Origin of the sequence: Agrobacterium sp. T29 (assembly GCF_006970545.1) — a bacterium.
Classification (GTDB): domain Bacteria; phylum Pseudomonadota; class Alphaproteobacteria; order Rhizobiales; family Rhizobiaceae; genus Agrobacterium; species Agrobacterium leguminum.
In genome coordinates this window covers 1282844-1398186 of the sequence record NZ_CP040641.1, presented here as the reverse complement: position 1 = coordinate 1398186, position 115343 = coordinate 1282844, and the positions used below count along the sequence as shown (strand labels likewise).

The window sequence follows — 115343 nt, the reverse complement described above, 5'->3', positions numbered from 1 at the left end:
CCGAGTTCCAGAATGGCGCGGGCAAAGCGTTTCGCCAGACGCGGGCCGACATCGCGGCCCATGCGGGTGGAGCCAGTGGCGGAGACGAGCGGCACCTTGGGATTGTCCACCAGAGCTTCACCCACCGCGCGGTCGCCGATCAGAAGCTGCGAAAGACCTTCCGGCGCATCGCCGAAACGGGCGGCCGCGCGCTCGAAGATGCCCTGAACGGCAAGCGCCGTGAGCGGGGTCTTTTCCGAAGGCTTCCAGACCACCGAATTGCCGCAGACAATGGCAAGCGCCGCATTCCACGACCAGACGGCGACCGGGAAGTTGAAGGCGGAGATGACGCCGACGACGCCGAGCGGATGCCAGGTTTCCATCATGCGATGGCCGGGGCGTTCGGTGGCGATGGTGAGACCATAAAGCTGGCGGGAAAGGCCGACCGCGAAATCGCAGATATCGATCATTTCCTGCACTTCGCCGAGGCCCTCGGAGGGAACCTTGCCGGCTTCGAGCGACACGAGACGGCCGAGATCGGCCTTGAAGGCGCGCAGCTCTTCGCCGAGCAGCCGGATCAGCTCACCGCGACGGGGCGCCGGCACATTGCGCCATGCCTTGAAGGCGGCATCGGCCCGGTCGATCACGGCTGCTACACCCTCGACCGAAACGGTCTTGAGGCTTGCGACCTGTTCACCCGTCACCGGGCTGAAGGAGGCCATATCGCCGCCGGTATAAAGATCGCGGGCAACGCCCATCCTGTCGAGCAGGGCCGCGGCTTCCTGTTTCACGTCGAGCTTCGTGGTCGCATCCATGTCCATCGTCCTTTTGGCTTAAAAGGGGAGGAAAGGCCGTTTCGATACGGCGCTTTCAACTCCCGTCACTCTTCTTTCCCCGAATTTGCCATTCGTTCTGTGAAACTGGCGTTTTACACCGTTCCATTCTTTCCCGTAATCATATATGGGCATAATGGCCCTTTTCCAATGAGGAAAGCGGGTAAGTTGATGCGAGAATGGAATGGATCCGCGCAGAAGACTGGTCCCTGACATCGTTACCCTGCAGGCGTTCGAATGCGCGGCACGGCATGGCAATTTTACGCGTGCGGCGGAAGAACTCAACCTCACGCAGAGCGCGGTGAGCCGGCAGATCGGCGAACTGGAAGCGCAGACGGGAATGCAGCTTTTCGAGCGCATCCGCAGGCGGGTGGTGCTTTCGGAGGCGGGGCGTAAATTCCTGCCGGATGTGCGGCGCCTGTTGCAGCAATCCGAGCAGCTGATGGTGCGCGCGGTTTCAGCCGGAACATCGCACGCATCGCTTTCCGTCGCGACACTGCCGACATTCGGCAGCCGCTGGCTGATGCCGCGCCTCCACCGCTTCATCGACGCCAATCCGGAAATAACGATCACCATCGGCTCCCGCTCGCATCCCTTCGATTTTGATGAAGAAGGTTTCGATCTCGCCATTCACTACGGCCAGCCGGTCTGGGCGCATGGCACCTGCACATTTTTGTGCAACGAAGTCATTGTGCCAGTCGCAAGCCCCGCCCTGCTGCGCCGCGCCAGCGTGAGCAAGCCGCAGGATCTGACCGGGCAGCCGCTGCTGCATGTGACGACGCGGCCGAAACTATGGACGGAATGGCTGGAGATGAACGGGGTGACAGCCGAGAATGCCTATCAGGGCAGCCGTTTCGACCAGTTCTCGATGATCATTGAGGCCGCCGCAAGCGGCATCGGCTTTGCCCTTCTGCCGAAATATCTCATCGAGGCGGAGATCGCCTCCGGCCGCCTCGAAATCGTCTTCGACATCCCCTTGCAGACCGACAAGAGCTATTACGTCGCCCTTCCGGAAGGACGGCAGGACAATGCGCTGGCCCGCGCCTTTCAGGCCTGGCTGCTCGATCAGGTCGGCAAACCGGTGTAATCCGTCATCCGCTCAGTTCGAAGGATGGAGAGAAACGTCATACAGCCCCGGAAGATCGGGGCCGACGGGCACGATGCGGGTCGGGTTGAGCGCCTTGATGGAATAATAACCGCGCTTGATATGGTCGATATTGACCGTGTCGCGCACGCCCGGAATGGTCAGCACTCGCATCATATAGGCCTGCAGCGCAGGATAATCGGCGATGCGGCGAAGATTGCATTTGAACAGGCCATAATAGGCGGCATCGAAACGAACCAGCGTCACGAAGAGCCGGACATCCGTTTCGGTCAGGTGATCGCCGAAAAGGAAAGGCCCGCCTGAGATGAGGCGGCTTTCGAGCTCCTGAAGCGTCGCAAACACATCGGCAAAGGCCTCTTCATAAGCAACCTGCGTGGTGGCGAAACCGGTTCTGTAAACGCCGTTGTTGAGGCGCGGATAGATGTGGTCATTGAGAGCGTCGATCTCATCGCGCAGCGCCTCTGGATAGAGGTCCACGCTATTATCGGCCAGAGCGCCGAAACCGGAATTCAGCATGCGTAGAATATCGGCGGATTCGTTGTTGACGATGGTTTTCGTCTTTTTATCCCAAAGCACGGGCACGGTGGCCCGGCCGGTATAATGCGGATCCGCGCTGGTATAGACCTCGTGCATATAGGTAAAGCCGTTGAGCGTATCGCGGTCCGAACCCGGATAGTCGCCGAATTTCCAGCCCTCGTCGAAAAGGGCGGGCTCAACCACGGAAACGGAAATCACCTCCTCCAGCTTTTTCAGCTTTCGGCCGATCAGCGTGCGCGACGCCCAAGGGCAGATCAGCGCGACGTAAAGATGATAACGGCCGCTTTCGGCCGCAAAACCGCCCTCGCCCGTCGGCCCCGCCGAACCGTCAGGCGTTACCCAGTTGCGGAAGCCGGAGGTCTGGCGAACGAAGCCGCCCTTCTTGTCGGTTGCCTGCACCGGATGCCATTCGGCAGTCCATTTTCCATCCACGAGCATTCGCGGCTCTCCGTTCATCTAAAGATGAAAGCCTTATCGGCCGGGTTGCCACCGCTTCACAAGCCGCGCTTCGGTTGACGCACTGTTTCCGATCAAGGGTGAATTCACAGGCGATTGCGGAAAAACGGGTTCCAGCGCACGGTGCCAAGCCTCACCTTTTCGCGGATCATCGTCAGCAGTCCCGATGCGGCGATGACGGCCAGACCAAGCACGGCGACCGCATCCGGATATTCGTGGAAGAAGGCCATGCCGATCGCCACCGCCCAGAGGATTTGCGAATAATGCGATGGCGCGATCTGGCTTGCCGGCGCGATGCGGGTTGCAACCAGAAGGGTGATCTGCCCCGTTGCCGTGCAAAGGCCGATGAAGGCGAAGGCCAGAAGCTGGTGCAGGTTGGGCATGACGAATTCGGGGATGGAGGCAATGCCGTTGAAGGTGAGGCCGTAGATCAGCAGCACGCCCATGATCGAGGTGCGCTTTTCCTTGCCCGCAAGCGAGCGCAGCAAAACGATGGTCATTGCCGCGAGGAACGCAACGCCGATGGCGGCGAAATGCCCGAGTTCCAGTGTCTTGAAGCCTGGCCGCACGACGAGGATCACGCCGACGATACCCGCCAGAACCGCCGCCCAGCGCCATGGGCCGATATTCTCCTTCAGCACGACGGCGGAAAGCACGGTCACGAAGAGCGGCGACAGGAAAATCAGCGCATAGGATTCCGCCAGCGGAATGGTGGTGAAGGCATAGATGCCGAAAATACCCGCGAAAAGGCCTGAGATGGCGCGCCCGTGCACGGCAAAGGGCCGGCTCATGCGCCAGAATTCACGCCACCTTTCCTCGCGCGGCTTGCTGAAGAAAATGAAGATGCCGGAAAACAGAATGCTGAAGAAGCCGATTTCGAAAACGCTGATCTGCGATCCAAGCGACTTGATGGTGGCATCGCCCATGGAAAAGGTCGCATAAGCGAACAGACCGAGCAGAAAACCCTTTTGCATTTGAACGTCCCCAAACACCGACCGCAATGCAAAGCATCCCCCGGCCGCGTGGAACGCGACCCGGACGCCCCTTCAAGGGACAGACAGTCTGGCAGATTTGATCCTCACCCCTATGGCTAGACCCGGCTACCTATGAGTGCAAGCCGCAAAAGAAGTAAAATCGCCCGATTGGACCCGGCCAGTGCAAATGGCTGCAAGGTGCGGCAAATTTGTCCCGCCATGGCCATCACATCCCCGTCATGGAAAGAGGTTAGCCGGTGTTGATCGTGGCGCTTGGCGACGGGCATGAAGGCGGCTAAATATTATCATGCGATTTTCATCCGCCGATTTCCCCGGCTGATATTGCCGCGTTAACATGGCCTCGCTAACCGAAAGGAAAAAGAATGCGGATTGTGATGATCGGTTCGGGTTATGTCGGCCTCGTGTCCGGCGCGTGTTTTGCCGATTTCGGCCATGACGTGGTCTGCGTCGACAAGATGCCGGAGAAGATCGAGGCCCTGAAAAACGGCCATATTCCGATCTTCGAACCGGGCCTGGAGACCATCGTCGCCAACAATGCCAAGGCCGGGCGGTTGAGCTTCACCACCGATCTTTCCGCAGCCGTCGCCAATGCCGATGTCGTCTTCATCGCGGTCGGCACGCCCTCGCGGCGCGGCGATGGCCATGCCGATCTCGGTTATGTCTATGCGGCGGCGAAAGAGATCGCCCATGCGCTTGACGGCTTCACCGTCATCGTCACCAAATCCACCGTTCCCGTCGGCACCGGCGACGAGGTGGAGCGCATCATCCACGAGGAAAACCCCTCGGCCGATTTTGCGGTTGTCTCCAACCCGGAATTCCTGCGCGAAGGTGCCGCCATCGAGGATTTCAAGCGGCCGGACCGCATCGTCGTCGGCCTTTCGGATGAGCGCGCCCGCCCCGTCATGACCGAGGTTTACCGCCCGCTCTATCTCAATCAGTCGCCGCTGCTCTTCACCACAAGACGCGCTTCCGAACTCATCAAATATGCCGCCAACGCCTTTCTGGCGATGAAGATCACCTTCATCAACGAAATGGCTGACCTCTGCGAAAAGGTCGGCGCCAATGTGCAGGATGTTTCGCGCGGGATCGGCCTCGATGGCCGTATCGGTTCGAAATTCCTGCATGCCGGCCCCGGTTATGGCGGCTCCTGTTTCCCGAAGGACACGCTGGCGCTTGCGAAAACCGCGCAGGACTATGATGCGCCGGTGCGGCTGATCGAGACCACCATCGCCATCAACGACAACCGCAAGCGCGCCATGGGCCGCAAGGTCATCAATGCGGTGGGCGGCGATGTGCGCGGCAAGAAGATCGCCGTGCTCGGCCTCACCTTCAAGCCGAATACCGACGACATGCGCGACAGCCCGGCAATCGCCATCATCCAGACCCTGCAGGACGGCGGTGCGAAAGTGGTCGGTTACGATCCGGAAGGCATGGCGAATGCCCGCCATCTGATGGAAGACATCGACTATGCGGCCGGTCCATACGAGGCAGCCGAAGATGCCGACGCCGTGGTGATCGTGACGGAATGGAACCAGTTCCGTGCACTCGACCTGCCGCGCCTGAAGGCGATCATGAAAACCCCTGTTCTGGTGGACCTGCGCAATATCTACCGCACGGATGAGGTTGCCGCGCATGGCTTCATCTATGCCGCCGTCGGCCGTCCGCACGAAGGCGGTTCCGACAAGGGCGCATAGAGGTTTCGTTTTCGCCATTTCATTAAAAGGTTTTCTGCGCTTCGGTCAGACCGCAAACGCACCAACGGATTCGGGATATAATCATCATGCGTTATCTGGTTACCGGCACGGCTGGCTTCATCGGCTTTTATGTTGCCAAGCGACTTTTGGACGCCGGCCATTTCGTGACCGGTTTCGACGGCATGACGAAATATTACGATGTCAGCCTCAAGGAAAAACGCCACGCCATTCTTTCCCGCTCCAACGGCTTCCGGGCCGAAATCGGCATGCTGGAAGATACGGATGCGCTGAAGCGCGCGGCAGAAGCCGCCGAACCGGAAATCATCATCCACCTCGCCGCACAGGCAGGCGTCCGTTACAGCCTTGAAAATCCACGGGCCTATATCGATTCCAATCTCATCGGCTCGTTCAACATGCTGGAGCTCGCGAGAAGCTTGCAGGTCAAGCACCTGATGCTGGCATCGACCTCCTCCATCTATGGCGCCAACGAAAAAATCCCCTTCGCGGAAAGCGACAAGGCCGACGAGCCGATGACGCTCTACGCGGCCACCAAAAAATCGATGGAGCTGATGGCGCATAGCTATGCCCATCTGCACAAGCTGCCCACCACCGCCTTCCGTTTCTTTACGGTTTACGGCCCCTGGGGACGGCCGGACATGGCGCCGATCAAATTCGTCGACGCCGTTTCCAACGGCCGGCCGATCGATATTTACGGGCAAGGCAATATGAGCCGCGACTTCACCTATATCGACGATCTGGTGGAGGGCATCGTCCGGTTGAGCACGGTTATCCCGTCCGAGGAAAACCGCGTCACGCAGGAAGGCGTCACCGATACGCTCTCGCATCACGCGCCCTTCCGCGTGGTCAATATCGGCGGCGGCCAGCCGGTGGAGCTGATGCATTTCGTCGAGACGGTCGAAAAGGCGGTCGGGAAACCCGCAATCCGCAACATGCTGCCGATGCAGCAGGGCGATGTTCCCCGCACCTTCGCCTCGCCCGATCTTCTAAGGGCATTGACCGGTTACGTGCCGCAAACCCCGGTCGAAGAGGGCATCAAGGCCCTCGTCGCCTGGTATCGCGAGATGCACCCGACCGAATTACGGGAATAACCTCACAACGTCGCCAGCAGGCGGTTGGAGATGGTGCCGCCGGAAGCGCTCTGCATGGTGATCTTGGTTTCGACGGCCTCGATGATCGTGTCGCTGAAATCCATCTCCGTGAGATCGCGGATATTGGAAAGGCCACCCGGGGAAAACACGTTCACTTCCAGTATCTTGTCGCCAACGATATCGAGCCCGACGAGGAACATGCCGTCCTCCACCAGCTTCGGCCGCACCATTTCGGCAAGCGCCACGATCTCATCCGTCACCTTCACGGCTTCCGCCGTGCCATGGGCATGGATATTGGAGCGCAGGTCGCCCTTGGCGGGCACACGGCGAAGGGCGGCATATTTGCCTTCACGCATCAGCGGCCGGCCATTCATCATGAAGAAGCGGATGTCGCCATCCTTGGCGGCCGGCAGATAAGCTTGCGCGATCAGATATCCCTCAAGGCTCACCGCCTCGAAAATCTGGTTGAGATTGGTCTCTTTGCTGGAGCCGATCTTGAAGACGTTCTTGCCGCCCGAGCCCTGCAGCGGCTTGACGATGACGCCCTTGGGGTGCGCGTCGGCAAAGGCGCGGATCTCCTCGACATTGCGCGAAATGATCGTGGTCGGGCGGACGATTTCGGGAAAGCTCTGGAAATAGAGCTTATTCTGCGCGAGCGCCAGACCTTCGGGATCGTTCAGCACGACGACGCCCCGCTGTTCGGCCAGCCGCCCGAACAGGATGCCGGCATGCACCGCCCATGGCCGCGTCGTCTGGTCGAGCGAGGGGTCGTTGCGGAGCATCAGCGCATCGATTTCCTCCACATCCATGGTTCGCCGCTCCAGCGCCTTGTCCTGAAGTGTGGAATGGAACGTCTCGCCTTTCTTGATTTTGCCCTTCGGCAGCACGGTGGCGTGAATGGTCAGGCTGTCGTCCGAGCGCAATGTGAAATCGCCGGGCGTCAGATAGACCACCTCATGACCGCGATTGAGTGCGGCCATGGCAAGCAGCCCGGTCGCGTAGTTCGGTCCCTCTGTTTCGATGGAATTGACGAAAAATGCGATACGCATGAAGCCCCTCCTATAATGTCGCCAGTTCGGCAATGGATAATCCCGCCCGTATTTTTTCCAGCCGTTCATTGGCCTTGGCGGGCAGCAGAAATGCGGGCCTGACGCCCGGCGGCCGCAACAGGCCGCGCAGGGCAAGCTCCTGCATCACCGGAAAATGGGCGGCGGCGATCTTGCCCATCCAGAACGGATCGAGCGCCCCGCCCCTGCGCAGATGATCCAGCACCTCCGCCAGCCCGCGCAGATAGATCGCATCCTTGGAAAGACCGCCGCCGCGATAGATGCGCAGCACCATGTTGAAGGCCCCGGCCTCATCGAAACCGTGATCGCGGGTCATGGTGCGGAAGGTCTCCACGAAGCTCGCACCATCCAGCATGGCGGCGCAGCCGATAACGCGGCCGGCGATCAGCCGCAGGCGCTCACGCGTCATGCCGCCGGCCAGATGTTCCGCCAGCACAGCCAGCCCTTCCTGCACGCCCTCATAACCGGAAAGGCCGGTGCGGAAGAGACGCAGCCCCTGAAACGAGCCGTTGAAATAGGTCAGAAGATGCACGCCGATCTCATGCGACAGCAGTGCCTCTACACGGCGCTGTTCCATAACAGTGTGGCGGGAAATCAAAAGCTTCTCGCCCGTCACCATCAGGCCCGGCGGCAGGTCGTCGCGGATTTCAACGCGCGCCTTGAATTCCGGGGCTTCCGCAAGATAGGTCTCGACCATCTCCCGCGACTTCTTGGCGACCGCGTAACAATCGACCATGGCGATTTCGCCGCTCTCATCCCTGCGCGGACAATCCTCGAGCACACGAAGCGCCAGCGTCAGAAGAGCGGGCTCGACCCCACCGTAAAGGGCGCGTGAAAAATCGGTGAAGGTGCGGTGGTGCAGGTTCGCAAGCATCGTCAGTTGCAGGTCGATCTCCTGCTGTTTCTCCCGGTAGAGATGATAGAGCACCGGGTCTTCCAGATGATCGAACACGACAGAATAGAGCTTGCGTTTCTGCTCCTCGACATCAACGCCAAGCGGCCGATAAAGCAGGCGTGGCGCAAACTGAAAGCCGCCATCGCGAAACTCCTCAAATGCCCGGCGGGCATTGATGGGCGTGACGGAAAGCAGAAAATCGAAGGATGAAACAATATCGTCAATGGACCGGTCGGCACGCCTGACGGCATCGACGAAGGCCTTGCGCCCCAGCGCCCGATGGCTGGTAACCTTGAGCGCGTCCTTGCCCGAAGCGAAGGATGAAAAAGCCTGCAGACCGGCATCGAAAAGATCGGCGATCATCGTCACCCGCAGGCCCGGATAATCCGCACCGGATTCCGGCTGGCGGTAGATCGGCGCAAAACGCACGCTGATACAGGGAAAATCGAGGCCCGCTTTTTTGAAGCGCAGAACGGGATCGGCATCCGGTTCCGGCCGGGTGATGCGCGGCGTGCGAAAACGCACTTCGGCATCGCAAACCGCCTTGATGAAGACCCGGCGGGCATTCTGCGTTTCTGGCTCAGCCGTCGCCGAGACGGAAACCTCATAATGCGGCAGGAAAGGCGAATCGTCGGCCAGCAGGATGTCATGCTCCAGCTCACCGATATCGAGGACGATGAATGCGCCGAAGCGCTGCCGCATGACCGTGCCAACGGCCTCGATCAGCGGTGCAGCCTCCTGAATGGTCGACGCGATCAGATAGGAGGCATGGGCGGCGGCGATATCGCGGGCGGCGAGATTTTTCGTGCCGCCCGTCAGATGCAGGCAGAGGAATGGCAGCGGCCGGTCGATATGCAGACGACCGTCTTTGCCGACATCGCGGCGGATGGCCTTGCCAGCCTTGAGGCAGGACACGACATCATCGACCAGATCGGCGATGGGAGACGGTGCGCTGCGGGCGGAAGAGAGATTCATCGCCGCGACCTCAGGCACTCTTCGAGCACCGGCTGGAGTGCCGTTATCGCTTGACGAATATCCGCCACCACACGCGCATCCGGCTTTCCCGTCCACTCGTCCATGAAGAATTTCTTGAACTCGATTGCGATGGCGCAGCCATTTTCGGCGAACCTTTCGTGGATGAAACGGGTCTGCTCCCCCTTGCCCTGGAACGCAACGTTCTCGCGAACATCGAGGCGGCGTCCGCCGATGGTCGCTGACGCGAAGTGGTGCCCGACCGCGCTCACGATATCGCCCCAGCGGCTGCGATCCATGGAAAAGGTGCCTATATTGATATCGGGCGCCTCCGCCTGCGCCGTCGGCGGCGCAGCGGCGCCCTGCCGGCGATGATTATAGCTGTGTACATCCAGCACGACGAAGGCGCCGTGCCGCCTTTCGATTGCAGAGAGCACTGTCTCCAGCATCGCATAATAGTCGGCGTGAAAATCGAGCGATTGCCGGATAGCTTTCTGCGCCGGCTCCTCTTTCCAGACCTCAAGCCCCCAGGATTGTTCCGGCTTCAGATAGATCGCCTGATCGGCCGCACGGTTGAGATCGATTTCGAAACGCGAATGGTGAACGACGAGACGGTTCGTCAGTCCCGCGATCATCTCACCGGTTAAAGGGTCTTCCTCCCGCAGCCGCTGTTCCGGGGAAAGGGCGATGAGCCCGGATATGTCCGGTCTAATGCGATGACCGTCGTGAATGGCCGTGCCTATAACCGGTGAGTTGCCGAAATCGATCGACCAGAAACCCTTGTTGTCGTTGTCACCGCGGTATTCGTCGTCGCTCTGTCTGGCTGCCATGCTGCCTCCCCTGCATCGGGGATAAAACAGCGGGACATGCCCGTTTGTTCCGGTAAAAAATTGCGCGCGATACATTCGGCACCAGCAACGAGGCCGCCGAAAAAACTGCGGAACCTTACCGGAAAGCTCACGTTGTTCCAGCAGGAGGGGCCGCCGTGTCAAACGGACGCGATGGCGCTGAAGAACATCGGGATTTTTCCGTTTTCTCCCGGTGGCCAACGAAATGGCAGCCGAGCTTCTTACCCATCCGGCACCCCTCCGTTCCCGCTTTCCACGCACAAGGAGCCGCGACATGGAAAAGACCGAAACACGCAGACTTGCGGAAGAATATTTGCGTCTCGGCGGCACGCGTCAGGTGATGATCGACGACAACAAGACCTTCGTGCGCCAATGGCAGCACGAACCGGAGGAAGCCGAACGGTTCTGGCAAACGCATATCGAAAATCTCGACGCGGAGCGGCTCAAGGACGTGGAATTTTTCCTTCCCTCCATCAATTCCGACAAGGAAGACTGAACCCGAAAGGAGACAGACATGACTGCCATCAACGCTGCAAAAATCCTCATTCTCGCAACGGACGGCTATGAGCGTTCCGAATTGCGCGTGCCCTATGACCAGCTGAAGGCCAAAGGTGCAGACGTGAAGGTCGCCTCCATCAAGGAGGGCGAGATCAAGAGCTGGGACAAGAAAGACTGGGGTGACAGCATCGCCGTCGATCTATCCGCCAAGGCCGTAAAAACCGAAGATTTTGACGCGCTGGTTCTACCCGGCGGCCAGATCAATCCGGACGTTCTGCGCCATGACGAGGATGCGATGCGGGTGGTGCGTGATTTCATCAAATCCGGCAAGGTTGTGGCCGCCATCTGCCACGCACCCTGGCTGCTTGTAGAAGCCGACGCCCTGCGGGGCCGCGACGCCACCTCCTATTGGTCGATCAAGACCGACCTCAAGAACGCCGGCGCAAACTGGAAGGATGAAAAGGTGGTGACCGACAAGGGAATCATTACCTCCCGCAGCCCTGACGATCTTGACGCCTTCGTCGCCAAGATCGTGGAAGAGGTCGAGGAAGGCCGCCACGAACGCCGCGCCGCTTAAGACACACACCCCTATTCCCGTGCCGCCGGTTTTCCGGCGGCACTTCTATTTGGGAGGAACACATGAAAAGCAGATTGCTGGCAAGCGGCGCGGAGCGTACCTTCATCCTCGTCATCGATCCCGAGGAAGAAGCCTTCGAGGCCATCAGGCGCTTTGCCAAGGTCGAGAACATCAACGCCGCCTCGGTGAGCGCGATAGGCGCCTTCGCCACGGCAACACTCGCCTTTTTCGATCTTTCGACGCGGGACTATAAGGAAATACCGGTCACCGACCAGAGCGAGGTTCTGAGCCTGCTCGGCGATATCACCCTTGACGAGAACGACACGCCCAATCCGCACCTGCATGTGGTTCTGGGCTTTGCCGATGGCTCCACCAAGGGCGGCCATTTTCTAAAAGGGGTGGTGCGGCCGACGCTGGAAGTCGTCATCCGCGAAACACCTGCGGAATTGCGGCGCAGTTATCGCCCGGAATTCGGCATCGCTCTCATCGACCCCGCGAAATAAACCCACGGAACCGGAGAAACGCCATTGCGTTATCGCTCTGGACAGGGGGCGGCATGGTGGCGGCAATCAATCGAAGAGATGCGAACGATGACGAGGTCGGGCAATTTCTGATCGGCCTCGCGCGCGGCACGGCAGGTGCATTGCTGTTTGCCCTGCCCATGCTGATGACCATGGAAATGTGGTTTCTCGGTCTTTACATCAATTCCTGGCGGCTTCTCCTGCTCTGCATCCTCAACCTGCCGCTGCTGTTGCTTCTCGCCCGCCGCATCGGTTTCGAAAATGTTCACTCATGGAGCCAGGCGCTGCGCGATGCGATAACGGCCTATGGGCTGGGCATCGCCGTCAGCGCCGCCGTGCTGCTGCTGTTCGGCATTCTGAACGACCAGATCACCGCCTCCAACATCGTCGCCAAGATTGCGCTGCAATCCGTTCCAGCCAGCATCGGCGCACTGCTTGGGCGCAGCCAGCTCGGTCAGCATTCCGACGAGGAGGATGAAGAGGAGGGCGAATATTCCGGCGAGACGGGTTATCTGCACGAACTGTTCATGATGGTGGTCGGCGCGCTTTTCCTCAGCCTCAATGTCGCGCCGACGGAAGAAATGATCCTGATCGCCTATAAGGTGACGCCCTATCACATTCTGGCGCTTTGCCTGCTGTCAATCGCCATCATGCATGGCTTTGTCTACGCGCTTCACTTCAAGGGTTCGCACCAGCTTCACGAAGGGCAGAAGTGGTGGCAATCCTTCATCCGCTTCACCCTACCCGGCTATGTCATCGCCATCGCCATCAGCATCTATACACTCTGGACCTTCGAGCGCCTCGACCACACCTCGCTGTCGCAGATCATGAATGCCGCCGTCATTCTCGGCGTTCCCGCCTCGATCGGCGCGGCCTCTGCCCGGTTGATCCTGTGAGGGCAAGATGACGATATCCAAGGGCCGCAAACATACGGAAAGCCCCGAGCCCCACTGGGTGGAATGGCTGACGGGCGCCATCTGCACGTTTCTTGTCGCCGCCATGCTCGGCTGGATCGGCTATGACATTTATCGCTACAGGCCGGAGGATGCCCGCTTCGAAATCGCCGTTACCGGTGTGGAGGCGCAGGCCGGGCAATACCGGGTGCGGTTCGATATCCGCAACCTTTCCATGACGACGGCGGCGCAGGTGCAGGTGCGCGGCGACCTGCAGCAAAACGACGCAACGCTGGAGAGCGCCGATGTGACATTCGATTACGTCGCTTCGGAGTCTCGCGACACCGGCACGCTTTTCTTCCACAACGATCCCCGCAGCGCAACGCTCACCATCAATGTCGCCGGCTATACCGAGCCGTGACACCTTTCAGGATGATTTCATGCCGACATCGGAACTGACGAAAGAACGCGACCTCAGGGATTCAAAGCCCGTGTGGGCTGATACGCCGCGCATTGGCGTCCGCAGCCGGCACACGCCGGAGGCCGACCGTTACGACACGATCGTCGTCGGCGCCGGCATCAGCGGCGCGCTGGTGTCCCACGCCCTGCAACGACCGGGTCAATCCATGCTGATCGTCGACCGGCGCGAGGCGGTCATGGGCAGCAGCGTTGCCAGCACCGCGATGATCCAGCACGAAATCGACACGCCGCTGACACAGCTTCGAAAGATGATCGGCAGGCAGGCGGCTGACAGGGCATGGCAGCGTTCCGCCCGCGCCGTCCTGCGGCTGGAGGAAATCGTTTCTTCGCTCGGCATTTCCTGCAGCATGAGGCGCAAACAGGCCCTTTATCTGGCTGGAGACGAAATGGGATCGCGCGCGTTGAAGGCCGAAACGGCAGCCCGCAAAGAAGCGGGCATCGAGGCCCGCTTTCTCACCGCTGCGGAACTGAGGGAGCAATACGGCTTGCACCGGACCGGGGCCATCCTCAGCGATATTTCGGCCTCCGCCAATCCCGCGCAGCTGACGGCCGGCCTGCTGCGCCACACGGCGGGCGCCGGCGCCGAAATCGTCTCTCAGCTTGAGATCACCGATCTCAGGAAGCTCGGCGACGAGGTTGTCCTTGCGACCGCCGGCGGCAAAATTCTTTCAGCGCGCAATGTCGTTTTCTGCACCGGCTATGAATTCCTGAAAATGCTGGAGAGCCCGAAACACCAGATCATTTCCACCTGGGCGCTGGCGAGCAGAAAGGGGCTCGACCTACCCGACTGGCTGGAGAACCATATCGTCTGGGAGGCGTCCGATCCCTATCTCTACCTGCGCACCGACCGCGAGGGGCGGATGATCGCCGGAGGCGAGGACGAGGAAAACCCCACCGCCTACCAGTCGGAGCGCAAGCTCGCCGCCAAGGCCGAGACGATCCGCCGCAAGATCGAAAAGCTTCTCGGCATCGATATGGGAAAGCCGGAATATCGCTGGGCAGCCGCCTTCGGCACGACCACCACCGGCCTGCCGCTGATTGGCGCGGTGCCCGGAATGAACAACGTCTATGCCGTGATGGGTTTCGGTGGCAACGGCATCACTTTCAGCCAGATCGCCGCTGAAATCGTGGCCGCCGCCGTCAATGGCGGCAAGGACCCCGACGCCGATCTTTTCCGCTTCGGCTGACGTCGTTCATTCCTCCTTGATGCCCGCCGCCACCTGTATGCGGCGCAGCGTCCACAGAACGACAATGCCCATTACAGAAGCGAGAAGGGCAAGCGGCCACATGCCAAGGCCGGCCGAGAGGCCGATTGCCGCCGAAAGCCACATGCTGGCGCCCGTCGTCAGACCTTTGACATCGCCTCTGGTATAAACGACCACACCCGCCGCGAGAAAGGCGATGCCCGCCGTCACGGCCTCCACCAGCCGGATGGGATCGAGCCGCGCGGCCTCATGGCCTTCCGCCATCGTCTCCATCATGTGAATGGTGATGACGCAGAAGGTGACGGCGGCAAGGCCGATCAGCATGTTGGTGCGCAGGCCGGCCGTGTTCTTGTGAAACTCACGTTCCAGACCGATCAGGCCGCACAGGATGACTGCGCCGAATACACGCACCAGCAGCACCTCGAAGGGGATGGAAATATTCATGGAAAATTCTTCTGCAAGGCTCTGGGGCACTGTCGCGTCTCCTCCCGAAATTTCTTCACACTAAGTTCGCAAGAGGCGTGTTGGTTCCGCGCGGCAATATAAACGTTGCGCGCAACCGAGCCGGAACCATGGGCGCAGCAAAGGGTTTGTCTCCCGTGCGCATGGGCGCACGTCATGCATTTTCACACATGGGAGAAGGAACAATGGCCGAGAAAAAGCTCGACGACCTGTTTTACGATACGCTGAAGGATATCTATTACGCCGAGAGGCAGATCCTGAAAGCCCTGCCGAAAATGGCCCGGGCGGCGACCGATCCGAAGCTGAAACAGGCCTTTGAAAAACACAAGGAAGAAACGCAGGGACACATCGAACGCCTGCAGGAAGTGTTCGAGATCATCGGCAGGCGGGCGCAGGGCAAGACCTGCGAGGCGATCCAGGGCATCATTGCCGAAGGTGAGGAGATCATCGACGATTTCAAGGGCACCGCGGCTCTCGATGCGGGCCTCATCTCGTCGGCGCAGGCGGTCGAGCATTACGAGATCGCCCGCTACGGCACGTTGAAAGCCTGGGCGGAAAAGCTTGGACACGGCAATGTCGTTTCCCTGCTGGACGCCACGCTGAAGGAAGAGTCCAAGACCGATGACGCGCTGACTTCGCTCGCCAAGACCTCGATCAATGCGGCAGCTCAGAAAAAGGCGGCATGACGCTGTCTGCGACACCAACAAAAAACCGGAATGGGCGACCATTCCGGTTTTTTATGCGTGTTGAAACCTGCGGAAATTACGGCAGGGTATAGGCGATCACATAGTCGCCCGGCTTGGTTCCGACGGAGCCGTGACCACCCGCAACCATCACCACATATTGCTTGCCGCCATCCAGCGCATAGGTCATCGGCGTTGCCTGACCGCCGGCCGGCAGGCGCGCTTCCCAAAGCTGCCTGCCGGTTGTCAGGTCATAGGCGCGCAGATAGTTGTCGACGGCAGCACCGAGGAAGGCGACGCCGCCCTTGGTGATCATCGGCCCGCCAATGCCCGGCACACCCAGTTTGAAGGGCAGCGGCAGCGGCGTCATGTCATGGACCGTGCCGTTCTTGTGCTTGTAGGCGATATCGCCGGTGCGCAGGTCAGCACCCGCGACATAACCCCATGGCGGGGCCTGGCAGGGGATTTTCAGCGGGCCGAGGAACGGGCCCATGAACACGCCATAGGGCGCGCCGTCGTTGCGGTTCAGGCCCTGTTCGCTACCCTTTTCGTCCTGACCCTTCGGCGGAATGTCGGCGCGCGGCACCAACCGCGAGGTGAAGGCGAGATAGGTCGGCATGCCGAACATCACCTGACGCTCGGGATCGACCGCCACGCTGCCCCAGTTGAAGGTGCCGAAATTGCCGGGATAGATGATCGAGCCTGTCAGCGAGGGCGGCGTATAGCGGCCCTTGTAGTTCAGCTGATGGAAGCGGATGCGGCAGGCGAGCTGGTCGAACATGGAGACGCCCCACATGTCCTTTTCCTGCAAGGGCGCCGGCTTGAAGGACAAGGCCGTCGTCGGTTGCGTCGGGGAGGTGAAGTCCTCCGGGATGGCGCCGCCCGGCGCGGGCTCTTCGGTGATCGGCAGAAGCGGCTCGCCGGTGCGCCGGTCGAGAACGTAGATATCGCCCTGCTTGGTGGGGCCGACGAGGGCCGGCACGGTCTGGCCATCCTTGGTGATGTCGAGCAGCACCGGCTGGGCTGGCACGTCCATGTCCCAGAGATCGTGATGAACCGTCTGGCGCACCCAGCGATCCTTGCCGGTGTTTATGTCCAGCGCGACGATGGAGGAGGAATATTTCTCCACATTCTCGCTGCGGCCCATACCGAGCTGATCCGGCACCTGATTGCCGAGCGGGATATAAACGAGGCCTAGGCCTTCATCGTAACTGAAGACCGACCAGCTGTTGGGCGAATTGGTGGTGTAGGTTTCACCCGCCGCAATCGGTTCGGTTTTCGCCGGGTTGCCGGAATCCCAGTTCCAGACGAGCGCGCCGCTGTTCACATCGAAAGCGCGGATGACGCCGGACTGTTCCTGCGTGGAATAGTTGTCGTTCACCGCGCCGCCGATGATGATCTTGCCCGCCACGATGACGGGCGGCGAGGTCGAATAATAATAACCGGCGGGGTTGTATTTCATGCCCTGCTCAAGATGCAGCACACCCTGATCGGCAAAGGACGTGCAGACCTGACCGGTGGCGGCATCGAGCGCGATCAGCCGCGCATCCGAGGTCGGCAGGTAGACGCGTTCGGCGCAGGCCGTGCCCTGCGTGGCATTCGGCTCGGCATAATAGGAAACGCCGCGGCATGTCTGGTGCTGGCGATCCGGATTGAGACCGACATTCGGATCGTATTTCCATTTTTCCTTGCCTGTGGCGGCATCGATGGCAATCGCCCAATTATGCGGCGTGCAGATATAAAGCGTATTGCCGATCTTCAGCGGCGTCACCTGATAGGTGGTTTCACCCACATCATCGGGCAGCTTCACATCGCCCGTCTGGTAACGCCAGGCTTCCTTGAGCTGCGAGACATTGTCGACATTGACCTGGGTGAGCGGCGAATAACGCTGGCCATAGGGTGTGCGGCCATATTGATGCCAGTCACCGTCAGGCACATTGCCGCCATAGGCGGGCGTGGCCGAGGCCGTTTCCTGAGGCAGGGAACCTGCGGTATCGTGCGGATCCTGCGCCATGGAATATCCGGCCACGACGATGGAGGCGAGGACGGAAAGGGCAAGCGGCCAGGCATTCGGCCCATAGCTAAGCCCGGTCGGGCTCGAAAAACCGAGCGGCTTTCTGACCCAGGGAACCAGAAGCCAGAGGCCGATGAGAATGATGATGCCGCCGCGCGGGCCAAGCTGCCACCAGTCGAAGCCGACTTCCCAGATGGCCCAGGCGAGCGTCGCGACAATGAAGACGGCATAGACGTGAAGGGCTGCGCGATTGCGCTTGAACAGCAGAATGGCCGTCAGCAGAAAGGCCAGTCCGGAAAGCACGTAATAAAAGCTCCCGCCCAGCATGACGAGCTGAGAGCCGAAACCGAACAGCGCAAGACCGATCAGCGTGAGAACAACTGCAGTGACGGTGACTGCCATGAATGAAACCCCCGATTCCTGTCACTTTGCGTGAAATGAAATCGGGCGCGATCTGGTTCCATGAAAATTATCACCGGTGCGAAAAAACTTCACGCCACGGTGGTCACGGGTTTTGCGGTGCTCCGGTCGAATCCTGCGGGGCGGGCGCAGTCTCAGTCTGCGGGTTCTGCGGCAGGTTCTCGTCGGGTTCGAAAACCGAATATTCGACAACGGCCCAAACCACCAATGCAAGAAGCACGCTGACGATCAGAATGACAAGCACGGGACGGCCGCGCGATCCCTGCCGCGCGCGCGTTGCCGTTTCGCTTTTCGGCGCATCCCGACCGTCGAGATAGCTGGCATTTTCTCTGGCCATGTCTTTCACTCCCTGTAACCCTGTTGATCTAATCACTGGGGTCAGGGTTTTGTTCCAGACGCGGAAAAACGACGTTAGCCTCATTCGGCCGGCAAACGCGCCCTGTCACAGTCCGCCATATCCACCGCGCTAAAGCTTTGCCCAAGGCCGAGCCAGGAAACCGGCCGCCGCGCTCCATCATCCGTTTCCGATGGATCGTCTGCGGGGCTGTCTGAATTCGCCAATGGCAGGGGTGATGGCCGCCTGCGAAATCGGGGGCCGGAAAAGGAGAGGTGTTGTTTCAACGCATGGCGCCATTGGCGACACAGGTCCAGAAAAGCGAGGATTCTCAGCATCATGATTGTCAGGCAATATATTGATAAAAATAACCTGCCCTGTGTGGCACGTCTGGAAGATATGCGCATCCCCATCGCGCCGCAGCCTCAGCGAATGGTCGGATTGTGCCAACAAACCCGCATAAAGTGTCAGAAGGGCATCCGAAAAAGCGTGGTCAGCGGCCGAGCTGCACGATCCAGCGGGTCCATTCCGCGCTATCCGGCTTCACAATATCCGACGTGAGGTCGCGGTTTTCCAAAGCGAAATGCCGCATCTGACGCGGCGAAAGGCCGAAGGTCTTCTTGAAGACGCGGCTGAAATTTTCCGGATTGGTGAAACCATAGGACGCCGCCACCTCGGCAATCGTCATATGCGCCGATTGCGGTGCCCGCAGAAAATCCATCGCGCGTTCAAGACGCCGATGGGTGATGCAGGCCGAAAACCCTCTCAGCGGCTCGAAAAGCCGATAGACGGTGCGCCGTGATACGCCGAATTCGCCCATCACCTTCTCCACCGACAGCGCCGGATCGAGCAGGTGATTGTCGATATAGCGCCGGATGGATGCCCGGAGCGCCCGCTGCACGCCCTGCGCATTGTCGTGCCCGACATGATTGTTGATGGCGGCTGCGGCAAGGTCCAGAAGCGGCGAGACCGTGGCTGCGCCCTCACTGGCGTTCATCACGTCGAAATGGCGATAGATGCTCGTCATCGTTTCACGCAGCAGCGATACCAGCGGTAGACCGGCCGGCAGCACACGTTCATGATGATTGCCGGAACCGACAAGCCTGCCTTCCAGCAGCCGGCGCGGCACGACGAGGCTGAGATGGTCGTGGTCTGTCGTCGCGGTCGCCAGCGGTTGCGCCATGTCGATGAGATAGAGGTCGCCGGGGCCTGCGGTCTCGCCCGATCCACGTCGCGACATGCTTTGTCCACTGGCGTAGAATTGCAGGAGAAAGCCGTCCATGCCGTCGCGGGCAAGCTTGTGGCGCGAACGGTCGAAATCCTGCGCCGAGGACTGAGTGCGGCCGAGCGCGACATTGCCGATGAAAGCCGCATCGACGCTGGCGAAGAAACCGTCATCCTGCGGGCGACGCAGCCGGGCATCGAACAGCACATTGATCGAATCCCGCCAAAGCCCCATGGCGTCGCGTTTCGGCACCTGGCGCGTATCGAAGCGGGAACGCGCCAGCGGCGCTTCAAAAGACCCTGTGTTCATCATGATGCTTTTCCGTGAACACGGCGCTGACCCCGCCGTCCACGAAAACTATACAGGATTGAAACCACTCAACAATGCCGGAAGCCGATGAGACGGTTCGCTTAAAGCGCGTGCGCGAAAATTATTTCGCCGTCCAGCCGCCATCGATGGAGATGGTGGTGCCGGTGATGGAGCGGGCCATATCGCCCGCGAGATAAAGCGCCATTTCCGCCACTTCTTCCGGTTGCACGAACCGCCTTGTCGGCTGCGGCGCAAGCATCACCTTCTTCACCACGTCCTCTTCGCTCATGCCGTGCACGCGCGCCTGATCGGCGACCTGGGCGGCGACAAGCGGGGTCCAGACATAACCGGGGCAGATGGCGTTACAGGTAATGCCGAGTTCGGCGACTTCCAGCGCCACGCTTTTCGTCAGACCCACCACCGCATGTTTGGTCGCCACATAAGGCCCCTTGAAGGGCGACGCGCGCAGGCCATGGGCGGAGGCGATGTTGACGATGCGGCCCCAGCCCCTTTCCTTCATGCCCGGCAGGGCCGCATGGATGGTGTGAAACGCGCTGTCGAGCGAGATGGCGACGATGCGGGAGAAATCGGCGAAATCGAACTCGTCGATCGGCGCAACCTTCTGAATGCCGGCATTGTTGACGAGGACGTCGATATGACCGAATTCGGCAATGACGGTTTCCGGCAGATGGGCGCTTTCATCATAATTGGCGAGGTTGGCGGCAAAATAGACCGGTCTGTGGCGCGCCACCTTCGCGACCGCCTCCAGCGCCTGCGTCGCCTCCTCCGTCGTTTCTATGCCATGCACCGCGACCAGATATCCCGCCTCGGCGAAACGCTTGGCGATGGCGAGCCCGATGCCGCTGGTGGAACCCGTGACAAGCACGGTTTTCGGTTGATCCTCCATCGGCCTAGTCCTTCAGCTGCGGCAGGTTGCGGAAAAGTTCGAGCGCTTCGGGATTGGCGAGCGCATCGGCATTCTTCACCGGCCGGCCATGGATGGTGTCGCGCACCGCGATTTCGGAAATCTTGCCCGAACGGGTGCGGGGAATGGCGCTGACGGCAATGATCCTTGCCGGCACATGCCGCGGTGTGGCGCCCGAACGGATGCGGCTGCGGATAGTTTTTTCCAGCTCTTCCGTCAAAACCGCGCCGCCCTTCATGCGCAGGAAGAGGATGACCCGCTGATCACCGTCTATATCCTGCCCCACGGCAATCGCCTCTTCGACTTCAGGCACGGTTTCCACCTGCCGGTAGATTTCCGCAGTCCCGATGCGAACCCCGCCGGGATTGAGCGTCGTGTCCGAGCGTCCATGGATGACATAGCCGCCGGAGGGGCGCATTTCGGCGAAATCGCCATGTGCCCAGATGCCGGGGAAACGATCGAAATAAGCGGCCTGATAGCGCGAGCCATCCTCATCGCCCCAGAACTTCACCGGCATCGACAGATGCGCATTGCGGCAGACGAGTTCGCCGGCAACGCCGCGAACGGAATGTCCCTCATCATCAAGCGTGTCGATATCCATGCCGAGCATCGCACCCTGCAATTCGCCGCGATGCACCGGCTGCAAAGGGTTGCCGCCGAGGAAACAGGCGCAGATATCCGTGCCGCCGGAAATGGAGGCGAGGTGCAAGTCGGCCTTCCAGTCGCGATAGATGTAATCGAAGGATTGCGGGATGAGCGGCGAGCCTGTCGAAAGGATCGTCCTGAGCGATGAAAGATCGTGGCTTTCGCGCGGCTTCAGCCCGGCCTTCAGGCAGGCGTCGATAAACTTCGCCGACGTGCCGAAAGTCGCGATCCGTTCGGCGTCGATGAGATCGATCAGCCGCGCAGATGTCGGATAACCGGGATTGCCGTCATAGGTGACGAGCGTAGCGCCAAGCGCCAGACCGGAGACCTGCCAGTTCCACATCATCCAGCCGCAGGTGGTGAAATAAAAGAAGCGCTCGCCCTCCTGAATATCGCATTGCAGCTTCAGTTCCTTCATGTGCTGAAGAAGCAAACCGCCGCCGGAATGGGTGATGCATTTCGGCTTGCCAGTGGTGCCCGAGGAATAAAGGATCGCCAGCGGCGCCTTGACGGGCAGACGATTGAAGGCAATCTCGCCCGCCGCATAAGGTGCGACGAAATCCGTAAGCGTCACGCAGCCGAGATCGGCAAGGCTTGCGGGAACGGCGTCGCCGATCAGCACGATCTTTTCAGGAGTTGCATTTTCCGCCACGGCGCGGATGGTGGGCCCGACATCGATGCGTTTGCCGGCATAACCATATTCCGGCACGGCGATGAGGATTTTCGGGCCGATCTGCGACAGGCGGTCGGAGGCTCCCGCCGGCCCGAAATCCGGCGAGCAGGAGGACCAGATCGCCCCGATGGCGCTGACAGCCAGATAGCTGACAATCGCCTCGATATCATGGGTGACGATGGCCCCGACGCGGTCGCCTTCGCTCACACCCGCATGGGCAAGAGCCTGCACCATGCGGGACACTTCGTCGTAAAGCTCTCTGCGGGTAATCTCGCGCCTTGTGCCATCGTCGCGATGGGCGATGATGGCCAGCCGCGCGTCGGCATTGCGCAGAAGGTTCTCCGCATAATTGAGCCTTGCGCCCGGATAGAACTCGGCCTCCCGGATCGTCGCGCCCGGTTTGAACGCCGTGTCGCCACGTGTGCCGACAATGCCGAGTTCATCCCACAGCGTATCGTAAAATTCATCCGGCGCGTCGATGGACCAGCGCAGCAGGCCGGCATAGTCATCGGCGGCCTGCCCGTGCAGCTTTGCCGTTTTCGTCGCGAAGGCGAAAAGCGCCGAGCGCTCCAGCCTCTTCTCCGGCGGCATCCATAAGATGTCGGATGGCGCGGCGTCCGTCATGCTTCGCCCCCGCGCAGCATTTCGACGATGGCGGAAAAATCGCGCCCGCCGCTCCCCTCATCGACGAAGTTCTCGTAAAGCGCCGCCGCCGCCGCACCGAGCGGGGTGGAAGCCCCGGCTCCATTGGCGGCCTCCTGCGAAAGCTTCAGATCCTTCAGCATCAGGGCCGCCGCAAATCCGGGCTGGTAATCCTTGTTGGCGGGCGATGTCGGCACCGGGCCCGGCACCGGGCAATAGGTCGTGAGCGACCAGCATTGCCCGGAAGAGGTGGAAGCGACATCGAACAGCGCCTGATGCGAGAGGCCGAGTTTTTCGCCCAGAACAAAAGCTTCCGAAACGGCGATCATGGAAATGCCGAGGATCATGTTGTTGCAGATCTTCGCCGCCTGGCCGTTGCCGCCCTTGCCGCAATGCACGATCTTCTTGCCCATCGCCTCCAGCACCGGCTTTGCCGCAGAGAAAGCCTCCGCCTCGCCGCCGCACATGAAGGTCAGGGTGCCCGCCGCAGCCCCGCCCGTTCCGCCCGATACGGGCGCATCGACCGATGGGCAACGCACGGAAGCGGCCAGCTCATGTGCCTTCAGGGCACTTTCCATATCCACCGTCGAGCAATCGATGAGAAGCGTTCCAGCAGGGATTTTCCGAACCAGATCGCCATAGACCGACACGACATGTTCGCCCTTCGGCAGCATGGTGATGATCACCTCTGCCGCTTCGATGGCTTCGGCGGAATCCGCCGCTACGGGAATGCCCGCCTCTTTCGCCGCCGCGCGGCAGGCTTCGGAAAGATCGTGACCCCTGACGGCATATCCGGCCTTGACGAGATTGGCGGCCATGGGCAGGCCCATATGTCCCAGCCCGATAAAAGCGACGGTCTTCATCGGAGCGCTCCTTTCAGCGATTATCCGCAAGGATCATGTCGGCGGCCTTTTCGGCAATCATGATCGTTGGGGAATTGGTATTTCCGGATGTGATGCGCGGCATCACCGATGCATCGGCGACGCGCAGCCCGGCGAGCCGGCGGAATTTCAGCCGCGCATCGACAACGCTTTCCATGTCCGAACCCATGCGCAACGTGCCAACGGGATGGAAGATGGTGGTGCCGATATCGCCCGCCGCCTTGGCGAGATCATTGTCGTTTTCGAAGGAGGGACCCGGCTTGTATTCCTGCGGCTTGAAGCGCGCGAAGGCCGGTTGGGCGACGATGCGGCGCGTCAGCCGCATGGCGTCGATGGCCACCTGGCGGTCACCTTCGGTGGAAAGATAGTTCGGGCGGATTTCCGGCTGCATGGCGAAATCCGGTCCTTTCACATGCACTGAGCCCCGGCTTTCCGGCCGCAGATTGCAGACACTTGCGGTAATGGCCGGAAAAGTGTGAACCGGATCGCCGAACTTGTCGAGCGAAACCGGCTGGACATGATACTCCAGATCGGCGGTTTCCTTTTCCGGCGAAGATCGGGTGAAAACACCGAGCTGGCTCGGCGCCATCGACATCGGCCCGGAGCGCGTCAGCGCATATTCGAGGCCGATCCTCGCCTTGCCGAACAGGGTGGAGGCCCTTTCATTCAGCGTCAGGACGCCGGAGACCTTGTAGACCATGCGCAGCTGCAGATGGTCCTGCAGGTTTTCACCCACACCCTGAACCTCCGCTACTGTGTCGATACCGGCCGCCTGCAACACATCGCCACGGCCGACGCCGGAAAGCTCCAGAATATGCGGCGAGCCGATGGCACCGGCAGACAGCACCGTCTCGCGCCGCGCCCGCATCGTTTTCAAGACGCCATCATGGTGAAACTCGACGCCGGTGACACGGCCTTCTTCGATGATGAGACGCTTGACATGGGCCTTGGTCAGAACCGTCAGGTTCTTGCGGCCGAGCGCCGGCTTCAGGAAGGCTTTCGCCGTGTTCCAGCGCCAGCCCGCCCGCTGGTTGACATCGAAATAACCGGCACCCTCATTGTCGCCCCGGTTGAAATCATCGGTCGCGGGAATGCCCGCCTCGCCCGCCGCCTTCTGGAAGGCGTCCAGCACATCCCAGCGCACACGGGCCTTTTCCACACGCCACTCGCCGCCGGCGGAATGCATCTCGTTTTTGCCGCGATAAAAGTCTTCCGACTTCAGGAAATAGGGCAGGATATCGTTCCATCCCCAGCCCTCGCAGCCAAGCTGCCGCCACATATCGTAATCGCGCGCCTGGCCGCGCATATAGATCATGCCGTTGATGGAGGAGCAGCCGCCAAGGACCTTGCCGCGTGGATAGATCAGCGAGCGGCCGTTCAGCCCCGGCTCTTCCGCCGTCTTGAAACACCAGTCGGTGCGCGGATTGTTGATGCAATAGAGATAACCGACCGGAATGTGGATCCAATGGTAATTGTCGTTGCCGCCCGCTTCGAGAAGCAGCACGCGGTTGTTCGGATCTTTCGAAAGGCGGTTGGCGAGAACGCATCCGGCACTCCCCGCTCCGATGACGATATAGTCATATTCGCCCATGCTCTTCTCCATACGCCGCTCTTGCCGCGCCGTCCCGGACGCGGAGGAGGCCTTTTCCAGTGTTTTCAAAAAATGTTTAGCTGCGGTGCTGAAAGCCGAGTTTTCTCCCGAGCCGCGACGCGTAAAATTCGCCGATCAGACCGCGCCGGAACACCAGAACGCAGGCCATGAACACGAGGCCGGTGATGATGGTGACCGGGAAATCGGACGTCGCGAGATAGTTCTGCAGGGTGACGACGAGACCCGCACCGAAGATCGGGCCAATCATGGTGCCGATACCGCCGAGCAGCGTCATCAGGATCACTTCACCCGACATCTGCCAGGTGACGTCGGTGAGCGTCGCAAACTGGAAGACCAGCGCTTTGAGGCCGCCCGCAAGACCGGCCAGCGTCGCCGACATCACGAAAGCACCGAGCTTGTAGCGCTGGACGCTATAGCCCAACGAAATGGCGCGCTGCTCGTTTTCGCGGATGGATTTCAGGATCATGCCGAAGGGCGAGTTGACGAAACGCCAGATGACCAGAAGTGCGAGCACAAAGGCGACAAGCACCGTGTAATAGATGTTGAGCGGCGCATTGAGGTCGAGAAGGCCGAAGAGATGGCCGCGCGGCACGCCCTGCAAGCCATCCTCGCCATGGGTGAAGGGCGCCTGAAGGCAGAAGAAATAAAACATCTGCGACAGCGCGAGCGTAATCATGGCGAAATAGATGCCCTGGCGGCGAATGGCGAAGAAGCCGATAACGAGACCGAGCAGCGCCGCCCCCGCCATGCCGATGACAAGGCCGAGTTCCGGCGTCACGCCCCATTCCTTTACCGAATAGGCGGTGAAATAGGCGGCACCGCCAAAGAATGCCGCATGGCCGAAGGAGAGTAGGCCCGTGTAACCGATCAGCAGATTGAAGGCGCAGGCAAACAGCGCGAAGCACAGCAGCTTCATCAGAAAGATCGGGTAAACGAACATCGGCGCGGCGATGAGGACGGCAAGCCCTGCAAGAATAAGCACGGTCTTGATGGTGCCGGCAGTCGTCGAAACCTCCGTCTGCGGCATTGCTCCGGCGGTGGGGCTATGGGTGGCTTTGGACATATCAGGCGTCCTTTCCGAAAAGTCCGGCGGGGCGGATGAGCAGCACAAAGGCCATGATAACGAAGATGACGATGTTGGAAGCTTCCGGGTAGAACACCTTGGTGAGGCCCTCTGCGACGCCCAGCATGTAACCGGTGACGATGGCGCCCATGATCGACCCCATGCCGCCGACCACGACCACGGCGAAGACGACGATGATGAGGTTCGTGCCCATCAGCGGCGAGACCTGATAGATCGGCGCGGCGAGAACCCCGGTGAAACCGGCAAGGCCGGCACCCAGCGCGTAGGTCAGCGTCAGGAGAACAGGCACGTTGATGCCGAAAGCCTGCACCAGCGTCGGGTTTTCCGTCGCAGCGCGCAGATAGGAGCCAAGCCGCGTCTTTTCGATCAACGCCCAGGTGGCGATGCAGACGATGAGCGAAATGACGACAACAAAAGCGCGGTAATTCGGCAGGAACATGAAGCCGAGATTGGTGCCGCCGGCAAGCTGCGGCGGAACCGAATAGGGCTGGCCAGCAGCGCCATAAAGCCAGCGGAACGTGCCTTCCACCACCAGCGCGAGACCGAAAGTGAACAGCAGCCCGTAAAGCGGATCGAGATCGTAAAGCCGCGACAGCAGGAAGCGTTCGACGATCGCACCGAAAAGCGCCACGACGAAAGGTGTGACGATGAGCGCCACCCAAAAATTGATGCCGAAATATTGCAGGCCGAGGAAGGCGACGAAAGCGCCGAGCATATATTGCGCGCCATGGGCAAAATTGATGACGCGCAGCAGGCCGAAAATGACGGCAAGGCCAAGCGACAGCAGCGCATAAAACGACCCGTTGATAAGGCCCACCAGCAATTGCCCGAGCAGTGCCTGAATTGGAACGCCGAAGATCATCGTCATCGTTAAACCCCCAGCACCTTGTTGAGCTCGCCCATGCGGCCGGAAAGCTCGCTGACCGGAAAATTGCTGACCATCTGACCGTGATCCATCAGGTAGAAACGGTCGGCGATACGGCTGGCAAAACGGAAATTCTGTTCGACCAGAACAACGGTCATGCCGCGGCTCTTCAGCTTTTGCAGCACCTCGCCAATGCGCTGCACGATGACCGGGGCAAGCCCCTCGGTCGGTTCGTCAAGCAGCAGCACCTTGACCCCGGTGCGCAGGATGCGCGCCATGGCCAGCATCTGCTGCTCGCCGCCGGAAAGCTTGGTGCCGGGGCTGGTGCGGCGTTCGTAAAGATTGGGAAACAGCTCGTATATTTCATCGAGCGTCATGCCGCCGGATGCGACGACGGGCGGCAGCTTCAGGTTCTCCTCGACGCTCAGCGTCGCGAAGATGCCGCGCTCTTCCGGCACGAAACCAAGGCCGTATTTCGCCGTGCGATGCAGCGGCACCGGCATCAGATCCTTGCCGCCCAGCTTGATGACGCCCTTGCGGTTTCGGATGATGCCCATGATGGTGCGCAGCGTCGTGGTCTTGCCCACACCGTTGCGGCCGAGAATGGTGATGGTTTCGCCCTCGCCGACCGTCAGATCGACACCGTGCAGCGCCTGGCTTTCGCCATACCAGGATTTCAGATTGGAGACTTCGAGCATTGCCGCCATATCAAGCCTCCTCCGTGCCCATATAGGCCGTGCGCACGCGCGGATCGGCGGCAACGGTGGCATAATCGCCCTCCGCCAGAATTTCACCGCGTTGCAAGACCGTGACGTGGTGGCAGATATCGGCCACGACTTTCAGATTATGTTCGACCATCAGCACCGCGCGTGTCTTTGCCACCTCGCGGATGAGTTCGGCGACATGGGCGACATCCTCGCCGCCCATGCCGGCCATCGGTTCATCTAGCAGCAGAACCTTCGGATCGAGCGCCAGCGTGGTGGCGATTTCGAGAACCCGCTTGCGGCCATAAGAAAGATCGGCCGCAAGCGCATGTTTTTCCCGTGTCAGGCCGACCATGGCGATCAGTTCCTCGGCGCGGGCGTTCAGCCTGTCGAGCGAGGAGAGCGGCAGCCAGAACTGCGTTGCAAGGCTGTTCGGCCGCTGCAACGCCACCCGCACATTTTCCAGAACCGTCAGATGCGGAAACACCGCCGATATCTGGAAAGACCTGACGAGGCCGAGACGCGCCACCTTGTCCGGCGGCGTCCTTGTTATGTCCGTTCCCATGAAGGTGATCGCCCCGCCTGTCGGCTGGAGAAACTTGGTCAACAGGTTGAAGACCGTTGTTTTGCCGGCACCGTTCGGACCGATAAGCGCATGCACGCGGGCATGGTGGACGTCGAGATCGACGTTTTTCACGGCCGCGAATGCGCCGAAGGTCTTGGAGAGACCGCGCGCCGAAAGAACGACGCGAGGTTCGGCCTGCCCGGCAAGGGCGGGAGCGATCGTCATCAAGCTTTCCCCTTTTTATTCTTCTTTACTGCGTTACCAGCGGGCAACCGCTTTTTGCGGGGTCCATGAAGGCTTCCTTGCCGGGGATGGTGGCAAGTACCTTGTAATAATCCCACGGCTGCTTGCTTTCGTCCGGCTTCTTCACTTCCATGAGATACATGTCGTGGATCATGCGGCCGTTGGCGGCCACATGGCCGTCCTTCGAGAAGACGTCGTTGACCGGCATTTCCTTCATGGCCTTGGCGACGGCATCGGCATCGTCTGTGCCGGCCTTTTCGATGGCCTTCAGGTAGTGCAGCACGGCGGAATAGGTGCCGGCATGCACCATGTTCGGCATGGCGCCGGTGCGTTCCTTGAAGCGTTCGCCGAACTTGCGCGATTCATCGTCGCGGTCCCAATAAAAACCTTCCGTCAGCGTCAACCCTTGAGCCGCTTCGAGACCGAGGCCGTGGACTTCTGCAAGCGTGAAGAGAAGCGCCGCAAGCCGCTGGCCGCCGGCGACGATGCCGAATTCGGCCGCCTGCTTGATGGCGTTGGAGGTATCGAGACCGGCATTGGCAAGACCGATGACCTTCGCGCCCGAGGACTGCGCCTGCAGCAGGAAGGAGGAATAGTCCGTCGTGGCAAGCGGATGGCGCACGGAACCCAGAACCTTACCGCCATTGGACTTGACGAAATTCGACGTGTTTTCTTCCAGCGAATAACCGAAGGCATAGTCGGCGGTCAGGAAGAACCAGCTGTCGCCGCCCTGCTTGACGAGCGCGCCACCGGTGCCGACCGCCAGCGAATAGGTGTCATAGGCCCAATGGAAACCATAGGGGCTGCACTGCTTGCCGGTCAGCTCGGTGGTTGCCGCACCCGTATTGATGGTGATCTTCTTCTTGTCCTTGGACAGCGCCTGCACGGCAAGGCCGACCGACGACGAGGTCAGTTCCATGATCGAATCGACCTGTTCGGTATCGTACCATTGGCGGGCGATATTGGAGGCGACGTCCGCCTTGTTCTGGTGGTCGGCGGTCACCACTTCCACCGGCGCATCGAGCACCTTGCCGCCGAAATCCTCGACCGCCATCTTCGCGGCTTCATAAGAGTATTTGCCGCCGAAATTGGCGTAGACGCCCGACTGGTCGTTCAAGATGCCGATCTTGACCTTGCCGTCCGAAATCTCGGCGGCATAAGCGGCGGTGCCAGCGGCCAGCGCCATGGCCGTGGATAAAACGATACTCTTACGCATGACTTCTCCTCCCAGAGATGATTGCGAGCCTCAGATGGGTCTGTGCAACGGTGAACGAAACCGCCTGCGGGCTTCCATGCCATTGCACCTGAACGGTCACACCGCCCTCCTCAAAGCGATGCATCCTGAGCCTAGACTTCTCGAATTCGGCCGTTGACACAAGAGCGGGGCATCATCAAATTGCGAACAGGAACTGTTCATTTTTGAACAGAACTCTTGATGGGAGACAAATATGGCTACCCCTTTCACCTGGGACGACCTGCAATATTTTCTGGCCGTGGCCCGCACCGGACAGCTCTCATCGGCAGCCCGAAGCCTGCGCACCAGCCACGCCACCGTCTCCCGCCATATCGACCGGCTGGAATTCTCGCTTAAAACCAAGCTGTTCGAGCGAAACCCGCGCGGTTATGAACTGACGACCGTCGGGCGGCGGCTGGTGGATACGGTCGAGCGTATCGAGGCAGAAGCGGAAAGGCTGCAATCGGATATTTCCGAAAGCGGCAGCCTGCTGCGCGGCGTGGTGCGCCTTAGCGCGCCTGAAGGTTTTTCCAATTTTTTCTTCGTGGAAAGGCTGAAAGACTTCGCCATCACGCATCCCCACATCATGGTGGAAATGGTGACGATCCAGCAGATCATGGCGCTTTCCAGAAAGGAGGCGGATGTGGCCGTCACGCTCGATCCGCCGAAGGCCGGTCCCTATATCAACGAACAGATCATCGATTATACGCTGCATATCTATGCCTCGCGTTCCTATCTCGCCGGACGGCCGAGAATCACCAAGCGCGAGGACCTGCTCGATCACTTCTTCATCGGTTACGTACAGGACCTGATCTTCTCACCCGGCCTTGATTATATGCGCGACGTGCTGCCCGGCCTGCGTCCGGGCTTTCAGTCCTCGAGTATTTTCGCGCAGCTGACTGCCACGCTGAGCGGCCGGGGCCTGTGCATCCTGCCGAATTTCATCGCCGCGCGCTTTCCGGATTTGCAGATGGTGCTTGCCGGCGAAGTGGAACTGCGGCGCGGCTACTGGCTGACGAGCCATCAGGACCTTGCCAATGTGCCGCGTGTGCGCTCGCTGATGGACTTCATTCTCACCACGGCGCGCGCGCATGAAAAACTCTTCATCCTCGACCGCCGGATGATGGTCTGAACAGCCATCGTTCACATTTCGGCGACACCCTGTCTACGCGCGGCCGGTTGGAGGATGCGCGTGCCAGCCTATATGACTGACAACAACGAAGCCGGTTTGTGAAGACCGGCATCCTCCGACATCTGGAAGGTCATCATGAAAAAGATCGGATTCCTGTCCTTCGGCCACTGGACGCCCTCGCCCCAGTCGCAAACCCGCTCGGCTGCGGACACGCTGCTGCAATCGATAGACCTCGCCGTCGCGGCGGAAGAGCTGGGCGCCGACGGCGCTTATTTCCGCGTGCACCATTTCGCCCGCCAGCTTGCCTCGCCCTTTCCGCTGCTGGCTGCCGTCGGCGCGCGCACGAAAAAGATCGAGATCGGCACCGGCGTCATCGACATGCGTTATGAAAACCCGTTCTACATGGCGGAGGACGCCGGTTCGGCGGACCTCATCGCCGGCGGACGCCTGCAGCTCGGCATCAGCCGCGGCTCGCCGGAACAGGTGATCGATGGCTGGCGTTATTTCGGTTACCGCCCGGCCGAAGGCCAGAGCGAAGAAGACATGGCGCGTCAGCACACCGAAGTCTTTCTCGAGCTTCTGAAAGGTGAAGGTTTCGCTGAACCGAATCCGCCCCCGATGTTCCCCAACCCGCCCGGCCTTTTGCGGCTGGAGCCGCATTCCGAAGGGCTGCGCGAGCGCATCTGGTGGGGTTCGAGTTCCAATGCAACGGCGGTCTGGGCGGCAAAGCTTGGCATGAACCTGCAAAGCTCCACCCTGAAGACGGATGAAACGGGCGAGCCTTTCCATGTCCAGCAGGCGCAGCAGATCCGCACCTTCCGGGAAGCCTGGAAGGAAGCGGGCCACACCCGCGAACCGCGTGTATCGGTCAGCCGCAGCATCTTCGCCCTCGTCAACGACCGCGACCGGTCCTATTTCGGTTACGGCAACGAAGGCGATGACAAGATCGGTTATATAGACGACAAGACACGCGCGATCTTCGGGCGCAGCTATGCCGCCGAACCGGAAAAACTGATCGAACAGCTGAAAGCCGACGAGGCCATCGCCGAGGCCGACACGCTGCTCCTGACAGTGCCGAACCAGCTGGGCGTCGATTACAACGCCCATGTGATCGAGACGATCCTCAAGCAAGTGGCGCCGGCTCTTGGCTGGCGCTAAATTTGGAAAAATTGCATCATCCACACTCCGTCACCCCGGACTAGATCCGGGGTCCAGCGCGATCAAGTCTTTGATCGCGAAAGATTCTTTTCACGGCGCAGACGCGCCGTGGCTGGATGCCGGATCTAGTCCGGCATGACGGAGGACGTGCTTTCCCTCCCTTAAAATCCGGGCTGTATACCGCTGCTCATTTCACCGATTTGCCATAACGAGCGAAGCTTTCCGCCAGCGGCGTGGTGCTGGCGCCAGGGCGCTCCGGACGTTTGTAGACACCGTCCCGCACATGGATCGGCTCTTCGAAATGATCCTTGATCCAGGGAATATATTCGAGAATGGTCGAAGCCGGGTGCCAGTAGCTCAGATGCACATGCACCTGGCTCATCTCGCCGGCATGCGGCACCACGGGCAGGCGATGGGCGAGCGCCAGATCGGCAACCTGAATATATTCGGTGATGCCGCCAAGCCGGGTCACATCCGGCTGGACATAGGCAACCGCACCGGCATCGATGAATGAGCGGAACGCATCCACCGTGTAAAGCTGCTCCCCGAGCGCAATCGGAATCGACGTATTGCGCGCCAGCCGCGCATGGCTCGTCACATCGTCATACCAGAGCGGTTCCTCGAACCAGTAAATGTCCAGATCTTTCGCCGCCGCGCAGAAACGCTGGCATGTGGGCAAATCCCACTTGCCGTTGCCGTCGATGGCGATGCGGATGGACGAACCGACACGCTTGCGGACGGCGGCAAGGCGGGCAATGTCGATATTCGGATCGTCATGCCCGACCTTGATCTTCAGCCGGGTGAACCCATCCTCCTCCACCGCCCTTGCGCTGCCCGCCAGCAAATCCTCCAGCGTGAAGGAAAGCCAACCGATATCGGTATTATAGGCTTCCACCGCCGCAGTGCGCGCGCCGCCGAGATAGTGCCAGAGCGGCACGCCCGCCTTTTTCGCCTTCAGATCCCAGAGCGCAACGTCAATTGCGGCCAGCGCCAGATGGGTGATGCCCGCCCTGCCGACCCATTGCAGCGCCGGATAACGGGCCAGTTTCGTCCACAGCCTCGAATGCTCCGATGCATCCTCCCCCACCAGCAAGGGCGCGTAACAATCGCTGATGCAGGATGTGATCAGCCTGTCCGACGGCAGATGCGCGTGGGTGCCGGTAAAACCATAGCCCTCAAGGCCATCGCTGGTGGTGATCTTTGCGCCGACGACGCCCCAATGGGTGATGCTGTGGGTGGAATCGGAAATGGACTCCGATGTCAGCGGCAGGTGCAGGATGAAAGGTTCGACAGCGGTAATTTTCATGATCGGTCATTCCTCGATTGCTGAGTGCTTGCGGGGAGGAATAGACGCCGCGTCCCCGCGACCACGGGCCGCGCAGATGGGCTTTCGGGAAATTGCCAGACCGCCCTCCTCCAGCAGCCTGCTTCCGATGATGGATAGAGCTAAAGGAAAAACGGCTTTTGTAAAATAAAAAATTTTTTATTTTTAATATTCAGCCATTGCCAGTCCTTTAAAGCTGGGCAATGATGCCTCCATGAACTCGCTGGTCAAAGTCACGCTCGCCGAACAGGCGCATCAGGAACTGCGCGCGCGCATCGTCAGCGGCAGATTGCGCGGCGGCGAACGCCTGCTGCCCAACGAGCTTGCCGCCGATCTCGGCATCAGCCCCACGCCGGTGAAGGAAGCCTGCCTGAAACTCGAGGCCGATGGGCTGGTGGTCAATTCCTCCCGGCGCGGCATGGTGGTGCGCGATTTCACCGTGGAGGATGTGGAGGAACTTTACGCCGCCAGAATGCTGCTCGAAAAAGGCGCCGTGGAAGTGGCCTTCGACGCCGGGCAACTGGATGGGGCGCTGCACACGGAACTGCTGGAAAGCCTGGCGAAACATCGCGAATTCGCCAAAGGCTCGACGCTCGACGAATTGTCGAAAGCGCTTTTTTACGACCGCAGCTTCCATACGACCCTTGTGTCGGCGGCGCGCATTCCCGTCATTTCCGGCTCGCATGAGCGCATTCTCGACCAGACCCACACGGTTTTCGTCTCGATCCTTGGCGACTACGCCCGCTCGGTCGAGGAGCATCAGAATATCGCCGATGCCATCGCCGCCGGCAGCAAGGCCCAGATCGTCGATGCCCTGTGGCGGCATCTCGAGCGCAGTCGCCAGAATACGCTGCGCCAGGTCCGGCTGCTCAAAGAGGCCGGCGCCTGATCATTCCGCATATAAGGGGAGGAACCGACATGATGCGCCACAAGCCGGACGCCGCAATGAGAGCGGCGCGAGCCACAACCCTCCCGTTCCGCATGGGGATTTCGCATCGATGACAGACCGGCTTTCCGCTGCAACCCTGCCCCGCCTGCCGCAATCCGTCACGACACCCACCTATGACCGTCAAAGCGTCACGCCCGGCATCGTCCACCTCGGCGTCGGGGCCTTTCATCGGGCGCATCAGGCGGTTTTCATCGACGATTGCCTTAATCGCGGTGAAACCCGATGGGGCATCGTCGCCGCATCGCTGCGCAGCCCGGACACGCGCGACGCCATCGAGCCGCAGGATAATCTCTACACCTTTTGCCTGCGAGACGGTGAGAGCGAGCGCCTGCGCATCATCGGTTCGATTCTCGAAACCATCGTCGCCCCGGAAGAGCCTGAACGGCTGGTGGAGCGGATGGCCGATCCGCGCGTCCTCATCGTCACCCTGACCGTGACGGAAAAAGGTTACCTGACCAATCTCGCCTCCCGCAGCCTGCTGCGCGATCATCCCGATATCGCCCATGACCTTCAAAACCCGGAGCGGCCGCGCTCCATCTTCGGCTTCATCCTTGCGGCCACGCGGCGCAGGCGCAGGCAAGGTTCTCAGCCCCTGACGCTCCTGTCCTGCGACAACCTGCCCGCCAACGGCCATGTGCTGCAAAAGCTGCTGCTGGAATTTGCGGAACTGGCCGATCCGGAACTGGTTTCCTTCATCGAAACAAACATTGCCTGCCCCTGCTCCATGGTGGACCGGATCGTTCCTGCCACCACGGATGCGGACCGGGAGGCGATTTCGGCCGCACTCGGCCTCAGCGATGCCTGGCCGGTGGTGGCCGAACCCTATTTCCGTTTTGTCATTGAAGATCGTTTTCCGCATGGAAGGCCGGCGCTCGAGAAATCGGGCGTGGAATTCGTCGGCAATGTCGAGCCCTACGAGCATATGAAGCTCAGAATGCTGAACGGCTCCCACAGCGCCATCGCCGCCATCGGCCAGATTGCCGGCCTTGCGACGGTGGCGGATGCATGGGGTGAAAAGCCCGTGCGCGATTTCATCGACGCCTATTGGCGCGAGATCGAACGGACGCTCGATCCCGCCGTAGACGGGGCGGAATTCGCAGCCGGCCTGCGGCAGCGTTTCGCCAATCCCTCATTGCAGCACAAGACCATGCAGATCGCCTCCGATGCGTCGCAGAAAGTGCCGCTGCGCATTCTTGGCCCGTTGCGCGAATTGCTTGCGGAGAAGGCCGAAAGCCGGACGGTCATTTTCGCCGTCGCGCTCTGGATCAGGTCCTGCGCGGACAAGAATGAAAAGGGGCAGCCGATCACCATTCTTGATCCCGCTTTCAAGGAGTGGGATGCGCCGGATCAACTGGCAATGGCGCCGGATGCGATCGTCGACCGTTTTCTGACTTTCGAACGCACATTTGGCAGCGACCTGCCCAGGAACGAAACCTTCGTCCCAGCCCTGAAAGCCGCCTATCGCGACATTCGGGAACATGGCGGGCTTGCGGCAATCGCGCGTTTCCTGAAGTCCTGAAAAAAGAACAGGCCGGAAATCCGGCCTGTTCCTAACTTCGGCCGTCAACCTTCAGGCTGTCGCTGCCAGCCGCGCCGCCTTGCGGCGTTCCACGCGGGCGCGGATGGCATCGACATCCGTGATCGGTGTCGCGGCGAAAAGCTGGCGGGTATAGGGATGCTTCGGATCGGCGAAGAGTTCCTCGCGCGTGCCCTGCTCCACCGCCACACCCTTCGAAATGACCATCACATCGTCGGCGATGTAACGCACCACCGAAAGATCGTGGCTGACGAAAACATAGGTCAGCTCGAATTCTTCCTGAAGGTCGGCGAGAAGGTTCAGCACCTGCGCCTGCACGGAAAGATCGAGCGCGGAGACCGGCTCGTCCAGCACCAGCAGCGCCGGGTTCAGCATCAGTGCGCGCGCAATGGCGATGCGCTGGCGCTGGCCGCCGGAGAACATGTGCGGATAACGGTTGAAATGCTCAGGACCGAGACCGACCTTCACCAGCATGGCTTCGGCCCGCTCGCGCCGCTCGGAAGCCGGTATTTTGGTGTTGATGACCAGCGGTTCCATCAGCACGTCGCCCACCTTCTGACGCGGATTGAGGCTGCCATAGGGGTTCTGGAACACCATCTGCACCTTGGAGCGCATCTCCGTATCGGGACGGCGTCTGGCGATATCGACCGGCTTGCCTTCGATCTTCAGTTCGCCGCCGGATGCCGGGTCGATCAGCGCGATGATGCGGGCCAGCGTCGATTTACCGGAGCCGGATTCACCGACGATGGCGAGCGTCTTGCCGCGCTCGACGGTAAAGTCGATGCCCTTCAGGGCCTGCACCGTCTTGGCGCCACCGAACAGGCCGCCGGGAACGTGATAGTCGCGGGTAATGCCCTTGCCTTCGACAACGATACTCATTGAACGCCCTCCTTGCCGAAGAAATCGGAAACCGTGGGCAAACGGTCGCCGGTGGCATTTTCCGGCAGGGCCGAAAGCAGTGCCTTGGTATAGGGATGCTGCGGGGCCTCGAACAGGCTCAAGACATCCGCCTCCTCCATCTTGCGGCCCTTATATTGCACGACGACGCGATCTGCGGTTTCCGCCACCACGCCCATGTCATGGGTGATGAGAATCAGCGCCATGCCATATTCCGCCTGCAGGTTCATCAGCAGATCGAGGATCTGCTTCTGGATCGTCACATCGAGCGCGGTGGTCGGCTCGTCGGCGATCAGCAGGCGCGGCTTGGAAGCGATTGCGATGGCGATCATCACGCGCTGGCACTGGCCGCCCGACATCTGGTGCGGATAGGCCTTGAGCTTGGTTTCCGGCTCGGGAATGCCGACAGCCCGGAACAGTTCCAGGGCGCGGGCACGCGCGGCAGCGCCGCTCATGCCGAGATTGAGGCGCAGAACCTCCTCGATCTGGAAACCGACCGTGAAGGACGGGTTGAGCGAGGCGACCGGCTCCTGGAAGATCATGGTGATCTCGCGACCGATCACCCGGCGGCGCTCCTGCGGCGTCATGGCCAAAAGGTTCTTGCCGTCGAAGGTCATCTCGTCGGCGGTAATCGTCGCCGTATCGGGCAGAAGCCCCATGACGGCGAGCATCGATACCGACTTGCCGGAACCGGACTCGCCGACGATGGCCAGCACCTCGTGCTTGTCCACGGAAACATCGATGCCGTTGACGGCCGTGAAAGCGCCGGTGGCGGTGGCGAATTTGACGGTGAGGTTCTTGATTTTCAGCAGGCTCATCGCTCAGCTCCGCTTCAGTTTGGGATCGAGCGCATCGCGCAGGCCGTCACCCATGAGGTTGATGGCGAGCACCGAGATCAGGATCGTCAGGCCCGGAAGGGTAACGACCCACCAGGCGCGCAGGATGAATTCACGCGCTTCCGCCAGCATCGTGCCCCATTCGGAAGCCGGCGGCTGCGCGCCCATGCCGAGGAAGCCGAGAGCGGCGGCATCGAGAACCGCAGAGGAGAACGAAAGCGTCGCCTGAACGATCAGCGGCGCAAGGCAGTTCGGCAGGATGGTCTTGAACATCAGCCGGAAATTGCCGGCGCCTGCCACGCGGGCGGCGGTGACATATTCGCGCCTGAGTTCGCTCATGACCGCCGCACGTGTCAGACGCGCGAAATGCGGCTGGTAGACGATGGCAATCGCGATCATGGCATTGGTGAGACCCGGCCCGAGGACCGCAACCAGCACCAGCGCCAGAAGCAGCGACGGAAACGCCAGGATGACGTCCATCACGCGCATGATGACGGTATCCACCCAGCCACCGAAGAAGCCGGCGACGAGACCGATGACGATACCGCCGACAAGGGCGATGGAGACGACGACCACGCCGATGAACAGCGAATATTGCGCGCCGTAGATCAGGCGGGACAGCATGTCGCGGCCCACCGCATCGGTGCCGAAGAAGAAGCCGGCACGGCCGCCTTCCTGCCAGACCGGCGGGACGAGGAGCGCATCGCGATATTGTTGTGTCGGATCATGCGGGGCAAGGATCGGCGCGAAGATCGCCACCAGCACAAGCAGGATGAAGACGGCAAGCCCGATGACGGCGCCGCGGTTCTGGCGGAAATAGAACCAGAAATCGGCAAGCATCCGGCGGCGGATGGCGGCGTCCGAAAGGCGGACGCCGGGGGTGGTGGTCACATCGGTCATTTGTGACGGATCCTCGGATTGATGAGGCCATAGGTCAGATCGACGAGCAGGTTGACGATCATCACCAGACCCGCGATCAGGAGCAGGCCGCTCTGCACAACCGGATAATCACGGCGCGAGATGGAATCGATCATCCACTTGCCGATACCCGGCCAGGAAAAGATGGTTTCGGTCAGGATGGCGCCCGCCATCAGCACGCCGATCTGCAGGCCGATGGTGGTGATGACCGGGATCATGGCGTTGCGCAGCGCATGAATGCCGACGACGCGGGCGGACGACATGCCCTTGGCGCGGGCGGTGCGCACATAATCCTCACCCATGACTTCCAGCATGGCCGAGCGCGTCTGGCGTGCAATCACCGCCAGCGGAATGGTGGCGAGCACGACGGAGGGCAGGATGAGATGCGAAAAGGCCGACGCGAAGGCGCCCTTCTGGCCGGAAATCAGGCTGTCGATCAGCATGAAACCGGTGACGGAGGGGAAGAAATACATCAGCGAGATGCGGCCCGACACCGGCGTCCATTGCAGGATGCCGGAGAACATGATGATGAGCAGCAGCCCCCACCAGAAGATCGGCATGGAGAAGCCGACGAGCGCGGTCGTCATGGAAATCTGGTCGAACCAGGAACCGCGACGGATGGCGGCGATGACGCCGACCGGCACGCCGATCAGGGTTGCGATGATGATGGCGACGAGACCAAGCTCGACCGTCGCGGGGAAGAGCGACAGGAACTCGGTGAGAACCGGCTTCTTGGTGACCAGCGAATTGCCGAGATCGCCCTGAAGCAGCCGTCCGAGGAAATGAAGATATTGCTGCCAGATGGGCTGGCTGAAGCCGAGCTGTTCGGCAAGCTGCGCATGCCGTTCGGGTGAAATGCCGCGTTCGCCCGCCATCAGCAGCACGGGATCTCCCGGCAGGACGCGCACGAAGGAGAAGGCGACAAAGGTGATCCCGAGAAATGTCGGAACGAGGTAGAGAAGTTTGCCGAGAATGAACCGGATCATGGCTTTTTCCTGAAAAGACGCGCGGAAGAACAGGGTTCTTCCGCGCGTCCGTTGTTTGGGATTATTCCGCGATGTCGACGTTTTCGAAGGTGAAGTCGCCAAGCGGGCTCATGGTGAAGCCGGAAACCTTGGCGGACATCGGAACGAACTGCGTGGAATGCGCAAGCGTCGCCCACGGAGCCTGTTCCTTGAAGATAACCTGCGCCTGCTCGTAAAGCTTGGTGCGCTCGGCAACGTCAGTCGCCTGCTTCGCCTTGGAAATCAGCTCGGAGAACTCCTTGTTGCACCACTGCGCACGGTTCGTGCCGCCTTCGCCCGCCGAAGCGCAGGAAAGCAGAACGCCCATGAAGTTGTCCGGGTCACCGTTGTCACCGGTCCAGCCGAGGATGACGGCGCCGTCGCGGTTCACTTCGGTCGACTTCTTGAGGTATTCACCCCATTCATAGGAGACGATCTCGGCCTTGACGCCAACCTTGGCGAAATCCGCCTGGATGAGTTCAGCGGTGCGGCGTGCGTTCGGCATGTAAGGACGCTGAACCGGCATCGCCCAGATCTTCATCGACAGATCCTTGACGCCAGCGGCTTCGAGAGCCTTCTTGGCCGCTTCCGGATCGTAAGCATCGTCCTTGATGCTGTCGTTATAGGACCACATGGTCGGCGGGATCGGGTTCTTGGCAACCTGACCGGCGCCCTGGAACACAGCGTCAATGATCGCCTGCTTGTTCATCGCCATGTTCAGCGCCTTGCGGACTTCCGGCTTGTCGAAAGGTGCAACGGTGGTGTTGTAGGCGAAGTAGGCAACGTTCAGACCCGACTGTTCATCGAGCTTGAGGTTGGAATCGGCGCGGATGGCGGCAAGGTCAGCCGGAGCCGGATAAGGCATCAGGTGGCATTCGCCGGCCTTCAGCTTCTGCAGACGAACGGCGGCGTCCGGCGTGATCGCGAAGATCAGGTCGTCGATCTTCGGTGCTTCGCCCCAGTAGTCGGCGTTCTTCTGGTAGCGGATGACCGCGTCCTTCTGATAGGCGACGAACTTGAACGGGCCCGTGCCGATCGGCAGGTTGTTGAAGTCTTCCTTGGTGCCGGCCTTTTCCAGCGTATCGGCATATTCCTTCGATACGATGGAGGCGAAAGGCATGGCGATGTTGGCAAGGAACGGCGCTTCCGGACGCGTCAGCACGAACTTGACGGTGTAATCGTCGACCTTGACGATTTCCTTGATCAGCGACGGCATTTCCATGGAGTTGAAATATTCGTAGGTGATGCCTGCGATATACTGGTTCCACGGGTTCTTCGCATCGCGCTGGCGGTCGTAGCTGAAGATCACGTCATCGGCGTTGAATTCGCGGCTCGGCGTGAACTTGTCGTTGGCGTGCCACTTCACGCCCTTGCGCAGGTGGAAGGTATATTCCAGACCGTCGCTCGAAACTTCCCATTTTTCGGCAAGGCCGGGCTCAACTTCGGTCGTGCCCTTCTTGAACTCGGTCAGGCGGTTGTAGACCGGATGCGCGGAAGCGTCGAAGGTGCCGCCAGCGGTGTAGGGCGACGGATCGAAGCCTTCCGGCGATGCCTCGGAGCAATAAACGAAGGTCTTCGCCATGGCGGGCATGGCGGAAGTGATCGCAATCGCAGAGGCGATAAGCAAACTGCGGGTCAGCGTTTTCATCTGGTGGTCCTTTCCCTCTTTTTCTGAGTTCCTGCGGCCCCGTCCGGGGGCCTACCTCTTCTGGTCAGCAGCGACATGGGAGCCCCGTGTCGCCGTTCGGTCCTTTGCCTCCCGACCAATTACCCGGCGACCGGCTGAAACAACCGGTCGAGGTTCTTCTCCGGTGGGCAGAACCAGCGCGGTCCCGCCTCCGTCATATAGGCTATATCCTCGAGACGGACGCCGCATTCGCCATAAACGCACAGCATCGGCTCGATGGAAAAACACATGCCCGGCTCCAGCGCCGTGGCATTTCCTGCAACGATATAGGGTTCTTCGTGAATATCCAGCCCAAGCCCGTGGCCGGTGCGGTGCGGCAGGCCGGGAAGCTGATAATCCGGGCCGAAACCAGCCGCTTTCAGGCTGTCGCGTGCAGCCCTGTCCACATCCGAGCAGGCAGCGCCGACTTTGGCTGCGGCAAAGGCCGCCGCCTGCGCGTCACGCTCGGCGTTCCAGAGGAAACGCTGCCGTTCCGTCGGCTTGCCGAAGACATAGGTGCGGGTGATATCGGAACGATAGCCATGAAGAACGCCGCCAAGATCGACCAGCACCATATCGCCTTCGCTGAGCGTCTGCGCATGGGGCACGCCATGCGGATAGGCCGTCGCCTCGCCAAACTGCACCGCCACGAAAAGCGGCTTCAGGCCAAGGGCAATATGCGCCGCATTAACGAAATCAGCGACTTCCGTGGTGGAAACGCCGGGACGCAGACCTTCGAACACGGCCTTCTGCACGCCGTAACTCGCGTCCATCGCCGTCTGGATGATGGCGATCTCGGCTGCGGATTTGACCTGCCGCTGGGCGACGATCATCGGCTGGGCGGAAATGATGCGCCCTTCAAGGCGCTGCATGAGGGCCGATGCGAAAACAAAGGGGGTGGCGGGATCGATGGCGACAAGATGACCGGGACAGGTCAAGGCACCGATACGTCTTGCCATCAGGTCGAAGGGACTTTCATCCTCTTCCCAGACGGCAACCTCACCCGCAATGCGGATGAGCGTCTGAAGCTTCGGCTCCTCGAAGGTCGGGCTGACATAGACCGGCACGCCTTCCGCCGGCACCAGGGCGCCGTGAATGCGCTCGGAAAGACCAAGCGACAGGCCGGTATAATAGGTCAGCGACGATGATGCATCGAGCCAGACCGCCTTGATATTTTGCTGGATCATTCGCGCCTGCAGGCCGCGTAGTCGCAACCTGAGCTCGTCTTCAGCGATCGATGAAACCGCGACCGGCTGAAACCGCTTCAGCGCCTCTTGAAAGTCTGCCATTCTCTCCCCGCCGCTTTCGGGCCGCAGACACAGGCGTGCCGACAACCTCCCAAGCGTTCTTTTGCTCATGCTTAAACACAGGGCCGGGGGTAAGCAATGGCCCGGCAGGGCACGCCACCACAAAACTGTGCAAATTTATCTAGACATAACGAAAATGTGATCGACGCACGCCTGATTTCAACGCTCATTGCCTTGACGCAGAAATTCAAAATCCCCCGGAAATCCAAGGGGAGACCGCGGACCGTCTTCAGCACTAAGCCGGTGCGCTGAAAGTCGACAGCCCAAAATATTCAAGGAATAGACGCCCAGAAAAGGAAAAGCCTGCCGCGGGAGGAGGTGCGGCAGGCTTCAAACTTGATCGGTGATTGGGAGGAGGAGTACCACCGATCCACATCGAGCGACGCTGGGAGGAGGAGTGCGTCGCTTCGATGATTTGAATATAGCGGTATCCGTGATTTTTAACAGAGCAAGTCTCGCAATGCAGCATTGCATTTCTGCATAGCTCGAAAATTCCTGCCCGGTTTTTCAGCACTCCCCAAAATCGCGGGAAAATCAGCTTTCCCGATAGACCTGGAAGCCGGCGAACGACTGGTTGACCGGCATGAGTTCGAGGCTGTTGATGTTGATATGCTTGGGCTGCGAGGCGACCCAGTGGATGGTGTTGGCAATATCGTCCGCCGTGATCGGATTGACGCCCTTGTAGAGATTGTCCGAGGCTTCCTGATTGCCGCCGGTGCGCACCAGCGTAAATTCCGTTTCGCACATGCCGGGCTCGATGGATGTCACCCGCACACCCTTGCCATGCAGGTCGGAACGCAGGCCGAGCGAAAACTGCCGCAGGAACGCTTTGGTACCGCCATACACATTGCCGCCCGTATAGGGGTAATGTGCAGCCACAGACGAGAGGTTGACGACAATACCCTTGCGCCCGATCAACGTCGGCAGCAGATGGTGGGTAATGTTCAGGAGACCGGTGATGTTGGTGTCCACCATGGTCTGCCAGTCTTTCAAGGGCACCTGCGGTGCGGGCGCGGTGCCGAGTGCGAGGCCGGCATTGTTGACGAGAACGTCGATATCCCGGAAGCCTTCCGGCAATCCGGACAGCGCCTTGCCTGTCGCCTCCTCGTCGGTGATGTCGAAGGCGAGGCCATGAAAGGCGGAACCGAGCTCGGCTGAAAGCGCCTCCAGCCGTTCCGCCCGCCGGCCCGTGCCGATGACCTTCCAGCCCTCCTTGACGAAGCGCCGCGCCGTGGCCTGTCCGAAGCCGGATGTCGCGCCGGTGATGAGGATGGTTCCGCTCATGATGATGCCTCCACTCTATTGGTTTTTTCAGGGTCAATCGGTGTCAGTAATTTTTCGGCCGCCGCCGCGAGACAGCGCCTGTAGGCCTCGAGATCCGTATACAAAGCCTCTTCGGGAGCATCGCCAACGATGATGACGCCGCCGCGCCGCAAAATCCCGCCATGCAGCATGAGATTGTCGACCATGTCGAAATTCTCGATCGACAGCCCGTCCGGCCCGCGATAACGGCCCGTTTCATCCAGGGTGGCGACGCCGCCATAATGCGCCTTGGTGCGGGTGAAGTGATTGGCCGCGACATTGGTATAGGCGAAAACCGGCTTGCCCAGCGCGCACATGAAGCCCAGCTCATAGCTGGTTCCCGTATCGGCGGCAATGCCGCGAAACGGCGTGAGATTGGCAATCACCGCATCCGCTTCCAGCATCATCCGCTCATCGACGGCATTGATGTTGCAGCCGTGACCGACCCTGGTATCCGCCGGCGGAATTTGCAGATCGCCCGGCGAAAGCGGCGTGAAACCGGCTTCCCGCGCCAGCGAGGCCTTGATGTCGAGCATTTCGCGCGCGTTCGGGAGGAATACTTCCGGTCCGGCGAGATAGATTTTCTTTGTCATCGGGAATTCATGCGATTTGTCAGGAAAGGATTTCCCGACCCTAACCCGGGGGCTTTCGCAAAGGCAAGTGCCAAGGGCATGCGGCGTGGCGCACTGTACGAGCCGATAAAACGGTATCGTCCCGCCGCTCTTTCCGTTATAGCCGGAGCAGGAAACTGGAATTTCTGGAGCAGGACATGGCAGCACCCATCCGTTACCACGAAGGCGATATTTCCGCCGGAGATGCCGCGCGTTACACCGGCGCCATCGCAATCGATACGGAAACGCTGGGACTGGTGCCGCGCCGCGACCGCCTCTGTGTCGTTCAGCTTTCGCCGGGCGACGGCACGGCGGACGTCATTCGCATTGCCGCCGGTCAAAAGGAAGCGCCGAACCTCGTCCGGATGCTTGCCGACCCTGCCCGCCAGAAGATTTTTCACTATGGCCGTTTCGATATCGCCGTTCTGTTCCACACCTTCGGCGTGACGACCACACCGGTCTTCTGCACCAAGATCGCCTCGCGACTGACCCGAACCTATACGGACCGGCACGGGCTGAAGGATAACCTCAAGGAAATGCTGGAAGTCGATATTTCCAAGGCCCAGCAATCTTCCGACTGGGCTGCCGAGACCCTGTCGCCGGCGCAGCTCGAATATGCCGCCTCCGACGTGCTGCACCTGCACGCGCTACGCGACAAGCTGACGGGTCGTCTCGTGCGTGACGGCCGCCTCGACCATGCCGACGCCTGTTTCGCCTTTCTGCCGACCCGCGCGAAGCTCGACCTCCTCGGCTGGGAAGAAACCGATATTTTCGCCCATAGCTGAGCGCGCCCGCATCTGGCTTAAGCACTGATTTACCAGAATTGCCTATTCTCGGCCGCAACTTTGGCGGTCGGGGACTTTGAGGGATGATTACTCCGCTACAGCAGACGGCGGGCATTGCAGTCAGCGACCTCATGCGCTCGATGGTCCAAACCATCGAGGAACGCCAGCGCGAAGAGCAGGAAAAGGCCAACGGCACCAAAAAGGACGATGCGGTCAAGACAAACCCGCAGCTGGACGAAAGCCAGCGCGCCGCCAATGAGAAGATAAGCGCCTATCTCTTCGGCGTCATGAAGCCGGATGCCGATGCCTTCGCCTCGCTTGTCTCCCGTTTTTCCTCCGCGCTGGGCATCACACAGGAAAAGGACGAATCGAGCTTTTCCTTCGCACGAAGACTTCAGGATGCGCTGACCCTGACCGACAGCTTCGAAAAAACCGATGCTCAGGGGAAAGCCACGAAGATTTCCCTGAAATCCTTCGGCGTTTCAGAGGCTGAGGTCGTGGACGTGCTGAACAATGGCGTCAACAGCAAGACCGATCCGATGGCCGCCCTTGCCGCCCGCATCGCAAAGGGCGCAGGCCTCAAAGGCACGGAAGAGGATTTCGGCGAGCAGATGTCGAAAGCGATCATGGCGGTGCGCGCGACCCTGCCGAAAAACGTCGACGATCTGGAAGAATCGACCGGCCTCAAACAACTCGGCGTCTCCGCCCGGCAGATGATCTCCGCCATCGCCAACCCCTATGGCGATGAGGCGCGCGCCGTGAAGGAGGCCCTGGACGAACAGGCGCAGGGCACCCGCTTCATGACGCGTGAAACCCTGAAGGTCATTCAGCGTCTCGAAGATGTCGCCGATCCCAAAACCAGGGAAGAGTTGCAGGCCGAACGCGGCAAGGATCGTATCGGCGAAATCAACGATGCCGAGGTGAAGGCCGAGCGGGAACAGGATATCCAGACGCGCGATGCGCAGGGCAAGCTTGAAGACGTGCAGGAGCTTCAGGACGTCGTGAAGGAGCATATCGATGCTTCCGGCGACGAAAAAACGGAAAGCGTCGATCCGCAGGCGCCGGCCGACACATCGTCGGAAACGGCCCTGATCGCCGTGCTTGCGGCTGCGCCGGCTGAGCAAGCCGCCCCAACGGAAAACGAAAATGAGCCTGCGGAGACAGACGCGGGCGCCGATCCGACCGATGCGGAAGACGACGGCGAAAAACTGCGCGATGCGCAGGCGCTTGTCGAAGACACCCGCAACGCCATTTTGCCGATCTCGATCGACGACAATGGCCTTTATGAACTGCTGAAGAAAAAGGCGGCATGATTGCCGCTTCCGATCGTCACTTGAGCGAAACATGATGTGAGTTCAGACATGACCGATATTTCCGGCCTATCCGGCAGCGCCGTTTACGACACAGAACCCAATGCCGCGCAGGCGCTGCTATCCATGGCCGCCCCGTCGCTCGTTCCGGATGATGCGGCCTTCACCGCGCCCGCTGAGGAAGACAGCCTCATCGACCCGGTGAACATTCAACCGGAACGAAATCTTCCCAAGGCAAGCTGGCTCGATGCCATGCCGCCGGAAGCTTTTGAGACGGCGCCCAGCGATCCCGACCATATTTCCTCGGTCAATTCCGACGATAACGGCCTTTACCGCATGTTCATCGGCGTTTCGCCCTGACCGGACGCGCAATTCCTTGGTTAGCCAAATCTTAATATCTGCAAGCCAAGATTGAGCTTGATGATTCTGTATGCGCTGCAACCGGCATTGCGGCCAGAAGCGTATACGGCGCTCCCGCATGAGCGGGCGAGATGACACCTGTCCATCACCGGCGCGGCGATTTTTCAACATTCAAGCCAGATGCGGATCACAGAGCCAATGGGGATTGGCCCTTTCGCAGCCAGCGGCGGTCACCGATAGAAACGGAGCGCAGCATGTTACCGCCTGTACCGAAAATTGCGGCAACCGATGCCGCCTATGGAACCACGGTTTCACTGACACCGCGCGAGCAGGTGAAACAGACTGCACCGCTGCAACCGAACACTCCCGCCCCTGAAAACAGCAGCCTTTTTGCCCGCGCGGCAATCGCCTCCCTCACCAGCGAATTTCAGCTCTCGCGCAGCACCGCCGTTCTCGCGGAAGCGCTCGGCAAGCTGATGAACCTGCCCCGGCGGGATGGCGAAGCCATAGAGACCTACGTGACGCGGCTGACGGAGGCGCTCCGCACCCTGCCCGCGCCACAACGCCTGGCGCTGGAACAGCAGGTCGGCAAGGCCCTGCAGGGCCTGACCCTTTCGATGCTCGCCGAAATCCTGAAACAGCCGACCGGGCCGGATGCTGCCCGCCTCGCGTTGTTGATCGAGCTTTCCCGTTACAAGGGAACGGATCTTGCGGCAAAGGCGGTGGTTTCCTCCTATCAGCAAAACAATTCCTCCAATCCCGCCGCCGCGCAATCGGCCCAGCCGAAACAGCAGAATGCGCAGAGCCAGAATGCGGAAGCTCGCCCGTCTCCGGCCGCGACAGCGCAGACGGCGAATTCCGCCACCGTCAGCCGGCTCCTGCCGCTGCTCATCGGGCCGCTCGCCCTCAGCGGCGCGGCGATGAAAGCAACGGTGGCGGCGCTAACGGCGCAACTGGACCCCCGGCCCACGCTTTCCACCCCACCTTCCGACACACATGATACGCCGACCGTTGCCGCAAAGCCGGATGGAAGAGCCGAAAACACGGCACGTCCGCTTCCGCCACAAATCGGCAGCGTGATGAAGGAAGTGTCGGCCGAGGCCCGCCCGGCAAATCCGCCCCGCACCGAAACCGGCGAAGCCCGCCCTGCCCTTGCGCATCGGGAGACGATGAAGCCGGAGCAGAAAGAAATCCGCACGGGCATTACCCCGCCATCCGGTTTGTTCGCAGACGATGCCGAAACCGTGAACAGCCTGCTGCTTGCCGCCACCGCCGGCAAACTTCCGCTCAAGCCGAACGGCACGCAAGAGCCTCCGCCCGCGCCGCAGGGTGTTGCGCAGCAACCGTCCGACGATCAGCCCGCCGAAAAATCGGCCCTCGCAACAGCCGCCGCCCGCCCCTCGGGTGAGGAAACGGAAACTATGACCCATCGCCCCGAAGCTCAGCCGCTGCCGCGGGGCATGCTGGACCCGGAAGCGAGAATGGCGATGCTGGAGCAATCGGCTTCGCAATCGTTGATCGCCGCGGCTCTGGTAAAAGACGGCACACCGCTGCCGCTCGTCGCCTATCCGCCGGCGGATGAGGACTATGAATCGGAAACGCCGCCGCGCGGAGGCGGCCCATTTTCCGAGGATGAGACGGACGGCGAGGCCGAAGCCGGCGCTGATAATTCCGACGGTCAGGACGAAAAAGAAGAGCGCATCGCCGCCAATGACGGGATCGACACGCAGGAAAGCCCGATGGCGGTGGCTTCCGACGACAGCGCGGAAAATTATTATCTGAAGATGAGCGGCATGCTCTGAGGAACGCGCCGCTGCCCGCTCGCCGGCGCGAGCTGGAAGCAACAAAAAACCCGCCGGAGATTCCGGCGGGTTCTTCATTTCAAAGATCGGAGCGATTATTCGCCGCGGTTCTTCAGAGCCGCGCCGAGGATGTCGCCGAGCGAAGCGCCCGAGTCGGACGAACCGAACTGTGCGACGGCTTCCTTCTCTTCAGCGATTTCCAGAGCCTTGATCGAAAGCATGACCTTGCGGTCCTTCTTCGAGAAGTTGACGACGCGGGCGTCGACAACCTGGCCAACCGAGAAGCGCTCGGGGCGCTGCTCGTCACGGTCACGGGAGAGGTCAGCGCGACGGATGAACGAGGTGAGGTCTTCGTGGTTGACGAGCTTCACTTCGATGCCGCCATCGTTAACCGCGGTGACTTCAGCGGAAACGACTGCGTTCTTGCGCAGGTCGCCGGAAGAAGCGGCTTCGCCGACAGCATCCTTGCCGAGCTGCTTGATGCCGAGCGAGATGCGTTCCTTCTCGACGTCAACGTCGAGAACGACAGCCTTAACGACGTCACCCTTGTTGTACTCTTCGATGACCTGCTCGCCCGGACGGTTCCAGTCGAGGTCCGACAGGTGAACCATGCCGTCGACATCGCCTTCGAGGCCGATGAACAGACCGAATTCGGTCTTGTTCTTGACTTCGCCTTCAACTTCAGTGCCGGCCGGGTGGCTGTAGGCAAATGCCTGCCACGGGTTTTCCAGCGTCTGCTTGAGGCCGAGCGAGATACGGCGCTTGGACGGATCGACTTCGAGAACGACAACGTCGACTTCCTGGCTCGTGGACAGGATCTTGCCGGGGTGTACGTTCTTCTTGGTCCAGGACATTTCGGAAATGTGGATCAGGCCTTCGATGCCCGGCTCCAGCTCAACGAATGCACCGTAGTCGGTGATGTTCGTGACGGTACCGGAGATCTTCTTGCCAACCGGGTACTTGGCGGAGATGCCATCCCACGGATCGGACTCGAGCTGCTTCATGCCGAGCGAGATACGGTGGGTTTCCTGGTTGATGCGGATGATCTGAACCTTGACCTGCTGGCCAATGTTGAGGATTTCCGAAGGATGGTTGACGCGGCGCCATGCCATGTCGGTAACGTGCAGCAGGCCGTCGATGCCGCCGAGGTCAACGAACGCACCGTAATCGGTGATGTTCTTGACGACGCCGTCAACAACCTGGCCTTCTTCGAGGTTCTGAACGATTTCAGAACGCTGCTCGGCACGCGACTCTTCGAGAACCGTACGACGCGAAACAACGATGTTGCCGCGACGCTTGTCCATCTTGAGGATTTCGAAGGGCTGCGGGTTGTGCATCAGCGGGGTAACGTCGCGGATCGGACGGATGTCGACCTGCGAACGCGGAAGGAAGGCAACAGCGCCGTCCAGATCGACGGTGAAACCACCCTTGACCTGGTTGAAGATAACGCCTTCGACGCGCTCGCCAGCTTCGAACTTGGCTTCGAGCTTGACCCAGCTTTCTTCGCGGCGAGCCTTCTCGCGCGACAGAACGGCTTCGCCGAGGGCGTTTTCGATGCGCTCGACGTAAACTTCGACTTCGTCGCCGACCTTCAGCGTGCCGTCCTTGGACTTCGCGCCGAATTCCTTCAACGGTACGCGGCCTTCAACCTTGAGGCCGACGTCGACGATGGCAACGTCCTTCTCGATTGCCGTTACGATACCCTTGGCAACATAGCCTTCGGCAAGATCGTTGGAGGCAAAGGATTCTTCGAGAAGCGCTGCGAAATCTTCGCGCGTGGGGGTAGATACTGACATGAAATCTCCTGATTGCATCCGCGCTATGGCGAATACAAAAGCGCCGGTGGGCTAGTGTTGTTGATACCCGACCCCATGCCCGCCTTTTCAAAAGGCTTTCCGGCGCAAGGACATGTCTTCGGGCAATTCCGGACTAAACGCAGACGGCAGGAAGCCGTTCCGCGAGAAACCTATCTCTCCAGGGCGGCGTCGATGATCGTCCGCGCGGCCTGAAACGCCGCCTCTATACTCATTTCCGACGTATCTAGCAAGTGCGCGTCTTCAGCCGGCTTCAACGGGCTGTCGGCGCGGCCCATGTCGCGCTCGTCGCGTTTTTTCACTTCAGCGAAAATGGCATCATAATCGCCGCTGCCGCCATTGGCCAGAATTTCATCGTAACGGCGTCGCGCCCGCACATCCGCAGAGGCCGTGACGTAAAGCTTCACCGGCGCGTCAGGGCATACCACCGTGCCGATGTCGCGTCCGTCAAGCACCGTGCCCGGCTCCTTTGCGGCAAAACGCTGCTGCGCCTTCACGAGCGCGCGCCTCACCGGCGTCATCACCGCGATTTTGGATGCGGCCTCGCCAATATCGTGCCGGGAAAGAACGGCGCGATCGAGCCCCGCAAGATCGACTTCCAGCGCGATCTTTTCAGCCACGGCCTCATCATCGAGCGGCAGGCCGGCATCCAGAAGCGCCTTGGCGGTCGCCCTGTAGGTCAGCCCGGTATCGAGATGGTGGAAACCATAGGTCTGCGCAATCCTGCGCGACAGGGTTCCTTTGCCCGCCGCAGCCGGCCCGTCTATGGCGATCGTGAAGGTCATGAAGCTTTCCGCCTGTGCATTCGTCATTCATATAATAGAGTGCGCAACACCTTCCTATTTATATCGGCATCCCCGCATAGGGGTTGCGCCGAGGCAGGCGGCACCCGAAGTTTGTCTTTGACACGAAAGAGCGCAACGATTAAGGGGACCGGCTATAAATTTTACCGTCTATGCCGGTTTTACGGCGTACACACCGAAACTCATTCGACAATTTGAGGCTTAGACAGTGGCAAAAGCGGAACTTGGTACCAAGCGCACAGACCCCGATACCGGCAAGAAGTTCTACGATCTGAACCGCGATCCGGTCGTTTCTCCCTATACCGGCAAGTCCTGGCCGCTCTCCTTCTTCGAGGAAAGCACCGCCCAGGCCAAGATGGAGCAGGCTGAAGAAGAGGAAGTGGCGGAAGTCGATACCGAAAACACGGAAGTCGAACTCGTCTCGCTGGAAGATGCCGATGGCGACAACAACGGCGACGATATCCCCGATCTCGGCGACGACGATGACGTCGAAATCGACGATGACGACGACACCTTCCTCGAAACCGACGACGAAGATGACGACGACGACATGTCCGGCATCATCGGCGTATCGGGCGACGACGAAGAAGCTTGATTTTACTTGATAATTCGGCCCGACGACAAAAAAATGACGCCGGGCCGTTTTTTATGCTTGCACTCGTCGGAAAGCCGCAGTAGTAAGCCGCCACCGAACGGAACAACAACCGCTTCGGTTCCCGGAACCGGAAGAAATGCCGGAACCCTTATGGGGCTATAGCTCAGCTGGGAGAGCGCTTGCATGGCATGCAAGAGGTCAGCGGTTCGATCCCGCTTAGCTCCACCAAACCTTCCCAGACAAAAAATATCTTCCCTTCGGCCAGTCGCTCTTGCGCATATCGCTAGTCCTTCGACCCGATCGCCTATTGCATCAGCGCTCGCACATCCTGCCCGTTGATCCGGCACTCCACGGAACTGCCGGCACCACCTTCCTCCACCGTCCGACATTCCAGATATCTGCCGCGCAGCCGGTTCTCCAGCGCCTTGAAGGCGTTGAGGCCGCAGGCGTAACGGCGGCCGTCGGGGCCGGTGCAGACGCGGTTACGCTCGACATCCTCCACGCCGGCGAGGCGGAATTCCTGGCCCTTGAAAGTGAAGCGGCTGCTGGAGATGACGCGCAGGCGCTGGTCCGCATGCATTTTCAGCGGATAAAGATCGGGAGGCGTCGGAATGCGCTCGTAATTTTGGCTACGCGGATCGACCCGCACCGGCGAGGTCGTCCACAGCAGTTCCGTATTGGCCGCAAGGCCTGCTGGCGCCGGGGTTGCCTCGCCATTGACGAGCGAGGCGATGCGGATGCCGGCTATGCCGAGGCCAATGGCCAGGACGATCTGAAACAGCAAAATTGCGATCTGCCGGACCATGTCACCGCAACATCAAAACAATGAACAAATTAAAATCGATCGGCCGCCGCCTCGCGAAGAGGCCCGCCGCTTATCACATCAATAAAATCTTGCCGGCACTGACATCCCGCACCGTGCCCATGGCCATGATCGGAAGCTGGTCGCTGTCCAGGATCACCCGTCCGGTTGTCCGCAACCAGCGGAAGCCGCCAGACTTGAGCTGAATGCGATATTCCTGATCATAGAACACGCCATTTGTCAGCGAATTGTAGACCGCCTTGGCGACGCGTGCGCGCGAGCCGCTTTCTATCTGCGCGATGAAATCCTCGACCGGAATGCCGCAAGCGGCTTTTTCCGGGGAGAATTCGCGCAGGCGGGCCGCCACGGCATCAAGGTAAATCAGGTTTTGCCCGATGTTCCAGGTATAATAACCCACAAGTGTCTCTTCGAGAGATATGTTCTCCAACATCGGCCTTCTACAGTCTGAAATGCTTGTGCGGGTCTGTAACATATCAGACGACGGACGACTAACCACAAGAATTCATCCTTTTGTCTGATGGCGCCCCGTTTTCAGTGAGACTATTTATCGACAGCCCTTTTCTGCCGCCATGTTGGCGAAGCAACCTTCCTGTGCCAAAGAAGATTGATCTTGCGCCAACGACCAGAGGAGCCGCCGTGACCATCGGGCTTGCCCATGCCGAACTCATCGCCGTCGTCACCGCCATCACCACGGATGAGCCGCGGGTCATGACCGTTCGGGAAGGTGCAGCACTTCCGTCGGGACCATTCGAATTCGGGCACAGAACCCTCCAGAGCGGCTTGCGGGAATGGATTCACGAACAGACCCATCACCCCGTCGGTTATCTCGAACAGCTCTATACTTTCGCCGATCGCGACCGCAACAACGACATTTTAGGCGGCAGAACCATCTCCATCGGTTATCTCGGGCTGGTTCGCGAACAGGAAGCCTCCGGCGGCAAACGCCCGCTCTGGCACGGCTGGTACGAATATTTCCCCTGGGAGGATCACCGTCAGGGACGCCCGGAAGTTCTGGACAGCATCATCGACAGGCTGCGCGCCTGGGCGGATTCCGATCCCGCCTGCAAAAGCCAGCGCCATTTGCGGGCCGATTTCACCTTCGGCCTCGATGGCGGCGGCTGGAACGAGGAATTGACCCTGCAGCGTTACGAGTTGCTGTATGAAGCCGGGCTGGTCGAAGAGGCGCAGGGCGAACCGCGGATCAATTTCGGCAGGCCAATGTTTGCCGATCACCGCCGCATCCTTGCCACCGGCATCGCGCGTCTGCGGGCCAAGATCAAATATCGCCCCGTGGTGTTCGAACTGATGGCCGACGCCTTCACGCTCCTGCAGCTACAGCGCGCCATCGAGGCGCTGGCCGGGCTGACGCTGCACAAGCAGAACTTCCGCCGGCTTATCGAACAGCAGCAGCTGGTGGAAGAGACCGGCGAGATGGCGACCGAAACCGGCGGACGCCCGGCAAAGCTCTTCCGCTTCCGCCAGACCGTTCTCGATGAACGCGCCCTTTCCGGAACGAAACTGCCCCTCTCCCGCAATTGACATATGCTCACGATGAGAATATGTCTTTGCCCTAGATATACTCAAAAAGAGTATAAATGGGAGAGCACCGTGAACGAGCAGATTTCCGCCGCAAGCCTTTACGACCGCGTTGCCCGCGTCATTCCCAAGGCCGAATGGATGGGCTTTCAGGACGATGTGGAGGCGATCCTGGAGCTGAAGCGCAAGCGCAACGCCGTCATCCTCGCCCATAATTACCAGACGCCGGAAATCTTCCACGGTGTCGCCGATATCGTTGGCGACAGCCTCGCCCTTGCCCGCAAGGCAATGGAGGTGGAAGCGGATGTCATCGTTCTGGCCGGCGTGCATTTCATGGCCGAGACGGCAAAGCTGCTCAATCCGGAAAAAACCGTGCTCATTCCGGATATGGCCGCCGGCTGTTCGCTGGCCGATTCCATCACGCCCGAGGACATCGCGCTTTTGCGCAAGGCCTATCCCGGCGTTCCGGTCGTAACCTACGTGAACACCTCCGCCGCTGTGAAGGCGGCGTCTGATATCTGCTGCACCTCCGGCAATGCCCGTCAGGTGGTGGAATCGCTCGGCGTACCGCGCGTGCTGATGCTGCCGGATGAATATCTGGCGAAGAACGTGGCGCGGGAAACCAATGTCGAGCTGATCGCCTGGCGCGGCCATTGCGAGGTGCACGAGCTTTTCACCGCCGATGATATTCGCGAATTGCGCGAAAGCCATCCGGGCGTCACCGTGCTGGCGCATCCGGAATGTCCGCCCGATGTCGTCGAGGCTGCGGATTTTTCCGGCTCCACCGCCGTCATGTCGGATTATGTCGGCCGCGAGCGCCCCGCCCGCGTGGTGCTTTTGACGGAATGCTCGATGAGCGACAATGTCGCCGTGCATCACCCGGATGTCGAATTCATCCGCCCCTGCAATCTCTGCCCGCATATGAAGCGCATCACGCTTGGCAATATCCGCACGGCGCTGGAGGAAAACCGCCACGAAGTGACGGTCGACCCGGCCATCGCTGTCGCCGCCCGCCGCGCCGTGGAAAGGATGCTGGAAGTATGAGCGAACGCCCCCCGTCGCATACGGGCTGGACGGTCATTGTCGGCAGCGGCATTGCGGGCCTGATGGCGGCGCTGACGCTTGCGCCGCGGCCCGTGCTGCTTCTCACACGCGGCGTTCTCGGCGGCGAAACGTCCAGCGCCTGGGCGCAGGGCGGCATTGCCGCCAGTCTCGGACCGGATGATAACGCCGCGCTGCATCTTGCCGATACGCTCGCCGCAGGCGACGGCCTCTGCGATGCAGATATGGCCGCAGAGATCGTTTCCGCCGCTCCCGCCGTCATCGAGGCGCTGGAGCGGGCGGGAGTGCGCTTCGACCGGGATACCGAAGGCAGGCTCGTCTTCGGGCTGGAGGCCGCCCATGGCAGAAGACGCATCCTGCATGCCGAAGGCGACGGCTCGGGCGCGGCCATCGTCAGGGCTCTCGCCGCAGCCGTTCTTCGCACGTCGTGCATAACCGTTCTGGAAGGCACGGAGGTTCGCCGCCTGCTGACGGAAGACGGCGTCATCGCCGGTCTCGCCTGCATCGGGCCAAAAGGCTGCTTCACTTTGCCGGCAAGCCAGGTCGTTCTCGCCACCGGCGGCCTCGGCGGGCTTTATGAGGCGACAACCAATCCCTCCGGCAATTTCGGGCAGGGCATCATGCTCGCCGCCCGCGCCGGCGCCATCCTCGCCGATATGGAATTCGTGCAATTCCATCCGACGGCGCTTTCCTCGCCCAGACGGCCGCTGGCACTGGTGAGCGAAGCGGTGCGGGGTGAAGGCGCGCTGCTTCTCAATGAAAACGGCGAACGGTTCATGGCGGGAGTTCCGGGTGCGGAACTTGCCTCGCGCGATATTGTCGCCCGCGCCATCGACCGCGAAATCCTGCGTGGCGGCAAGGTCTTTCTCGATGCCCGCAAGGCCCTCGGCTCCGGCTTTTCCACCCGCTTCCCCTCGATCGACCTTCTCTGCCGCGAAGCCGGGATAGACCCCGCCCGTGAGCTCGTTCCGGTGCGCCCGGCGGTGCATTACCATATGGGCGGCGTCGCCACCGATGGCAGAGGCCGAAGCTCGGTGCCGGGCCTTTGGGTTGCCGGCGAAACCGCCTGCACAGGGCTGCATGGCGCGAACCGGCTTGCCAGCAATTCCCTGCTGGAAGCGGCGGCCATGGGCATGCGCGCGGCAGAAGACATTGCCGGCAGGCCGGCATATGCGGGAAAACAGGCAGCGGATATCGCAACACTCCCCGTGCCCGATTTCCCGACAGCTGACCTCTCCCCGGTCCGGCCCATCGTTTCCCGCCATCTCGGCATCGTAAGACATGCGGAAGGGCTGACGGGCGCGATCCGCGATCTTCTGCCACTGGCTGAGCGGAACGGCCCGGCATCCGATCCTGCCCTTGTCGCGCTGGCCATCGCCGTCTTTGCGGCGCTGCGCACGGAATCGCGCGGCGCGCATTTCCGCGACGATTTCCCTGAAAAACATGCGACGGCGACGAGGCGCAGGCTGAACCTCAGCGACGTCCTCACCATCGCCCATGAATTCTCCTCTTCCAGCCATTCTTCGGCCAGCCTTGCGCGGAGCGCCTGACATGACCCTTTCACCCCTGCCACGCCTCATCATCGAACCGCTCGTGCGCAACGCTCTTCTGGAAGACCTTGGGCTGGCGGGCGACATCACGTCCGCCGCCGTCATTCCCGCCGATCATCGCTCGGTCGTCGTCATGGCCGCGCGCGAACCGGGCGTTATTGCCGGTCTCGACGCGGCGGAACTGGCTTTCCAGTTCGTGGATCCGGCCATCGCGATGAAACGGCATATGCAGGATGGGGCCGCCGTGGCGCCCGGCGATATCATCGCAACGATTGAAGGCCCCTCGCGCGGCCTTCTGACGGCGGAACGCACGGCGTTGAATTTCCTCGGCCACCTGTCGGGCATCGCTTCCGTCACCGCAAAAATCGTTGCCGCCATTGCCGGCACCAAGGCCTCGGTCGCCTGCACCCGCAAGACGACGCCGGGGCTGAGAGCGCTGGAAAAATATGCCGTGCGCGCCGGCGGCGGCATGAACCACCGTTTTGCGCTTTATGACGCCGTTCTCATCAAGGACAACCATATCGCGGTAGCGGGCGGCGTGCGCGACGCTATCCGCCGCGCCCGGCAGGGCGTGGGGCATCTCGTCAAGATCGAGGTGGAGGTCGATACGCTTGCGCAGTTGCGCGAGGTCATGGATGAGGGCGTCGATGCGGTCCTTCTCGACAATATGACACCCGAACAGCTGCGCGAGGCAGTGGGGATCGTCGCCGGTCGCGCCATTACCGAAGCGTCGGGCCGCATCAATCCGCAGACGGCCGCAGCCATCGCCGCGACCGGCATCGATCTCATCTCCGTCGGCTGGCTGACCCACAGCGCGCCGGTTCTCGATATCGGCCTCGACTTTCAAGGCCAGAGCTAAAGAATAGGCGGCGCATAGTTCGCCGCACGGAACCAATCGCCCATATCATCGTTATTGCTCCGCCTGAGGTCTATTCAAGGCGGGGGGATCAGTGCGCGCGAAAGCCTGTCCATATGCCTGCGGACCTCTCTCACAAAGGAAAGGCTTGTTATGGAAGACGCACAAGTTGGCTGGATTGCAGCAATCATCATCGGCGGCGTAGCCGGTTGGCTCGCCGAACAGTTCATGAAAAGCAATATGGGTCTTTTCATGAACATTATCCTCGGCATTGTCGGCGCCATCGTCGCCAATTTCCTTCTGGGGCTCGTGGGCATTTCGCTCGGAGGCTGGATTGGCTATCTCATCGCCGGTTTCATCGGCGCCTGCATTCTCATCGCCGTCGGGCGGGCATTTCGCCGCTAAGGGGAGGACACCATGAGCTTTTTCGACAAGATCAAGAACGCTATTTTCGGCAAGGCCGAGGCCGCACCGCAGACTTCGGCTCCGGCCGGCACGCCGGCAGCCACGGCAAGCCCGGCAGCACCGGCGCCGACAGCCGCGGCTCCGGCCCCTACCGGCAATGTTGACGTCGCTTCGATCCTGGATGCGGCGGTCAAGCAGAATGGCCAGAAACTCGACTGGAAACATTCGATCGTCGACCTTCTGAAAGCGCTCAATCTGGACAGCAGCCTCAGCGCCAGAAAGGAACTGGCCGGTGAACTCGGCTATACCGGCGACACTTCGGATTCGGCGACCATGAACATCTGGCTGCACAAGGCCGTCATCAAGAAACTGTCCGAAAATGGCGGCAAGGTTCCGGCCGACCTTCTGGATTGAACCGATAAACGGGAGCGCCGCGATGGACGACTATTCCAGCCTTCGAGAGCAGATCGGCCAGGACCTCGACACCCTGCACAGGACCGAGAATCCGAAATCGATCTTCGAGATCGCCGACGACTATCTTCTGGGAAATCCAAATCTCAAGAGAGCCATCGTCGAAGACATCATCAAGGAAGAAGCGGACAAGCGCGGCATCGCGATCCACTGACGTCGCGCGTCGCAGGCACGGCTGTGTACCCAAAAGGACGGCATCCCAACCGGATGCCGTCCTTTTATATTTGGCGGAGTTGCATCATCCGCACTCCGTCACCCCCGACCAGATCCGGCATGACGGAGGAGAGGCTTCCGCCGAAGCCCTATTTATCCAGCTTCGCTTCGGCCTTTTTCGCGTTTTCTTCCATCAACTCATACCACATGGCGTTCATGACGGCGAAGATGGCGGCAAGAGGCAGGCCGAGCAGCCAGGCGAAATACCACATGTTCGATCTCCTTCTTTCTCAATCAATAAGCATGACCGCTGTCGTCGCGGATCGCCTTTTCATCCACCTTGCCCCACAGCACGCGATAGACCCATGACGTATAGGCAACGATGATCGGGATGAAGATGAGGGCGACGACCAGCATGATGAACAGCGTCATATGGCTGGAAGATGCATCCCAGACCGTCAGGCTCGATTTCGGATCGACCGAAGACGGCAGGATGAAGGGAAACATCGTCAGCCCCACCGTTGCGATGATGCCGAAAATGGCAAGCGAGCTTGAAAGCAGCGCCAGCACTTCCCTGCGGGCCCGCAGCAAAACGAAAGCGACGAGCGGAAAGACAAGACCGAGCGCCGGCGCCAGCATCATCCAGGGATGCGCCGCATAATTGGCAAACCAGACACCGCCCGCAACCTCGACCGTCTTCGACAGCGGATTGGACGGACCGTCGGTCACGATCTCCGAGGTGAAGCGATAGCCATCGACACCGAGCCACAGAAACACGCCGCCGAGCGCAAAAAGAACGGTGGTGGCAAGCGCCGCAATGCTGCCGAAACTGCGAGCGCGGGCCGCGACCGGACCATCCGTCTTCAGCACCAGCCATGCCGCGCCGTGCATGATAAGCATGGCGACGGAAACGAGACCGCAGAGGATGGCGTAGGGGTTCAGAAGCTCGAACAGCGTCGTGCCGTCATAGAAAATTCTGAGGTCGTCATTGAGGTGGAAGGGAACGCCCTGCAGCACATTGCCGATGGCCACGCCGAAGATCAGCGCGGGAACGAAGCCGCCGATGAAGAGCGCCCAGTCCCAGCCAGTGCGCCAGGCGACGCTTTCACGCTTGGAGCGATATTTGAAACCGACCGGCCGCAGGATCAGCGCAAACAGGGTGGCGAACATCGCCAGGTAAAAACCTGAAAACGACACCGCATAAAGCGGCGGCCAGGCGGCGAAGATCGCGCCGCCGCCAAGGATGAGCCAGACCTGATTGCCCTCCCAGACCGGGCCGATGGAATTGATGACGACACGCCGCTCAATGTCCGTTTTCGCCACGAAGGGCAAAAGCGCGCCGGTGCCGAGATCGAAACCGCCGGTCACGGCAAAACCGATCAGCACCACGCCAAGCAGCAGCCACCAGATAACGCGGAGAATTTCGTAGTCGATGAGTTGGTGCAATATCATGATCGTTTACTCCGCAGCGACGAGTTTTTCAGGAACGAGCGGCGCTTCCGGCTCATGGTCCGGCTCGGGGCCCTTGCGGATCGCCTTCAGCATCAGCCCCATTTCGACGATGAACAGCACCGTGTAGATGGCGATGAAACACAGGAGCGTGATGAGGACGGTGGAGGCGCTGAGGCTGGAGACGGCCGCGGCCGTGGGCAGCACGCCCTCGATGATCCATGGCTGGCGGCCGAACTCGGCCACCACCCAGCCCATTTCCGCCGCGATCCACGGCAGGGGAATGGCAAAGACCGCCACTTTCAGCAGCAACGGATAATGATCCAGCCGGCGGCGGGCCGAAAGATAAAAGAAGGTCGCCGTCAGCAGGATGAAGAAGATGCCAAGGCCGACCATGATGCGGAAAGCCCAGAACAGGGTCGGCACGTGCGGAATGGTATCCGCCGCCGCCTTGGCGATCTGCTCTTCATTCGCCTGGCGCGGATCGTCGACATATCGTTTCAGCAGCAGGGCATAACCGAGCTCATGGCCGAGTTCGGCAAAGGTGCCGCGCACCTCTTCCGGCAACGCCGCGCCCTTGCCGGTGGCGCGTATCTGCATCAGCGCGTCATAGGCCTTGATGCCGTCGCGGATGCGGGTCTTGGCCTGCTCCACCAGATCGTTGATGCCCGGAATTTGCGTGTCGAGCGAGCGGGTGCCGATAAGGCCCATCACCCACGGGATCTTCACGGCGAAATGCGTTTCGCGCGCTTCCTGATCGGGAAAACCGATGGCCGTGAAGGGGGCCGGGGCCGGCTCGGTTTCCCACATGGCCTCGATGGAGGCGAGTTTCATCTTCTGGTGTTCGGTGGAGAGATAGCCACTTTCATCACCCAGCACGACGACCGACAGCGCGGACGCCAGACCGAAGGAGGCGGCGACCGTCATCGAACGCTTGGCGAGATCGACATGACGGCCTTTCAGCACATACCAGGCCGAAACGCCGAGCACGAAGATGGAGGCCGTGACATAACCCGCAGACACCGTGTGGACGAACTTCGCCTGCGCCACCGGGTTGAACAGGACCTCGAAGAAGTCAGTCACTTCCATGCGCATGGTCTGGGGATTGAAAGCGGAACCCGTCGGGTTCTGCATCCAGCCATTGGCGATCAATATCCATAGCGCCGAAAAATTCGAACCGAGCGCCACGCACCATGTCGCGACGAGATGGCCGAGTTTCGACAGCTTGTCCCAGCCGAAGAAGAACAGGCCGACGAAGGTGGCTTCCAGGAAGAAGGCCATCATGCCCTCGATGGCCAGCGGCGCACCGAAAATATCGCCGACATAATGGCTGTAATAACTCCAGTTCATGCCGAACTGGAATTCCATGACGATGCCGGTGGAAACGCCGAGCACGAAGTTGATGCCGAACAGCGTGCCCCAGAATTTCGTCATTTGCCGCCAGACCGTGCGGCCGGTCATGACATAGACCGTTTCCATGATGGCTATCACCACCGACAGTCCGATCGTCAGGGGAACGAACAGAAAGTGATATAAAGCCGTCACTGCAAATTGCAGGCGCGACAGCGCCACTATGTCGAGTTCCATAGTCCTATCCACCTTTTCCGGAAGGCCGGCCTTCCATTTCAAAGACGACGCCGGCTCTCAAAAAATCTCAGTCCGGGCGCAGTGTCTCCAGCACTACGCCGTATTCCGGGGTGCCGCTTTGACATTCATCAAATTGACGCCCCTCTTTCAGCACGATGATGCGATCGGCAAATTCCGCCTCGCGGCGATTATGGGTGATCATCACGACAGTCTTTCGCTGCGCCCTAGCAAACAGCCGGGTGAGCACGTCGCGGGCGGTCTCGCCGTCCAGCCCTTCCGTCACCTCGTCGAGAAGCCAGAGCGGCCGGTCGGCGAGCAGGAAACGGGCGAGCGCCAGCCGGCGCGACTGGCCGCCGGAAAGCCCCTGGCCCGCCTCGCCAAGCCTTGTCTCCAGCCCGGTCGGCAAAGATTTGACGTGTTCGGCAAGGCCCGCCGCCTCGAGCGCGTCCCATAACTCGGCCCCGGTTGCGGCGGGTTTCGCCAGCCGCAGATTGTCGGCGATACTGTCGCGGAAAAGCTGGCTGCGCTGCGTCATAAGAGTGGACGGCAGGGCGTTGATCGTGCCGGCAGCCGGCTGCAATTCACCCGCCAGAAGCTGGATGAGGCTTGTCTTACCCGCACCGCTCTGGCCGATGATGGCAACCCGTTCCCCGGAGGCGATTGCAAGGTTGATATCCGCCAGGATCGGATTGTCGTTCCCTTCCCGCTCCAGACGCACATTTTTGAGCTCTGCCGCCATGCCGTCGACCGGCGAGACGGGACAGCGGCCTTCAGCCGTTGCCGAAAGACGCGGCGCGATGCGCCTTGCGGAAAACAGCGTGCGCCCAAGCTCCATCGCCCCACGACGCAACGCCGTGAAAGGCTCCAGCGCGGCAAAACAGACGAGCAGCCCGAGTGCTGCGGCCGGCGCGCTTACCGCCCCCTGTTCCGCAAGCCAGGCCATGCCGAGAAGGGCGGCGCTCAAAAGAACGGCTGCTGAAACACCGAAGGAAAAACCGGCACTGATTTCGATGCGGTTCAACGTATCATCGCAGGCAGAGAGGTAATCATCCGCCCGCTTTACCGCCGCGACCTGCGCGGAAACGCGGCCGGTGGTCAAGAGCTCCGTCTGCCCGCTTACGAGATCGGCCGTGCGGGCCCGAAGGGCCTCCAGCCCGATTGCCCGGCGGCGCGAGAATGTTTCCGCCCGCAAGGCGGCGCGCAGCGAAATTCCAAGCCCCGCCGCGACGAGGAAAACCGCCGCCAGAATGCCCGCCAGAGGATGGAGAAAAGCAAGTCCAAGGCCTGTCGCGATTGCAGCAAGGACCGCCACGGCAGCGGGAACCAGCACGCGCAGATAAAGCGAATCCAGCGCATCGATGTCCGCCGTCAGCCGGTTCAGCAGGCGCGCAGGTCTCGCCTCCAGGGATTTCGCGGTCTGCGGCGCGGCAAAGCCGCGAAACAGCTTTTCCCGAAGTGCTGCAAGCACGGAAAGCGTGGCGTCATGGGTCGTCATGCGTTCGCCGTAACGGGCGGCGGTGCGCGCCAGCGCCAGAAGACGAATGGCGGCCGAAGGCGCAAAGACATCGAAAGCATAGGCCGTTGCCGGCAGAAGACCGGCAATCGCCGTTGCGGTGATGAACCAGCCGGAAACGCCGAGAAGGCCGATGCCTGCCAGCACCGTCGTTACCGCCAGAGCCGCGCCCGCCAGCAGCATGCCGCGCCGCGCCGACCAGAACAGGCCGATAATCGGTTTCAATATCGCAAAACGCGCGATCATCGCTGCCCCCTCGAATGGATCGCCGTCATATCCACGATCCTGTCCATGCGCGCCGCAAGCACCGGATCATGGGTCGCGACGATCAATGTCCTGCCATTTGCCAGTTGCAGCAGGTTTTCCGTGACGAGAGCCGCCGTTTCCCGGTCGAGATGGGCTGTCGGCTCATCGGCCAGAACAAGCTGCGTTGCGGGGTCTGCGAAAGCACGCGCAATGGCAAGCCGCACCGCCTCCCCGCCCGAGATTCCATATCCGCCATCGCCGATCTGCAGATGCCGGCGCGCCTGCGACAACCCATCGAGCCCGGTGCGGCGCAGCGTCTCTTCCACCATACCGTCACTGACAACCGAACGGCCGAAGCGAATATTCGCCTTCAGCGAACCGGCAAAAAAGAACGGCTTCTGGCTGACCCAGCCGATCGTCCTGCGCAGCCCATCCGCCGTCGCATTATCGAGCTTGACGCCGCCGATCCTGATCGAGCCCTCTCCAGCCTCGGCCAGCCCGGCAATCAAGGAGAGTACAGTGGATTTGCCACAACCGGAAGGCCCAAGAATTGCTACCCGCTCACCCTGCTGAACGGTCAGGTTGAGATTTTGGATGACAGGTGGGTTGCTTGGATAAGCGAAGGAGAGATTGTCGATCTCCAGCAGGCCGGGCATCGGGGATGGGACAGACGCCACATCCGCGCCCTCACCCGCGATTGCCGCACCGCCGGCCGTCAATTTGCCGAGCGCATCAAGCGCTGCTTCACCGGCCGCGCGGTCGTGCCAGACGGCGGAGAGTTCCCGCAGCGGCTCGAAAAAGGCCGGCGCCAGAAGCAGGATGAAGAGGCCTTCGGCAAGTGTCAGCTTCTCGCCCCAGGCGCCGAAATCGAGAAAACCGAGCAGATGAAAACCGATATAGACGGCGGTCATGGCAACGCCGAGCGCTGCGAAAAGCTCCAGCACCGCCGAGGAGAGAAAGGCGATCCTGAGCACCGCCATCGTCCGCTTCTTCAGGTTCTGCGCATCGGTGCTGAGACGTTCCGCCGTCAGATCGACTGCTTTAAGCGTGCGGATCGTTTCCAGCCCGCGCAGGCGGTCAAGCAGGAAGGCATTCATATTACCCGTCTCGGCAAGCTGCTTTTCGCTGGCGGCCTTGGCCTGCCAGCCGATGAGCGCCATGAAAAGCGGGATGGTTGGCATGGCGAGCAGCAGCACCAGTGCCGCAATCCAGGTAAAGGGCAGGATCGCCCCCACGAAAACCAGCGGCACGATGGTCGCCTTCATCCGCGCTGGCTGGAAACGGGAAAGATAGGGCACCAGCGCTTCCGCCGCCTCGGCCACGACGCCTGCCGCCTCACCGGAGGCGGTGCGCGACAGATCGAGCGGGGAAACCTTCGCCACAGCCTGCAGTGCTTCCAGCCGCCGCTGCGAGAGCGCCGCGCGAGCGGCACGAAACGACAGCCGCGCCGCGATCTTTTCCAGCCATGCCTTGATGAGGCCGAGGATGAGAACCGCAGCCGCAGCCGGCACGATCGCCATCATCGGCGCGCCATCGGCAATTCTTCCGACTGAAAAGGCAAGCAAACCTGCCTGCGGCAACCAGAGCAAAGCCGCAAGGACATGCAGCAGGGCAACGGATCTCCCAACTGCCGGCGAGCGTGTCATTTTCGCCCGCCCGGCGGCTCTGTCGCGAGAGGTTTTGCGGTTGCTGAAGAAGCGCCGACGCGTTGCATCGGGCAAGACTGTAACCGCAGGACAGGCTGCGCCGTCACCATCGCCCCCCTGACGGATTTCCACGGACATGCTCACGGCCGATCTCCTCACCCGTCCTTCTTCGTGCCACGGGGTCTGGCGAGGGAGACGATCTTGTCCTTGGCCTCCAGAAACTTCGTGACCTTCGAACCGAGCGCCAGAAGCGAAGCCAGCCTTTCCGTCTCCAGCCGCTTCACATCGTCATACCAGCCGGTGAGCTGCTCGATCAGCGTCTTCATCTCGTCGATGCGCTTTTGCGCATGCCGCTCATCTTCGTTTTCCGGCGTCTCCATCAGAATTTCGCGCAGCACGCTGAGCGTGGGATCGATCTCGCGCTTCTTGCGCTCTTCGGCAAGGGTGCGGAGAATTTGCCAGACATCGTCAGGCGTCGTGAAAAAATCGCGCCGGTCGCCGGGAAAATGCTTGAGAATTGCAAGGTTCCACGCCTGCAACTCCTTGAGGCTCATCGACACGTTGGAACGGGAAATGCCGAGCGCCTCCACAATCTCGTCCGCACACAATGGCTGCGGCGAAATATAAAGCAAAGCATAGACTTGGCCGACGGTGCGGTTGATGCCCCAGCGGCTGCCCATCTCACCGAAATGCAGCACGAAGGACTGAACGAGCGGGGACAGGCTGGTTGGCATTTTTACGTTTCCTGAATTTTCAGTAATTTCTGAAATTTCGATAACGCAAAAAACAGCAGGCGGCAAATCACCTTTTTGACCTGCGTCAAAATGTGCAAAGCGGTAAGGGCGAGGTCATCAATGGGCCAGCAGAAGCGGCGAATATGCGACGGTATTTCCGTACTACCAGGATAAGCCGGTGTTTGCTGGGTTTACCCTCAGTCTCCGTCATTCCGGCCCTGAGCCGGAATCCAGCCGACGCGCATCTGCGCGGCGAGAGAGTCCTTTCAGCCCAAGGACTTGGGCTGGCTGGATACCGGCTCAGGGCCGGTATGACGGCAATCAAGCGTGGACTCGATGGAGTTACCGCGTTGCGTCCATGCCTTCATACTAATCGATGATATCGATAACATCGCCATCGCATGGAGGCGGGCAAGAACCCGCCGAAAAAAATCGGCGGCGGGATGACCCGCCGCCGATCGAAACGTCGGCGCATTCGCGCGTAGAAACCTTACTTACGAAAAAGCGATCTGCACCTTCATCGCACGGCTGCGGTCCGAGGCGAATTCGAAGGCCGAGATGGCGTCGGCGAGATCGACGGTCTGGGTGATGAACGGCTTGACGTCGATCAGGCCCTTGCGCATCAATTCGACCCCGGTGGCGAATTCCTCGTGGAAGCGGAAAGAGCCGCGCAGATCCAGTTCCTTGGCGGTGATCGCCATCATCGGCAGGCTCATATCGCCGCCAAGGCCGAGCTGGACGATGATGCCGCGCGGACGAAGCGCCGCAATGCCGCCGGCAAGCGCCACGGCCGCGCCCGAGCATTCGTAAAGAACGTCGAAAGTGCCCTTGTTCGCGCCGTAAGCGGCAAGTGCGTCGGGCTCATCCTTGCTGTTGATAACACGATCCGCACCCGCTTCTTTCGCCTTGGCGAGCGTGAAATCCGAAAGGTCTGTGGCGACGATTTCAGCGGCGCCGGCGCGGCGCGCGGCCAGAATGGACAGAATGCCGATAGGGCCGCAGCCGGTGACGAGCACGCGTTTCCCCAGCAAATCGCCAGCGCGGCGCGTGGCATGCAGCGTTACCGCCAGCGGCTCCGCCATGGCCGCCTCGCCAGCGCTAAGCCCATCGGCCGGCACGCATTGCAGGGCGTCGGCCACCAGAACCTCACGGAAAGCGCCCTGAATATGCGGGAAAGGCATGGCGCTGCCATAAAAGCGCATGTTGAGGCACTGGTTGTGCAAGCCTTCCTGGCAGAAGCGGCAGGTTCGGCATGGGCGGGAAGGCGAAACGGCAACCAGACCGCCGACCTTCAACCCTTCCACGCCCTCGCCCAGTTCTTCGATGACGGCGGAGACCTCATGGCCGAGCACCATGGGTTCACGAAGCCGCACCGCCCCGAAGCCGCCATGGTTGTAATAATGCAGATCGCTGCCGCAAATTCCGCCCCGGACCAGACGAAGCCGCACTTCTCCCGGCCCCGGCGCTTCCTCGGGCCGCTCCTCGATGCGCACATCCTTTGCCCCATGGGCAACAATCGCTCTCATAAATATCTCCCGTTCGACATCGCGCTTGAGCGGCGCGACAAAATAATCCGCATCCCTGTCACCGCCGCCTGCCGCGCATTTGCACGTCGTGCGGCCTCCCCGCCCGCCCGATCCGTACCGAAACCGGGCGTTTAAGCCTTGACATCCACGTCTGAAAGGGATGAATGTTATCGATAACATAAACCTGTATGAATGCAATGTCGAGAGACTGGAGGAAACAGTGGGCCTTAAATTGTTCGATCTTTCCGGCCGCCGCGCCCTTATCACGGGTTCGTCCCAGGGCATCGGCTTCGCGCTGGCGCAAGGGCTGGCGGAAGCGGGAGCGGAAGTGGTGCTGAACGGGCGCGACGAGGCGAAGCTGAAAGCCGCCGCCGCCGGCATCAAGGGCGCCAAAACGCTTGCCTTCGACGCCACCGATCATGAAGCGGTGCGCAAGGCTATCGACGGTTTCGAGGCGGAAGTCGGTCCCATCGATATTCTGGTCAACAATGCCGGCATGCAGCACCGCACGCCGCTCGAGGATTTTCCGGCAGATGCCTTCGAGCGCCTGCTACAGACCAACATCGCCTCTGTGTTCCACGCCGGACAGGCTGCGGCGCGCCATATGATCAGCCGCGGCCGCGGCAAGATCATCAACATCGCCAGCGTTCAGACCGCCCTTGCCCGCCCCGGCATCGCGCCCTACACCGCCACAAAAGGCGCTGTCGGCAACCTGACGAAAGGCATGGCGACGGACTGGGCCAAATACGGCCTGCAATGCAACGCCATTGCGCCCGGCTATTTCGACACGCCGCTCAATGCGGCTCTGGTTGCCGATCCCACCTTTTCGGCATGGCTTGAAAAGCGCACGCCGGCCGGCCGCTGGGGCAAGGTCGAAGAGCTTGTCGGCGCCTGCATCTTCCTGTCGTCCGATGCCTCGTCCTTCGTGAACGGACATATTCTCTACGTCGACGGCGGCATCACCGCTTCGCTTTAAAGACGCTAGAACCGGATGGCCGGCTGCCGCCGCCATCCGGTTTTGAACCGATGACACCACGACACTTTGGGAGGAGGCCGTGAACACCATGACCGAGAAGAACAAAGTCGCCCTGATCGGCGCCGGCGCCATGGGGGGCGCGATCGGCACACGGCTCATCGAGACCGGCAATCAGCTGACGGTTTTCGATCTGGATGCGGAAAAGGTGGCGGCGCTGACGAGCCTCGGCGCGCAGAGCGCGGGTACGGCGGCGGAAGCGGCTTCGGTCTCCGATGTGGTGATCCTCAGCCTCAATTCGCCGAAAATCGTCCGCATCGCCGTCTTTGGCAAGGATGGCGTCGCGGCGGGGGCGAAGCCCGGCACGCTGATCATCGACATGTCCTCCATCGATCCGGAAGCGACCAAGGAACTGGCGGCCGATGCTGCGGAAAAAGGCCTGCGGTGGGTGGACAGCCCGCTTTCGGGCGGTGCGCCGAAGGCACTCATCGGGCAATTAACACTGATGGCCGGCGGCAGCGAAAAGGATGTCGCCGATGCACATCGCGTGCTGCGGCATGTGGCCAGCAATTTTACCCACATGGGCCCCTGCGGCGCAGGGCAGACGACGAAACTCATCAACCAGGTTCTGTGCGGGCTGAATTTCCTTGCGGTGGCGGAAGCAACACAGCTGGCGCTGGATGCCGGCGTCGATGCCGCCAAGATCCCGCAGGCGCTGAAAGGCGGCCGCGCCGATAGCGCCATCCTGCAGGAATATATGCCGCGTTACGTGGCGAAGGATTATCGTCGCACCGGCCGCATCGACAATATGGTGAAAGACCTCAACGGCGCGCAGGATCTCGCCCGGCGCACCAACACAGCCATGCCGCTGACGGCGGTTTGCGCCGAAGTGCACCGCATGCTGACGGCGGCCGGGCTGGGTGGAGAGGATCAGGCAGCGTTGATGGAGTTTTTCAGCGGCGCGAAACGCACCTTTCCGGACTGAGTTGCCCGACGGGCATGGAATGGCAGGAGCCTGTTGATACGGCCCCCACGGGCCATTGCGAAATTGTCCTTCAGCGAAGATGATCTGGCGAATCGGCACGGCTGTTGCCCCGATCATCGCAGACGCATGCATACAAAGGACAATTTCCCGATGACTACCCCCACCACAGGCACGGGGATTGCCGGTCTGACCGTTTCCGGAAACGGTTTCATTGCCGAAATCGCTTATGAGGGGGCGACGCTTCTGAGCTGGCGGCCGATCTCTGCCGATGGCGCAGAAGGCGAAGATCTTGTCGACGGATATTCAACGCCTGCCGAACTGCAATCGCAAAACGGCGTGAGAAACGGCATTCTCGCGCCCTTCACCAATCGCATCCCGGATGGCCAATTCAGTTTTGGCGGGCAGGCGCACCACATTGAACCGGTGCTTGCCCATGAAACGCTCGTCTTCCACGGATTTGCGAGAGCCCTGCCCTTCGCCCTCGCGCAATCTTTTGAGGAAAACGGCGCTCACATCCTCGTTCTGCGCACTGAAATATCGCCTGCGGATTTCAAGGGTTATCCCTACCGTCTCGCCATCGAGGTGGAATATCGCTTCGCCGGCCATGAGGTCGCCATCGACATACGCGGCGTCAATCTCGACGACCGGCCCCTGCCTTTCGCCGCCGGCTGGCATCCCTATTTCCGCCTGCCCGGCACGACGTCTACCGATGACCTTCTTCTCACGCTGCCCTCACGAACGACGATTGAAACAGACGAAGATCTGATCCCCCTTCGGGACGCACAGGGCGGAATTGTGAAACGGGACGACACCCGCTTTCTTTACGCGCCGCTGTCCGGCCATGTACTCGATGTCTGCTTCACCGATCTCATCGCATCCGAAAACGGGCTTTACGAGACGAGGCTCGAAAACCGGCACGATGGCTCGAGCCTGACGGTATGGCAGGAGCGTGGACACATGCATGTCTTCACCGGCGATACGCTCGCCCGCGACAGGCGGCGCTCCATCGCGCTTGAACCCGTGGAAACACCAACCAACGCCTTCAACCACCGGGAACTTGCGGATGCGATTACCCTGCAACCCGGCGAGACGCGAAGCTTCCGCTTTGGCGTCCGTTTCAAGGCGGCGCGCTGATCAAGTCTCGATGAGCCCTCAGATATGCGTTGTCGGCAGCGAAGACGACAGCTTAACCGTCTCCATGGAGATATAGGCGGACATGTCGTAAAGCTGCACGCGGCGCAGGATCTGTTTGTAGACCGTGTCGTAATATTCGACATTCGGCAGCACGAGTTTCAGAATATAGTCGAAATTGCCCGTCAGCCGGTGAACCTCGACGATTTCAGGTATGGTGCTGACGGCGGCATGGAACTTGTCCAGCCAGTCCTCCGCATGCAGGCCCGTTCTCACCAGCAGAAAAACCGTGGTCGGCAGGTTGATCTTCCGCCGGTCGAGCAGCGCCATCGTGCCCGTCACATAACCTTCCGTTCGCAGCCGTGTGATGCGGCGCGAACAGGCCGATAGCGACAGGGAAACCGCCTCAGCGATATCCGCGAGTGGCGTTTCGGCATTCTCCTGGAGAATCGCAAGGATTCGGCGGTCACGGTCGTCAATCATCCGCCAAGAATGCACCGGTTAACGCAATGGCGCAAGAAATTTGCACCACTGCTCCATAAGACGCATCAGATTTGCGCGCTTGCCGCGCAAACCTCCAAAAAACGCATGCCGTTTTCGTTGTAGCGGTGGCATTCTTATCTTCAATCAAACTTGATAAGGGAACTCTTATGAAACGGATTGGCCTGATCGGCGGCATGAGCTGGGAATCTACCGCAACCTATTATCGCATGATCAATGAGGCCGTGCGCGACAGCCGCGGCGGCCTGGTCTCGGCCGATATCGTCATGCATTCGCTTGATTTTTCCGAAGTGGTCGCCCTTCAGAAAGCCGATCGCTGGGATGAGGCAGGCGCCCTTCTGGGCGCTGCCGGTGCGCGCCTTGCCAATGCGGGCGCCGATTGCGTGCTGATCTGCACCAACACCATGCATCTGGTCGCGGACACCGTGGAGAAGATGTCAGGCGTGGCGTTGATCGATATCATCGATGAAACCGCCGCAGCCCTGAAGGCGGACGGACGCCGCAAGCCGCTGCTGCTCGCCACCCGCTACACGATGGAACACGGTTTCTACACCGACCGCATGCGCCGCCACGGCGTCGAGGTGGTCGTGCCCGATGCGGAAGACAGGGCTGCAATCCACGACATCATCTTCGGTGAACTTTGCCAGGGCGAAATCAAGTCCTGCTCGCGCGAGCGCTATCTCGCGGTCATCGAGAAGGCCCGCGCACTTGGCGTCGATTCCGTCATTCTCGGCTGCACCGAGATTTCGCTGCTGATCGATCCCGATGCCCTGCCGCTGCCGGGTTACGATTCGACCGCCATTCACGCGAAGGCCGCCGTCGGCTTCGCGCTCGGAAACAAGGCCCTGAACAGAGCCGCATGAATGTGTCGCCTCTTTGCCTATTCCGGTAAGCCGGTCTGGCTCGACAGTCTGCTGATCGAGCCGGAAGCATCGCTGGTCAGCCAGTCCATGGCCGCAAGGGAAGCGAAAACCGTCGTCAATGGCGATGGCTGCGGCCTTGGCTGGTATGGCGAACGCGGAACGCCCGGCGTTTTTCGCGATACAAGGCCCGCCTGGTCCGACGCCAATCTGGCGGCGCTTTGCCACCAGCTCCGCTCGGGCATGTTCATGGCCCATGTCCGCTCCGCCACATCAGGCGAAGTGTCCCGCGCCAACTGCCATCCCTTTGCGCATGGGCGATACCTGTTCATGCATAACGGCCAGATCGGCGGTTACGAGCAGATCAGGCGCGACATCGATTCCCTCATCCCTGACGATATCTATGCATCCCGGCGCGGCACCGGCGACAGCGAAGCCATTTTCCTGATTGCCGCCGGGCATGGCCTCGATACCGAGCCGGTTCGCGCCATTTCCACCGCGCTGCGGCTCTGCAGGGAAAAGATGATGGCGGCAGGTGTCTCTTCCGCGCTGCGATTCAGCGCCGTCCTGATGGATGGCGATTGCCTGCATGCCTTCCGCTGGTCGAGCGACGACAAGCCGCCGACACTATACTGGCGCGGGCTCGATGAGGGCATCGCATTGAGTTCCGAACCCTTTTCCTTCGATTGCGCGCCCTGGTGCGCCGTTCCCCCCAATACCAGGGTGACGATCCGCGCCGGCGAGATGGCGATGGAACCTTTTCTCCTGGCGTAAACAGCGCCATTGGCGATGATCGCAGCCGGTTTTTACACCCGCGCCACCACAGGTCGGCGCGGCGGCAGCGCCGGCCTGTTTATTTTCATTGAATTTTCACAACCGCGAAGGCTAGTGTGTGATCCGATAGTTCGAAACAGATTTCAGGACCGGTGAACCATTTCAGAAGTATTGCAGCCTCTTCCCCTTTTCCGAGCGATGCCCGGCATCGCAAGGACCAAGAAAATCCGCTGAAGAACGGCGCAGACAGGGCGATCAATGCCTTCGGCGATCCTTTGGGCGCCGAGAAAAACACTTATTTTTCATTGCGCTAAGCTGTTCAATTTTCCGGAAAAATTGCTGTTGCCACACCTCCATATCGATGCATAAACTGGCATCAGCAAAGGCAACACGGATCGACCTCATCAGACCCTCTCCTCCCACCAAGGTGCTGACCGACCAATGATCAATAATCTCAACGCCGCCGATCTTCCCCGCCCCGCCCCGCGCAGTTCCAACCCGGAAATCATGGCGTCGGAAATCATCGAACGCCTCACCTACCGTATCGGCAAGGACGTCAAGGTTGCAAAACCGCACGACTGGCTGACCGCAACCATCCTCGTCGTGCGCGACCGCATCATCGACAAGTGGATGGAATCCACCCGCAAGGCCTATGCCAACAATTCCAAGCGCGTTTATTACCTGTCGCTGGAATTCCTGATCGGCCGCCTGATGCGCGACGCCATCTCCAATATCGGCCTGATGCATGAAATCCGCGATGCCCTCTCCTCGCTCGGCGTCGACCTTGACGTCATCGCCGGGCTGGAGCCGGATGCCGCGCTTGGCAATGGCGGCCTTGGCCGTCTCGCCGCCTGCTTCATGGAATCCATGGCGACCGTCGACATCCCCGCCTATGGCTACGGCATTCGTTACGTGCACGGCCTCTTCCGCCAGCAGATGGCAGATGGATGGCAGGTGGAGCTGCCGGAAACATGGCTGGCGCACGGCAACCCCTGGGAATTCGAGCGTCGCGAAAGCTCCTATGAAATCGGCTTCGGCGGCTCGGTGGAGACAATCGGCGGTTATGAAGATCCGCAGCGTTTCGTCTGGAAGCCGGCCGAACGCGTCATCGCCATGGCTTACGACACACCGGTCGTCGGCTGGCGTGGCACCCGCGTCAATACGCTCCGCCTGTGGTCGGCGCAGCCTATCGACCCCATTCTACTGGCCGCCTTCAATGCCGGCGACCACATCGGCGCCCTGCGCGAGAGCAACAAGGCGGAAAGCCTGACGCGCGTTCTCTACCCAGCGGATGCGACGCCCGCCGGTCAGGAACTGCGCCTCAGACAGGAGTTCTTCTTCTCCTCCGCCTCGCTGCAGGACATTCTGCGCCGCCATCTGCAGCAGTACCCGGATTTCACCTCGCTGCCTGAGAAGGTCTCGATCCAGCTCAACGATACGCATCCGGCCATTTCCATCGCCGAAATGATGCGTCTTCTGTGTGATGTCCACGGGCTGGAATTCGAGGAAGCGTGGAAGATCACGCAGGGCACCTTCTCCTACACCAACCACACGCTTCTGCCGGAGGCGCTGGAAAGCTGGCCCGTGCCGCTGCTCGAGCGTCTTCTGCCAAGACATATGCAGATCGTCTACGCCATCAACGCCAATACGCTGCTCTTTGCCCGCAAGGAAAAGAAGATGGCTGATCAGCAGATCCGTTCGATCTCGCTGATCGACGAAGGCGGCGAGCGCCGGGTGCGCATGGGCAACCTCGCTTTCATCGGCTCACATTCCATCAACGGCGTTTCCGCCCTTCATACCGACCTGATGAAGGAAACGGTCTTTGCCGACCTGCACAGCCTTTATCCTGACCGTATCAACAACAAGACCAATGGCATCACACCGCGCCGCTGGCTGATGCAGTGCAATCCGGGTCTCACCAGCCTGCTGCGCGAAGCGATCGGCGACGATTTCCTCGACGATGCGGAAAAACTCACCGCGCTCGACCGTTTTGCCGACGATGCCGGTTTCCGCGAGAAATTCGCCGAGGTGAAGCGTCTGAACAAGGTGCGGCTTGCCAATACGGTGGCGCAGCGCATGGGCATCCGCGTCGATCCTTCGGCCATGTTCGACATCCAGATCAAGCGTATCCATGAATATAAGCGCCAGCTTCTGAACCTCGTGGAAACGGTCGCGCTTTATGACCAGATCCGTTCCCACCCGGAACTGGATTGGGTGCCGCGCGTTAAGTTCTTCGCAGGCAAGGCGGCGCCGAGTTATCACAACGCGAAGCTGATCATAAAGCTTGCCAACGATATTGCCCGGGTCATCAACAACGATCCGGCCGTGCGCGGGCTTCTGAAAGTGGTGTTTGTTCCGAACTATAACGTCTCGCTTGCGGAAATCATGGTTCCCGCCGCCGATCTTTCCGAACAGATATCGACGGCCGGCATGGAAGCTTCCGGCACCGGCAACATGAAATTCGCACTCAACGGCGCGCTTACCATCGGCACGCTCGATGGCGCCAATGTCGAAATGCGCGATCATGTCGGCGCGGAAAATATCGTCATCTTCGGAATGACGGCGGATGAAGTGGCCAAGGCGCGCGCCGAAGGCCACAATCCCCGCGCGATCATCGAAGGATCGGCCGAGCTGTCGCAGGCGCTGTCTTCCATCGCCTCCGGCGTCTTTTCGCCGGATGACCGCTCACGTTTCGCCGGCCTGATCGACGGTATTTACAACAGCGACTGGTTCATGGTCGCCGCCGATTTCGACGCCTATGCCAATGCACAGCGCGAAGTGGACGCGATCTGGAGCGATCCGGATAGCTGGTATGCCAAGACAGTGCGCAACACGGCGCGTATGGGCTGGTTCTCGTCCGACAGGACGATCCGCCAATATGCCACCGAGATCTGGAGAGCCTGATGAAAAAACCGCTCAATTCGGCCGAAGAGAAAAAGACTGGCGACATCACGAAGGCTGAAATCGAGGCGATCAAGAGCGGTTTGCATTCCAATCCCTTTGCCCTTCTCGGCGTGCACGAAACGCCGGAAGGGTTTTCCGCCCGCTGTTTCATTCCCGGCGCCGAGGAGGTTTCCGTCCTGACGCTGGACGGAAATTTCGTGGGCGAATTGAAGCGGCTCGATCCGGACGGCTTTTTCGAAGGCCGGATCGATATTTCGAAGCGACAGCCGGTGCGGTATCGCGCCAGCCGCGACGATGCCGAATGGGCGGTGACCGACCCCTACAGTTTCGGCCCGGTTCTCGGCCCCATGGACGATTATTTCGTCCGCGAAGGGTCGCATCTGCGGCTCTTCGACAGGATGGGCGCGCATCCGCTGAAGCTCGAGGGCGTCGAAGGCTTCCACTTCGCCGTCTGGGCTCCCAATGCGCGGCGCGTTTCCGTCGTCGGCGATTTCAACAATTGGGATGGCCGCCGGCATGTCATGCGGTTCCGCAAGGATACCGGCATCTGGGAAATCTTCGCGCCTGACGTCTATGCCGGCTGTGCCTACAAGTTCGAAATCCTCGGCGCAAACGGCGAGCTTCTGCCGTTAAAGGCAGACCCCTATGCGCGGCGCGCCGAGTTGCGGCCGAAGAACGCCTCCGTCACCGCACCGGAACTCACCCAGAAATGGGAAGATCAGGCCCACCGGGAACATTGGGCGCAGGTGGACCAGCGCCGCCAGCCGATTAGCATTTACGAGGTGCATGCCGGCTCCTGGCGGCGGCGCGAGGACGGCACGTTCCTGAGCTGGGATGAACTCGCCGCCCAGCTCATTCCCTATTGCACGGATATGGGCTTCACCCATATCGAGTTCCTGCCGATCACCGAACATCCCTATGACCCTTCATGGGGTTACCAGACGACCGGGCTTTATGCGCCGTCCGCCCGTTTCGGCGATCCGGAGGGCTTTGCGCGTTTCGTCAATGGCGCCCACAAGGTCGGCATCGGCATCCTGCTCGATTGGGTTCCGGCGCATTTTCCAACCGACGAGCACGGGTTGCGCTGGTTCGACGGCACCGCGCTTTACGAACATGCCGATCCGCGTCAGGGTTTTCATCCCGACTGGAACACGGCCATCTATAATTTCGGCCGCATCGAGGTAATGTCCTACCTCATCAACAATGCACTTTATTGGGCCGAAAAATTCCATCTCGACGGCCTGCGCGTCGATGCGGTCGCCTCGATGCTCTATCTCGATTATTCCCGCAAGGAAGGCGAGTGGATTCCCAATGAATATGGCGGACGGGAAAATCTTGAATCCGTCCGCTTCCTGCAGAAGATGAATTCCCTCGTCTACGGCACCCATCCGGGCGTCATGACCATTGCCGAGGAATCCACCTCCTGGCCGAAAGTGTCGCAGCCGGTCCACGAAGGCGGCCTCGGCTTCGGCTTCAAATGGAATATGGGCTTCATGCACGACACGCTGAGTTATTTCTCGCGCGAGCCGGTGCATCGCAAGTTCCACCATCAGGAGCTGACCTTCGGCCTGCTTTACGCCTTCAGCGAAAATTTCGTGCTGCCGCTTTCCCATGACGAGGTGGTGCACGGCAAGGGATCGCTGATCGCCAAGATGTCCGGCGACGACTGGCAGAAATTCGCCAATCTGCGGTCCTATTACGCCTTCATGTGGGGTTATCCCGGCAAGAAGCTGCTGTTCATGGGGCAGGAATTCGCACAATGGAGCGAATGGAGCGAAAAGGGCTCGCTCGACTGGAACCTGCGCCAATATCCGATGCATGAGGGCATGCGCCGCCTCGTGCGCGATCTCAACCTCACCTACCGTTCAAAACCCGCTTTGCACGCCCGTGACTGCGAACCGGAAGGTTTCCGCTGGCTTGTGGTGGATGACCACGACAATTCCGTCTTCGCCTGGCTGCGCATGGCGCCGGGTGAAAAGCCGGTGGCGGTCATCTGCAACCTCACTCCGGTCTATCGGGAAAACTATTATGTGCCGCTCCCGCTTGCGGGGCGGTGGAGGGAGATTCTCAACACCGACGCCGAAATTTATGGCGGCAGCGGCAAGGGAAATGGCGGACGCGTTCAGGCGGTCGATGCCGGGGGAGACATCGGGACAATGCTCGTCTTGCCGCCACTCGCAACGATCATGCTCGAGCCAGAAAACTGACAGACAGAAAGGGAGGACACCATGTCGGAAAAAAGAGTTCAGCCTTTGGCACGCGATGCAATGGCCTATGTCCTCGCAGGCGGCAGAGGAAGCCGCCTGAAGGAATTGACGGACCGCCGGGCAAAACCCGCCGTCTATTTCGGCGGCAAGGCGCGCATCATCGATTTTGCGCTCTCCAACGCGCTCAATTCCGGCATTCGCCGCATCGGCGTCGCCACGCAATACAAGGCGCACTCGCTCATCCGCCACCTGCAGCGCGGCTGGGACTTCTTCCGTCCCGAGCGTAACGAAAGCTTCGATATTCTGCCGGCCTCCCAGCGCGTTTCCGAAACGCAATGGTATGAAGGCACGGCCGACGCCGTCTACCAGAACATCGACATCATCGAGCCCTATGCGCCGGAATATATGGTCATCCTCGCCGGCGACCATATCTACAAAATGGACTACGAATACATGCTGCAGCAGCATGTCGATTCCGGCGCCGACGTGACGATCGGCTGCCTTGAAGTGCCGCGCATGGAAGCGACCGGCTTCGGCGTGATGCATGTGAATGAAAAAGATGAGATCATCGATTTCATCGAAAAGCCGGCCGATCCGCCGGGCATTCCCGGCAATGAGGGCTTCGCTCTCGCCTCGATGGGCATCTACGTCTTCCACACGAAATTCCTGATGGAAGCCCTGCGCCGCGACGCCGCCGACCCGACTTCCAGCCGCGACTTCGGCAAGGACATCATTCCCTATATCGTCGAACACGGCAAAGCCGTCGCCCATCGCTTCGCCGATTCCTGTGTGCGTTCGGATTTCGAGCACGGCCCCTACTGGCGCGATGTCGGCACCATCGACGCCTATTGGCAGGCCAATATCGACCTGACCGATGTGGTGCCGGACCTCGATATCTACGACAAGTCCTGGCCGATCTGGACCTATGCGGAAATCACGCCGCCGGCGAAATTCGTGCACGATGACGAGAACCGCCGCGGTTCGGCCGTGTCTTCGGTCGTCTCCGGCGATTGCATCATTTCCGGCGCCTCCCTGCAGCGCAGCCTGCTGTTTACCGGGGTGCGCGCTAATTCATACTCCCGCCTTGAGAATGCCGTAGTACTGCCGAGTGTGAAGATCGGGCGTCATGCCCAGCTCAGCAATGTCGTCATCGACCATGGCGTGGTCATTCCGGAAGGACTGATTGTAGGAGAAGACCCAGAACTGGATGCCAAACGTTTCCGCCGCACCGAAAACGGCATTTGCCTTATCACCCAATCGATGATCGACAAGCTGGACCTGTAGAGCCCATGAATGTCCTTTCGGTTTCATCCGAAATCTATCCCCTGATCAAGACCGGAGGGCTCGCCGACGTTGCCGGCGCGCTCCCCATCGCGCTGGAGGCCCATGGCGTCACGACGCGCACATTGATTCCCGGATATCCGGCCGTGAAAGCCGCCGTGACGGATCCCGTCAAATGTTTCGAATTTACCGACCTGCTCGGCGAAAAAGCCGACGTGCTCGAAGTGCGGCATGAGGGGCTCGACCTCCTCATTCTCGATGCGCCCGCCTATTACGAGCGCTCCGGCGGCCCCTATCTCGACCAGACCGGCAAGGATTATCCTGACAACTGGAAGCGTTTCGCGGCGCTTTCGCTGGCTGCCGCCCGCATTGCCGCCGGCGCGCTTCCCGGCTGGCGGCCGGATATGGTGCATGCCCATGACTGGCAGGCCGCGATGGCGCCGGTCTATATGCGTTATGCCGAAACGCCCGAGATTCCGAGCCTTCTCACCATCCACAACATTGCCTTTCAGGGCCAGTTCGGCGCGAATATTTTCAGCAAGCTTGCGTTGCCCGCCCATGCCTTCGGCATGGAGGGCATCGAATATTACAACGATGTGAGCTTCCTGAAGGGCGGCCTGCAGACGGCAACGGCGCTCAGCACTGTCAGCCCGTCCTATGCCGAGGAAATCCTCACCCCGCAATTCGGCATGGGCCTGCACGGCGTCATCGGCAGCCGCGCCCATGTGCTGCACGGCATCGTCAACGGCATCGATGCCGATGTCTGGAACCCGGCGACGGACCATCTGATCCACGACAATTATTCGGCCGCCAATCTCAAGAACCGCGCGCTGAACAAGAAGGCGGTCGCCGAACATTTCCGCATCGACGATGATGACAGCCCGCTTTTCTGCATCATCTCCCGCCTCACCTGGCAGAAGGGCATCGACCTCATGGCGGAAGCCGTAGATGAGATCGTTTCCCTCGGCGGCCGTCTGGTCGTGCTGGGCGCCGGCGATGTGGCGCTGGAAGGCGCGCTTCTGGCGGCGGCATCCCGCCACCATGGCCGCGTCGGCGTTGCCGTCGGTTATAACGAGCCGCTGTCGCATCTGATGCAGGCGGGTTGCGATGCGATCATCATTCCCTCGCGTTTCGAACCCTGCGGCCTCACCCAGCTTTATGCGCTGCGTTACGGCTGCATTCCGGTCGTCGCCCGCACCGGCGGCCTTGCCGACACGGTGATTGACGCCAACCATGCCGCCATCGCCAATAAATCGGCGACCGGCGTGCAATTTTCACCCGTCACGCTCGATGGTCTGAAACAGGCGATCCGCCGGACCGTCCGTTATTACCACGACCCGAAACTATGGACACAAATGCAGAAACTCGGAATGAAATCCGATGTTTCCTGGGAAAAGAGCGCCGGTCTTTACGCCGCGCTTTACAGCCAGCTTATTTCGAAAGGCCATTGAAACAATGATCAAGACCGTTCAGACGAAGCCCTATCAGGACCAGAAGCCGGGCACATCCGGCCTGCGCAAGAAGGTGCCAGTCTTCGCCCAGGAAAATTACGCCGAGAATTTCATCCAGTCGATCTTCGACGCGCTTGAGGGCTTTCAGGGCCAGACGCTGGTGATCGGCGGCGATGGCCGTTATTACAATCGCGAAGTCATCCAGAAGGCGATCAAGATGGCCGCCGCCGCCGGTTTCGGCAAGGTGCTGGTCGGTCAGGGCGGCATTCTCTCGACGCCTGCCGCCTCCAACGTCATCCGCAAATACAAGGCCTTCGGCGGCATCGTGCTTTCTGCCAGCCACAATCCCGGCGGCCCGAACGAAGATTTCGGCATCAAATACAATATCGGCAATGGCGGCCCCGCACCGGAAAAGATCACAGACGCGATCTATGCCCGCTCGAAGGTCATCGACAGCTATAAAATCTCCGACGCCGCCGATATCGATCTCGACAAGGTGGGCAGCTTCAAGGTGGACGAACTGACGGTCGAGGTGATCGACCCGGTTGCCGATTACGCCGCCCTGATGGAAGAACTGTTCGATTTCGCCGCCATCCGCGCGCTGATCGCCGGCGGCTTCAGGGTCGTGGTCGATTCCATGAGCGCCGTCACCGGCCCCTATGCCGTGGAAATCATCGAAAAGCGCCTCGGTGCGCCGAAGGGCTCCGTCCGCAACGCAACGCCGCTGCCGGATTTCGGCGGCCATCACCCCGACCCGAACCTTGTCCACGCCAAGGAGCTTTATGACGACGTCATGAGCCCGGAAGGCCCCGATTTCGGCGCGGCCTCCGATGGCGATGGCGACCGCAACATGGTGGTCGGCAAGGGCATGTTCGTTACTCCGTCCGACAGCCTCGCCATCATCGCGGCCAATGCCAAACTGGCCCCCGGTTATGCCGCCGGCATTTCCGGCATTGCCCGCTCGATGCCGACGAGTGCGGCGGCGGACCGTGTGGCCGAAAAGCTCGGCCTTGGCATGTATGAAACGCCGACCGGCTGGAAATTTTTCGGCAATCTCATGGATGCCGGCAAGGTAACGATCTGCGGCGAAGAAAGCTTCGGCACCGGCTCCAACCATGTGCGCGAAAAGGACGGCCTGTGGGCCGTGCTCTACTGGCTGAACATCGTCGCCGCGCGCAAGGAAAGCGTGAAGGACATCGTCACAAAGCACTGGGCCGAATATGGCCGCAACTATTATTCCCGCCATGACTATGAGGAAGTGGATTCGGACGCCGCCAACACGCTGGTCGCCACCCTGCGCGAAAAACTCGCCACACTTCCCGGCACCAGCTATGGCAATCTGAAGGTCGCGGCGGCGGATGATTTTGCCTATCACGATCCGGTCGATCAGTCGGTCAGCAAAAATCAGGGCATCCGCATCCTGTTCGAAGGCGGTTCGCGCATCGTGCTGCGCCTTTCCGGCACGGGCACTGCGGGCGCCACGCTTCGCCTCTATGTCGAGCGTTACGAGCCGGATGCGGCCCGTCACGGCATCGAAACGCAGGAGGCGCTTGCCGACCTGATTTCCGTTGCCGATACGATTGCCGGCATCAAGGCCCATACCGGCCGTAGCGAGCCGAGCGTTATTACGTAAGGGCTTGCCGCCCGCTCATGAGGGACGCACTGAAAGCGTCCCTCACTCGGCCTTGCCTCCCTTTTCCATTCTGGAAGAGAAACACCGTTCCCCGGAGAGACAGACCATGCAGACACCTTCCGTTTTCCCCAAAGGTGCAATCCACACGGAAAACGGAACGGAATTCACGGTCTATTCCCGGCACGCCTCCCAGATCGATCTCTGCCTTTTCGATGCCAAAGGCGAAAAAGAAACGGCCCGTTTGCCGATGACGCGCGGTGAAGATGACGTTCACCGGTTGACCGTCTCCGATGCCGGCCCCGGCACGCGATACGGCTTTCGCGCTCACGGCATTTACGCCCCCGAACACGGCCTCTGGTTCGATCCTGCAAAGCTGCTGCTCGACCCCTATGCCACGGAGATCGACCGCCCCTTCCGGCACGATCCCGCGCTTTACGCCTTTGGTACGGAGACCAGCGGGATCATGCCGAAGGCGATCCTTTCGCAATATGAGCCGGTCAGGCGTCAACCGCCGCTTTTTGCCGAAGGCGGGCTGATTTACGAACTCGCCGTCAAATCCTTCACCCGGCTGCATCCTGAAGTGCCGGAAGAGATCAGGGGCACCGTTGCCGCACTCGCCCATCCCGCCATTATCGCGCACCTGAAAAAAATCGGCGTCGATGCGGTGGAGTTGATGCCGATCACCGCCTGGATCGACGAGCGCCATCTGCCGCCGCTCGGCCTTTCCAATGCCTGGGGTTATAATCCCGTCGGCTTCATGGCGCTCGATCCGCGCCTCTGCCCCGGCGGCGTGCGGGAGTTGCGCGACACGATTGCGGCACTGCATGCGCAAGGCATCGGCGTCATTCTCGATCTGGTCTTCAACCATACGGGCGAAAGCGATATCGAAGGTTCGATCCTGTCGTTGCGCGGGCTCGATAACCTCACCGCCTTTCGCCACCCGCCGGGAAAGCCGGGTGTGCTGGTCAACGATACCGGCACCGGCAATACGGTTGCCTGCGATCATCCCTATATTCGCCAGCTCATCGTCGATTCCCTCAGGCATTTCGTTCTGAATGCCGGGGTGGACGGCTTCCGCTTCGATCTCGCGCCCGTGCTCGGGCGAACGGCCAATGGCTTCGACATGGCGAGCGAAACGCTCGCGGCCATGCATTCGGACCCGGCACTTTATGACCGCCTGCTGATCGCCGAACCATGGGATATCGGCCCCGGTGGTTATCAGCTCGGCAATTTCCCCGAAAGCTTTCTGGAGTGGAACGACCGCGCCCGCGACGATATGCGCCGCTTCTGGCGCGGCGACGCCGGCACCACCGGGGCGCTGGCCGATGCGCTTTCCGGGTCTTCGCCGATCTTTTCCCGCCATGGCCGAGCGAACAGCCGCAGCGTCAACTTTCTCGCCGCCCATGACGGCTTCACCCTGTTCGATCTCGTCAGCCACGAACACAAGCACAATGAGAAAAACGGCGAGAACAATCGCGACGGCCATAATGAAAACCACTCCTGGAACAATGGTTTCGAAGGCCTGACGGATGATCCTGCCATTGTCGCCGCCCGCATTGCCGATGTGAAGGCGCTGCTTTCCACCCTGTTCGTCAGCCGCGGCGTCTTGATGTTGACCGCCGGCGATGAGGGCGGCCGCAGCCAGCATGGCAACAATAACGCCTATTGTCAGGACAATGACATCACCTGGGTCGACTGGTCTTCGCTTGTCCCCGAACTGATCGATCACACGGCATTTCTCGCAGCGCTTCGCAAACGCTTCGGCGTCTTTTCCGAGACCGGCTTCTTTTCCGGCAGCGGCGATGTGACATGGCTTGCGCCGGGCGGGGAGCCCATGACGATTGCGGACTGGGAGAGCCCGAATGGACCCGCCTTCGCCATGGTGCTTTCAACGTCGGACCGCGAAACGGGCGACGAGGTCGAGCTTGCGGTTCTCATCAATCGCGGTCGCGAGATCGTTCCTTTCACGCTGCCCGGCGATGGCTGGCATGCGATCGGCACGGATTTCGGCAACCCCGCCTTCCTGCCAGCCCGTTCCGTGGTGTTTTATCTGCGCAGTTGATCCCTTCGCGTCGCCAGCCGTATAAGTCCCTGGAAACAATGCGGACGAGGTAACATGACAAAAGAAATTGCGCTGGCGGAGATGAAAAATCTGGTCGGCACGGAAATGGGCGTCTCCGACTGGATCACCGTCGACCAGACGATGATTGACGCCTTCGGAAAGGCGACGCTGGACGAACAGTTCATCCACACCGACCCGGAGCGCGCCAAAGCGGAAAGCCCCTTTGGCGGCACCATCGCGCATGGATTCCTGACGCTGTCTCTGCTTTCGGCGCTGAATTACGATGCCCTGCCCCGCATCCGCGAACAGACGATGGGCATCAATTACGGCTTCGATGCCGTTCGTTTCGTTACGCCGGTCAAAAGCGGTGCGCGGGTACGCGGCCGCTTCACACTGGCGGAGGCGCGTTTTCGCGGCGCGGCCATGTTGATGACGACCTATGACGTGACGGTGGAAATCGAAAACGAGAAAAAGCCGGCGCTTACCGCCCGCTGGACCACCATCAGCCAGTTCAATCCGGAGGACAGGCCGGAAGACGCCTGAAACTGCCGCAAGGGAGAGACCGCATGCATGACGAAGCCGTAAAGAATGCGTTTCTCGTGCAGGCAAGAGCCTGCGACAGCCTCGGCTCGCCCTTTACCGCACGGCTCTGCCGCGCCATGGCAGCAAGGCTCGACCGCGATACCGAGGTGGGCGAGCGGATTTTATCCTGGCCAGGCGATGTCGGCCCCTCGGGCGATTCCGTTCCCCTGCGGCTGGCGGGTGCCCTGCATGCGCTCGCCATCGAGGAAAAGATCGCGCCGCCTGCCGATATCCCGCCGGAAGACGAAGAAGCGCTCTGGCAGGCCTGCGCCAGCGCCCTGCGTTTTCATTCCGCCTTCATCCTCGAAAGGTTGAAATCACCGCCGCAGACCAACGAGGTTCGCCGTTCCGCCGTTCTGCTGCCGGGCTTTCTTTCGATTGCAGCACTGACCGGCAAGCCGCTGGTGCTTTCCGAAGTCGGAGCCAGCGCGGGCCTCAACCTGCAATTCGACCGTTACCGATATCGCCTCGGCGATCTCACCTGGGGTGAGCAATCCGATGTTTTCCTGTCACCGGAATGGCGCGGCGACACACCCGCCCATGAGCGGATCGAGGTTATCGAGCGCGCCGGCTGCGATCTCAACCCGCTCGACCCGTCATCCGCCGAAGATCGCCTGCGGCTGATGTCCTATGTCTGGGCCGATCAGACAGACAGGCTGGAGCGAACCGCCGCCGCCCTGCGGATAGCGGTGGAGCATGGCCTGCATGTCGAGAAGGCGGACGCGGTCGACTGGCTGGAACACCGACTTGCCACACAATATGCGGGTGCTGTCCACGTCGTCTATCACTCAGTCGCCTGGCAATATCTGCCCGATGGATTGAAACAGGCAGGCGAGGCTGTGATTGCCGAAGCTGGAACCCGCGCCACGCCGGATGCCCCGCTTGCCCGGCTGCAAATGGAGGCGGATGCGACGCCGGGCAGTGCCGCCATTACCCTGCAGATCTGGCCGACCGGCGAGAAACAGGAAATCGGCCGAGCCGATTTCCATGGGCGGTGGGTGGAATGGCGGGGCTGGATGGCGGGTTAAACCGCCACGTCCTCAGCCGCTTCCTGCAACAGCCCGCCGACATATTCCGCAAATGAACGCCAGCATTCCACCCGGAACGTATCGTCCGCCGTGCGCAGCAGCACCACTTCCGCCTTGCCGAAAACGGTGCGTGAGCAGGCGCCGACAGGGAACTTTGCGAGAGAAAGATCCTGCGGGCAGCCGGCATTGAGTGCCGCTTCCGCACCGGCGCCGGAGACGATGACGGCCGTATTGCGGTGGGAAATATCGGTTGCAGAAAACAGGCCGGAAACGCCGGCGAGAGCCGCCACCAGGTCGCTTTCGCCCTGATCGATCACCAGCCATTCATCCGGGCCGAGCCACAGGGCGGAGCGCAGGCCCGAGGTGACGGAGCTTTTCGGGCGGGCAGGCAGGGCAAGACCGAGCGCTTCCGAAAGTGCCGGCAGGGCGCTTTCCCGGGCGCGCAGCGACAGCCGCGAGGCGGAAGCCGCGGGCTTCAGCGAAACGAAGGGAGAGCCGCCGTGAAAATCCTCAAGCACGGATTTGCGTTTTGCGTGAAGTTTGTCAGCCATTGAGACGGGCTCCTTCCTTGTCGAGGAAGACCATGTCGGTCACTTCGACGGCAATGGTTTTATCTGCGAGCGGAATGTAGAGCGTTTCGCCCATGCGCGCCCTGCCATCCGCCACCAGTGCAAAAGCGATGGAATGGCCAAGATTTTCCGACCAGTAGGCGGAGGTGACATGACCGAGCATGGTCATGGGTTTCGGCTGGTTTGGATCGACAACGATCTGACCGCCCTCGTCCGGAACGGTCAGCCGGTCTTTCGTCTTCAGGCCGACAAGCTGTTTGCGGCCGGAGCGCGTGAGATCGGGACGTTTCAGCCCGCGAATGCCGACGAAATCCGTTTTCTTCTTGGAAACGGCCCAGGCAAGCCCGGCATCGTCTGGCGTCACCGTGCCGTCCGTATCCTGGCCGACGATGATATAGCCCTTTTCCGCACGCAGGATATGCATGGTCTCGGTGCCATAAAGGCAGCCGCCCACGGCTTCCGCCCTTTCGCGGATCGCGGTCCAGACGGCTGCGCCATAATCGGCCGGAACGTTGATTTCGAAACCGAGTTCGCCGGTGAATGACACGCGGAAGAGCCGCGTCGGCACACCGCAGAATGTGCCTTCGGCCACCGCCATATGCGGGAAGGCCTCCGGCGAGAGATCGATGCCCTCGACGAAGGGAGCGATAACCTCGCGCGCCTTCGGCCCCTGCACGGCAATCACGGCCCATTGTTCGGTGGCCGAGGTGAGCCAGACATTGAGATCGGGGAATTCGGTCTGGAGATAATCTTCCATGTGCTGGAGAACGCGCGGCGCGCCGCCCGTGGTCGTCGTCACGTGGAAACGGTCTTCGGCAAGGCGGCCGACGACGCCGTCGTCATAAACGAAACCGTCTTCGCGGGTCATGATGCCGTAACGGCAGCGGCCGGGTTTCAGCGTATCCCAGGCATTGGTGTAGATGAGGTTCAGGAACTTCGCCGCATCCGGGCCGACCACCTCGATCTTGCCGAGTGTGGAGGCATCGAACACGCCGACGCTTGTCCGAACCGTCTTGCATTCCCGGTTGATCGCCTCATGCATGTCCTCACCCGCACGCGGGAAGAACCAGGCGCGTTTCCAGTTGCCGACATCCTCGAACACCGCACCGGCAGCCAGCTCTTCCTCGTGCATCGGCGTCTTGCGGGCCGGGTCGAACAGCGCGCCGCGCGAATGGTTGATGAGCGTGCCGAAGGTGACTGGCGTATAGGGCTGACGGAAGGTGGTGAGACCGACCTTGGGCAAATCCCGGCCAAGCGCTTCGGATGCGATGGCAAGGCCATGCATATTGGACATCTTGCCCTGATCGGACGCCATGCCATTGGTGGTGAAGCGCTTGATATGCTCGACGGAATGCATGCCTTCGCGCACGGCAAGGCGGATATCCTTGGCGCAGACATCGTGCTGGAAATCGATGAAGGCCTTGACGCCGGTGCCCTCACCCGCGCCTTCTGCCGCACCGATCATGCCGCCTGTCCAGGTCCGAGCATTCTCGCCGGAAAACTCCACGCCGCCGCCACCGGCAGCCGCAGCCTCGGCAATCAGCGCGGAAAGATCGTCCGTGCCGTTGCAGGCGCCGATGGAAACACCGTTCTGCACATGGATATCCGGCAGGAAACGCTGGTTAGCCGCGTCAAACTTCAGCTTGCCGCGCGATTGCGAGAAGAGATGCACCGAAGGCGTCCAGCCGGCGGAAACGACAAGCGCATCGATGGCGATCTTGCGCTTGTTGGAGCCGCCATTGCGGCCGACGGTCATGGAAGAGACGCGCAGGCGGCCGGCGGTGTTGTAAACGCTATGGCCCGCCAGCACTTCGATGCCGAGCGCCCGCGCCTCATCCAGCAGGCGCTGATCCGGGTTCTCGCGGCAATCGACGATGGCGGCGATTTTCACCCCGGCCTTTTTCAGATCGAAGGCCGTCTCATAGGCCGAATCATGGGCGGTGTAGACCCCGACATTTTGGCCCACGGCGACGCCGTAATGGTTGAGATAGGTGCGTGCGGCCGAGGCCAGCATGATGCCGGGGCGGTCATTATTGGCAAAGACCATGTGGCGTTCGATCGCACCCGCCGCCAGCACGACCTTTTTGGCGCGCACCTGCCACAGCCGCTCACGCGGCTGGTGTCTGGCGGGCGTGGCGAGATGATCGGTCACCCGCTCGGCAAGCGCCACGAAATTGTGGTTGTAATATCCAAAAGCGGTGGTGCGGGTCAGAACCCGCACATTGGGCAGGGACTTCAGTTCGGCAAAAACCTTCTGCGCCCATTCGTAACCGGGCAGGCCGTCGATGACAGTACCGGTGTCGAAACGCAGCGCACCGCCGACTTCGGCATTTTCATCGACCAGAATGACGCTGGCGCCGGTTTTCGCGGCAGCAAGCGCCGCGGTCAGACCGGCGACGCCGGCGCCGGCCACCAGCACGTCGCAATGGGCATAACGGCCGGAATAATGATCCGCATCCGGCTCGCTCGGCGCCTTGCCGAGACCGGCGGCGCGGCGGATCAGCGGTTCGTAAATCCTGTGCCAGGCGGCCTTCGGCCACATGAAGGTCTTATAATAAAAACCGGCCGCGAACATCGGCGACAGGAGGTCGTTGATCGCGCTCAGATCGAAGGATAGCGACGGGAAACGGTTTTGCGAGGCGATGATGGCGCCGTCGAACACTTCCTGCACCGTGGCGCGCACATTGGGCTGCTTGCGCAGGCTGTCGCGGGAAACGTCGATCAGCGCATTCGGCTCTTCCGGCCCGGCGGAAAGGAAGCCGCGCGGCCGGTGATATTTGAACGAGCGGCCGATCAGATGCACACCATTGGCCAGAAGCGCGGAGGCGACCGTGTCCCCCTCCAGCGCCTGATAAATCTTGCCATCGAAGGTGAAGCGCGCGGTTCTGGCCGGGGTGAGACGACCGGCCCCCTTGATACGATAATCGCCGCTCATTGCCCGGCTCCCTTTTCTGCGGAAAGGACCGTCTCAGTATCGGGTTTCGGCTCACCCGCCTTGTAGGTCATCAGGAATTTGTCGCTGACCGAATCGCGGGCGGCGTTGAAGAAGCGGCCGCAGCCGTGAATGTGACGCCAGCGCTCGAAAACGAGGCCCTTGTCATTGTCGCGAATGAAGAAATATTCGGCGAAGGCCTCGTCGGAAATATCGGCGATGTTTTCCGGCCGGGCAATATGGGCTTCGCCCGCCCAGCGGAATTCCAGTTCGGAACGGTCTTCCCCGCAATAGGGGCAATGGATCAGAAGCATCGTCGCTCCACCTAGAGAGAATTTTCCGGAAGCGCTGTTCCGGCGGGTTGGTCACACAGCCGCTTTCCCATGGCTACGAAAGGGGAAAGCCGCTTTAAAAGCTGCTCGAAATTATCGAAAGGGCGTAGCGCCGAGGCCCGGCCCATATTGACGATGGCAACCGCCATCATGTCGGTGTCGATCGCGAAGGGGTAATCCTGCTCGCCATCTTCCTTCTCGCCGACAAAATAAACCATCTTGTTCGCGAGACTCGGAGCACAGAGAAGCAGGCCTTTTTCCGCCACGAAAGGCCAGTCTTTCTCACCGTGCATCTTCGCAATCTTCTGGCTGCGAAAATCCCTGGCCTCGGGAATGACGCTGCCGACGGGCACGGCCACGGCCGCGCCTGACATGTTGATCGCAAGCATGGCCGCCGCCAGCATCAATGCGCCACCGCGGCAGCGGCAGCCTCATCGATCAGGCGACCGGTGCGGAATCGGTCGAGCGTCAGCCCCGCCGCCAGACGATGCGGTTCACCGCGCGCGATGAGATGCGCGAAGAGGTTCGCCGAACCCGGCGTCGCCTTGAAGCCGCCCGTGCCCCAGCCGCAATTGACGAAGAGATTCTGCACCGGCGTCACGCTCTGGATCGCCGAGCGGTCGGGCGTGTTGTCGGTAATGCCGCCCCATTGCCGCATCATCTTGACGCGGCGGAAGATCGGGAACAGCTCGCAGATCGCGTCGAGCGTGTGGGTGATGATCTGCAGGCCGCCGGTCTGGGAATAGGAGTTATATTGATCGGTGCCCGCGCCGATGACCAGCTCGCCCTTGTCGGATTGCGAAATATAGGCGTGGACCGTGTTGGACATCACCACGCAGGGGAAGATCGGCTTCAGCGGCTCCGACACCAGCGCCTGCAGCGGGTTGGAATGTAGCGGAACGCGCACATCCGCCATTTTCATGATGACGGAGGAATGACCGGCGGCGGAAACGCCGATTTTCTTCGCGCCGATGAAACCGCGATTGGTCTCCACACCCGTCACCGCCCCGTCCGGCCCACGGCGAATGCCCGTGACCTCGCAGTTCTGGATGATGTGCACGCCGCGGTCGGAGGCCGCGCGGGCATAGCCCCAGGCCACCGCATCGTGGCGCGCCGTGCCGCCGCGGCGCTGGAGCGCTGCGCCATTGATCGGATACCGCGCATTGCCGGAAATATCGAGTGGCGGGCAATAGGCCTTCGCCTGCTCCGGCGTCAGCCACTCATTGTCGATGCCGTAAAGACGGTTGGCATTGATATGGCGGCTGAAGGACTGCCGGTCATGGATATTGTGCGACAGCATCATCACGCCGCGCGCCGAATACATGACGTTATAATTGAGATCCTGGCTCAGGCCTTCCCACAGTTTCAGGGAATGCTCGTAAATATCCATGCTCTCTTCATAGAGATAGTTGGAGCGGATGATGGTGGTGTTGCGGCCGGTATTGCCGCCGCCAAGCCAGCCTTTTTCCAGAACTGCGACATTGGTGATGCCGTGTTCCTTGGCAAGATAATAGGCAGCCCCCAGCCCATGGCCGCCGCCGCCGATGATGATGACATCGTAATCCTTGCGCGGTTCGGGCGAGGCCCATTGCGCATCCCACCCCTTATGACCCCTGAGCGCCTCACGCGCCACGGCAAAAACGGAATATTTGCGCATTCGCAATCTGCTCCTCAAGAACCGGCCAGAGGCCGGAAACATGGCTCCGGCCCTTATCATACACATGGCAAATCGGGATGGGAGGCAATATCCATTTTGCGACGCCGCAATGATTTTGTTTCGACATCGCAGGCAGAAATCCGGGCAAGCCGCATTTTGCTGGGTGATTATGCGCTACCGGCTGGACTTGCTGCAAATGATCTGTTATTGCACGTCACCAATCGCCCGGCTCGACAGCCGAACGAACGATTTTTTATTTGCGTGCGAATGCCTTATTCACATAGCAAATTAACCAAACCAAAGGAACGGGATTCACGTGCAGGTACTAGTCCGCGACAATAACGTTGATCAGGCGCTCCGCGCCCTGAAGAAAAAGATGCAGCGCGAAGGCATTTTCCGTGAAATGAAAATGCGCGATTACTACGAAAAGCCCTCCCAGAAGCGCGCTCGCGAAAAGGCTGAAGCCGTTCGCCGCGTTCGCAAGCTGGCACGCAAGCGTGCACAGCGCGAAGGTCTGGTTGCAGGCCCCCGCGCAGGCCGTTAATAGGCCGTCTTTTGGACGTTTTTGAATGCTTGTTGGGCGGGGGCGATCAATTCGCCGCCGCTCTTTGTGTTTGTGGCCGGAGAACGCTCTTGAAAACGACCGTGAGACCGGCCTGCGAGGGAACCCACACCGAATGATCGCTGTCGACGCCTGTGTTGTGAAAAACTCCGATGCCTCCGCGCGCCGGGTGCCATTGAAAAACAACAGAGGGTTCCGCGCTTCTCTGGTCGTCTGTACCGTCCTTGCCGGTCTTTCCGGCTGCGCGACATCCAACCAGACGGAAGATGTATTCAGGATCGACCGTGCCCAGGGTTCGCAGGAAAACATCGCCTCGCTCACCTCGGTCATCAACGCCAATCCGCAGGATCCCGAAGGCTATAACGTCCGCGGCTCGGCTTACGGCCGCGCCGGCGATTCGCGCCGCGCCATCGAGGATTTCAACAAGGCGCTGCAGCTCAACCCGCGCTTTTATCAGGCCTATGCCAACCGCGCGCTGGTCTATCGCAACTCCGGGCAGCAACAGCAGGCCCTGCAGGACTACAACGCCGCCCTGCAGATCAATCCGAGCTACGATGTGGCGCTGATCGGCCGCGGCAATCTTTACCGCCAGTCCGGGCGTGTGAACGAAGCCTTCAACGATTTCTCGCGCGCCATCGAGCTTGAAACCACCGATGGACGCGCCTGGCACAATCGCGGCCTGATCTACCAGCTGCGCAATCAGCATGCCCAGGCCATCGAGGACTTCTCCAAGGCAATCTCGCTGTCGTCGACCTCGCCGGAGCCCTATAACGGCCGCGGCCTTTCCTATGTCGCCTTGAACGATGATGAAAACGCCTTCGCCGATTTCAACCACGCCATTTCGCTGGATGGCAATGTGGCGGAATCCTGGGCCAACCAGGCGCTTGTTTATGAGCGTCGCGGCGAGATGGCCAAGGCCGCCAAATCCTATGGCCATGCGGCCCGGCTCGACCCGAAATACAAGCCCGCGCTTGACGGCGTTGCCCGCACACGCGGCGCCGGCGCTTCCTGATCAAACGGGCATGAACAAAAAAGCCGGCAGGTTTGACACCTGCCGGCTTTTTTTATGGAAAACGCTGAGGCCTCAATGGCTGTCGCGGCGTGCCTCTGGCGTGGCATCGCCCGCCCACAATTCAGCCTGCACGGCGTTTTGAAATTCCATGACCTCGCGACGCATGGCGGCGTCCTCATAACCGAGCGCCGTCAGACGGGCGGCCAGCTCACGGCACTCCCTGCGCCAGAAATCATTCGCCTCCACACCATGCAGCCGGTCGAGCATGGTTGCACATCTTTTTACGTCGGCAATACGGTTCTTTGCCGGAAAGGCGATTACTTCTGAACTCGTTGTCACGCGGGCACCTTGCTCTTGCTGAGGAATCAATACCGACTTTTTAAAGGCGAGATGGTTAACGAAGTCTGCAGAGGGCGTAAGACAGCCGACAATGGCCGCAAGAGAACGATTTTACGCCTCTCAAAAGCAGGAAATCGCCTGGTAAGGCAGCCCCGATTGGGGGAAGTCATCGATTACCGAGGAATTTACCAATCAAGATTACCGAAATTTCATGCCGCAACCGTTAGAAGAAGTATATGTGTGTTGAAACAGCACCTGTCTCATCGTATATTTCTTGCAAAGAAGAAAAATGCCGCAGCGCAGTCAAAAATGGAGAAATCGTTCTCGGGAGGAGAGCACCATGTATGCACCTCGTGTTTTTTTCAGCATGATCGGTGCATTGCTTACCTTTGCGGTTGCGACATATTTCATCCACGGCTCGTTCTATACGGCGTTCATCCAGACCCTCATCTGCGCGGTCATTCTGCAAGTCGGTTATTTTATTGGGATTCTCGTTCTGGTCGCCCGGGAAAAGCGGCGGATGCGCGAAACCTTCGCGCGGGATCGTGGCGCCGAGGCAATGCAGGCGGACGCCGTGAAAAGCCCGCCGCCGCACGGTGCAAAACTGACCGATATGTGAGCTTTCACGCAGCTTCATTTATTGCGTCGCAAAAAAATCGCTTGCATCCATACCCGTGACACTTTCTGCTGGCCAAATCCTGACGGTTGGTCAAAGCAGAAGGACAATACATGGTGAGCGGTTCACAGCCCATTTGCGTCATCATCGCTGCGAAAAATGCATCCGAAACAATCGATATCGCCATACGTTCCGCCCTTGTGGAGCCAGAGGTCGGCGAAGTGGTGGTGATCGACGATGGTTCCACCGACACGACGAGCGATGTGGCGCATGCGGCGGATGACGGCACGGGCCGTCTGCGGGTCGTGCGATTCGAGGTCAATCGAGGCCCTTCGGCTGCGCGCAACCACGCCATCTCGATTTCATCGGCGCCGCTCATCAGCATTCTCGATGCGGACGACTTCTTTTTCCGGGGCCGTTTCGCCGCCATGCTGGCCGATGACGACTGGGATCTGGTGGCCGACAATATCGCCTTCATCCAGCAATCGGTCCCCGGCGCATCCTCCATGCAGCCGGCCCGCTTCGAACCGCAGGCGCGGTTTCTGTCGCTGACGGAATTCGTGGAAGGCAATATTTCCAGGCCCGGCGTCGAACGCGGGGAAACCGGGTTTCTGAAGCCGGTCATACGCCGCGCTTTTCTCGACAAACATGCACTGCGTTACGATGACGGCCTGCGGCTCGGTGAAGATTACGAGCTTTACGTGCGGGCGCTGGCCGCCGGTGCGCGTTACAAGGTCATCCGCCATTGCGGCTACGGCGCGATCGTGCGCGGTAACTCGCTGAGCGGCCGCCATCGCACCGAAGATCTTCGCCGCTTATACGAGGCGGACAAGGCCATTCTCGCCGGCTGCCGGCTTTCGGCAGAGGAAACGGCGATCCTGCGCGAACATGAAAAACACATCCGCGCCAAATTCGAGCTTCGCCATTTTCTCGATGCGAAAAAGCAGAAGGGCATGGGCGGCGCGCTGAGCCATGCCCTTGCGCGGCTCCCCGCCCTGCCCGCCATCACGCGCGGCATCTGGAGCGACAAGACCGCCCGGTTCCGTAAATCGCCACCGGTGCGGGATGTGCGTTATCTGCTGGACGGTACGCCGGTTTCGTAGGGGCAGATCCACTGCCGCAAGAACCGCGACAAGTCCGCGTTTCCCTCTTCCGTCATGCCGGACTTGATCCGGCATCCAGCTACGGCGCGTCTGCGCCGTGAAAAGAGTCTTTCGCGATCAATGACTTGATCGCGCTGGACCCCGGATCAAGTCCGGGGTGACGGCCTGCGGATTCTCCGCTCTTGCCAAACGCATAGGTGCCGCTGCACCTTATCCGTGGCGCGAAAAAAAGCACCGCTGCAGACTATGTAGACCCTCAGAGATAATCCCGCTTCACCGTTTCCAGAACGGCGGCGAAACGCTCCTTGCGCTCTTCCAGCCGGCCATCCGGGCTGAGACGCGGCTCCGCGCGGCTTGCCTGCCAGAGCGCCAGCGTGGAAGGTGCTGCCAGCACCTGCTTGGCCAATTTGCGCAATGACCGAGGCTGCGTTTCCTGCGGCCGCACCAGCACGTCGCCCTCATGCGCCGGGCCTTCATGTGCCGGAACGGAACCGGTCTCGGCAATGACGGGGCCGGGCGGCGGCGGGAAGCTCATGCCCCAGAAGCGCGAGCCCTTTTTCGCCGCCTCGGCGCGGGTTGAAACGGGCACATAGCGCGGCTGATATTCGACACCCACGCTGCCGGCCCAGTCGCTCCATTTGAAGCTGTTGATCGACGGCGAGGTGCTGACCGCGACCCATGGCACGCGGAAGGCATCGGCAAGAATTGCGCCATGCATGGATTCGGCCACGATGAATTCCGACTGGGCAATGGCGCGGATCACCGCTTTCGCCTCGCCGCGCGGGTCGAGATAGGTCAGTCCCGCCGGTTCGCAGACGGTTTCCCACATGCCGAATTCCGCCGATTCCCAATGCGGAACGAAGGTCTTCTTGTAGAGCTTCGGCAGGCCTTTGAAATCGGGCATCTCGGTGACCATGACGGCCGGATCGACAATGCCCTTTTCAGGCGCGAGCCCCAGTTTGGCGGCGGTTTTTTCGCCGCGCACGCAGCGAATATCCCAGAACTCGGTGCTGGTATCCGGCACCGCGCCATAACCATAGCCGCTGCCGATCACCAGCTTGCGTTGCTTTGCGGGCAAAAGAACGTCGTTCAGCACGGTGCCGACGCCGACGAGCATGACGTCGTCATGCACATCGCGCAGGCCCGGAAGCAGAAAATCCCACAGCCACAGGTTGAGATCGTCACCGAAATTTCCGTGATGAGATTCCCAGTGGTAAGGTTTCATGAGGTCACTCCTGGGTGAAAAAACATATAAATTCTTGCGGGCGAGAATTCGCTCATCTGGAGCGGACGATTTTTCCAGCACCGAGCTCGAAAGCGGCGCGCAGCAGTGCCGGATCGCGCATCGCCCATTTCAGGAGCAGCCCGAATTCGGGCGCCTTGCGCCGTTTCAGATTGCCCGCCTGGCTCCACAGCGCCTGTTTGCGCGCCGTGTTTTTATAGGAAGCGATGGAGGCGACATCGTCCGGCCGGCGTGAAAAACGTCCCTCCAGCGTATCGAGCGCTACCCAGGTATTGAACTGCTGGCGCAGGAATTCCGGCGAGGTATTGTCGATGCTGTGGAAGATATTGACGCCCATGCCGCGCATCGCGCCGGCGTCGTCACAGAGAAGCGTGCGCTTCGATGCGAGGATGGAATCGCAGAAAAACAGCACGTCTTCCGCCGCCAGACGAAGCGCCGGGTCAAAGCGGATTTTCTCAAAAAGAGGACGGCCGATCACCATGCAGGAGAGATGCAGGAAGCTCCAGTTGCGCAGCATCACACTTGCCAGATCCGGCAGTTCGATCACCAGCGGCTTCTCGGAAAGCCTTGCCGCACCCTCATTCTTCTCCAGTTCGGAAATGGCGAAATGATAATAAAATTCGTCACTTGCCTGCATGGATGCCCAGTAGCACTCGCCGCCATAGGTCTGAAGCGCAAAGGCCGCATTCTGCAGATGATCGGGTGTCCAGATATCGTCGGAATCAAGAAAGGCGACATAGTCGGTGCCGTCAGGCACATTGTCCAGACCGGTGTTGCGGGCGCCGCCCGGGCCGGCATTGGCCTGTTTAATGACGAGAATCCGGTCTTTCTCACCCTGCGAAAGTTCCGCAAGTTCCTGATCGATCGGGTATGGCGATTCGTCATCGACGATGACAAGATCGAAATCCTGGTAAGTCTGCGCAAAAACCGATGCGAGTGCACGTCCCAAGACACCGTGCTGCTTTTGGTAGTAGGGAATGACGACAGTAAATCTTGCCATTGTTTCGCCCCTTGCGTTGATCAAGAAGTGTCGGGCCCGATCCTAAAAGCGGCCCCGATGGTATCGGCAACTCCCAACCGGCTTTCCTCCCGCCGGCCTCCAGAAACAGGATGCTTGTATGCCCCCAGCGCCAAATGTAAAGACCATCACCACGAATGTCGGCTGGAGCGTTTTATCAAAAACAGGGACATTCGGGCTTAAATTTGTCACGGTCCCAATTCTCGCAAGACTGCTTTCCCCGGAGGAATTCGGGGTGGTGGCGGTAGGACTAACGGTTGTACAGTTTCTGACCATGATCGCCGGCGCGGGGCTGACCTCTGCCCTCATCGTCGAAAAGGAAGAGGATATGGATACGATCCATACCGTCTTCTGGGCCAATCTCGCCATCTCCTGCACCATGGCCGCCGTCCTCTACATCTTCGCGGAATTTTTCGGCGGGCTGCTGGGGGCAGTGGAAAGCGCTTACCTGCTACGCATCATGGCCTTCCTCATTCCGCTGCAGCTTGCCGGCGATGTCGCCTATTCGCTGCTCGCCCGGCGCATGAATTTCAGCAAGGACGCGCTTTGGAGCATGGCGTCGGAAAGCATTGCGGCCGTCGTTGCGGTCGCGCTCGCCTTCATGGGCTTCGGCGTCTGGGCGCTGATCATCCAGCTTTTTGCCGCGGCCCTCATCCGGCTTGTCGGCCTTTATGCCGTTTCGCGCTATTGCCCGCGCTTCGTCATGAAACCGCGCCGGCTGGTGCCGCTTCTCGGCTTCAGCTCGGGGCTGATGGGCTCGGAAATCGCCAATTTCGTTACCTTTCAGTCGCCGATGGTGGTCATTGCCCGACACCTGGGTCTGGCCGATGCCGGCGCCTACTCCGCCTCCAACCGCTTTGCCAGCATTCCCAACCAGGTGGTTCTGTCAGCCGTCATGGGTGTCCTGTTTCCCGCCTTCAGCCGCATGATGGACGACCCGCAACGCCGGCGCGATGCGCTGATGTTCAGTACGCAGGTGCTGACCGTGCTCCTGGCACCGATGATGTTCGGCCTCTGGGCCGTGGCGGAGCCGGCCATGCTTGTCATCTTCGGGCAGAACTGGGCCTATGCCTGGCCGGTCCTCGGTCTGCTCGCCCTCTCCAAAGCCATTCTGACGCCGTGCAGCACCTTCATCCCGTATCTGAAGGGAGCAGGTTACGGCCGCGTGCTGTTCTGGTCGGCGACCATTCGCGCCATCGTCACCACCGTCGCGGTCTGGCTTGCCGCGCTTTATGGCACCCTGATTGACGCGATGGTGTGGCTCTGCATCGTCAATGCGGTAACGCTGGTCGCCTATTCCTGGGCGGTGTTCAAGGCGAGCGATACGCCCTTCTTCCGCGGCCTTTATGTCAGCAGCCGGCCGATGATCGCGGCGCTGGTGATGGCCGTTGCGGTACGTTATCTGCTTCACGTTCTGGCTGAGCGCGTTCCCAATGCCACGCTTCAGGTTCTCATCGGCGCTGCCGTCGGCGGCGTCATCTATGCGGTGCTGATCCTGCTGACCGAGCGGGCGCTGCTCGGAAAAATTCTCGGAATGGTCAAATCGCGGCGCATGCGGGATACTGCAACCCAAGGTTAGTTCAACCGAAGAAAAACGCGCCTCATTTCCGCCGTTAACCGGCCTTTTCCGCGGTGATTTCCCTCGCCGCGGCAGGGCGGGATGGCGGCTCTTTTTGCATCGCAACATCACGACAAATGACAATTTCACACGCTTCGGCGATTTTAAACGATGGCCATACTTAGAAAAATACCAGTAATTTCAGATATTTGAATTTTTACAGCAACAGGAATGACCGGAACGCCAGACATTCACCCGCAAAATCTAAGCTTGTGTTTTTCCCGCGTCGCCACATTTTATCCCAAAGTCGAAACCAGACTTTCCAGTGCGGGCTTAAGTTCGCTCTGGTTGCAACGCGGCGTGGGTGGACGCCGCCCAATAGGGGTGACTGATGTGACTGTCGATCAGAACCTATCCTCCCGTATCAATTTGATGCGCATATTGCTGATCTCCGGGATCGTGTTCGTCCATGTGCCGCACGATGCCGAAACCAGCCCTTTTCTTGGCCTTTACGGCTTCTTCGACTGGCTGCGGGTTTTCCTGGGCGATGCGCTGTTTCGCATCGGCGTGCCCTGTCTCAGCGCCATTTCCGGCTATCTGCTGTTTCGCCGCGGCATGAGCGGTTTCGATTATCCGGCGACGATCCGTTCCAAGTCGAAAACCGTGCTGCTGCCCTTCCTTCTGTGGAACGGCGCGCTGTTTGCGGCCGTATTGCTGATCCAGCTCTTCGATGTCGGTGTGGGGTATTTCCCCGATCTGTGGAATGCCAGCCCGCGTGAAATCATCAGCCATGGTACGGCGCTCGAAGAGCTGCCGGTGAACGTGCCGCTTTATTTCCTGCGCGACCTTTTCGTCTGCATCCTGCTGTCGCCGGTGCTCGCCTTTCTGATGCGCCGTTTCGCCCTGCCGACGCTCGCCATCCTGCTCTTCATCACCGCCATGCCAGACCTGACGATTTTCATCGTCCAGAAGAAATCCATACTTTTCAGCTTCTCGCTCGGCATTGCACTCGCGCTTCATCGTATCGACGTCAAGGCGCTCGACCCCTATGCCGTGCCGATCATGGCGCTGACCTTTGCCGCCTCGGCCATATTGGCGACGGGACTTTATTTCACCGGCCCGGAATTCACCTTCTGGCTCAACATGTCGCGCAATCTGCTTGCCGTCTTCGGCGCGCTCGGTTTCTGGGCGTCTTCTGCGCTGTTGATCCGCAGCCGGCTTGGTCAGCGGCTTGCCGAAACCGGCAGCCTGAGCTTCTGGATTTTCTGCGCCCATTATCCGCTCCTCGTCATCATGTGGATGGTGTGGAACAAGGGCGGGCCGGATTTCTATCCCGCCTTCTATATCAGCGCGACGCTTTCCGCCTTCGTCATTCTGGTGGTCAGCAATGCCCAGACCCGCAAATACCTGCCGGCCGTCTATGCCGTGCTGACCGGAAGCCGCAGCGGCAAAGGCAAGACGAAGGCCGATTTTGCGGCAAAACGGGCCGCCATGATCGGCCCGCCGACATCCGAAACGCTTTATTCGCAACGACAGAGGTGAACCAATGACAACATTTGTCACCCGCGTTCAGACACGCATTCTTCTCGCCGCGGCCCTTCTGGCCGCCCCCTTTGCGACGCCCGGCCAGGCCCAGGAAGGCAATGGCGCATCCTTCATCGAGAACTTCGATTCCATGGACAGAAGCTTCTGGTACGTTTCCGACGGCTGGAACAATGGCGCGCATCAGAACTGCACCTGGTCGAAGAAACTGGCGACGGTGGAAAACGGCCAGCTGACACTCGGTTTCGAAGAAGCCAAGGCCGGAGACCGCAAATTCGCCTGCGGTGAAATCCAGACCAAGGGGCGTTATCGCTACGGCACCTATGAAGCACGCATGAAGGCCGCCACCGGCTCGGGCCTCAACTCCGCCTTCTTCACCTATATCGGCCCGACCGACAAGAAGCCGCACGATGAAATCGACTTCGAGGTTCTGGGCAAGAACACGGGCAAGGTGCAGCTCAACCAGTATATTTCCGCCAAGGGCGGCAATGAGAAGCTGGTGCCGGTGGAAGGCGGCGCCGATGCCGGCTTCAACGATTATGCCTTCGTCTGGGAGCCCCAGCGCCTGCGTTATTACGTCAACGGCAAGCTCGTCCATGAAGTGACGGATGAGTCGAAAATTCCCCAAAATGCCCAGAAGATTTTCTTCAGTCTGTGGGGCACCGATACGCTGAAGGACTGGATGGGCGCCTTCTCCTATTCCGGCGCAACGCAAATGATCGTCGACCGGTTTGCCTTCACGGCGCTCGGCGACAAATGCCAGTACCCGGAATCCATTGCCTGCGCCCTCAACTGATTTTTTTGAACCAAACCGTCATCCGCGGCGTCTCTGACGCATGAACCAACCGGACCCTTGCATGACCCATGTTCTATATCTCGCGCATGATCTGTCGGACCCCGCCATTCGTCGGCGGGTGCTGACCCTGCTTGCGGGTGGGGCGCGGGTGACGCTGGCGGGCTTCCGGCGCGGACAGAACCGACTGGCGGAGATTGAAGGCGTCTTACCCGTCGTGCTCGGGGAAACCGCCGACGGGCAGTTTCTGCAGCGCATGGCGGCGGTGGCGAAAGCCAGTCTCTCGCTGGGCAAAACCCTGAACGGCATTCCCGCCCCTGATGTCATTCTTGCCAGAAATCTGGAAATGCTCGCTCTGGCAAAGCGGGCCATGTCGATCTATGCCGGGCAACCGGCGCTGGTTTATGAATGTCTCGACATTCACCGCCTGCTTCTCAACACGGGCAAGCCCGGACAGATGCTGAATGCCGCGCAGCGTTATTTCGCACGCGACGCCAAGCTGCTGGTGACGAGTTCCCCGGCTTTCGTGGAGCATTATTTCAAGCCCGTGTCTGGCCTCGACCTTCCCGTCCTGTTGCAGGAAAACAAGGTTCTGGCGCTCGACGCCACCGTTGCCGCCACGCCGCAGCCACGCGCGCCCGCCCCCGGCGAACCGTGGAAAATCGGCTGGTTCGGTGCGCTTCGTTGCCGCAAATCGCTGGACATCCTTGCCGAATTTGCCCGTCGAATGGAAGGCAGGGTCGAAATCATCCTGCGCGGCCGGCCGGCCTATTCGGAATTTGCCGATTTCGACGGCTTCGTAGCCGCTGCCCCGCATGTGCATTTCCATGGGCCTTACAAGAACCCCGAAGACCTTGCCGCCATCTATAACGAGGTGCAATTCACCTGGGCGATAGACTTTTTCGAGGAGGGCCAGAATTCCAGCTGGCTGCTGCCCAACCGGCTTTACGAGGGCTGCCTTTATGGCACCCTGCCGATTGCGCTTGCCGGCACGGAAACCGCCCGCTTCATCGAAAAGCGCGATATCGGCTTCGTCCTGCAACATGCGGGCGCTGACGATCTCGCCGCGCTGTTTAACCGGATGAACCCGCAAACCTATGCGGACGCTTTCAACACCCTCTCGACACTCGACAGGAAACAATGGCTGACCGACCGCGACGATTGCCGTCTGCTGGTGCAGCAATTGTCCTCTCTCGCCAAATCCGCTTCCGGCCATGCCCGCGAAGCGCAGTTTTCACCCGTGTAGTGCGTAGGGGGCAAATCATGGAAGGTCTTGGTCATTCCGGCATCAGAACGCTGATCGTCATTCCCTGCCTCAATGAGGCGAAGACGATTGAGGGGCTGCTTGTCAAATTCACCGGCGCGATGCAGGGGCGTCTTTTCCGCATCGTGGTTGCCGATGGCGGCAGCACGGATGGAACCCGCGATATCGTTACCGCCTTTGCGGCGGCGGATGACCGCGTGACGCTTCTCGCCAATCCGAAGCGCATCCAGAGCGCCGGCATCAACCTTGCCGTCGCCACCTTCGGCGAGGATTTCGACTACCTCATCCGCATCGACGCCCATGGCGATTATCCCGACGATTATTGCCAGCGGCTGATCGAGGATGCGGAGCGCACCGGCGCGGATTCCGTCGTCGTCGCCATGGATACCGTCGGCCACGGCCTGTTTCAGAAGGCGACGGCCATCGCCCAGAATTCCAAGCTCGGCAATGGCGGCTCCAAGCACCGCGAAGGTGCCAAAGGCCACTGGATCGACCATGGTCACCACGCGCTGATGCGGATCGCCGCTTTCGATGCGGTCGGCGGTTATGATGAAAGCTTCAGCCATAATGAGGATGCCGAGCTGGATTTCCGCCTGCGCAAATCCGGTTTCCGCATCTGGATGACCGACAAGACCCGCATGACCTATTATCCGCGTGCAAGCGTCATGCCGCTTTTCAGGCAATATCTTGCCTATGGCCGCGGCCGGGCGAAGAACCTCCTGAAACATCGCTCTATCCCGAAAATCCGCCAGATGATCCCGCTCGCCGTGCTGCCGGTTTTCATCCTCGCCCTGCTGTCGCTCATCCATTGGGCGGCACTTATTCCGCTCGGCCTCTGGATCGCCGCATGTGTGGGTTATGGCTTGTGGATGGCAATAGGTCAGAAAAACCCATACGGCCCGCTCGCCGCCTTTTCGGCAATGGTGATGCATCTGGCCTGGTCCACCGGCTTCTGGCTGGAACTCCTGAAATTCCGGGGAAGAAAGGCTGTCTCATGACCGACAACACCGTCACCCGCACAGATGATTCGAAAACCGTCGATATCGGCATCTGCACCTACAGACGTCCGGCACTCGTCGCCACACTTCTGTCACTCTTCGAGCTGGATGTGCCGGAAGGCGTGACAGTTCGGCTGATTGTTGCCGACAATGACGAGGAGCCAAGCGCCAAGGCAAGCGTCGATCGCCTGCGCGACACCGCGCCCTTCGAGATCACCTATGTCCATTGCCCGAAATCGAATATTTCGATTGCCCGCAATGCCTGCCTGTCGGAATGCAAGGCGGATTATCTGGCCTTCATCGATGATGACGAGACCGCCCCGCCGCATTGGCTCTGCGCCCTTCTGGAAAAGGCCGATGAAACCGGTGCGGAAGCCGTTCTCGGCCCGGTGACGGCGGTTTACCGGGACAATGCGCCGGGCTGGATGAAACGCGGCGATTTCCACTCGACCGTTCCGGTCTGGGTCAATGGCGAGATCATCACCGGTTATACCTGCAACACATTGCTCAAGATGGATGCGCCCTCGGTGAAGGGTCGGCGCTTCGCGCTGGCGCTCGGCCAGAGCGGCGGCGAAGACACGCATTTCTTCTCGCATCTTCACGCCGCCGGCGGCCGCATCGTTTTTACGGAAGATGCCATGCTGTCCGAACCGGTGCCGGAAAATCGCGCAAGCTTCATGTGGCTTGCCAAACGCCGCTTCCGTTCCGGCCAGACCCATGGCCGCGTGCTGGCTGACAGGAAACCCGGTATACGCCGCGTGGTGCAGGTGCTGAAAGCGGGATCGAAAGTGCTGTATTGCGCCGTCTTCGCCGCCTTGAACGGTTTCAACGCCGTGCGCCGCAACCGTTATGCGCTGCGTGGCGCACTGCATATGGGCTCGATGAGTGGCGCCTTCGGCGTGCGCGAAATCCGCCAGTATGGCGCGGTGGAGGCGACCTGATGGAAAACCTTGCCTCGCCGCCCGATATCAGCTTCGTCATCGCCGCCTATAATGCCGCCGATACAATCGAAGCCGCCATTCAAAGCGCACTCGACCAGCAGGGTGTGACGCTGGAAGTGATCGTCGTCGACGACCGTTCCGCCGATGACACCATTGCGCTCGTGGAAGGTATCGCCATCATCGACCCACGCGTCCGCCTGCTTGCTCTTGCCGAAAATCTCGGTCCGGGCGGTGCGCGCAATGCCGGTATCGAAGCCGCGACCGGACGCTGGATCGCCGTGCTCGATTCCGACGATGTCATCCGCCCCGAGCGTTCCGCCTGCATGATGTGCCGGGCGGAAGCCGCCAATGCGGCGATTGCGGTCGATAATCTCGATGTCGTCTATACCGACGGCAGGCCCATGGAGACGATGTTTCCGGAAGAATTTCTGGAGGAACGGCCGGTTCTCACGCTCGAGGACTTCATTTCCTCCAACATTCTTTTCCGCGCCACCTTCAATTTCGGCTACATGAAACCGATGTTCCGGCGCGATTTCCTCAATGTCGAGGGACTGCGCTTCCGCGAGGATATCCGCATTGGCGAGGATTATATCCTGCTCGCCTCGGCGCTCGCCGCCGGCGGTCTTTGCGTCATCGAACCGAAGCCGGGCTACATCTACAATATCCGCGAAGGCTCGATTTCGCGCGTGCTCGAACTGCACCACGTCGAAGCGATGATGCGGGCGGATCAGGAATTCCTGAGCCATTACACTTTGCTGCCCGCCGCCATGGATGCGCAGCAGGCGAGAGCCCGCAGCCTGCGGCTGGCGCATAATTTTTTGACATTGGTGGAAAACATCAAGAGCCGCTCGGTACTCGGCGCCTTGAAGACCACGATTAGGGATCCTGCCGTGCTGGGGCACTTAAGAATGCCGATAGCGGTGCGGCTGAGGAGGCTGCGGGATGCGATGTTTGCACCCGCGGCGAATACTGGGGTGAAAAGACAGATTTCGTGAATTTACGCGTGGACGAAATCTGCGCGGGGACTGGGGACAGATCAAACCTTGATGAAGGAGAACGCGATGGACCTGAACAAAACTGTCAGAAAAGCCGTCATTCCCGTAGCTGGCAACGGCACACGGTTTTTGCCCGCCACCAAGGCGATGCCGAAGGAAATGCTGACGATCGTGGATCGTCCGGTCGTGCAATATGCCGTTGATGAGGCCATGCAGGCCGGCATCGAGCATATTATTTTTGTGACGAGCCGCAACAAGACCGCCATCGAAGACTATTTCGACAGCGCGCCGGAACTCATCAACACGCTCACCCGCTCCGGCAAGACCGTGCAGGTTCTGCAGCTTGAAAAGATGCTGCCGGTTGCCGGCACCGTCAGCTACACGCGCCAGCAGGTGCCGCTCGGTCTCGGCCACGCCGTCTGGTGTGCGCGTGAACTGGTGGGCAAGGAGCCTTTCGCCCTGCTGTTGCCTGACATGGTTTCCTATGGCGCACGCGGCTGCATTGCCGGGCTGATGGAGCTTTATGACGAAGTCGGCGGCAATATTCTCGGCGTCGAGGAATGCCTGCCGGAAGAAGTCTCGTCCTATGGCGTCGTCGGCGTCGGCCAGAAGGTCAATCATGGCTTCGCCGTCACCGAAATGGTCGAAAAGCCGGAACCATCCAGGGCGCCTTCGAATTATTACCTGAATGGCCGTTACATCCTGCAGCCGGAAATCTTCGATATTCTCGCCAAGCAGGAACGCGGCGCGGGCAATGAAATCCAGCTGACCGACGGCATGAAGCGGCTTGCCGAAAAGCAGTCTTTCCATGCGCAGAAATATAGCGGCCGCACCTTCGACTGCGGCAGCAAGCAGGGCTTCATCGCCGCCAACGTCGCCTTCTCGCTGATGCGCGCGGACATGGAAGCCCAGGTTCTCGCTTCGGTGAAGGAACTGGTGGCGAACCACGAAAGCCGCGTCCAGGCGGCCTGACTTTAATCGCGCCGCCGGGGGAGGCGGCCGGCGCACCAATAACGGGAGGCGGGAAGGCGAGCATTTGTTCGGCTTCCCGCGTACCATTTTAATTCACAAGGTAGGTCCATGCACCACAAGACCTTTAAATCCAATATCGGTTTTCCGGAGTCCGGCAAGGATTCCGACACGTTCATCGACCTCGACCGCCTGTGGGCCGCCGTGGTGCGTCGTGCCAATGTCATTGCCGCTTCGGTCATCGCCGCCGTGGTTCTGGCCGGACTTTATCTGGTGCTTGCGACCCCCGTTTACACCGCGATGACGCAGGTGCTCCTGGATGAAAGCCTTTCCCGCTACGCGGAAGAGGAATCGCCGGTGCCTGCCGCGCAGATCGTCGACAACCGCATCGCCAGCGCCGTGGAAATTTTGAAATCCAAGGAAATGGCGCTGACAGTGGTCGACAAGGCCAGGCTCGATGAGAACGACACCATCGTCAATCCGCCGATGTCGCCGGTCGAACTCGTCAAATCCTCCGTGCGCGGTATTCTCGATCTCGTCCTGCCGGGCGATCCGCCGGTTTCCGAAGCCGCAATCCGCGCCGGACGCCGCGAAAAGGCCGCCGCCGTTCTGCAGCAGTCGCTGACGGTGGAACGTGTCGGCCGCAGCTCGGTCATCGCCATCTCCACCCGCTCGACCGACCGGCAGCTTGCCGCGCAGATCGCCAAGACCTATGCGCAGGCTTACCTTACCGAACAGCTGAATGCCAATTTCGATGCCAGCGAGCGCGCCTCGGTATGGTTGCAGGAACGCATGACCGATCTCAACCAGCGCGCCCAGGCGGCTGAACTGGCGGTGCAGAAATTCAAGTCGGACAACAACATCGTCTCCTCGCGCGGCGAGCTGATGTCCGAAGGCCAGCTTGCCGACCTGAACGGCCAGCTGATTGCCGCGCAGGCCGATGCCGCGACGGCCTCTGCCCGTTACAACCAGTATAAATCGATCATCGACCGGGGACCGGATGCGGCCGTCGACAATGCCGTCGTTTCCGCGCGTGACACCGATAATTCGGTCATTCAGGATCTGCGCAAACGCTACATCACCATTTCCGACCGGCAGCAGGGCATCGTCCAGCAATTCGGCGCCGATCACCCGCAGGCGGTCGCACTGGACGCCGAGAAGAAAGAGGTTTCGCGGCAGATCTATCAGGAACTGCAGCAGCTTACCGGCAGCCTGAAGAACGAATACGACGTCACCAATTCCCGCGTTCAGTCGCTGCGCGACAATATCGACCGGGTGGCTGGCCGCAATTCCGAAGCCAACATCACCATGGTTCAGCTGCGCGAACTTGAGCAGCGGGCAACGGCGCTGCGCACCCTCTACCAGTCCTATCTCGGCCGCTTCGAGGAAGCTTCCCAGAAGCAGTCGCTGCCCATCGCCAAGGCGCGCATCATTTCCGAAGCGGGCCTGCCGACATCGCCTTCCAGCCCGAAAAAGACCATGACCATGGCGCTTTCGGTCGTTCTCGGCCTGATGCTGGGCGGCGGTATCGCAGCGCTTCTCGAATTCCGGGATCGCTTCTTCCACACCGGCAACGACGTGCGTGACAATCTGCGTATGCGTTTTCTCGGTTACCTGCCATTCATCGGTGAAAGGGGCGTGGAAAACGCCAAGGCGGGCAACAGCGCCGCCACCCCCGGCGGCGAGAATGCGACGCTTGACGAAAGCGGGCAGGTTTCGTTCCAGAAAATGCTGCGCCTGGCCGTGGACAGCCCACGTTCCAGCTTCGCGGAAACGCTGCGTAATGTGAAGCTGACGGCGGACGTCGTCATTCAGGAACGCCAGTGCCGGGTCATCGGCGTCATTTCCTGCCTGCCGAACGAAGGCAAGTCGGTCGTGGCGCTCAATCTCGCCGGGCTGATCGCCTCCACCGGCAAGCGCACGCTGGTCGTGGATGCGGATATCCGCAATCCCGGCCTCAGCCGCATGTTGACGACACGGCAATCCGCCGGTCTGGTGGAAGTCGTGCTCGATGAAGTTCCGTGGACGCAGGCGGTGAAGGTGGATACGCGCACGAAAATGGGCATCCTGCCGGTTTCCACCAGCAACCAGTTCGCCCATTCGAGCGAGCTGCTCTCCTCCTCCGGCATGCGCAAATTCATCGACTCCGCCCGCGAGGCCTGCGATTACATCATCGTCGACCTTGCACCCGTGGTTCCCGTCATCGACGCCAAGGCCTTTGCGCCGCAGGTGGACGGTTTCGTCTTCGTCACCGAATGGGGTAAGACACCGATCCAGATGGTGCAGAACCTGATGGCCAACGAACCGCAGATCGCCAACAAGACGCTCGGCATCGTGCTGAACAAGACCGACATGACGGAATTGCAGCGTTATGCCGGCCCCGGCGGTTCTGAGCATTATCACGAGAAATTCTCGGCCTATTACGGCGATGCGAAGCCGCCGGTAAAAGAAGACGCGTAATGGTGGAGATTTAACAGGCCGGTTGCATCCACACTCGGTCACCCCGGCCCCCGAGCCGGGGTCCAGCCAACCCAAGTCCTTGGGCTGAAAAGAAGTCTTGGCGCCGCGCAGACGCGCGGCGGCTGGATGCTTGATCTAATCCGGCATGACGGAAGAATCACAAATTCCCCCATTCTACCCATGGTATTGCCCGCCGAAATTGCGCATTGATGGCGTGACGCTAAAATCGCAAGCAGGATCAGTCCCATGCCATCACCCATCGCCTTTGTTTCACGGATGAATGCGGAAACGGAAGCCGTCTGGAAACAGGCGCTACGCGCCGCCATGCCGCAGGAAGACATCCTCTCCTTTTCCGAATTGACGGGCGAGCAGCGACGGGCAGTGGATTTCGCCATCGTCGCCAATCCCGATCCGGCCGATATTGCGGCACTTCCGGGCCTCAAATGGATCCACAGCCTGTGGGCGGGTGTCGAGCGGCTGGTGCTGGAACTGGGCGATAAGGCTCCCCCCATCGTTCGGCTGAAGGACCCGGAGCTTTCCCGCGTGATGGCCGAAGCCGTGCTGGCATGGACCTATTATTTGCAGCGCGACATGCCCGCCTATCGCGAAAACCAAGAAAAGGCGCTCTGGCAGGAGCTGAACTACCGCCACCCCAGCGAGATGACCGTCGGTCTCCTCGGCCTCGGAGCGCTCGGCACGGCTGCGGCGGAGCGCCTCATCCATGCCGGGTTCAACGTTACCGGCTGGAGCCGTTCGGCCAAGGCGATAGAGGGCGTGGAAACGTTGACCGGCGATGACGGACTGCAGGCATTGCTGGAAAAGAGCGACATTCTCGTCTGCCTCGTACCGCTTACCGATGCGACGCGCGGTCTTCTTGATGCCACCCGTCTCGCCGCAATGAAACAGGGCGCGGCACTCATCAATTTCGCCCGCGGCGCGGTCATCGTTGCCGATGACCTGATTGCCGCACTTGATTCCGGCAGGCTTTCGCACGCTGTTCTCGATGTCTTCGAGCAGGAGCCGTTGCCCGCCGCTTCCGCCTTTTGGCAACATCCCAAAGTCACGGTCCTGCCGCATATTTCCGCGCCGACAAGCCGGGAAAGTTCGGCCCGGATCGTGGCCGGCAATGTTCGCACATGGCGGGAAACGGGCGGGCTGCCGGAGACGGTCGACATGGCCCGCGGTTACTGAACCGGCGGCAAGGCGGCCTATCCGGCCGCCACCGACTTGCCCGTATGGGCCTGTTCAACGGCGGAGACGATCTGCTGTTCGTCATAGGGCTTGGTCAAGAGAACCGCACTTTCCGGCGCTCCTTCCGGCAAATGGCTGTCGCCCGTCGCAAACACAATGGCAAGCCCCGGCTTGCGGCGCAGGGCCTCCACCGCCAGTTCGCCACCCTTCATGTCCGGCAGGCCGATGTCGGTGACGAGAACGTCGATCTGATCCGCTTCGATAGCCTTCAGCGCCTGCGCCGCATTTCCGGCCTCGACGACGGCAAAGCCGCTCTCCGAGAGCATCTCCATCGAATTCATCCGAATCAACTCGTCATCCTCGACCAGAAGAACGCGTATGGACCGGTTTTGATTTTCGACCGCCCTGACCGGCTCGGAAAGTTTCGAAGAACCCGGAGCCGATGTCGGCCGTGCTCTCGACAGCGAAATCTGCTTGCGGTTGGCGATGACGTGGCGGATGCGCCGCGCCAGCGCTTCGCGCGTATAGGGTTTGGAAAGCAGCTCCACCCCGGCATCCAGCTTGCCGCCATGCACGATGGAGTTTTCGGTGTAACCCGAGGTGAAGAGAACGGCGAGATTGGGCAGCCGTTCCTGCGCGCGGCGCGCCATTTCCCGGCTTTTCAACGGTCCGGGCATTACCACGTCGGTGAAGATGACATCGATCGGAATGCCGCTTTCCACCACCGTCAAGCCGGCCTGCGCATCACGGGCGGTGAGCACGCGGTAGCCGAGATCGCTCAAGGTCTCGACGACGGTGTTGCGCACTTCCTCGTCATCTTCCACCACAAGAATGGTTTCCGTGCCGCCCTCCACGGGGCCGGTCGGCATCACCACTTCCCTGTCCTCATCGGCGGCGGAGCGCGGCAGATACATCTTCACCGTCGTGCCCTGCCCCACCTCGCTATAGATGTTGACGTGGCCGCTGGACTGTTTCGCAAAACCATAAACCATCGAAAGCCCGAGGCCGGTGCCCTTGCCTTCCGGTTTTGTCGAGAAGAACGGCTCGAAGACCTTTTCGAGAATTTCCGGCGACATGCCCGAACCCGTATCGGTGACGGCGAGCATCACATATTGCCCCGCCGAAACTTCCGAGTGCTTGCGGGCATAATCGCGGTCGAGAACCGCATTTCCGACCTCGATGGTCAGCTTGCCCTGTCCTTCCATGGCGTCGCGCGCATTGATGGCCAGATTGAGAAGAGCATTCTCCACCTGATTGGGGTCGGCATAGGTGTTCCACAGACCACCCGAGGTGATGACCTCCACCTCGATCGCCTCGCCGAGCGAGCGGCGAAGCAGATCGTCCATGCCGGTTACGAAACGGGCGATGTTGATGACGCGCGGCTCCAGCGCCTGGCGGCGGCCGAAGGCCAGAAGCTGGCTGGCCAGCTTTGCGCCGCGATGAACGCCGGCAAGCGCGTTTTCCAGCCGCCGCTCCGCACGTTCATTGCCGATCACATCCTTTGACAGCAATTGCAGATTGCCGGCGATCACCTGCAGCAGATTGTTGAAATCATGCGCCACGCCGCCGGTGAGCTGGCCGATGGATTCCATTTTCTGCGCCTGCTGTAGCGCCTTTTCGGTCTGGCGACGCTCGGCCATTTCCGCCTCGACACGCGCCTCAAGGCTCTCGTTCAATTGCCGAAGCTGCTCTTCCGCCCGGATGCGGTGACGAATTTCGCGCTCGAGATTGCTCGCATGTTCCTTGAGGGTGTTTTCGGCCCGCCGCTGTTCGGTGACATCCGTATGGACACCGACCCATTCGGCAATGGCGCCGGCCTTGTCGAAAATCGGCACGCCACGGATCGCGAAAGTGCGGTAGACGCCGTCATGGCGGCGCACCCGATGTTCCCAGATATAGGTCGACTTTTCCGCAACCGCTTTGTTCCAGCTGTCGACAGACCCCTGCCTGTCGTCGGGATGAACCGCTTCCGCCCAGCCAAAACCCTGATATTCTTCCGGAGTCTGACCCGTCAAAGCGCTCCAGGCCGGTTGCTCGCCCAGCATCATTCCTTCGGCGCTGTTGGTCCACAGCACGCCGTGCACGGCATCCACCGCAGCACGGAAGCGATTGTTGCTGATGAGGATTTCCCGCTCCGAGCGCTTGCGCTCCTCGATATCGATAATCAGCACATAGATGCCGTCGATGGAGCCATCGGCAATGTAACGCGGAACATAGCGGATTTCGGCGGCGCGCGTGCTGCCGTCCGGTCTGCTGATCACAGTATCCGAAACGATCTTCTCGCCGCTGAGTGCGCGGTCGAGATAGGTCCTGCGGGCCTCGAAAAACGCCTCGCCGACGATTTCGGGAACGCTGCGGCCAATCACCTCGTCGGCGCGGCGGCCAAACCATTCCAGATAGCCGTCATTGGCGAATTTATAAACGTAATCACGATCGACATATCCAACCAGAATGGGCAGGGCATTGGTGAGCCGGCTTAGTTCCTTGCGGCTCTGCTCCAGCGCCTCAAGCGCCCTCACCTTGTCGGTGTTTTCAAGCACGGTGCATAAAACGCCGTCCACCGTGCCGCCTTCATTATAGATCGGCGTGTAGAACAGATCGAAGATCACCTCTTCCGGCACGCCATGTCGCATCAGCGTCATCGGCTGGTCGCGATAGGCCATGACCTCACCGCGAAAACCGGCTTCCAGAATGCGGCTGTTCCAGTCCCATATTTCCGGCCAGATGCCGGGCACCGTTCCGCCCAGTGCCTGCGGGTGATAATTGCCGGCGATCTCAGCATAGCCGTCATTGTAGATCATCACATGATCCTTGCCCCACATCAGCACCTGCGGAATGGGGGAATTGACGACTGAATTGGCTTTTTGCCTTAGATTTTGCGGCCAGTCGCAAATAGGACCCAGCGATGTCTTCGACCAGTCGAAGCGGCGCACAAGCTCACCCGTTTCACCGCCACCGATCGGCCATACCGGGGCAGCACGAAGATTGGTCATTCAACATCACCACAAAAACCGAGAGGAAATCTCCCGTAATACAGAACAGGATAAAAGTCCAAGAGAACAGAAACCTCGCCCAATTGTTCCCACGCTTTTCAAAAAAATGAAAAAGTTCCATCGCCGCTGAAATATTCCAGAGCAAAGGCTAAAGTCTCCGACATTTCAACAACTTCGCGCCAGAAATTTCTCTAATATATTCCTGTAACCGCACCTTCACCTGACAATTGCCATCCTCAATACGCCAGAAATTGCCGCAAACGGGATGGCCACAAAGGAATTATTAAGCCTCAATGAGGGTGCTGGCGGTCGCGGTGCCGTCAGCGCCCGGGTCTTCGCCACACCGCGACCAGAGGGAACAACAATGAAAATACTTTTGGGTGCCACAATTCTTTCCGCCGGCTTCGCCTTTTCAGGCGGCGCGGCCTATGCCGCCGACTGTGGAAACGTGACGATCGCCAGCATGAACTGGCAATCCGCCGAAGTCGCCGCCAATCTGGACAAGCTCATTCTCGAAAAGGGCTACGGATGCTCCGCCGAAATCGTCACCGGCGACACCGTGCCGACTTTGACCTCCATGTCCGAAAAAGGCCAGCCGGATATCGCGCCTGAGGCATGGGTCAGCCTGCAGCCGGAAATCGTCAAGCAGGGGCTGGAAGGCGGCAAGGTCGTTGCGGCCGCCAAGATCCTCTCGGACGGCGCGGTCCAGGGCTGGTGGATTCCGAAATATGTCGCCGACGCCAATCCCGATCTCAAGACCATTCCGGACCTCTTCAAACATCCCGAACTCTTCCCCTCGCCCGAAGACAAGTCTAAGGGCGCCGTGTTCAACGGCCCGCAGGGCTGGGGCGGCACTGTCGTCACCGCGCAGCTTTTCAAGGCTTTCGGCGGTGAAAAGGCCGGCTTCACCCTCGTCGACACCGGCTCCGCCGCGGGCCTCGACGGCTCCATCGCCAAGGCTTACGAAGCCAAGCAGCCTTGGGTCGGTTATTATTGGGCGCCCACCTCGCTGCTCGGCAAATATGAGATGGTGAAGCTCGGCTTCGGCGCCGACTACGATGCGGCTGAATGGAAGCGCTGCACATCCGTCGCCGACTGCGCGGACCCGAAGCCGAACGCATGGCAGGTGGATGACGTGCAGACGCTGGTGAGCAAGACCTTCGCCGATCGTGCCGGCCCGGCCATGGACTATCTGAACAAGCGCGCCTGGACCAACGACACGGTCAACAAGCTGATTGCCTGGATGACGGACAACCAGGCGACCGGTGAAGACGGCGCCAAGCACTTCCTGAAGGAAAACGAAGCGCTGTGGACGGGCTGGGTATCTCCCGACGTCGCGGAAAAGGTCAAGGCCGCCCTTTAAAAGCCGGTCCCTGCATATCTGCCCGGCAAACGGCGTCCGCCAGCGGCGACGCCGCGCCCGCATCGGCCCTGGAATGCCTCCCGGCTTTCCGGTGACGATGCGCCGGTTCAACAGAGCGTTCCGCCCTGTGTCCTGACGGATGCGCGGCGCTCTGACGATTTTACTCCCGGAGTGCGGAGGATATCGATCCCCGCCTCCGGTTCGTCATGGAGAACAGGATATGGAATGGCTTTTCAAATTTCCGACCATGAATGACGATGCTCTGCGCGCGCTGAAAAAAGTCATCGACGAGGGGTTCCGGGCTTTCACCCGAACCTATGGCGGCGCAATCGAGGGATTGTTCACCCCCCTTCAGAGCTTCCTCATCTGGGCGGAAAGGCTTTTGATCGGCGCACCCTGGCCGGTCGTTATTCTTATTGTCGGCGCGCTTGCCTGGTTCGGCAGCCGCAGCGCCACCATTGTTTCGCTCTGTTGCGGCATTCTCTTCGCCATCGGCTGGTTCGGCATGTGGGAAGACACGATGAAGACGGTCTCGATGATCTTCGTCTGCGCCGTGCTGTCCATCGTCGTCGGCCTGCCCATCGGCATCGCCATGGCGCGCTCCAACCGCCTGCAGAGCGTGGTCAATCCCGTTCTCGACGTGATGCAGACGATGCCGAGTTTCGTCTAT

104 protein-coding genes and 1 tRNA gene (2 of these 105 running past the window's edge) are annotated in these 115343 nt (G+C 60.5%); 56 read left to right on the top strand and 49 right to left on the bottom strand.

Annotation, left to right across the window (positions count from 1 at the left end; all coding sequences use genetic code 11):
* On the bottom strand, nucleotides 1-794 hold the 5' portion of the coding sequence (locus FGF54_RS21465) for an aldehyde dehydrogenase family protein (RefSeq protein ID WP_080858188.1). It extends 736 nt beyond the left edge of the window; 794 of the gene's 1530 nt are visible here — the first part of the coding sequence; the start codon lies at nucleotides 792-794; its stop codon lies off the left edge, out of view.
* A gap of 202 nt (nucleotides 795-996) precedes the next feature.
* Between FGF54_RS21465 and FGF54_RS21460 the strand changes: the two genes are divergently transcribed.
* Complete coding sequence (locus FGF54_RS21460; protein WP_142781049.1) at nucleotides 997-1899, top strand: LysR family transcriptional regulator; 903 nt, start codon at nucleotides 997-999, stop codon at nucleotides 1897-1899.
* 12 nt (nucleotides 1900-1911) lie between these two features.
* Here the strand turns inward: FGF54_RS21460 and FGF54_RS21455 are convergent, their stop codons facing one another.
* Together FGF54_RS21455 and FGF54_RS21450 are read right to left on the bottom strand one after the other, a co-directional pair.
* Nucleotides 1912-2892: a glutathione S-transferase family protein gene (locus FGF54_RS21455; protein WP_142781048.1), complete on the bottom strand. Its 981-nt coding sequence runs from the start codon at nucleotides 2890-2892 to the stop codon at nucleotides 1912-1914.
* Nucleotides 2893-2996: 104 nt separating this feature from the next.
* Nucleotides 2997-3884 carry a DMT family transporter gene (locus FGF54_RS21450; RefSeq protein ID WP_142781047.1) on the bottom strand — a complete coding sequence of 296 codons (888 nt, stop codon included), beginning with the start codon at nucleotides 3882-3884 and terminating at the stop codon, nucleotides 2997-2999.
* Between the two features lie 383 nt (nucleotides 3885-4267).
* Here FGF54_RS21450 and FGF54_RS21445 point away from each other — a divergent pair, with 383 nt between their 5' ends.
* Both FGF54_RS21445 and FGF54_RS21440 read left to right on the top strand, forming a co-directional pair.
* Nucleotides 4268-5599 carry a UDP-glucose/GDP-mannose dehydrogenase family protein gene (locus FGF54_RS21445; protein WP_142781046.1) on the top strand — a complete coding sequence of 444 codons (1332 nt, stop codon included), beginning with the start codon at nucleotides 4268-4270 and terminating at the stop codon, nucleotides 5597-5599.
* Nucleotides 5600-5685: 86 nt separating this feature from the next.
* Entirely contained in the window at nucleotides 5686-6708 is a 1023-nt protein-coding gene (locus FGF54_RS21440; protein WP_142781045.1) for an NAD-dependent epimerase, read from the top strand.
* A 2-nt stretch (nucleotides 6709-6710) separates the two neighbouring features.
* Here FGF54_RS21440 and FGF54_RS21435 read toward each other — a convergent pair whose 3' ends face one another.
* From FGF54_RS21435 to FGF54_RS21425, 3 genes are read right to left on the bottom strand one after another with little or no spacing between them, the layout of a single operon-like run.
* A complete protein-coding gene (locus FGF54_RS21435) occupies nucleotides 6711-7757 on the bottom strand; it encodes a glutathione synthase (protein ID WP_003522515.1) in 1047 nt (348 codons plus the stop codon).
* A gap of 10 nt (nucleotides 7758-7767) precedes the next feature.
* A complete protein-coding gene (locus FGF54_RS21430) occupies nucleotides 7768-9645 on the bottom strand; it encodes a flavohemoglobin expression-modulating QEGLA motif protein (protein WP_142781044.1) in 1878 nt (625 codons plus the stop codon).
* Entirely contained in the window at nucleotides 9642-10472 is an 831-nt protein-coding gene (locus FGF54_RS21425; protein ID WP_142781606.1) for an N-formylglutamate amidohydrolase, read from the bottom strand. The genes FGF54_RS21430 and FGF54_RS21425 overlap by 4 nt, the downstream gene beginning before the upstream one ends.
* Before the next feature lie 292 nt (nucleotides 10473-10764).
* Between FGF54_RS21425 and FGF54_RS21415 the strand changes: the two genes are divergently transcribed.
* The 6 genes from FGF54_RS21415 (at nucleotide 10765) to FGF54_RS21390 (ending at nucleotide 14646) form a co-directional block, all read left to right on the top strand.
* Nucleotides 10765-10986: a hypothetical protein gene (locus tag FGF54_RS21415; protein WP_142781043.1), complete on the top strand. Its 222-nt coding sequence runs from the start codon at nucleotides 10765-10767 to the stop codon at nucleotides 10984-10986.
* 18 nt (nucleotides 10987-11004) lie between these two features.
* The gene (locus tag FGF54_RS21410) at nucleotides 11005-11565 is read left to right on the top strand and encodes a type 1 glutamine amidotransferase domain-containing protein (RefSeq protein ID WP_142781042.1); all 561 of its coding nucleotides are present in this window, start codon (nucleotides 11005-11007) and stop codon (nucleotides 11563-11565) included.
* Between the two features lie 62 nt (nucleotides 11566-11627).
* Nucleotides 11628-12068: a PPC domain-containing DNA-binding protein gene (locus tag FGF54_RS21405; RefSeq protein ID WP_142781041.1), complete on the top strand. Its 441-nt coding sequence runs from the start codon at nucleotides 11628-11630 to the stop codon at nucleotides 12066-12068.
* A 53-nt stretch (nucleotides 12069-12121) separates the two neighbouring features.
* Nucleotides 12122-12982, top strand: a complete 861-nt coding sequence (locus FGF54_RS21400) for a TIGR02587 family membrane protein (protein WP_142781040.1) — start codon at nucleotides 12122-12124, stop codon at nucleotides 12980-12982.
* A gap of 7 nt (nucleotides 12983-12989) precedes the next feature.
* Nucleotides 12990-13400, top strand: a complete 411-nt coding sequence (locus tag FGF54_RS21395; protein WP_142781039.1) for a TIGR02588 family protein — start codon at nucleotides 12990-12992, stop codon at nucleotides 13398-13400.
* A gap of 19 nt (nucleotides 13401-13419) precedes the next feature.
* On the top strand, nucleotides 13420-14646 hold the full coding sequence (locus tag FGF54_RS21390) for an FAD-binding oxidoreductase (protein ID WP_142781038.1): 1227 nt from the start codon (nucleotides 13420-13422) through the stop codon (nucleotides 14644-14646).
* A gap of 6 nt (nucleotides 14647-14652) precedes the next feature.
* Here the strand turns inward: FGF54_RS21390 and FGF54_RS21385 are convergent, their stop codons facing one another.
* Nucleotides 14653-15138, bottom strand: coding sequence for an MgtC/SapB family protein (locus FGF54_RS21385; protein ID WP_059756862.1), 486 nt, complete (start codon nucleotides 15136-15138; stop codon nucleotides 14653-14655).
* Nucleotides 15139-15311: 173 nt separating this feature from the next.
* On the opposite strand from FGF54_RS21385, the gene FGF54_RS21380 reads away from it, so the two are divergent.
* Entirely contained in the window at nucleotides 15312-15812 is a 501-nt protein-coding gene (locus tag FGF54_RS21380; protein WP_020811535.1) for a ferritin-like domain-containing protein, read from the top strand.
* Between the two features lie 76 nt (nucleotides 15813-15888).
* Here FGF54_RS21380 and FGF54_RS21375 read toward each other — a convergent pair whose 3' ends face one another.
* The 12 genes from FGF54_RS21375 to FGF54_RS21315 all read right to left on the bottom strand — a co-directional run bounded on the left by FGF54_RS21375 (nucleotide 15889) and on the right by FGF54_RS21315 (nucleotide 30166).
* Entirely contained in the window at nucleotides 15889-18225 is a 2337-nt protein-coding gene (locus FGF54_RS21375) for a glucose/quinate/shikimate family membrane-bound PQQ-dependent dehydrogenase (protein WP_142781037.1), read from the bottom strand.
* A gap of 103 nt (nucleotides 18226-18328) precedes the next feature.
* Complete coding sequence (locus FGF54_RS21370) at nucleotides 18329-18580, bottom strand: hypothetical protein (protein ID WP_142781036.1); 252 nt, start codon at nucleotides 18578-18580, stop codon at nucleotides 18329-18331.
* A gap of 490 nt (nucleotides 18581-19070) precedes the next feature.
* Nucleotides 19071-20114 carry a helix-turn-helix domain-containing protein gene (locus FGF54_RS21360; RefSeq protein ID WP_142781035.1) on the bottom strand — a complete coding sequence of 348 codons (1044 nt, stop codon included), beginning with the start codon at nucleotides 20112-20114 and terminating at the stop codon, nucleotides 19071-19073.
* Between the two features lie 118 nt (nucleotides 20115-20232).
* A complete protein-coding gene (locus FGF54_RS21355) occupies nucleotides 20233-21018 on the bottom strand; it encodes a 3-hydroxybutyrate dehydrogenase (RefSeq protein ID WP_142781034.1) in 786 nt (261 codons plus the stop codon).
* Nucleotides 21019-21022: 4 nt separating this feature from the next.
* Complete coding sequence (locus FGF54_RS21350) at nucleotides 21023-22978, bottom strand: acetoacetate--CoA ligase (RefSeq protein WP_142781033.1); 1956 nt, start codon at nucleotides 22976-22978, stop codon at nucleotides 21023-21025.
* A complete protein-coding gene (gene mmsB / locus FGF54_RS21345) occupies nucleotides 22975-23859 on the bottom strand; it encodes a 3-hydroxyisobutyrate dehydrogenase (protein WP_142781032.1) in 885 nt (294 codons plus the stop codon). Before mmsB ends, FGF54_RS21350 begins: the two co-directional genes overlap by 4 nt.
* Nucleotides 23860-23872: 13 nt before the next feature.
* Nucleotides 23873-25468, bottom strand: coding sequence for a GMC family oxidoreductase (locus FGF54_RS21340; RefSeq protein ID WP_035223586.1), 1596 nt, complete (start codon nucleotides 25466-25468; stop codon nucleotides 23873-23875).
* A gap of 76 nt (nucleotides 25469-25544) precedes the next feature.
* Nucleotides 25545-26552 carry a branched-chain amino acid ABC transporter permease gene (locus FGF54_RS21335; RefSeq protein ID WP_142781031.1) on the bottom strand — a complete coding sequence of 336 codons (1008 nt, stop codon included), beginning with the start codon at nucleotides 26550-26552 and terminating at the stop codon, nucleotides 25545-25547.
* A gap of 1 nt (nucleotide 26553) precedes the next feature.
* A complete protein-coding gene (locus FGF54_RS21330; protein ID WP_065657339.1) occupies nucleotides 26554-27441 on the bottom strand; it encodes a branched-chain amino acid ABC transporter permease in 888 nt (295 codons plus the stop codon).
* Between the two features lie 2 nt (nucleotides 27442-27443).
* Nucleotides 27444-28145 carry an ABC transporter ATP-binding protein gene (locus FGF54_RS21325; RefSeq protein ID WP_065657340.1) on the bottom strand — a complete coding sequence of 234 codons (702 nt, stop codon included), beginning with the start codon at nucleotides 28143-28145 and terminating at the stop codon, nucleotides 27444-27446.
* Between the two features lies 1 nt (nucleotide 28146).
* Nucleotides 28147-28932: an ABC transporter ATP-binding protein gene (locus FGF54_RS21320; RefSeq protein WP_065657341.1), complete on the bottom strand. Its 786-nt coding sequence runs from the start codon at nucleotides 28930-28932 to the stop codon at nucleotides 28147-28149.
* Between the two features lie 25 nt (nucleotides 28933-28957).
* Complete coding sequence (locus FGF54_RS21315) at nucleotides 28958-30166, bottom strand: ABC transporter substrate-binding protein (RefSeq protein ID WP_080857693.1); 1209 nt, start codon at nucleotides 30164-30166, stop codon at nucleotides 28958-28960.
* Nucleotides 30167-30398: 232 nt separating this feature from the next.
* Between FGF54_RS21315 and FGF54_RS21310 the strand changes: the two genes are divergently transcribed.
* Together FGF54_RS21310 and FGF54_RS21305 are read left to right on the top strand one after the other, a co-directional pair.
* Nucleotides 30399-31316: a LysR family transcriptional regulator gene (locus FGF54_RS21310; protein WP_065657343.1), complete on the top strand. Its 918-nt coding sequence runs from the start codon at nucleotides 30399-30401 to the stop codon at nucleotides 31314-31316.
* A gap of 135 nt (nucleotides 31317-31451) precedes the next feature.
* Complete coding sequence (locus FGF54_RS21305; protein ID WP_142781030.1) at nucleotides 31452-32474, top strand: LLM class flavin-dependent oxidoreductase; 1023 nt, start codon at nucleotides 31452-31454, stop codon at nucleotides 32472-32474.
* A gap of 187 nt (nucleotides 32475-32661) precedes the next feature.
* Here the strand turns inward: FGF54_RS21305 and FGF54_RS21300 are convergent, their stop codons facing one another.
* A complete protein-coding gene (locus tag FGF54_RS21300; protein WP_142781029.1) occupies nucleotides 32662-33780 on the bottom strand; it encodes a mandelate racemase/muconate lactonizing enzyme family protein in 1119 nt (372 codons plus the stop codon).
* A gap of 232 nt (nucleotides 33781-34012) precedes the next feature.
* On the opposite strand from FGF54_RS21300, the gene FGF54_RS21295 reads away from it, so the two are divergent.
* Both FGF54_RS21295 and FGF54_RS21290 read left to right on the top strand, forming a co-directional pair.
* Nucleotides 34013-34687 carry a GntR family transcriptional regulator gene (locus tag FGF54_RS21295; RefSeq protein WP_142781028.1) on the top strand — a complete coding sequence of 225 codons (675 nt, stop codon included), beginning with the start codon at nucleotides 34013-34015 and terminating at the stop codon, nucleotides 34685-34687.
* Between the two features lie 109 nt (nucleotides 34688-34796).
* Nucleotides 34797-36266, top strand: a complete 1470-nt coding sequence (locus FGF54_RS21290) for a mannitol dehydrogenase family protein (protein ID WP_142781027.1) — start codon at nucleotides 34797-34799, stop codon at nucleotides 36264-36266.
* A gap of 51 nt (nucleotides 36267-36317) precedes the next feature.
* On the opposite strand, the gene FGF54_RS21285 is transcribed toward FGF54_RS21290, so the two are convergent.
* From FGF54_RS21285 to FGF54_RS21245, 8 genes are all read right to left on the bottom strand, one after another.
* Nucleotides 36318-37163 carry an ATP-binding cassette domain-containing protein gene (locus FGF54_RS21285; protein WP_003522486.1) on the bottom strand — a complete coding sequence of 282 codons (846 nt, stop codon included), beginning with the start codon at nucleotides 37161-37163 and terminating at the stop codon, nucleotides 36318-36320.
* Nucleotides 37160-37999: an ABC transporter ATP-binding protein gene (locus FGF54_RS21280; protein ID WP_127757860.1), complete on the bottom strand. Its 840-nt coding sequence runs from the start codon at nucleotides 37997-37999 to the stop codon at nucleotides 37160-37162. Before FGF54_RS21280 ends, FGF54_RS21285 begins: the two co-directional genes overlap by 4 nt.
* A 3-nt stretch (nucleotides 38000-38002) precedes the next feature.
* Nucleotides 38003-38917 (bottom strand): ABC transporter permease subunit, encoded by a 915-nt coding sequence (locus FGF54_RS21275; protein ID WP_080819996.1) that lies wholly within the window; start codon nucleotides 38915-38917, stop codon nucleotides 38003-38005.
* A complete protein-coding gene (locus FGF54_RS21270; RefSeq protein WP_003522483.1) occupies nucleotides 38914-39921 on the bottom strand; it encodes an ABC transporter permease subunit in 1008 nt (335 codons plus the stop codon). The genes FGF54_RS21275 and FGF54_RS21270 overlap by 4 nt, the downstream gene beginning before the upstream one ends.
* A gap of 61 nt (nucleotides 39922-39982) precedes the next feature.
* Nucleotides 39983-41587, bottom strand: a complete 1605-nt coding sequence (locus FGF54_RS21265) for an ABC transporter substrate-binding protein (protein WP_137453361.1) — start codon at nucleotides 41585-41587, stop codon at nucleotides 39983-39985.
* A 119-nt stretch (nucleotides 41588-41706) separates the two neighbouring features.
* A complete protein-coding gene (locus FGF54_RS21260) occupies nucleotides 41707-42894 on the bottom strand; it encodes a Xaa-Pro peptidase family protein (protein ID WP_142781026.1) in 1188 nt (395 codons plus the stop codon).
* Between the two features lie 552 nt (nucleotides 42895-43446).
* Nucleotides 43447-44196 carry an SDR family oxidoreductase gene (locus FGF54_RS21250; protein ID WP_003522480.1) on the bottom strand — a complete coding sequence of 250 codons (750 nt, stop codon included), beginning with the start codon at nucleotides 44194-44196 and terminating at the stop codon, nucleotides 43447-43449.
* Nucleotides 44193-44807 (bottom strand): nucleoside 2-deoxyribosyltransferase, encoded by a 615-nt coding sequence (locus tag FGF54_RS21245; protein ID WP_168208208.1) that lies wholly within the window; start codon nucleotides 44805-44807, stop codon nucleotides 44193-44195. Before FGF54_RS21245 ends, FGF54_RS21250 begins: the two co-directional genes overlap by 4 nt.
* 176 nt (nucleotides 44808-44983) lie before the next feature.
* On the opposite strand from FGF54_RS21245, the gene FGF54_RS21240 reads away from it, so the two are divergent.
* The 4 genes from FGF54_RS21240 to FGF54_RS21225 all read left to right on the top strand — a co-directional run bounded on the left by FGF54_RS21240 (nucleotide 44984) and on the right by FGF54_RS21225 (nucleotide 49082).
* Nucleotides 44984-45610, top strand: a complete 627-nt coding sequence (locus FGF54_RS21240; protein ID WP_142781025.1) for a ribonuclease D — start codon at nucleotides 44984-44986, stop codon at nucleotides 45608-45610.
* 83 nt (nucleotides 45611-45693) lie between these two features.
* Nucleotides 45694-46923: a hypothetical protein gene (locus FGF54_RS21235; protein ID WP_142781024.1), complete on the top strand. Its 1230-nt coding sequence runs from the start codon at nucleotides 45694-45696 to the stop codon at nucleotides 46921-46923.
* Between the two features lie 48 nt (nucleotides 46924-46971).
* Entirely contained in the window at nucleotides 46972-47280 is a 309-nt protein-coding gene (locus FGF54_RS21230; RefSeq protein ID WP_142781023.1) for a hypothetical protein, read from the top strand.
* 254 nt (nucleotides 47281-47534) lie between these two features.
* A complete protein-coding gene (locus FGF54_RS21225; RefSeq protein ID WP_142781022.1) occupies nucleotides 47535-49082 on the top strand; it encodes a hypothetical protein in 1548 nt (515 codons plus the stop codon).
* A 95-nt stretch (nucleotides 49083-49177) separates the two neighbouring features.
* On the opposite strand, the gene rpsA is transcribed toward FGF54_RS21225, so the two are convergent.
* Both rpsA and cmk read right to left on the bottom strand, forming a co-directional pair.
* Nucleotides 49178-50878 carry a 30S ribosomal protein S1 gene (gene rpsA, locus FGF54_RS21220; RefSeq protein WP_004437832.1) on the bottom strand — a complete coding sequence of 567 codons (1701 nt, stop codon included), beginning with the start codon at nucleotides 50876-50878 and terminating at the stop codon, nucleotides 49178-49180.
* Nucleotides 50879-51048: 170 nt separating this feature from the next.
* Nucleotides 51049-51708, bottom strand: coding sequence for a (d)CMP kinase (gene cmk / locus FGF54_RS21215; RefSeq protein WP_168208207.1), 660 nt, complete (start codon nucleotides 51706-51708; stop codon nucleotides 51049-51051).
* Between the two features lie 199 nt (nucleotides 51709-51907).
* On the opposite strand from cmk, the gene FGF54_RS21210 reads away from it, so the two are divergent.
* Nucleotides 51908-52294, top strand: a complete 387-nt coding sequence (locus tag FGF54_RS21210) for a TIGR02300 family protein (RefSeq protein WP_003522472.1) — start codon at nucleotides 51908-51910, stop codon at nucleotides 52292-52294.
* Between the two features lie 152 nt (nucleotides 52295-52446).
* Nucleotides 52447-52522, top strand: a tRNA-Ala gene (locus tag FGF54_RS21205).
* A 76-nt stretch (nucleotides 52523-52598) separates the two neighbouring features.
* On the opposite strand, the gene FGF54_RS21200 is transcribed toward FGF54_RS21205, so the two are convergent.
* Both FGF54_RS21200 and FGF54_RS21195 read right to left on the bottom strand, forming a co-directional pair.
* A complete protein-coding gene (locus FGF54_RS21200) occupies nucleotides 52599-53099 on the bottom strand; it encodes a thermonuclease family protein (RefSeq protein ID WP_142781020.1) in 501 nt (166 codons plus the stop codon).
* 73 nt (nucleotides 53100-53172) lie between these two features.
* The gene (locus FGF54_RS21195; protein WP_035239294.1) at nucleotides 53173-53547 is read right to left on the bottom strand and encodes a PAS domain-containing protein; all 375 of its coding nucleotides are present in this window, start codon (nucleotides 53545-53547) and stop codon (nucleotides 53173-53175) included.
* A 206-nt stretch (nucleotides 53548-53753) separates the two neighbouring features.
* On the opposite strand from FGF54_RS21195, the gene FGF54_RS21190 reads away from it, so the two are divergent.
* From FGF54_RS21190 to FGF54_RS21160, 7 genes are all read left to right on the top strand, one after another.
* Entirely contained in the window at nucleotides 53754-54656 is a 903-nt protein-coding gene (locus FGF54_RS21190) for a hypothetical protein (RefSeq protein WP_137005294.1), read from the top strand.
* 69 nt (nucleotides 54657-54725) lie between these two features.
* Nucleotides 54726-55697 carry a quinolinate synthase NadA gene (gene nadA, locus FGF54_RS21185; protein ID WP_059756932.1) on the top strand — a complete coding sequence of 324 codons (972 nt, stop codon included), beginning with the start codon at nucleotides 54726-54728 and terminating at the stop codon, nucleotides 55695-55697.
* Complete coding sequence (locus FGF54_RS21180) at nucleotides 55694-57265, top strand: L-aspartate oxidase (protein WP_142781019.1); 1572 nt, start codon at nucleotides 55694-55696, stop codon at nucleotides 57263-57265. The genes nadA and FGF54_RS21180 overlap by 4 nt, the downstream gene beginning before the upstream one ends.
* Nucleotide 57266: 1 nt before the next feature.
* Nucleotides 57267-58124: a carboxylating nicotinate-nucleotide diphosphorylase gene (nadC, locus tag FGF54_RS21175; RefSeq protein WP_142781018.1), complete on the top strand. Its 858-nt coding sequence runs from the start codon at nucleotides 57267-57269 to the stop codon at nucleotides 58122-58124.
* 150 nt (nucleotides 58125-58274) lie between these two features.
* On the top strand, nucleotides 58275-58526 hold the full coding sequence (locus tag FGF54_RS21170) for a GlsB/YeaQ/YmgE family stress response membrane protein (protein WP_003522465.1): 252 nt from the start codon (nucleotides 58275-58277) through the stop codon (nucleotides 58524-58526).
* A 12-nt stretch (nucleotides 58527-58538) separates the two neighbouring features.
* A complete protein-coding gene (locus tag FGF54_RS21165) occupies nucleotides 58539-58940 on the top strand; it encodes a DUF3597 domain-containing protein (protein WP_035263298.1) in 402 nt (133 codons plus the stop codon).
* A 22-nt stretch (nucleotides 58941-58962) separates the two neighbouring features.
* Nucleotides 58963-59151, top strand: a complete 189-nt coding sequence (locus FGF54_RS21160) for a hypothetical protein (RefSeq protein WP_003522463.1) — start codon at nucleotides 58963-58965, stop codon at nucleotides 59149-59151.
* A gap of 148 nt (nucleotides 59152-59299) precedes the next feature.
* Here FGF54_RS21160 and cydX read toward each other — a convergent pair whose 3' ends face one another.
* The 7 genes from cydX to FGF54_RS21120 all read right to left on the bottom strand — a co-directional run bounded on the left by cydX (nucleotide 59300) and on the right by FGF54_RS21120 (nucleotide 67851).
* Nucleotides 59300-59422 (bottom strand): cytochrome bd-I oxidase subunit CydX, encoded by a 123-nt coding sequence (cydX, locus tag FGF54_RS21155; RefSeq protein ID WP_003508602.1) that lies wholly within the window; start codon nucleotides 59420-59422, stop codon nucleotides 59300-59302.
* Nucleotides 59423-59444: 22 nt separating this feature from the next.
* Nucleotides 59445-60602 carry a cytochrome d ubiquinol oxidase subunit II gene (cydB, locus tag FGF54_RS21150; protein ID WP_142781017.1) on the bottom strand — a complete coding sequence of 386 codons (1158 nt, stop codon included), beginning with the start codon at nucleotides 60600-60602 and terminating at the stop codon, nucleotides 59445-59447.
* A 6-nt stretch (nucleotides 60603-60608) separates the two neighbouring features.
* On the bottom strand, nucleotides 60609-62186 hold the full coding sequence (locus FGF54_RS21145; RefSeq protein WP_142781016.1) for a cytochrome ubiquinol oxidase subunit I: 1578 nt from the start codon (nucleotides 62184-62186) through the stop codon (nucleotides 60609-60611).
* A gap of 67 nt (nucleotides 62187-62253) precedes the next feature.
* On the bottom strand, nucleotides 62254-63945 hold the full coding sequence (cydC, locus tag FGF54_RS21140) for a thiol reductant ABC exporter subunit CydC (RefSeq protein ID WP_142781015.1): 1692 nt from the start codon (nucleotides 63943-63945) through the stop codon (nucleotides 62254-62256).
* Nucleotides 63942-65729, bottom strand: a complete 1788-nt coding sequence (gene cydD, locus FGF54_RS21135) for a thiol reductant ABC exporter subunit CydD (protein WP_142781604.1) — start codon at nucleotides 65727-65729, stop codon at nucleotides 63942-63944. The genes cydC and cydD overlap by 4 nt, the downstream gene beginning before the upstream one ends.
* 17 nt (nucleotides 65730-65746) lie before the next feature.
* Nucleotides 65747-66325 carry a GbsR/MarR family transcriptional regulator gene (locus FGF54_RS21130; protein ID WP_142781014.1) on the bottom strand — a complete coding sequence of 193 codons (579 nt, stop codon included), beginning with the start codon at nucleotides 66323-66325 and terminating at the stop codon, nucleotides 65747-65749.
* Nucleotides 66326-66819: 494 nt separating this feature from the next.
* Entirely contained in the window at nucleotides 66820-67851 is a 1032-nt protein-coding gene (locus FGF54_RS21120) for an L-idonate 5-dehydrogenase (protein ID WP_080857685.1), read from the bottom strand.
* A 220-nt stretch (nucleotides 67852-68071) separates the two neighbouring features.
* Between FGF54_RS21120 and FGF54_RS21115 the strand changes: the two genes are divergently transcribed.
* The 3 genes from FGF54_RS21115 (at nucleotide 68072) to FGF54_RS21105 (ending at nucleotide 70943) form a co-directional block, all read left to right on the top strand.
* A complete protein-coding gene (locus tag FGF54_RS21115; RefSeq protein ID WP_142781012.1) occupies nucleotides 68072-68827 on the top strand; it encodes an SDR family oxidoreductase in 756 nt (251 codons plus the stop codon).
* Between the two features lie 88 nt (nucleotides 68828-68915).
* On the top strand, nucleotides 68916-69809 hold the full coding sequence (locus FGF54_RS21110; RefSeq protein ID WP_142781603.1) for an NAD(P)-dependent oxidoreductase: 894 nt from the start codon (nucleotides 68916-68918) through the stop codon (nucleotides 69807-69809).
* Nucleotides 69810-69959: 150 nt separating this feature from the next.
* Complete coding sequence (locus tag FGF54_RS21105; RefSeq protein ID WP_142781011.1) at nucleotides 69960-70943, top strand: aldose 1-epimerase; 984 nt, start codon at nucleotides 69960-69962, stop codon at nucleotides 70941-70943.
* An 18-nt stretch (nucleotides 70944-70961) separates the two neighbouring features.
* Here FGF54_RS21105 and FGF54_RS21100 read toward each other — a convergent pair whose 3' ends face one another.
* Nucleotides 70962-71423, bottom strand: a complete 462-nt coding sequence (locus FGF54_RS21100; protein WP_020010018.1) for an Lrp/AsnC family transcriptional regulator — start codon at nucleotides 71421-71423, stop codon at nucleotides 70962-70964.
* 167 nt (nucleotides 71424-71590) lie between these two features.
* Between FGF54_RS21100 and FGF54_RS21095 the strand changes: the two genes are divergently transcribed.
* The 10 genes from FGF54_RS21095 (at nucleotide 71591) to FGF54_RS21045 (ending at nucleotide 86223) form a co-directional block, all read left to right on the top strand.
* A complete protein-coding gene (locus FGF54_RS21095; RefSeq protein ID WP_035223929.1) occupies nucleotides 71591-72304 on the top strand; it encodes an aspartate/glutamate racemase family protein in 714 nt (237 codons plus the stop codon).
* Nucleotides 72305-73075: a class II glutamine amidotransferase gene (locus FGF54_RS21090; RefSeq protein ID WP_142781010.1), complete on the top strand. Its 771-nt coding sequence runs from the start codon at nucleotides 72305-72307 to the stop codon at nucleotides 73073-73075.
* Nucleotides 73076-73516: 441 nt separating this feature from the next.
* Nucleotides 73517-75979: a glycogen/starch/alpha-glucan phosphorylase gene (locus FGF54_RS21080; RefSeq protein ID WP_142781009.1), complete on the top strand. Its 2463-nt coding sequence runs from the start codon at nucleotides 73517-73519 to the stop codon at nucleotides 75977-75979.
* Nucleotides 75979-78186 (top strand): 1,4-alpha-glucan branching protein GlgB, encoded by a 2208-nt coding sequence (gene glgB / locus FGF54_RS21075; protein ID WP_142781008.1) that lies wholly within the window; start codon nucleotides 75979-75981, stop codon nucleotides 78184-78186. The genes FGF54_RS21080 and glgB overlap by 1 nt, the downstream gene beginning before the upstream one ends.
* A 21-nt stretch (nucleotides 78187-78207) precedes the next feature.
* Nucleotides 78208-79470, top strand: coding sequence for a glucose-1-phosphate adenylyltransferase (gene glgC, locus FGF54_RS21070; RefSeq protein ID WP_003522150.1), 1263 nt, complete (start codon nucleotides 78208-78210; stop codon nucleotides 79468-79470).
* A 5-nt stretch (nucleotides 79471-79475) separates the two neighbouring features.
* Nucleotides 79476-80918: a glycogen synthase GlgA gene (gene glgA / locus FGF54_RS21065; protein ID WP_035263405.1), complete on the top strand. Its 1443-nt coding sequence runs from the start codon at nucleotides 79476-79478 to the stop codon at nucleotides 80916-80918.
* A gap of 4 nt (nucleotides 80919-80922) precedes the next feature.
* Nucleotides 80923-82551 (top strand): alpha-D-glucose phosphate-specific phosphoglucomutase, encoded by a 1629-nt coding sequence (locus FGF54_RS21060; RefSeq protein WP_142781007.1) that lies wholly within the window; start codon nucleotides 80923-80925, stop codon nucleotides 82549-82551.
* A gap of 106 nt (nucleotides 82552-82657) precedes the next feature.
* A complete protein-coding gene (gene glgX, locus FGF54_RS21055) occupies nucleotides 82658-84613 on the top strand; it encodes a glycogen debranching protein GlgX (protein ID WP_142781006.1) in 1956 nt (651 codons plus the stop codon).
* Nucleotides 84614-84667: 54 nt separating this feature from the next.
* Nucleotides 84668-85156: a MaoC family dehydratase gene (locus FGF54_RS21050; protein WP_080853869.1), complete on the top strand. Its 489-nt coding sequence runs from the start codon at nucleotides 84668-84670 to the stop codon at nucleotides 85154-85156.
* A 23-nt stretch (nucleotides 85157-85179) separates the two neighbouring features.
* Nucleotides 85180-86223, top strand: coding sequence for a DUF2332 domain-containing protein (locus FGF54_RS21045; RefSeq protein ID WP_142781005.1), 1044 nt, complete (start codon nucleotides 85180-85182; stop codon nucleotides 86221-86223).
* On the opposite strand, the gene FGF54_RS21040 is transcribed toward FGF54_RS21045, so the two are convergent.
* From FGF54_RS21040 to FGF54_RS21020, 5 genes are read right to left on the bottom strand one after another with little or no spacing between them, the layout of a single operon-like run.
* Entirely contained in the window at nucleotides 86220-86774 is a 555-nt protein-coding gene (locus FGF54_RS21040; RefSeq protein ID WP_080857676.1) for a sarcosine oxidase subunit gamma, read from the bottom strand. The two genes, FGF54_RS21045 and FGF54_RS21040, sit on opposite strands and share 4 nt — an antisense overlap.
* The gene (locus FGF54_RS21035; protein ID WP_142781004.1) at nucleotides 86767-89727 is read right to left on the bottom strand and encodes a sarcosine oxidase subunit alpha; all 2961 of its coding nucleotides are present in this window, start codon (nucleotides 89725-89727) and stop codon (nucleotides 86767-86769) included. The genes FGF54_RS21040 and FGF54_RS21035 overlap by 8 nt, the downstream gene beginning before the upstream one ends.
* The gene (locus FGF54_RS21030) at nucleotides 89724-90038 is read right to left on the bottom strand and encodes a sarcosine oxidase subunit delta (RefSeq protein WP_003508553.1); all 315 of its coding nucleotides are present in this window, start codon (nucleotides 90036-90038) and stop codon (nucleotides 89724-89726) included. The genes FGF54_RS21035 and FGF54_RS21030 overlap by 4 nt, the downstream gene beginning before the upstream one ends.
* Nucleotides 90039-90049: 11 nt before the next feature.
* Nucleotides 90050-90460 carry a hypothetical protein gene (locus FGF54_RS21025; protein ID WP_168208206.1) on the bottom strand — a complete coding sequence of 137 codons (411 nt, stop codon included), beginning with the start codon at nucleotides 90458-90460 and terminating at the stop codon, nucleotides 90050-90052.
* Nucleotides 90460-91713 (bottom strand): sarcosine oxidase subunit beta family protein, encoded by a 1254-nt coding sequence (locus FGF54_RS21020; RefSeq protein WP_059756984.1) that lies wholly within the window; start codon nucleotides 91711-91713, stop codon nucleotides 90460-90462. Before FGF54_RS21020 ends, FGF54_RS21025 begins: the two co-directional genes overlap by 1 nt.
* A gap of 316 nt (nucleotides 91714-92029) precedes the next feature.
* Between FGF54_RS21020 and rpsU the strand changes: the two genes are divergently transcribed.
* Together rpsU and FGF54_RS21005 are read left to right on the top strand one after the other, a co-directional pair.
* On the top strand, nucleotides 92030-92257 hold the full coding sequence (rpsU, locus tag FGF54_RS21010) for a 30S ribosomal protein S21 (RefSeq protein ID WP_003508541.1): 228 nt from the start codon (nucleotides 92030-92032) through the stop codon (nucleotides 92255-92257).
* 133 nt (nucleotides 92258-92390) lie between these two features.
* Nucleotides 92391-93287: a tetratricopeptide repeat protein gene (locus tag FGF54_RS21005; protein WP_142781003.1), complete on the top strand. Its 897-nt coding sequence runs from the start codon at nucleotides 92391-92393 to the stop codon at nucleotides 93285-93287.
* Nucleotides 93288-93359: 72 nt separating this feature from the next.
* Here the strand turns inward: FGF54_RS21005 and FGF54_RS21000 are convergent, their stop codons facing one another.
* The gene (locus FGF54_RS21000) at nucleotides 93360-93626 is read right to left on the bottom strand and encodes a DUF6074 family protein (RefSeq protein ID WP_077984785.1); all 267 of its coding nucleotides are present in this window, start codon (nucleotides 93624-93626) and stop codon (nucleotides 93360-93362) included.
* Nucleotides 93627-93966: 340 nt separating this feature from the next.
* Here FGF54_RS21000 and FGF54_RS20995 point away from each other — a divergent pair, with 340 nt between their 5' ends.
* Both FGF54_RS20995 and FGF54_RS20990 read left to right on the top strand, forming a co-directional pair.
* Complete coding sequence (locus tag FGF54_RS20995; RefSeq protein ID WP_080819945.1) at nucleotides 93967-94245, top strand: exopolysaccharide production repressor protein; 279 nt, start codon at nucleotides 93967-93969, stop codon at nucleotides 94243-94245.
* A 110-nt stretch (nucleotides 94246-94355) separates the two neighbouring features.
* Complete coding sequence (locus tag FGF54_RS20990; protein WP_142781002.1) at nucleotides 94356-95345, top strand: glycosyltransferase family 2 protein; 990 nt, start codon at nucleotides 94356-94358, stop codon at nucleotides 95343-95345.
* Nucleotides 95346-95601: 256 nt separating this feature from the next.
* Here the strand turns inward: FGF54_RS20990 and FGF54_RS20985 are convergent, their stop codons facing one another.
* Both FGF54_RS20985 and FGF54_RS20980 read right to left on the bottom strand, forming a co-directional pair.
* Nucleotides 95602-96570, bottom strand: coding sequence for a polysaccharide pyruvyl transferase family protein (locus tag FGF54_RS20985; protein WP_065657384.1), 969 nt, complete (start codon nucleotides 96568-96570; stop codon nucleotides 95602-95604).
* Between the two features lie 52 nt (nucleotides 96571-96622).
* A complete protein-coding gene (locus FGF54_RS20980) occupies nucleotides 96623-97588 on the bottom strand; it encodes a glycosyltransferase family A protein (protein WP_059755880.1) in 966 nt (321 codons plus the stop codon).
* A 118-nt stretch (nucleotides 97589-97706) separates the two neighbouring features.
* On the opposite strand from FGF54_RS20980, the gene FGF54_RS20975 reads away from it, so the two are divergent.
* The 10 genes from FGF54_RS20975 (at nucleotide 97707) to FGF54_RS20930 (ending at nucleotide 110317) form a co-directional block, all read left to right on the top strand.
* Entirely contained in the window at nucleotides 97707-99185 is a 1479-nt protein-coding gene (locus FGF54_RS20975; protein ID WP_142781001.1) for a lipopolysaccharide biosynthesis protein, read from the top strand.
* 372 nt (nucleotides 99186-99557) lie between these two features.
* Entirely contained in the window at nucleotides 99558-100706 is a 1149-nt protein-coding gene (locus FGF54_RS20970) for an acyltransferase (RefSeq protein ID WP_003522134.1), read from the top strand.
* A gap of 4 nt (nucleotides 100707-100710) precedes the next feature.
* On the top strand, nucleotides 100711-101502 hold the full coding sequence (locus FGF54_RS20965) for a glycoside hydrolase family 16 protein (protein ID WP_142781000.1): 792 nt from the start codon (nucleotides 100711-100713) through the stop codon (nucleotides 101500-101502).
* Between the two features lie 61 nt (nucleotides 101503-101563).
* A complete protein-coding gene (locus FGF54_RS20960) occupies nucleotides 101564-102745 on the top strand; it encodes a glycosyltransferase family 4 protein (RefSeq protein ID WP_142780999.1) in 1182 nt (393 codons plus the stop codon).
* A gap of 17 nt (nucleotides 102746-102762) precedes the next feature.
* Complete coding sequence (locus FGF54_RS20955; protein ID WP_142780998.1) at nucleotides 102763-103761, top strand: glycosyltransferase family 2 protein; 999 nt, start codon at nucleotides 102763-102765, stop codon at nucleotides 103759-103761.
* The gene (locus FGF54_RS20950) at nucleotides 103758-104702 is read left to right on the top strand and encodes a glycosyltransferase family 2 protein (RefSeq protein ID WP_142780997.1); all 945 of its coding nucleotides are present in this window, start codon (nucleotides 103758-103760) and stop codon (nucleotides 104700-104702) included. Before FGF54_RS20955 ends, FGF54_RS20950 begins: the two co-directional genes overlap by 4 nt.
* Entirely contained in the window at nucleotides 104702-105697 is a 996-nt protein-coding gene (locus FGF54_RS20945) for a glycosyltransferase family 2 protein (protein WP_142780996.1), read from the top strand. Before FGF54_RS20950 ends, FGF54_RS20945 begins: the two co-directional genes overlap by 1 nt.
* Before the next feature lie 66 nt (nucleotides 105698-105763).
* The gene (locus tag FGF54_RS20940) at nucleotides 105764-106669 is read left to right on the top strand and encodes a UTP--glucose-1-phosphate uridylyltransferase (RefSeq protein WP_035263633.1); all 906 of its coding nucleotides are present in this window, start codon (nucleotides 105764-105766) and stop codon (nucleotides 106667-106669) included.
* Between the two features lie 108 nt (nucleotides 106670-106777).
* Nucleotides 106778-109126 (top strand): polysaccharide biosynthesis tyrosine autokinase, encoded by a 2349-nt coding sequence (locus FGF54_RS20935; RefSeq protein WP_059755898.1) that lies wholly within the window; start codon nucleotides 106778-106780, stop codon nucleotides 109124-109126.
* Between the two features lie 246 nt (nucleotides 109127-109372).
* Nucleotides 109373-110317 (top strand): glyoxylate/hydroxypyruvate reductase A, encoded by a 945-nt coding sequence (locus FGF54_RS20930; protein ID WP_142780995.1) that lies wholly within the window; start codon nucleotides 109373-109375, stop codon nucleotides 110315-110317.
* Between the two features lie 17 nt (nucleotides 110318-110334).
* Here the strand turns inward: FGF54_RS20930 and FGF54_RS20925 are convergent, their stop codons facing one another.
* Entirely contained in the window at nucleotides 110335-113310 is a 2976-nt protein-coding gene (locus tag FGF54_RS20925) for a PAS domain-containing protein (RefSeq protein WP_142780994.1), read from the bottom strand.
* A gap of 364 nt (nucleotides 113311-113674) precedes the next feature.
* Between FGF54_RS20925 and FGF54_RS20920 the strand changes: the two genes are divergently transcribed.
* Nucleotides 113675-114673 carry an ABC transporter substrate-binding protein gene (locus tag FGF54_RS20920; protein WP_142780993.1) on the top strand — a complete coding sequence of 333 codons (999 nt, stop codon included), beginning with the start codon at nucleotides 113675-113677 and terminating at the stop codon, nucleotides 114671-114673.
* A 220-nt stretch (nucleotides 114674-114893) separates the two neighbouring features.
* On the top strand, nucleotides 114894-115343 hold the 5' portion of the coding sequence (locus tag FGF54_RS20915) for a proline/glycine betaine ABC transporter permease (RefSeq protein WP_035263623.1). 438 nt of this gene lie beyond the right edge of the window; the window shows 450 of its 888 coding nt (coding positions 1-450); the start codon lies at nucleotides 114894-114896; the stop codon falls past the right edge of the window.

Coding starts and splice junctions, on each gene's coding strand:
- FGF54_RS21460 (WP_142781049.1), top strand. CDS start 997: ATGGATCCGCGCAGAAGACTGGTCCCTGACATCGTTACCCTGCAGGCG.
- FGF54_RS21455 (WP_142781048.1), bottom strand. CDS start 2,892: ATGCTCGTGGATGGAAAATGGACTGCCGAATGGCATCCGGTGCAGGCA.
- FGF54_RS21450 (WP_142781047.1), bottom strand. CDS start 3,884: ATGCAAAAGGGTTTTCTGCTCGGTCTGTTCGCTTATGCGACCTTTTCC.
- FGF54_RS21445 (WP_142781046.1), top strand. CDS start 4,268: ATGCGGATTGTGATGATCGGTTCGGGTTATGTCGGCCTCGTGTCCGGC.
- FGF54_RS21440 (WP_142781045.1), top strand. CDS start 5,686: ATGCGTTATCTGGTTACCGGCACGGCTGGCTTCATCGGCTTTTATGTT.
- FGF54_RS21435 (WP_003522515.1), bottom strand. CDS start 7,757: ATGCGTATCGCATTTTTCGTCAATTCCATCGAAACAGAGGGACCGAAC.
- FGF54_RS21430 (WP_142781044.1), bottom strand. CDS start 9,645: ATGAATCTCTCTTCCGCCCGCAGCGCACCGTCTCCCATCGCCGATCTG.
- FGF54_RS21425 (WP_142781606.1), bottom strand. CDS start 10,472: ATGGCAGCCAGACAGAGCGACGACGAATACCGCGGTGACAACGACAAC.
- FGF54_RS21415 (WP_142781043.1), top strand. CDS start 10,765: ATGGAAAAGACCGAAACACGCAGACTTGCGGAAGAATATTTGCGTCTC.
- FGF54_RS21410 (WP_142781042.1), top strand. CDS start 11,005: ATGACTGCCATCAACGCTGCAAAAATCCTCATTCTCGCAACGGACGGC.
- FGF54_RS21405 (WP_142781041.1), top strand. CDS start 11,628: ATGAAAAGCAGATTGCTGGCAAGCGGCGCGGAGCGTACCTTCATCCTC.
- FGF54_RS21400 (WP_142781040.1), top strand. CDS start 12,122: ATGGTGGCGGCAATCAATCGAAGAGATGCGAACGATGACGAGGTCGGG.
- FGF54_RS21395 (WP_142781039.1), top strand. CDS start 12,990: ATGACGATATCCAAGGGCCGCAAACATACGGAAAGCCCCGAGCCCCAC.
- FGF54_RS21390 (WP_142781038.1), top strand. CDS start 13,420: ATGCCGACATCGGAACTGACGAAAGAACGCGACCTCAGGGATTCAAAG.
- FGF54_RS21380 (WP_020811535.1), top strand. CDS start 15,312: ATGGCCGAGAAAAAGCTCGACGACCTGTTTTACGATACGCTGAAGGAT.
- FGF54_RS21375 (WP_142781037.1), bottom strand. CDS start 18,225: ATGGCAGTCACCGTCACTGCAGTTGTTCTCACGCTGATCGGTCTTGCG.
- FGF54_RS21370 (WP_142781036.1), bottom strand. CDS start 18,580: ATGGCCAGAGAAAATGCCAGCTATCTCGACGGTCGGGATGCGCCGAAA.
- FGF54_RS21360 (WP_142781035.1), bottom strand. CDS start 20,114: ATGATGAACACAGGGTCTTTTGAAGCGCCGCTGGCGCGTTCCCGCTTC.
- FGF54_RS21355 (WP_142781034.1), bottom strand. CDS start 21,018: ATGGAGGATCAACCGAAAACCGTGCTTGTCACGGGTTCCACCAGCGGC.
- FGF54_RS21350 (WP_142781033.1), bottom strand. CDS start 22,978: ATGACGGACGCCGCGCCATCCGACATCTTATGGATGCCGCCGGAGAAG.
- mmsB (WP_142781032.1), bottom strand. CDS start 23,859: ATGAAGACCGTCGCTTTTATCGGGCTGGGACATATGGGCCTGCCCATG.
- FGF54_RS21340 (WP_035223586.1), bottom strand. CDS start 25,468: ATGGGCGAATATGACTATATCGTCATCGGAGCGGGGAGTGCCGGATGC.
- FGF54_RS21335 (WP_142781031.1), bottom strand. CDS start 26,552: ATGTCCAAAGCCACCCATAGCCCCACCGCCGGAGCAATGCCGCAGACG.
- FGF54_RS21330 (WP_065657339.1), bottom strand. CDS start 27,441: ATGACGATGATCTTCGGCGTTCCAATTCAGGCACTGCTCGGGCAATTG.
- FGF54_RS21325 (WP_065657340.1), bottom strand. CDS start 28,145: ATGGCGGCAATGCTCGAAGTCTCCAATCTGAAATCCTGGTATGGCGAA.
- FGF54_RS21320 (WP_065657341.1), bottom strand. CDS start 28,932: ATGACGATCGCTCCCGCCCTTGCCGGGCAGGCCGAACCTCGCGTCGTT.
- FGF54_RS21315 (WP_080857693.1), bottom strand. CDS start 30,166: ATGCGTAAGAGTATCGTTTTATCCACGGCCATGGCGCTGGCCGCTGGC.
- FGF54_RS21310 (WP_065657343.1), top strand. CDS start 30,399: ATGGCTACCCCTTTCACCTGGGACGACCTGCAATATTTTCTGGCCGTG.
- FGF54_RS21305 (WP_142781030.1), top strand. CDS start 31,452: ATGAAAAAGATCGGATTCCTGTCCTTCGGCCACTGGACGCCCTCGCCC.
- FGF54_RS21300 (WP_142781029.1), bottom strand. CDS start 33,780: ATGAAAATTACCGCTGTCGAACCTTTCATCCTGCACCTGCCGCTGACA.
- FGF54_RS21295 (WP_142781028.1), top strand. CDS start 34,013: ATGAACTCGCTGGTCAAAGTCACGCTCGCCGAACAGGCGCATCAGGAA.
- FGF54_RS21290 (WP_142781027.1), top strand. CDS start 34,797: ATGACAGACCGGCTTTCCGCTGCAACCCTGCCCCGCCTGCCGCAATCC.
- FGF54_RS21285 (WP_003522486.1), bottom strand. CDS start 37,163: ATGAGTATCGTTGTCGAAGGCAAGGGCATTACCCGCGACTATCACGTT.
- FGF54_RS21280 (WP_127757860.1), bottom strand. CDS start 37,999: ATGAGCCTGCTGAAAATCAAGAACCTCACCGTCAAATTCGCCACCGCC.
- FGF54_RS21275 (WP_080819996.1), bottom strand. CDS start 38,917: ATGACCGATGTGACCACCACCCCCGGCGTCCGCCTTTCGGACGCCGCC.
- FGF54_RS21270 (WP_003522483.1), bottom strand. CDS start 39,921: ATGATCCGGTTCATTCTCGGCAAACTTCTCTACCTCGTTCCGACATTT.
- FGF54_RS21265 (WP_137453361.1), bottom strand. CDS start 41,587: ATGAAAACGCTGACCCGCAGTTTGCTTATCGCCTCTGCGATTGCGATC.
- FGF54_RS21260 (WP_142781026.1), bottom strand. CDS start 42,894: ATGGCAGACTTTCAAGAGGCGCTGAAGCGGTTTCAGCCGGTCGCGGTT.
- FGF54_RS21250 (WP_003522480.1), bottom strand. CDS start 44,196: ATGAGCGGAACCATCCTCATCACCGGCGCGACATCCGGCTTCGGACAG.
- FGF54_RS21245 (WP_168208208.1), bottom strand. CDS start 44,807: ATGACAAAGAAAATCTATCTCGCCGGACCGGAAGTATTCCTCCCGAAC.
- FGF54_RS21240 (WP_142781025.1), top strand. CDS start 44,984: ATGGCAGCACCCATCCGTTACCACGAAGGCGATATTTCCGCCGGAGAT.
- FGF54_RS21235 (WP_142781024.1), top strand. CDS start 45,694: ATGATTACTCCGCTACAGCAGACGGCGGGCATTGCAGTCAGCGACCTC.
- FGF54_RS21230 (WP_142781023.1), top strand. CDS start 46,972: ATGACCGATATTTCCGGCCTATCCGGCAGCGCCGTTTACGACACAGAA.
- FGF54_RS21225 (WP_142781022.1), top strand. CDS start 47,535: ATGTTACCGCCTGTACCGAAAATTGCGGCAACCGATGCCGCCTATGGA.
- rpsA (WP_004437832.1), bottom strand. CDS start 50,878: ATGTCAGTATCTACCCCCACGCGCGAAGATTTCGCAGCGCTTCTCGAA.
- cmk (WP_168208207.1), bottom strand. CDS start 51,708: ATGACGAATGCACAGGCGGAAAGCTTCATGACCTTCACGATCGCCATA.
- FGF54_RS21200 (WP_142781020.1), bottom strand. CDS start 53,099: ATGGTCCGGCAGATCGCAATTTTGCTGTTTCAGATCGTCCTGGCCATT.
- FGF54_RS21195 (WP_035239294.1), bottom strand. CDS start 53,547: ATGTTGGAGAACATATCTCTCGAAGAGACACTTGTGGGTTATTATACC.
- FGF54_RS21180 (WP_142781019.1), top strand. CDS start 55,694: ATGAGCGAACGCCCCCCGTCGCATACGGGCTGGACGGTCATTGTCGGC.
- nadC (WP_142781018.1), top strand. CDS start 57,267: ATGACCCTTTCACCCCTGCCACGCCTCATCATCGAACCGCTCGTGCGC.
- FGF54_RS21170 (WP_003522465.1), top strand. CDS start 58,275: ATGGAAGACGCACAAGTTGGCTGGATTGCAGCAATCATCATCGGCGGC.
- FGF54_RS21165 (WP_035263298.1), top strand. CDS start 58,539: ATGAGCTTTTTCGACAAGATCAAGAACGCTATTTTCGGCAAGGCCGAG.
- FGF54_RS21160 (WP_003522463.1), top strand. CDS start 58,963: ATGGACGACTATTCCAGCCTTCGAGAGCAGATCGGCCAGGACCTCGAC.
- cydX (WP_003508602.1), bottom strand. CDS start 59,422: ATGTGGTATTTCGCCTGGCTGCTCGGCCTGCCTCTTGCCGCCATCTTC.
- cydB (WP_142781017.1), bottom strand. CDS start 60,602: ATGATATTGCACCAACTCATCGACTACGAAATTCTCCGCGTTATCTGG.
- FGF54_RS21145 (WP_142781016.1), bottom strand. CDS start 62,186: ATGGAACTCGACATAGTGGCGCTGTCGCGCCTGCAATTTGCAGTGACG.
- cydC (WP_142781015.1), bottom strand. CDS start 63,945: ATGATCGCGCGTTTTGCGATATTGAAACCGATTATCGGCCTGTTCTGG.
- cydD (WP_142781604.1), bottom strand. CDS start 65,729: ATGTCCGTGGAAATCCGTCAGGGGGGCGATGGTGACGGCGCAGCCTGT.
- FGF54_RS21130 (WP_142781014.1), bottom strand. CDS start 66,325: ATGCCAACCAGCCTGTCCCCGCTCGTTCAGTCCTTCGTGCTGCATTTC.
- FGF54_RS21120 (WP_080857685.1), bottom strand. CDS start 67,851: ATGAGAGCGATTGTTGCCCATGGGGCAAAGGATGTGCGCATCGAGGAG.
- FGF54_RS21110 (WP_142781603.1), top strand. CDS start 68,916: ATGACCGAGAAGAACAAAGTCGCCCTGATCGGCGCCGGCGCCATGGGG.
- FGF54_RS21105 (WP_142781011.1), top strand. CDS start 69,960: ATGACTACCCCCACCACAGGCACGGGGATTGCCGGTCTGACCGTTTCC.
- FGF54_RS21100 (WP_020010018.1), bottom strand. CDS start 71,423: ATGATTGACGACCGTGACCGCCGAATCCTTGCGATTCTCCAGGAGAAT.
- FGF54_RS21095 (WP_035223929.1), top strand. CDS start 71,591: ATGAAACGGATTGGCCTGATCGGCGGCATGAGCTGGGAATCTACCGCA.
- FGF54_RS21090 (WP_142781010.1), top strand. CDS start 72,305: ATGTGTCGCCTCTTTGCCTATTCCGGTAAGCCGGTCTGGCTCGACAGT.
- FGF54_RS21080 (WP_142781009.1), top strand. CDS start 73,517: ATGATCAATAATCTCAACGCCGCCGATCTTCCCCGCCCCGCCCCGCGC.
- glgB (WP_142781008.1), top strand. CDS start 75,979: ATGAAAAAACCGCTCAATTCGGCCGAAGAGAAAAAGACTGGCGACATC.
- glgC (WP_003522150.1), top strand. CDS start 78,208: ATGTCGGAAAAAAGAGTTCAGCCTTTGGCACGCGATGCAATGGCCTAT.
- glgA (WP_035263405.1), top strand. CDS start 79,476: ATGAATGTCCTTTCGGTTTCATCCGAAATCTATCCCCTGATCAAGACC.
- FGF54_RS21060 (WP_142781007.1), top strand. CDS start 80,923: ATGATCAAGACCGTTCAGACGAAGCCCTATCAGGACCAGAAGCCGGGC.
- glgX (WP_142781006.1), top strand. CDS start 82,658: ATGCAGACACCTTCCGTTTTCCCCAAAGGTGCAATCCACACGGAAAAC.
- FGF54_RS21050 (WP_080853869.1), top strand. CDS start 84,668: ATGACAAAAGAAATTGCGCTGGCGGAGATGAAAAATCTGGTCGGCACG.
- FGF54_RS21045 (WP_142781005.1), top strand. CDS start 85,180: ATGCATGACGAAGCCGTAAAGAATGCGTTTCTCGTGCAGGCAAGAGCC.
- FGF54_RS21040 (WP_080857676.1), bottom strand. CDS start 86,774: ATGGCTGACAAACTTCACGCAAAACGCAAATCCGTGCTTGAGGATTTT.
- FGF54_RS21035 (WP_142781004.1), bottom strand. CDS start 89,727: ATGAGCGGCGATTATCGTATCAAGGGGGCCGGTCGTCTCACCCCGGCC.
- FGF54_RS21030 (WP_003508553.1), bottom strand. CDS start 90,038: ATGCTTCTGATCCATTGCCCCTATTGCGGGGAAGACCGTTCCGAACTG.
- FGF54_RS21025 (WP_168208206.1), bottom strand. CDS start 90,460: ATGCTGGCGGCGGCCATGCTTGCGATCAACATGTCAGGCGCGGCCGTG.
- FGF54_RS21020 (WP_059756984.1), bottom strand. CDS start 91,713: ATGCGCAAATATTCCGTTTTTGCCGTGGCGCGTGAGGCGCTCAGGGGT.
- FGF54_RS21005 (WP_142781003.1), top strand. CDS start 92,391: ATGATCGCTGTCGACGCCTGTGTTGTGAAAAACTCCGATGCCTCCGCG.
- FGF54_RS20995 (WP_080819945.1), top strand. CDS start 93,967: ATGTATGCACCTCGTGTTTTTTTCAGCATGATCGGTGCATTGCTTACC.
- FGF54_RS20990 (WP_142781002.1), top strand. CDS start 94,356: ATGGTGAGCGGTTCACAGCCCATTTGCGTCATCATCGCTGCGAAAAAT.
- FGF54_RS20985 (WP_065657384.1), bottom strand. CDS start 96,570: ATGAAACCTTACCACTGGGAATCTCATCACGGAAATTTCGGTGACGAT.
- FGF54_RS20980 (WP_059755880.1), bottom strand. CDS start 97,588: ATGGCAAGATTTACTGTCGTCATTCCCTACTACCAAAAGCAGCACGGT.
- FGF54_RS20975 (WP_142781001.1), top strand. CDS start 97,707: ATGCCCCCAGCGCCAAATGTAAAGACCATCACCACGAATGTCGGCTGG.
- FGF54_RS20965 (WP_142781000.1), top strand. CDS start 100,711: ATGACAACATTTGTCACCCGCGTTCAGACACGCATTCTTCTCGCCGCG.
- FGF54_RS20960 (WP_142780999.1), top strand. CDS start 101,564: ATGACCCATGTTCTATATCTCGCGCATGATCTGTCGGACCCCGCCATT.
- FGF54_RS20955 (WP_142780998.1), top strand. CDS start 102,763: ATGGAAGGTCTTGGTCATTCCGGCATCAGAACGCTGATCGTCATTCCC.
- FGF54_RS20950 (WP_142780997.1), top strand. CDS start 103,758: ATGACCGACAACACCGTCACCCGCACAGATGATTCGAAAACCGTCGAT.
- FGF54_RS20945 (WP_142780996.1), top strand. CDS start 104,702: ATGGAAAACCTTGCCTCGCCGCCCGATATCAGCTTCGTCATCGCCGCC.
- FGF54_RS20940 (WP_035263633.1), top strand. CDS start 105,764: ATGGACCTGAACAAAACTGTCAGAAAAGCCGTCATTCCCGTAGCTGGC.
- FGF54_RS20935 (WP_059755898.1), top strand. CDS start 106,778: ATGCACCACAAGACCTTTAAATCCAATATCGGTTTTCCGGAGTCCGGC.
- FGF54_RS20930 (WP_142780995.1), top strand. CDS start 109,373: ATGCCATCACCCATCGCCTTTGTTTCACGGATGAATGCGGAAACGGAA.
- FGF54_RS20925 (WP_142780994.1), bottom strand. CDS start 113,310: ATGACCAATCTTCGTGCTGCCCCGGTATGGCCGATCGGTGGCGGTGAA.
- FGF54_RS20920 (WP_142780993.1), top strand. CDS start 113,675: ATGAAAATACTTTTGGGTGCCACAATTCTTTCCGCCGGCTTCGCCTTT.